Source organism: Cryptosporangium japonicum (assembly GCF_039524755.1).
GTDB lineage: Bacteria > Actinomycetota > Actinomycetes > Mycobacteriales > Cryptosporangiaceae > Cryptosporangium > Cryptosporangium japonicum.
Map to the genome: position 1 here is coordinate 1 of NZ_BAAAGX010000009.1, position 100,982 is coordinate 100,982.

The 100,982-nt window shown below is 70.1% G+C and carries 89 protein-coding genes, 4 tRNA genes, 6 pseudogenes and 1 riboswitch; of the genes and pseudogenes, 52 read left to right on the forward strand and 47 right to left on the reverse strand.

Annotated elements, in window-relative coordinates:
• Positions 1–73: 73 nt before the first annotated feature.
• Positions 74–307 carry a hypothetical protein gene (locus ABD437_RS11075; protein WP_344648705.1) on the reverse strand — a complete coding sequence of 78 codons (234 nt, stop codon included), beginning with the start codon at positions 305–307 and terminating at the stop codon, positions 74–76.
• A gap of 125 nt (positions 308–432) precedes the next feature.
• On the opposite strand from ABD437_RS11075, the gene ABD437_RS11080 reads away from it, so the two are divergent.
• From ABD437_RS11080 to helR, 4 genes and pseudogenes are all read left to right on the forward strand, one after another.
• Positions 433–1,143: an MFS transporter gene (locus ABD437_RS11080; RefSeq protein ID WP_344648706.1), complete on the forward strand. Its 711-nt coding sequence runs from the start codon at positions 433–435 to the stop codon at positions 1,141–1,143.
• A pseudogene (locus tag ABD437_RS11085) lies at positions 1,136–1,258 on the forward strand (TetR family transcriptional regulator); the annotation flags it as partial. The gene ABD437_RS11080 and the pseudogene ABD437_RS11085, both read left to right, overlap by 8 nt.
• Before the next feature lie 8 nt (positions 1,259–1,266).
• Positions 1,267–1,410 (forward strand): acyl-CoA-like ligand-binding transcription factor, encoded by a 144-nt coding sequence (locus ABD437_RS11090; RefSeq protein ID WP_344648707.1) that lies wholly within the window; start codon positions 1,267–1,269, stop codon positions 1,408–1,410.
• Positions 1,411–1,460: 50 nt separating this feature from the next.
• A complete protein-coding gene (helR, locus tag ABD437_RS11095; RefSeq protein ID WP_344648708.1) occupies positions 1,461–3,596 on the forward strand; it encodes an RNA polymerase recycling motor ATPase HelR in 2,136 nt (711 codons plus the stop codon).
• Here helR and ABD437_RS11100 read toward each other — a convergent pair.
• On the reverse strand, positions 3,577–4,467 hold the full coding sequence (locus tag ABD437_RS11100) for a LysR substrate-binding domain-containing protein (RefSeq protein WP_344648709.1): 891 nt from the start codon (positions 4,465–4,467) through the stop codon (positions 3,577–3,579). The genes helR and ABD437_RS11100 overlap by 20 nt on opposite strands.
• A gap of 72 nt (positions 4,468–4,539) precedes the next feature.
• Between ABD437_RS11100 and ABD437_RS11105 the strand changes: the two are divergent.
• From ABD437_RS11105 to ABD437_RS11115, 3 genes and pseudogenes are all read left to right on the forward strand, one after another.
• Positions 4,540–5,564, forward strand: a pseudogene (locus tag ABD437_RS11105) (threonine aldolase family protein).
• Positions 5,555–5,905, forward strand: a complete 351-nt coding sequence (locus tag ABD437_RS11110; protein WP_344648710.1) for a VOC family protein — start codon at positions 5,555–5,557, stop codon at positions 5,903–5,905. The pseudogene ABD437_RS11105 and the gene ABD437_RS11110 overlap by 10 nt, the downstream one beginning before the upstream one ends.
• Positions 5,902–6,459: a TetR/AcrR family transcriptional regulator gene (locus ABD437_RS11115; protein WP_344648711.1), complete on the forward strand. Its 558-nt coding sequence runs from the start codon at positions 5,902–5,904 to the stop codon at positions 6,457–6,459. The genes ABD437_RS11110 and ABD437_RS11115 overlap by 4 nt, the downstream gene beginning before the upstream one ends.
• Here the strand turns inward: ABD437_RS11115 and ABD437_RS11120 are convergent.
• Both ABD437_RS11120 and ABD437_RS11125 read right to left on the reverse strand, forming a co-directional pair.
• Entirely contained in the window at positions 6,452–6,628 is a 177-nt protein-coding gene (locus tag ABD437_RS11120; protein ID WP_344648712.1) for a hypothetical protein, read from the reverse strand. The genes ABD437_RS11115 and ABD437_RS11120 overlap by 8 nt on opposite strands.
• Positions 6,629–6,679: 51 nt before the next feature.
• Complete coding sequence (locus tag ABD437_RS11125) at positions 6,680–7,750, reverse strand: pyridoxal phosphate-dependent aminotransferase (RefSeq protein ID WP_344648713.1); 1,071 nt, start codon at positions 7,748–7,750, stop codon at positions 6,680–6,682.
• Between the two features lie 64 nt (positions 7,751–7,814).
• Between ABD437_RS11125 and ABD437_RS11130 the strand changes: the two genes are divergently transcribed.
• Positions 7,815–9,233 (forward strand): aminotransferase-like domain-containing protein, encoded by a 1,419-nt coding sequence (locus tag ABD437_RS11130; RefSeq protein WP_344648714.1) that lies wholly within the window; start codon positions 7,815–7,817, stop codon positions 9,231–9,233.
• Here the strand turns inward: ABD437_RS11130 and ABD437_RS11135 are convergent.
• From ABD437_RS11135 to ABD437_RS11145, 3 genes are all read right to left on the reverse strand, one after another.
• The gene (locus ABD437_RS11135) at positions 9,230–9,913 is read right to left on the reverse strand and encodes an acyltransferase (protein WP_344648715.1); all 684 of its coding nucleotides are present in this window, start codon (positions 9,911–9,913) and stop codon (positions 9,230–9,232) included. The genes ABD437_RS11130 and ABD437_RS11135 overlap by 4 nt on opposite strands.
• Positions 9,914–9,930: 17 nt before the next feature.
• Positions 9,931–11,526: a DUF2142 domain-containing protein gene (locus tag ABD437_RS11140; RefSeq protein ID WP_344648716.1), complete on the reverse strand. Its 1,596-nt coding sequence runs from the start codon at positions 11,524–11,526 to the stop codon at positions 9,931–9,933.
• Positions 11,527–11,628: 102 nt separating this feature from the next.
• The gene (locus ABD437_RS11145) at positions 11,629–12,195 is read right to left on the reverse strand and encodes an alpha/beta hydrolase (protein WP_344648717.1); all 567 of its coding nucleotides are present in this window, start codon (positions 12,193–12,195) and stop codon (positions 11,629–11,631) included.
• Here ABD437_RS11145 and ABD437_RS11150 point away from each other — a divergent pair.
• Complete coding sequence (locus tag ABD437_RS11150; RefSeq protein WP_344649023.1) at positions 12,194–12,748, forward strand: TetR/AcrR family transcriptional regulator; 555 nt, start codon at positions 12,194–12,196, stop codon at positions 12,746–12,748. The two genes, ABD437_RS11145 and ABD437_RS11150, sit on opposite strands and share 2 nt — an antisense overlap.
• Here the strand turns inward: ABD437_RS11150 and ABD437_RS11155 are convergent.
• Entirely contained in the window at positions 12,738–13,022 is a 285-nt protein-coding gene (locus ABD437_RS11155) for a hypothetical protein (RefSeq protein WP_344648718.1), read from the reverse strand. The two genes, ABD437_RS11150 and ABD437_RS11155, sit on opposite strands and share 11 nt — an antisense overlap.
• Positions 13,023–13,151: 129 nt before the next feature.
• On the opposite strand from ABD437_RS11155, the gene ABD437_RS11160 reads away from it, so the two are divergent.
• Together ABD437_RS11160 and ABD437_RS11165 are read left to right on the forward strand one after the other, a co-directional pair.
• Positions 13,152–14,645 carry a mannitol dehydrogenase family protein gene (locus tag ABD437_RS11160; RefSeq protein WP_344648719.1) on the forward strand — a complete coding sequence of 498 codons (1,494 nt, stop codon included), beginning with the start codon at positions 13,152–13,154 and terminating at the stop codon, positions 14,643–14,645.
• A gap of 113 nt (positions 14,646–14,758) precedes the next feature.
• Positions 14,759–19,450, forward strand: a complete 4,692-nt coding sequence (locus ABD437_RS11165) for a diguanylate cyclase (protein WP_344648720.1) — start codon at positions 14,759–14,761, stop codon at positions 19,448–19,450.
• A 195-nt stretch (positions 19,451–19,645) separates the two neighbouring features.
• Here the strand turns inward: ABD437_RS11165 and ABD437_RS11170 are convergent, their stop codons facing one another.
• Genes ABD437_RS11170 through ABD437_RS11180 form a run of 3 tightly spaced genes read right to left on the reverse strand, consistent with a single transcriptional unit; the run spans position 19,646 to position 20,888 of the window.
• A complete protein-coding gene (locus ABD437_RS11170) occupies positions 19,646–20,047 on the reverse strand; it encodes a MerR family transcriptional regulator (protein WP_344648721.1) in 402 nt (133 codons plus the stop codon).
• On the reverse strand, positions 20,044–20,364 hold the full coding sequence (locus ABD437_RS11175) for a hypothetical protein (protein WP_344648722.1): 321 nt from the start codon (positions 20,362–20,364) through the stop codon (positions 20,044–20,046). Before ABD437_RS11175 ends, ABD437_RS11170 begins: the two co-directional genes overlap by 4 nt.
• A 41-nt stretch (positions 20,365–20,405) precedes the next feature.
• Positions 20,406–20,888: a GNAT family N-acetyltransferase gene (locus ABD437_RS11180; protein ID WP_344648723.1), complete on the reverse strand. Its 483-nt coding sequence runs from the start codon at positions 20,886–20,888 to the stop codon at positions 20,406–20,408.
• A 186-nt stretch (positions 20,889–21,074) separates the two neighbouring features.
• Positions 21,075–21,249: riboswitch (cobalamin riboswitch) on the forward strand.
• Between the two features lie 174 nt (positions 21,250–21,423).
• Here ABD437_RS11180 and ABD437_RS11185 point away from each other — a divergent pair.
• Together ABD437_RS11185 and ABD437_RS11190 are read left to right on the forward strand one after the other, a co-directional pair.
• Positions 21,424–23,730, forward strand: coding sequence for a ribonucleoside-diphosphate reductase subunit alpha (locus tag ABD437_RS11185; protein WP_344649024.1), 2,307 nt, complete (start codon positions 21,424–21,426; stop codon positions 23,728–23,730).
• Positions 23,730–24,725 carry a ribonucleotide-diphosphate reductase subunit beta gene (locus ABD437_RS11190; RefSeq protein WP_344648724.1) on the forward strand — a complete coding sequence of 332 codons (996 nt, stop codon included), beginning with the start codon at positions 23,730–23,732 and terminating at the stop codon, positions 24,723–24,725. The genes ABD437_RS11185 and ABD437_RS11190 overlap by 1 nt, the downstream gene beginning before the upstream one ends.
• A 44-nt stretch (positions 24,726–24,769) precedes the next feature.
• Here ABD437_RS11190 and ABD437_RS11195 read toward each other — a convergent pair whose 3' ends face one another.
• A complete protein-coding gene (locus tag ABD437_RS11195) occupies positions 24,770–25,651 on the reverse strand; it encodes an ABC transporter substrate-binding protein (protein ID WP_344648725.1) in 882 nt (293 codons plus the stop codon).
• Positions 25,652–25,772: 121 nt separating this feature from the next.
• Complete coding sequence (locus tag ABD437_RS11200; protein ID WP_344648726.1) at positions 25,773–26,099, reverse strand: hypothetical protein; 327 nt, start codon at positions 26,097–26,099, stop codon at positions 25,773–25,775.
• 729 nt (positions 26,100–26,828) lie between these two features.
• On the opposite strand from ABD437_RS11200, the pseudogene ABD437_RS11205 reads away from it, so the two are divergent.
• Together ABD437_RS11205 and ABD437_RS11210 are read left to right on the forward strand one after the other, a co-directional pair.
• Positions 26,829–27,222: pseudogene (locus ABD437_RS11205) on the forward strand (IS110 family transposase); the annotation flags it as partial.
• Positions 27,146–27,610 (forward strand): tyrosine-type recombinase/integrase, encoded by a 465-nt coding sequence (locus ABD437_RS11210; RefSeq protein WP_425558135.1) that lies wholly within the window; start codon positions 27,146–27,148, stop codon positions 27,608–27,610. The pseudogene ABD437_RS11205 and the gene ABD437_RS11210, both read left to right, overlap by 77 nt.
• Before the next feature lie 470 nt (positions 27,611–28,080).
• On the opposite strand, the gene ABD437_RS11215 is transcribed toward ABD437_RS11210, so the two are convergent.
• Entirely contained in the window at positions 28,081–28,866 is a 786-nt protein-coding gene (locus ABD437_RS11215) for a phytanoyl-CoA dioxygenase family protein (protein ID WP_344648727.1), read from the reverse strand.
• 153 nt (positions 28,867–29,019) lie between these two features.
• On the opposite strand from ABD437_RS11215, the gene ABD437_RS11220 reads away from it, so the two are divergent.
• A complete protein-coding gene (locus tag ABD437_RS11220; protein ID WP_344648728.1) occupies positions 29,020–29,889 on the forward strand; it encodes an AraC family transcriptional regulator in 870 nt (289 codons plus the stop codon).
• Positions 29,890–30,264: 375 nt separating this feature from the next.
• Here the strand turns inward: ABD437_RS11220 and ABD437_RS11225 are convergent, their stop codons facing one another.
• The 3 genes from ABD437_RS11225 to ABD437_RS11235 form a co-directional block, all read right to left on the reverse strand.
• Positions 30,265–30,621, reverse strand: a complete 357-nt coding sequence (locus ABD437_RS11225) for a DUF1636 family protein (RefSeq protein WP_344648729.1) — start codon at positions 30,619–30,621, stop codon at positions 30,265–30,267.
• A 64-nt stretch (positions 30,622–30,685) separates the two neighbouring features.
• On the reverse strand, positions 30,686–31,996 hold the full coding sequence (locus ABD437_RS11230; RefSeq protein ID WP_344648730.1) for a metal-dependent hydrolase family protein: 1,311 nt from the start codon (positions 31,994–31,996) through the stop codon (positions 30,686–30,688).
• Positions 31,997–32,033: 37 nt separating this feature from the next.
• Positions 32,034–32,435 (reverse strand): alpha/beta hydrolase, encoded by a 402-nt coding sequence (locus tag ABD437_RS11235; RefSeq protein ID WP_344648731.1) that lies wholly within the window; start codon positions 32,433–32,435, stop codon positions 32,034–32,036.
• Positions 32,436–32,477: 42 nt separating this feature from the next.
• On the opposite strand from ABD437_RS11235, the gene ABD437_RS11240 reads away from it, so the two are divergent.
• The 3 genes from ABD437_RS11240 to ABD437_RS11250 all read left to right on the forward strand — a co-directional run bounded on the left by ABD437_RS11240 (position 32,478) and on the right by ABD437_RS11250 (position 39,755).
• A protein-coding gene (locus tag ABD437_RS11240; protein WP_344648732.1) for an IS3 family transposase occupies positions 32,478–33,658 on the forward strand; the annotation gives its coding sequence in 2 pieces (ribosomal slippage) (positions 32,478–32,762 and positions 32,765–33,658; 1,179 coding nt in all).
• A gap of 255 nt (positions 33,659–33,913) precedes the next feature.
• Positions 33,914–34,192 carry a hypothetical protein gene (locus ABD437_RS11245; RefSeq protein ID WP_344648733.1) on the forward strand — a complete coding sequence of 93 codons (279 nt, stop codon included), beginning with the start codon at positions 33,914–33,916 and terminating at the stop codon, positions 34,190–34,192.
• 397 nt (positions 34,193–34,589) lie between these two features.
• Positions 34,590–39,755, forward strand: a complete 5,166-nt coding sequence (locus ABD437_RS11250; RefSeq protein ID WP_344648734.1) for a sacsin N-terminal ATP-binding-like domain-containing protein — start codon at positions 34,590–34,592, stop codon at positions 39,753–39,755.
• Positions 39,756–39,804: 49 nt separating this feature from the next.
• Here ABD437_RS11250 and ABD437_RS11255 read toward each other — a convergent pair whose 3' ends face one another.
• Positions 39,805–40,656 (reverse strand): IS5 family transposase, encoded by an 852-nt coding sequence (locus ABD437_RS11255; protein ID WP_344648735.1) that lies wholly within the window; start codon positions 40,654–40,656, stop codon positions 39,805–39,807.
• A gap of 433 nt (positions 40,657–41,089) precedes the next feature.
• On the opposite strand from ABD437_RS11255, the gene ABD437_RS11260 reads away from it, so the two are divergent.
• The gene (locus tag ABD437_RS11260; protein ID WP_344648736.1) at positions 41,090–41,908 is read left to right on the forward strand and encodes a site-specific integrase; all 819 of its coding nucleotides are present in this window, start codon (positions 41,090–41,092) and stop codon (positions 41,906–41,908) included.
• An 885-nt stretch (positions 41,909–42,793) separates the two neighbouring features.
• Positions 42,794–44,461 (forward strand): serine/threonine protein kinase, encoded by a 1,668-nt coding sequence (locus ABD437_RS11265; RefSeq protein WP_344649025.1) that lies wholly within the window; start codon positions 42,794–42,796, stop codon positions 44,459–44,461.
• A gap of 1,056 nt (positions 44,462–45,517) precedes the next feature.
• Here the strand turns inward: ABD437_RS11265 and ABD437_RS11270 are convergent.
• Positions 45,518–46,378: pseudogene (locus ABD437_RS11270) on the reverse strand (IS3 family transposase); the annotation flags it as partial.
• Between the two features lie 267 nt (positions 46,379–46,645).
• Here ABD437_RS11270 and ABD437_RS11275 point away from each other — a divergent pair.
• The gene (locus ABD437_RS11275; RefSeq protein WP_344649026.1) at positions 46,646–47,683 is read left to right on the forward strand and encodes an IS110 family RNA-guided transposase; all 1,038 of its coding nucleotides are present in this window, start codon (positions 46,646–46,648) and stop codon (positions 47,681–47,683) included.
• Positions 47,684–48,253: 570 nt separating this feature from the next.
• On the opposite strand, the gene ABD437_RS11280 is transcribed toward ABD437_RS11275, so the two are convergent.
• A complete protein-coding gene (locus ABD437_RS11280; protein ID WP_344648737.1) occupies positions 48,254–48,985 on the reverse strand; it encodes a TSUP family transporter in 732 nt (243 codons plus the stop codon).
• A gap of 329 nt (positions 48,986–49,314) precedes the next feature.
• On the opposite strand from ABD437_RS11280, the gene ABD437_RS11285 reads away from it, so the two are divergent.
• The 9 genes and pseudogenes from ABD437_RS11285 (at position 49,315) to ABD437_RS11325 (ending at position 54,095) form a co-directional block, all read left to right on the forward strand.
• Complete coding sequence (locus ABD437_RS11285) at positions 49,315–49,659, forward strand: hypothetical protein (RefSeq protein ID WP_344648738.1); 345 nt, start codon at positions 49,315–49,317, stop codon at positions 49,657–49,659.
• Positions 49,656–50,144 (forward strand): MerR family transcriptional regulator, encoded by a 489-nt coding sequence (locus tag ABD437_RS11290; RefSeq protein ID WP_344648739.1) that lies wholly within the window; start codon positions 49,656–49,658, stop codon positions 50,142–50,144. Before ABD437_RS11285 ends, ABD437_RS11290 begins: the two co-directional genes overlap by 4 nt.
• Positions 50,141–50,446 carry a hypothetical protein gene (locus ABD437_RS11295; protein WP_344648740.1) on the forward strand — a complete coding sequence of 102 codons (306 nt, stop codon included), beginning with the start codon at positions 50,141–50,143 and terminating at the stop codon, positions 50,444–50,446. The genes ABD437_RS11290 and ABD437_RS11295 overlap by 4 nt, the downstream gene beginning before the upstream one ends.
• A gap of 48 nt (positions 50,447–50,494) precedes the next feature.
• Positions 50,495–50,830 (forward strand): YnfA family protein, encoded by a 336-nt coding sequence (locus tag ABD437_RS11300; RefSeq protein ID WP_344648741.1) that lies wholly within the window; start codon positions 50,495–50,497, stop codon positions 50,828–50,830.
• Between the two features lie 64 nt (positions 50,831–50,894).
• Positions 50,895–51,710 (forward strand): sulfite exporter TauE/SafE family protein, encoded by an 816-nt coding sequence (locus ABD437_RS11305; RefSeq protein WP_344648742.1) that lies wholly within the window; start codon positions 50,895–50,897, stop codon positions 51,708–51,710.
• Between the two features lie 171 nt (positions 51,711–51,881).
• A pseudogene (gene arsM / locus ABD437_RS11310) lies at positions 51,882–52,648 on the forward strand (arsenite methyltransferase).
• A gap of 113 nt (positions 52,649–52,761) precedes the next feature.
• Positions 52,762–53,091, forward strand: coding sequence for an ArsR/SmtB family transcription factor (locus ABD437_RS11315; RefSeq protein WP_344648743.1), 330 nt, complete (start codon positions 52,762–52,764; stop codon positions 53,089–53,091).
• On the forward strand, positions 53,091–53,795 hold the full coding sequence (locus ABD437_RS11320; protein WP_344648744.1) for a cation efflux transmembrane domain-containing protein: 705 nt from the start codon (positions 53,091–53,093) through the stop codon (positions 53,793–53,795). Before ABD437_RS11315 ends, ABD437_RS11320 begins: the two co-directional genes overlap by 1 nt.
• A 3-nt stretch (positions 53,796–53,798) precedes the next feature.
• Complete coding sequence (locus ABD437_RS11325; RefSeq protein WP_344648745.1) at positions 53,799–54,095, forward strand: hypothetical protein; 297 nt, start codon at positions 53,799–53,801, stop codon at positions 54,093–54,095.
• Between the two features lie 56 nt (positions 54,096–54,151).
• Here ABD437_RS11325 and ABD437_RS11330 read toward each other — a convergent pair whose 3' ends face one another.
• The 4 genes from ABD437_RS11330 to ABD437_RS11345 are packed head-to-tail and all read right to left on the reverse strand — an operon-like array spanning position 54,152 to position 56,753.
• Positions 54,152–54,547 carry an arsenate reductase ArsC gene (locus ABD437_RS11330; RefSeq protein WP_344648746.1) on the reverse strand — a complete coding sequence of 132 codons (396 nt, stop codon included), beginning with the start codon at positions 54,545–54,547 and terminating at the stop codon, positions 54,152–54,154.
• Positions 54,548–54,563: 16 nt separating this feature from the next.
• A complete protein-coding gene (locus ABD437_RS11335) occupies positions 54,564–55,193 on the reverse strand; it encodes an arsenate reductase ArsC (RefSeq protein ID WP_425558143.1) in 630 nt (209 codons plus the stop codon).
• 57 nt (positions 55,194–55,250) lie between these two features.
• A complete protein-coding gene (locus ABD437_RS11340; protein ID WP_344648748.1) occupies positions 55,251–55,928 on the reverse strand; it encodes an arsenate reductase ArsC in 678 nt (225 codons plus the stop codon).
• A gap of 48 nt (positions 55,929–55,976) precedes the next feature.
• Positions 55,977–56,753, reverse strand: coding sequence for an arsenate reductase/protein-tyrosine-phosphatase family protein (locus tag ABD437_RS11345; protein ID WP_344648749.1), 777 nt, complete (start codon positions 56,751–56,753; stop codon positions 55,977–55,979).
• A gap of 55 nt (positions 56,754–56,808) precedes the next feature.
• Between ABD437_RS11345 and ABD437_RS11350 the strand changes: the two genes are divergently transcribed.
• Together ABD437_RS11350 and ABD437_RS11355 are read left to right on the forward strand one after the other, a co-directional pair.
• On the forward strand, positions 56,809–57,609 hold the full coding sequence (locus ABD437_RS11350; RefSeq protein WP_344648750.1) for an aquaporin: 801 nt from the start codon (positions 56,809–56,811) through the stop codon (positions 57,607–57,609).
• Between the two features lie 41 nt (positions 57,610–57,650).
• The gene (locus tag ABD437_RS11355) at positions 57,651–59,099 is read left to right on the forward strand and encodes an FAD-dependent oxidoreductase (RefSeq protein ID WP_344648751.1); all 1,449 of its coding nucleotides are present in this window, start codon (positions 57,651–57,653) and stop codon (positions 59,097–59,099) included.
• Between the two features lie 4 nt (positions 59,100–59,103).
• Here the strand turns inward: ABD437_RS11355 and ABD437_RS11360 are convergent, their stop codons facing one another.
• Together ABD437_RS11360 and ABD437_RS11365 are read right to left on the reverse strand one after the other, a co-directional pair.
• Entirely contained in the window at positions 59,104–60,345 is a 1,242-nt protein-coding gene (locus ABD437_RS11360; protein WP_344648752.1) for an MFS transporter, read from the reverse strand.
• A 3-nt stretch (positions 60,346–60,348) separates the two neighbouring features.
• Positions 60,349–61,671: an FAD-dependent oxidoreductase gene (locus ABD437_RS11365; RefSeq protein ID WP_344648753.1), complete on the reverse strand. Its 1,323-nt coding sequence runs from the start codon at positions 61,669–61,671 to the stop codon at positions 60,349–60,351.
• An 87-nt stretch (positions 61,672–61,758) separates the two neighbouring features.
• On the opposite strand from ABD437_RS11365, the gene ABD437_RS11370 reads away from it, so the two are divergent.
• Together ABD437_RS11370 and ABD437_RS11375 are read left to right on the forward strand one after the other, a co-directional pair.
• A complete protein-coding gene (locus tag ABD437_RS11370) occupies positions 61,759–62,124 on the forward strand; it encodes an ArsR/SmtB family transcription factor (RefSeq protein ID WP_344648754.1) in 366 nt (121 codons plus the stop codon).
• Between the two features lie 84 nt (positions 62,125–62,208).
• Positions 62,209–63,267, forward strand: a complete 1,059-nt coding sequence (locus ABD437_RS11375; protein ID WP_344648755.1) for a hypothetical protein — start codon at positions 62,209–62,211, stop codon at positions 63,265–63,267.
• 10 nt (positions 63,268–63,277) lie between these two features.
• On the opposite strand, the gene ABD437_RS11380 is transcribed toward ABD437_RS11375, so the two are convergent.
• Complete coding sequence (locus ABD437_RS11380) at positions 63,278–64,114, reverse strand: helix-turn-helix domain-containing GNAT family N-acetyltransferase (RefSeq protein ID WP_344648756.1); 837 nt, start codon at positions 64,112–64,114, stop codon at positions 63,278–63,280.
• 136 nt (positions 64,115–64,250) lie between these two features.
• Here ABD437_RS11380 and ABD437_RS11385 point away from each other — a divergent pair, with 136 nt between their 5' ends.
• Together ABD437_RS11385 and ABD437_RS11390 are read left to right on the forward strand one after the other, a co-directional pair.
• Positions 64,251–65,294, forward strand: a complete 1,044-nt coding sequence (locus ABD437_RS11385; RefSeq protein WP_344648757.1) for a flavin-containing monooxygenase — start codon at positions 64,251–64,253, stop codon at positions 65,292–65,294.
• Positions 65,295–65,403: 109 nt separating this feature from the next.
• A complete protein-coding gene (locus ABD437_RS11390) occupies positions 65,404–66,840 on the forward strand; it encodes a site-specific integrase (protein ID WP_344648758.1) in 1,437 nt (478 codons plus the stop codon).
• 35 nt (positions 66,841–66,875) lie between these two features.
• Here ABD437_RS11390 and ABD437_RS11395 read toward each other — a convergent pair.
• Positions 66,876–66,948 (reverse strand) — tRNA-Lys (locus ABD437_RS11395).
• 235 nt (positions 66,949–67,183) lie between these two features.
• On the opposite strand from ABD437_RS11395, the gene ABD437_RS11400 reads away from it, so the two are divergent.
• The 9 genes from ABD437_RS11400 (at position 67,184) to ABD437_RS11440 (ending at position 72,042) form a co-directional block, all read left to right on the forward strand.
• On the forward strand, positions 67,184–67,915 hold the full coding sequence (locus ABD437_RS11400; RefSeq protein ID WP_344648759.1) for a polysaccharide deacetylase family protein: 732 nt from the start codon (positions 67,184–67,186) through the stop codon (positions 67,913–67,915).
• A gap of 141 nt (positions 67,916–68,056) precedes the next feature.
• Positions 68,057–68,129: transfer RNA gene (locus tag ABD437_RS11405), tRNA-Glu, on the forward strand.
• Between the two features lie 25 nt (positions 68,130–68,154).
• A tRNA-Asp gene (locus tag ABD437_RS11410) sits at positions 68,155–68,229 on the forward strand.
• 56 nt (positions 68,230–68,285) lie between these two features.
• Positions 68,286–68,362, forward strand: a tRNA-Phe gene (locus ABD437_RS11415).
• Between the two features lie 468 nt (positions 68,363–68,830).
• Positions 68,831–69,214 carry a VOC family protein gene (locus ABD437_RS11420; RefSeq protein WP_344648760.1) on the forward strand — a complete coding sequence of 128 codons (384 nt, stop codon included), beginning with the start codon at positions 68,831–68,833 and terminating at the stop codon, positions 69,212–69,214.
• 102 nt (positions 69,215–69,316) lie between these two features.
• Positions 69,317–69,751 (forward strand): hypothetical protein, encoded by a 435-nt coding sequence (locus tag ABD437_RS11425; protein ID WP_344648761.1) that lies wholly within the window; start codon positions 69,317–69,319, stop codon positions 69,749–69,751.
• A 67-nt stretch (positions 69,752–69,818) separates the two neighbouring features.
• Positions 69,819–70,232 carry an SRPBCC family protein gene (locus ABD437_RS11430; protein WP_344648762.1) on the forward strand — a complete coding sequence of 138 codons (414 nt, stop codon included), beginning with the start codon at positions 69,819–69,821 and terminating at the stop codon, positions 70,230–70,232.
• A gap of 64 nt (positions 70,233–70,296) precedes the next feature.
• The gene (locus ABD437_RS11435; protein WP_344648763.1) at positions 70,297–71,490 is read left to right on the forward strand and encodes an LLM class flavin-dependent oxidoreductase; all 1,194 of its coding nucleotides are present in this window, start codon (positions 70,297–70,299) and stop codon (positions 71,488–71,490) included.
• Between the two features lie 120 nt (positions 71,491–71,610).
• Positions 71,611–72,042, forward strand: coding sequence for a response regulator (locus ABD437_RS11440; RefSeq protein WP_344648764.1), 432 nt, complete (start codon positions 71,611–71,613; stop codon positions 72,040–72,042).
• Here the strand turns inward: ABD437_RS11440 and ABD437_RS11445 are convergent.
• The 9 genes from ABD437_RS11445 to bldC all read right to left on the reverse strand — a co-directional run bounded on the left by ABD437_RS11445 (position 71,981) and on the right by bldC (position 85,179).
• A complete protein-coding gene (locus ABD437_RS11445; RefSeq protein ID WP_344648765.1) occupies positions 71,981–72,973 on the reverse strand; it encodes a hypothetical protein in 993 nt (330 codons plus the stop codon). The genes ABD437_RS11440 and ABD437_RS11445 overlap by 62 nt on opposite strands.
• A 76-nt stretch (positions 72,974–73,049) precedes the next feature.
• Complete coding sequence (locus ABD437_RS11450; protein ID WP_344648766.1) at positions 73,050–74,282, reverse strand: exonuclease domain-containing protein; 1,233 nt, start codon at positions 74,280–74,282, stop codon at positions 73,050–73,052.
• 55 nt (positions 74,283–74,337) lie between these two features.
• Positions 74,338–77,736, reverse strand: coding sequence for a UvrD-helicase domain-containing protein (locus ABD437_RS11455; RefSeq protein WP_344648767.1), 3,399 nt, complete (start codon positions 77,734–77,736; stop codon positions 74,338–74,340).
• 52 nt (positions 77,737–77,788) lie between these two features.
• Positions 77,789–78,286, reverse strand: a complete 498-nt coding sequence (locus ABD437_RS11460; RefSeq protein WP_344648768.1) for a hypothetical protein — start codon at positions 78,284–78,286, stop codon at positions 77,789–77,791.
• Positions 78,286–81,237 (reverse strand): FtsK/SpoIIIE domain-containing protein, encoded by a 2,952-nt coding sequence (locus tag ABD437_RS11465; protein ID WP_344648769.1) that lies wholly within the window; start codon positions 81,235–81,237, stop codon positions 78,286–78,288. The genes ABD437_RS11460 and ABD437_RS11465 overlap by 1 nt, the downstream gene beginning before the upstream one ends.
• Before the next feature lie 40 nt (positions 81,238–81,277).
• Positions 81,278–81,547 (reverse strand): hypothetical protein, encoded by a 270-nt coding sequence (locus ABD437_RS11470; RefSeq protein WP_035858684.1) that lies wholly within the window; start codon positions 81,545–81,547, stop codon positions 81,278–81,280.
• A 153-nt stretch (positions 81,548–81,700) separates the two neighbouring features.
• Positions 81,701–83,227 (reverse strand): Hsp70 family protein, encoded by a 1,527-nt coding sequence (locus tag ABD437_RS11475; RefSeq protein WP_344648770.1) that lies wholly within the window; start codon positions 83,225–83,227, stop codon positions 81,701–81,703.
• A gap of 156 nt (positions 83,228–83,383) precedes the next feature.
• Positions 83,384–84,751 (reverse strand): tetratricopeptide repeat protein, encoded by a 1,368-nt coding sequence (locus ABD437_RS11480; protein ID WP_344648771.1) that lies wholly within the window; start codon positions 84,749–84,751, stop codon positions 83,384–83,386.
• A 221-nt stretch (positions 84,752–84,972) separates the two neighbouring features.
• Positions 84,973–85,179, reverse strand: coding sequence for a developmental transcriptional regulator BldC (gene bldC, locus ABD437_RS11485; RefSeq protein WP_035858691.1), 207 nt, complete (start codon positions 85,177–85,179; stop codon positions 84,973–84,975).
• Between the two features lie 601 nt (positions 85,180–85,780).
• Here bldC and ABD437_RS11490 point away from each other — a divergent pair.
• From ABD437_RS11490 to tgmB, 3 genes are all read left to right on the forward strand, one after another.
• A complete protein-coding gene (locus ABD437_RS11490) occupies positions 85,781–85,975 on the forward strand; it encodes a DUF3073 domain-containing protein (RefSeq protein WP_344648772.1) in 195 nt (64 codons plus the stop codon).
• Positions 85,976–86,301: 326 nt separating this feature from the next.
• Positions 86,302–86,706 (forward strand): putative ATP-grasp-modified RiPP, encoded by a 405-nt coding sequence (gene tgmA, locus ABD437_RS11495; RefSeq protein ID WP_344648773.1) that lies wholly within the window; start codon positions 86,302–86,304, stop codon positions 86,704–86,706.
• 2 nt (positions 86,707–86,708) lie between these two features.
• A complete protein-coding gene (gene tgmB, locus ABD437_RS11500; protein ID WP_344648774.1) occupies positions 86,709–87,653 on the forward strand; it encodes an ATP-grasp ribosomal peptide maturase in 945 nt (314 codons plus the stop codon).
• A gap of 2 nt (positions 87,654–87,655) precedes the next feature.
• Here the strand turns inward: tgmB and purM are convergent, their stop codons facing one another.
• Positions 87,656–88,735, reverse strand: a complete 1,080-nt coding sequence (gene purM / locus ABD437_RS11505) for a phosphoribosylformylglycinamidine cyclo-ligase (protein WP_344648775.1) — start codon at positions 88,733–88,735, stop codon at positions 87,656–87,658.
• Positions 88,736–88,816: 81 nt separating this feature from the next.
• Positions 88,817–90,340: an amidophosphoribosyltransferase gene (purF, locus tag ABD437_RS11510; protein ID WP_344648776.1), complete on the reverse strand. Its 1,524-nt coding sequence runs from the start codon at positions 90,338–90,340 to the stop codon at positions 88,817–88,819.
• Positions 90,341–90,603: 263 nt separating this feature from the next.
• Here purF and ABD437_RS11515 point away from each other — a divergent pair, with 263 nt between their 5' ends.
• On the forward strand, positions 90,604–91,056 hold the full coding sequence (locus tag ABD437_RS11515) for a cupin domain-containing protein (protein ID WP_344648777.1): 453 nt from the start codon (positions 90,604–90,606) through the stop codon (positions 91,054–91,056).
• Here the strand turns inward: ABD437_RS11515 and ABD437_RS11520 are convergent.
• Positions 91,031–91,387, reverse strand: coding sequence for a sterol carrier family protein (locus tag ABD437_RS11520; protein WP_425558136.1), 357 nt, complete (start codon positions 91,385–91,387; stop codon positions 91,031–91,033). The genes ABD437_RS11515 and ABD437_RS11520 overlap by 26 nt on opposite strands.
• 220 nt (positions 91,388–91,607) lie before the next feature.
• Between ABD437_RS11520 and ABD437_RS11525 the strand changes: the two genes are divergently transcribed.
• Positions 91,608–94,253 (forward strand): carboxypeptidase regulatory-like domain-containing protein, encoded by a 2,646-nt coding sequence (locus ABD437_RS11525; protein WP_344648778.1) that lies wholly within the window; start codon positions 91,608–91,610, stop codon positions 94,251–94,253.
• A gap of 61 nt (positions 94,254–94,314) precedes the next feature.
• On the opposite strand, the pseudogene purL reads toward ABD437_RS11525, so the two are convergent.
• The 4 genes and pseudogenes from purL to ABD437_RS11545 form a co-directional block, all read right to left on the reverse strand.
• Positions 94,315–96,567, reverse strand: a pseudogene (gene purL, locus ABD437_RS11530) (phosphoribosylformylglycinamidine synthase subunit PurL); the annotation flags it as partial.
• Positions 96,561–97,238 carry a phosphoribosylformylglycinamidine synthase subunit PurQ gene (purQ, locus tag ABD437_RS11535; RefSeq protein WP_344648779.1) on the reverse strand — a complete coding sequence of 226 codons (678 nt, stop codon included), beginning with the start codon at positions 97,236–97,238 and terminating at the stop codon, positions 96,561–96,563. The gene purQ and the pseudogene purL, both read right to left, overlap by 7 nt.
• Positions 97,235–97,495 carry a phosphoribosylformylglycinamidine synthase subunit PurS gene (gene purS, locus ABD437_RS11540; protein WP_344648780.1) on the reverse strand — a complete coding sequence of 87 codons (261 nt, stop codon included), beginning with the start codon at positions 97,493–97,495 and terminating at the stop codon, positions 97,235–97,237. Before purS ends, purQ begins: the two co-directional genes overlap by 4 nt.
• Before the next feature lie 180 nt (positions 97,496–97,675).
• On the reverse strand, positions 97,676–98,245 hold the full coding sequence (locus ABD437_RS11545) for a TetR/AcrR family transcriptional regulator (protein WP_344649028.1): 570 nt from the start codon (positions 98,243–98,245) through the stop codon (positions 97,676–97,678).
• 79 nt (positions 98,246–98,324) lie between these two features.
• On the opposite strand from ABD437_RS11545, the gene ABD437_RS11550 reads away from it, so the two are divergent.
• Complete coding sequence (locus ABD437_RS11550; RefSeq protein ID WP_344648781.1) at positions 98,325–98,951, forward strand: NAD(P)-dependent oxidoreductase; 627 nt, start codon at positions 98,325–98,327, stop codon at positions 98,949–98,951.
• Here the strand turns inward: ABD437_RS11550 and ABD437_RS11555 are convergent.
• From ABD437_RS11555 to ABD437_RS11565, 3 genes are all read right to left on the reverse strand, one after another.
• Positions 98,837–99,370, reverse strand: coding sequence for a hypothetical protein (locus ABD437_RS11555; RefSeq protein WP_344648782.1), 534 nt, complete (start codon positions 99,368–99,370; stop codon positions 98,837–98,839). The two genes, ABD437_RS11550 and ABD437_RS11555, sit on opposite strands and share 115 nt — an antisense overlap.
• 59 nt (positions 99,371–99,429) lie before the next feature.
• Entirely contained in the window at positions 99,430–99,762 is a 333-nt protein-coding gene (locus tag ABD437_RS11560; protein ID WP_344648783.1) for a hypothetical protein, read from the reverse strand.
• A gap of 28 nt (positions 99,763–99,790) precedes the next feature.
• The coding region (locus ABD437_RS11565; protein WP_425558137.1) for a calcium-binding protein at positions 99,791–100,982 on the reverse strand (1,192 nt) is incomplete at its 5' end.

The window sequence follows — 100,982 nt, forward strand, 5'->3', positions numbered from 1 at the left end:
GACCCGACAAACACACTCCCCAACACGCCGACTTAACGAAGTACTACTAGGGCCTGAACCTTTGAAACAGGCCCTAGTCGACCAGGTTGCCGTCCAGGAAGTGCTCGGCCAGGTCCGGGCGGGAGGTGAGGCACTGCAGGCTGGTGAGCCGCCGGTACATCAGCTCCGCGTCCTGCGGTAACGCCGCGGCCGCCTGCCTGCGTGCCTCGGCCAGACCGTCGAACCGCGCGGCCCGCCGGGCCTCGTCGAATCGCTCGTGGAACTGCTCGGCCAGCCGCACGACTTCCAACGTCACTGCGTAGTCCACGTTCGCTCCTCCCCCAGTGGTCGTCACGGGTACAGAGCCGCGGACAAGCCGTTTGATACGCCGACACGACGCGAGTGCTCGACTGCTCGGCATCGCGGCTCCGGAGGAGATGCACCGACGGCCACTTGACGCTGTTCCTCGTCGGCCGGGCCGTGCGGGGCGTCGCGGGGGCCGGCATCACGGTGATGGCACTGACCGCGCTCGTCGTGTTGTTCGCGGAGGACGAGCGGCCCCGTGCGGTCGGGATCTACCAGGCGGCGAACTTCGTCGCCTTGCCGCTGGGCCCGCTGGTCGGCGGCTGGATGCTGGCTCACCTCTGGTGGGGCTGGGTGTTCCTGATCAACGTGCCGGTCGTGGTCGTCGCGCTGGTCGGGGCGTCAGTGCTCGTTCCGGAGTCGCGGGCGTCCGAACGGCCGGGACTCGACCCGGTGGGCACCACGAGCTGCGCCGGTGGGCTGGTGCTCACGATCGGCGGCACGATCCGGGCCGGCACCGGCCTCGCGCTGGCCGCGTCCACGTCGGCCGCGATCGCCACCCTCGACGCCGAGCGCAGCGGCGTCGGAGCCGCGGTCGTGCAGGCGTTCAACAAGGCCAGCGGACCGTTCGGCGCGGCGGTCTTCGGCAGCGTGCTGGTGGCGGTCTACCGCGGCCACGACCTGCCGGACGGCGCCCGGCGTGGTCTCACCGAGGGGCTCCTGGTCGCGGCCGAACCGGCCCGGGCCGCGTTCGTGGCCGGATTCCGGGTGTCGCTGCTGGTCTCCGCCGGAGTCGCGGTGGTGGGCGCGGTGGCCGCCGCCGCACTGCTTCCCGGAAGGCAGGATCTCGTCCATGGCTGAACGCCCGACGCTCGGGCTGCGCGAACGCAAGAAGGCACGCACCCGGGCCGCGATCCAGACGCACGCGCTGCGCCTGTTCCGCGCGCAGGGCTACCAGTCGACGACCGTCGACCGGAGCTCGCGGTGCGGGCGATTGCCGGTGCGGTGATCGGCGTGCTGCTGGCCGCCGTGGAGGAGTGGGCCGGGACGCGGGGCGAGCTGCCGCCGATCGTCGACGCGGCGCTCGAGCACCTGGAGAACGGCCTCTCCTCCCACTTCAACGTATAGCGGAGAGGGGGACTTGCGGCAAGACCCCGGTCAGGGCTCACGCTAACGACGTGAATTCTGTGTCTACCAGCGCATTCGATCTGCCCGAGCGGCTCGCGGCCAAGGCCGACCCGGCGCTGATCGCCGACGACGAGAAACACTTCGCGGCGATCGCGGAGAGCCTCGAGGAGCTGATCGCGGACCTCACCGAGCGGCTCGACGTGGCGCTCAAGGCGCCCGGTGGCATCGGTCAGAAAGCCATGGACCGGGACCAGGAGGTGCACCGGCTCAGCGCGCGGCTACGCACGGTGCGCCGTTTCGGCCTGGACCTCTGCCTGGGTCGGGTCGTCCACGACGGTGACCCCGAGCCGGTGTACGTCGGGCGCCTCGGCCTCACCGATGGCGACGGTCGTCGGCTGATGGTCGACTGGCGCTCACCCGCCGCCGAACCGTTCTTCGGCGCGACCCACGCCAACCCGATGGGCCTGGTGAGCCGCCGCCGCTACCGGTGGGCGCGCGGCCGGATCAACGACTACTGGGACGAGGTGTTCACGCCCGACGGGCTGGAGGGCCACGCGGCGCTCGACGACCAGTCCGCGTTCATCGCCAGCCTCGGCGGCAACCGCTCCGACCGGATGCGCGACGTGCTCGGCACGATCCAGGCCGACCAGGACGCGATCATCCGCGCGAGCTCCCGCGGCGCGCTCGTCGTCGACGGTGGGCCGGGCACCGGCAAGACCGTCGTGGCGCTGCACCGCACCGCGTACCTGCTCTACTCCGACCCGCGGCTCGGTTCACGCCACGGCGGCGTGCTGTTCGTCGGCCCGCACCAGCCGTACCTGGCGTACGTGTCCGACGTGCTGCCGAGCCTCGGCGAGGAGGACGTGCAGATCTGCACGCTGCGTGACCTCGTTCCCGAGGGGGCGAACGCGCCCGGCGAGACCGACGCCGACGTGGCCGCGCTCAAAGCGTCGGTGGGGATGGTGAACGCGATCGAGACCGCGGTGCGGTTCTACGAGGAGCCGCCGCGCAAGGGCACGCGGGTCGCGGTCGACCAGACCACCGTCTGGCTCAGCGCCGAGGACTGGGCGGAGGCGTTCGACGCGGTGGGCCACGGGACCCCGCACAACGAGGCCCGCGAGGAGATCTGGAACGAGCTGGTCGAGATCCTGGTCGCGAAGACCTCGGAGGACAAGCGGGAGTCGCTGGAGCACAACACCGATCTCCGGGGAGCGTTGAGCCGCGCCTGGCCGGTGCTGCACGCCGACGATCTGGTCTCCGACCTCTGGTCCGTGCCGGCGTACCTGCGCAAGTGCGCTCCCTGGCTGAGCGCGTCCGACGTCGCCCGGCTCCAGCGGGTCGACGCGAAGGCCTGGACGACCTCCGACCTCCCACTCCTGGACACCGCCAGGCAGCGACTCGGCGACCCCGGCCTCGACCGGCGGCAACGGCAGCGCACCGCCGAGGTGGCCGCCCGGCAGGAGCAGATGGACCAGGTCGTCGACCATCTGATCGAGGCCGCCGACGACGAGTACGGCTACGGGCTGATGACGATGGTGCGCGGGAGCTTCCAGGGCGTGCTGATCGACGAGAGCGGCCTGGTCGTCGCCGAACCCGACCAGCTCGCCGGGCCGTTCGCGCACGTCGTCGTCGACGAGGCGCAGGAGCTGACCGACGCGGAGTGGCAGATGCTGCTGCTGCGCTGCCCGTCGCGGAGCTTCACGATCGTCGGTGACCGTGCCCAGGCGCGGCACGGCTTCACCGAGTCGTGGGAGGAGCGGCTGAAGCGGATCGGGCTGTCCCGCGTCGAGCTGGCGTCGCTGACGATCAACTACCGGACGCCGGAGGAGGTGATGAGCGAGGCCGAGCCGGTCATCCGGGCCGCGCTGCCGGACGCCAACGTGCCGACCTCGATCCGGCGCAGCGGTGTGCCGGTGACGCACGGGTCGCTCGCCGACCTGGAGCCGATCCTGGCCGAGTGGCAGGCGGCGAACGACGACGGGATCGCGTGCGTCATCGGGCACCCGGACTTCGCGGCGACGGCCCGGGTGCGCTCGCTGATGCCGGAACTGGCCAAGGGACTCGAGTTCGACCTGGTCGTGCTGGTCGATCCGGAGTCGTTCGGCACCGGCATCGAAGGCGCGGTGGACCGTTACGTCGCGATGACCAGAGCCACCCAGCGACTGGTCATAGTGACGAGCTCCTGACCCGCAGTTCGCGCCGGAACTCCGCGACGGCCGGGGAGGCATCGGCGGCCCGCGTCGTCAGTTCGACGGTGCGGGCCAGCCCGGCCGGTTCGGTGATCTCCAGCAGCCGGAGGCCCGGCTGGGGCGTCGCGGCCGACCGGGGCACCAACGCCACCCCCAGGCCCGCGGTCACCAGCTCCAGCACCACCGGGTAGCCGGCCGCGCGGCACGTGATCCGGGGCTCGAACCCGGCCAGCCGCGCGGTCAGCTCGGTGACCGCCTGGAATCCGCGGTCGGGGTAGGTCGCGACCCAGTCGGCGTCGGCGAACGCACGCAGGTCGGCGACGTGCGCCGCCACCGCCGACGGTGCCGCGAGCAGGAGCGGCTCGGTGTAGAGCGTCGTCGTCCGCACGCCGTGCGTGTCGGGAGCAGCGAGCAGGTGGTAGCGGTGGGTCACCGCGGCGTCGAGCTCGCCGGCCCGCACGGCGGGCAGCGCGTGCTCGGGCTCCAGCTCGGCGAACGAGAGCCGCAGGCGGGGATGGCGGCGGCGCAGGGTGCCGAGGACGGGAACGACCAGCCGGCGCGCGGCCGTCGAGAACGACCCGATCCGCAGCCGTCCGCCGCCGACCGAGCCGGCCGCCGCGACTTCCTGCTCGGCCGTGTCGAGGTCGGCGAGGATCCGCCGGGCGTGTTCGACGAGCAGCTCACCGGCCCCGGTCAACCGCACGCTCCGGGCCGACCGTTCCAGCAGCTGCGCGCCGCTCTCCCGCTCCAGCAACGTCAGCTGCTGGGACGCGGCGGCGGCGCTGCACCCCACCGCGGCGGCCGCCCCCGCGATCGAACCGGCGTCGGCGAGCGCGACGAGAACGTGCAGACGGCGGGTCGCGAGCATCGGATAATCCTAGGCTCAGCGCTGCGAGGACGCGGTTTCGCGACCTTAGGCGCGCGTCGGAGACTGGCGATCATGTTCGCCAGCGACAACTACTCCGGCGTGCACCCCTCGGTCCTGGGCGCGATCGCCGCGGCCAACGTCGGCCATCAGGTCAGCTACGGCGGGGACGACCACACCGAGCGGTTGCAGACGATCTTCCGGTCCCACTTCGGCGCCGAGGCCCGGGCCTATCCGGTCTTCAACGGAACCGGCGCCAACGTCGTCGCGCTGCAGGCGGCCGCGGACCGGTGGGCGTCGGTGATCTGCGCGGACACCGCGCACGTCCACGTCGACGAGTGCGGCGCGCCGGAGAAGGTGGCCGGCCTGAAGCTGCTCCCGGTGCCGACCGAGCACGGCAAGCTGACCGTGGCGGCCATCGCACGGGAGGCACGCGGCTTCGACGACCAGCACCGCGCCCAGCCGCAGGTCGTGTCGCTGGCCCAGCCCACCGAGCTCGGCACCGTCTACACCCCCGACGAGATCCGGGCGATCGTCGAGTTCGCCCACGCGAGGAACGTGCGCGTCCACGTGGACGGTGCCCGGCTCGCCAACGCGGCCGCCCACCTCGACCTGCCGTTCCGCGCGTTCACCACCGACGTGGGTGTGGACCTCCTCTCGTTCGGCGGCACGAAGAACGGCCTGCTGATCGGCGAAGCGGTCGTGGTGCTCACCCCGGGGCTCGAACACGCCCTGATCCGTTCCCGTAAGGCCTCGATGCAGCTGGCGTCGAAGATGCGCTTCCTCTCGGCGCAGTTCGTCGCGCTGCTCGAGACCGACCTCTGGCGTACCAACGCCGCACACGCGAACGCGATGGCGACGCGGCTGCACGAACAGGTGCGCGACGTCCCCGGCCTGCGGGTGAGCCATCCGGTGCAGTCCAACGCGGTGTTCGCGACGCTCCCGCCGGCCGCCCTCGCCGAGCTGCACCGGCGCTTCCACTTCTACGACTGGGACGAGTCGATCCACGACCACGCTGGATGACGTCGTTCGACAGCACCCCGCCGGACGTCGACCGGTTCTCGTCGGAGGTGCGGTCCATACTGGCCGCATGCGGGTGAATCGCGTTCTGGTCAACCTTCCGGTGGCCGACATCGAGACCTCGAAGACCTTCTACACCGACTTCCTCGGGCTGAGCAGCGAGGAGTTCAACCTGGGCTGGGTCGCCCGGTTCACGTCCCCGGAGACCGGGGCCAACGTGCAGCTGGTGACGCGGGACGCGACCGCGCCGGAGGATTCGGCGTTCTCCGTCCAGGTCGACGACGTCGAGGCCGCGTACGACGACGCCCAGCGGCGGGGCTACGAGATCGTGCACCCGCTCACCCGGGAGCCGTGGGGCGTCTACCGCTTCTTCGTGCGGACGCCCGACGGCACGGTGGTCAACGTCGCCCAGCACGCGTGACGCTCACGCCCGATCGGGTGGTGCGAGCCGCCGTCGAACTCGCCGACGAGGTCGGGTTCGGCGGCGTGACCGTGTCGGCGGTGGCCCGGCGCCTGGGCGTCCGCACCTCGACGTTGTATTCGCACGTGCGCGGCTCCGGCGACCTGCGCACGCGGATCGCGCTCGTCGCACTGGCCGAGTTGGCGGATCGCGGCGAAGCCGCGCTGGCCGGTCGGGCGGGGCGGGACGCGCTGGTCGCGCTGGCCAACGTCTACCGCGACTACGCGCGTGAGCATCCCGGGCGGTACGAGGCCGCACGCACCCGGCTCGACCCGGAGACGGCCGCGGCCAGCGCGGGGCCGCGGAACGCGGAGATGACCAGGGCGATCCTACGTGGGTACGACCTGTCCGAGCCCGACCAGACCCATGCCGTGCGGCTGCTGGGCAGCGTCTTCCACGGGTTCACGAGCCTGGAGTCGGCCGGTGCGTTCGCGCACAGCTCCCCCGGTTCGGAGGAGTCGTGGACCCGTATCCACGACGCGCTCGACGCCCTGCTGCGTAACTGGCCTACATGAGTTTCTTCTGCGCCCGGACGACCTCGCGGGAGGTCGGGTCGAGCGACCGGCACACCATCCGGTCGGTGGCCTCGGCGCGCTTCGGGAAGGAACCGGCCACGGTGGCGGTCGGTCGGATCGAAACGCCGGCGCGTCGGGTGAGGAGGCAGCGGATCTCGGTGATCGACATGACTCCAGCCTCGCCGCCGGGGCACTTTCGCACCTGAGTAGTTCTGCGGCATCACGCGGAGCATTCGACGCGCTGCGCCACGGGGTATGACCGGCCGACCGCGTCCAGCGCCGTCCGGAGGTCGCCGATCGGGAGGTGCCCGAAGCCGACCCGGAACACCCGGTCGTCGGCGCCGAACCAGGAGCCGGGAGCGACCCGGGCGTCGAACGTGGCCAGGCGCTCGTAGAAGTCGCCCACCGGGCCCGGCAGGCGCAGGCAGCAGAGCGCTCCCCCGTCCGGCACCACGAGCTCGAACCGCTGCTCACGCGACCAGCGCACCACCTCGTCGAGCCCGCGCCGGAGGTGCTCGGTGCGCGCGGCCAGGATCGGCTCCTGCCGTCGGAACACCTCGGCCGCGAAATACTCGTCGACGTTCGAGCACGCGACCGTGGTCAGGAACTTCATCTCGCGCAGCCGCTCGTAGAGCTCCGCGTCCGTGGTGGTCAACCAGCCGATGCGCAGGCCGGGCGCGCCGTGCGCCTTGGAGAGCGACGAGCACGTGACGATCCGCGGCGAGAGCCCGGCGGTCGACGGCGGCACCAGCCCGTCGTACGTCGAAGCGCGGTACGTCTCGTCGATCAGCACGACCGCGTCCGGCGCGTGCTCGGCGACCTCGGCCAGGAGCCGCTGCAGTTCGGCGTCGGTGAACCGGACACCGGAGGGGTTCTGCGGGGACGCGAGCGACACCAGCCGCGTCTGCGGGGTGAGAGCCGCCGCGATCGACGGCAACCGGTAGCCGTCGTCGAACGAGAGCTCCACGACGTCGACCTCGGCCCCGATCGCCTCGGGAGCCGTCCTGGCCGGCGGGAAACACGGCGTCACCAGCAGGACCCGCCCGCCGACGACCTGGGCCAGCAGGAACATCGCCTCGATCCCGCCGACCGTCACCAGCACCTGGTCGGGCCGCACCCCGCAGTCCGCGGCGATCAGCTCGCGCAGTTCCCGGCTCCCCGTCGAGGTTCCGTAGCCGAGCGTCAGGTCGGGGAGCGTGCCCAGCTCGCCGGTGGTCAGCGGTGGGCACGTGCTCTCCGCGAGGTCGTAGCGAACCGTCTCGTCGATGAGCGAAAGCATTGGACTAGTCATGCCACCGATGATCCGAGCCCGCTCCGCTCCCCGGCAGAGCCAAAGACGCTAAATTGGTTCGCCGATGGAGCCAATCAACCTGGTGGAGCGTCTGGGCCGGTGGTCGTCCGGGCGCGGGCCGCTGTACCTGCTGCTCGCCGCGCGCATCCGGAGCCTCGTCGACGAGGGCGAACTACCGCCGGGCACGCGGTTGCCGCCCGATCGTGCGCTCGCGGCGGAGCTGGCGGTCGGCCGCACCACCGTCGTGGCGGCCTACGACCAGCTCGCGGTCGAGGGCCGCATCGTGCGCAGGCAGGGCAGCGGCACCCGGGTGGCCGGCCCGCCGGCCGAGGCCGCGCGGCCCACCACCGACTCGCCGGGCTTCCTGCACCTGCTCGAACCGAGCGACGGCGTGATCCTGCTGGCGTGCGCCGCGCCCGACGCCCCGCCCCCGGAGCTGGTCGACGCCTATTCGCGCGCGGTGGCGACGCTGGCCGACCTCGTCGGCGACATCGGTTACCACCCGACCGGGTTGCTCCGCCTGCGCCGGGCGATCGCCGACCGCTACACCGACCGCGGAGTCCCCACCGCACCCGAGCAGATCCTGGTCACCACCGGAGGACAACAGGCGCTGTCGCTGATCGCCAGTGCCCTGCTGCGCCCGGGCGACCGCGTCCTCGTCGAGACGCCGACCTACCCCGGTGCGCTCGAGGCGTTCCGCGAAGAAGCCGCCGTCGTGCGCGGGCTGCCGATCGGCCTGCCCCGGCTGCGCCCGGCGGTGTCCGAGCTGCGCCCGGCGCTCGTCTACACGATCCCGAGCTTCCACAACCCCACCGGTGCGGTGCTGTCCGAGCCGGCCCGGCGGCGGCTGGTCACCGAAGCGGCCGGCACCGTTCTCGTCGAGGACGAGGTCCACGTCGATCTCGGCTTCCCCGACGAACCCCCGCCGCCGCCTCCGCTGGCGTCCCACGACGACGGGGTGCTCACCGTCGGTTCGCTGAGCAAGGTCGCCTGGGGCGGCCTGCGGGTCGGCTGGGTGCGCGCACCGGCTCCGGTGATCAGCCGGCTGGCCCGCCTGCGTGCGGTCCACGACCTCGGCGGCAACGTTCCCGCGCAGCTCGCCGCCGCGGAGTTGCTGCCTCATCTGGACGCTCTGCGCGAGCGCAGTGCGTCGCGCCGCCGCGACGGGCACGACCATCTACGCACCGAGCTGGCGCGTGCGCTCCCGGATTGGCACGTGCCCGCCGTCCGGGGCGGTCAGACGCTCTGGATCCGGCTCCCCCGCGGCGGCGGCGGATCGTTCGCCCAGGCCGCACTCCGCCACGGCGTGGCCGTGCTGCCCGGCGCGGGTCTCGACGCCACCGGCGGCAGCACCGACCACGTCCGCCTGCACTTCCTGGCGTCGCACGCCGAGCTGACCGAGGCCGTCCACCGGCTGGCGCTGGCCTGGCAGTCCTACGATCCGCACTCGGCTCCGGCCGGGCCGCCCCCGCTGGCGGTCTAGGCGGACTCCTCTTCCTCGCCGAAGTAACCGCGCCGCACCGGACGCACGTCGCCGCGGCGCCCCACCCAGCCGACGCCCGGCTCGAGGCGACGGATCAGCTTCGCGGGCGCGCCCCCGACGACGCAGTGGTCCTCGACCTCGCCGCGCACCACCGAGCCGGCCGCGACCACGGCGTTCCGCCCGATCGTGGTGCCGGGCAGGATGATCGCGCCGTGCCCCACCCAGGAGCCCGACCCGATCCGCACCGGCAGGTGATCACCGAACTGGTTGCCGATCGGCAGGTCCGGGTCCTGGTAACCGTGGCTGGCGTCGCAGACGAACACGTCCTGCCCGAACCACACGTCGTCGCCGAGTTCGATCAGCTCGTGCGCGACCAGGCCCGACCGGTCACCGATGACGCACCGGTCGCCGATCACCAGCCCGCGCTCGGGGATGCCGGGGAAGTCCGGCCAGTAGCCGACCGAGAGCGTCACCTGGCGGCCGACGATGACCCCGGAGCCGATGTGGATCGACCGCGTGTTCATCAGGGTCGCCGACGGGAAGCCGATGCTGGAGTGCGCGCCGAAGCTGCCGAAACCCGCGGCGGCCCGGGTGCCGGGCGTCACCTTGCCGATCTGGTCGAGCCAGCGCCACCCAGCCAGCACGCCCCGGTTCAGCAACGACTTGATGCCGATGTTCACCCACGGAGGTTAAGCGGTCAGCGTGCCGCGTGCAGGGGGATCCCCACCTCCTCGTCACTGGGGGCACGGGCCGGGATCACCGGGGCGGACACGCCGGGCGGCCGACGCTTCCCGAGGCGCGCCAACGAGTACGCGACCGCGACACCGATCGTCACCGTGGACACCATGACGAACAGCAACACGGCCGGCGGCAGCGCGTACCAGTGGTAAATGGCCCGGACAGCCGTGCTCAACGCCGACGTCCCGGACGCGGACCGCGACGCCCAGAACAGCTCGAGCACCGAGTGCAGGTAGAGCAGGTGCAGGCCGGCCGCGAGGACGAGGACCGCGAGCGGCACACCCCAGCGCACCCGGTCACGCAGCCGCGACGCCGCGGCGACCGCCACCACACCCAGGCCGGCGAGCCCGCCGTACAGGTAGCGTCCCTGCATCCCGCTGTACAGGTTGCGCTCGGTGACGAAGTTGGCCCACGTCCCGCTGGCGACGATCAGGAACAGGCCGACGACCGGCACCAGCAGCAGGAGCGTCGTCGACCTCGCGAGCGTGCGCAGCACCAGCGTCACCAGTACGGCCAGCACGACGAGCGCGACCGCGAGCCAGGCCGCCTTCCACGGCCAGTCGTGCAGTCGACGACCCGACTGGTCCTGCACGAAGAACAGGGTGCCGACCCGCTCGACCAGGTTGTGCAGCCACCGGTCCCCGCCGTCCGACCAGCCGAACCGGGCGGCCACCTCGGTCGGCTCCGACGTCCGGCCGTCGGGCTGGATCGAGCCGTACACCAGCTTGTTGTGCACCCACCACAACGCGCCGGGAACCGCCGTCACCCAGGCGATCGCCAGTGACGTCAACGCGGCCCGGCGGCCGTAGCGGTGGGCGGCGACCAGGTACACCAGCCCGATCCAGGCCGGTATCAGCAGCGCGAAGCCCTTGGTCAGCAGCGCCGCCGTGCTGAGCGCGCCGATCCACAGCGCGGTGCGCCGGGACGTGTCCCCGGTCAGCACCCGCGCCACCAGGAAGGTCACCGCGGCCATCAGGACGACGAGCAGGTTGTCGTTGTTGATCGCCGACTCGTTGCGCGTCAGCTCCGGAATCGCGAGCGGGACGAGCGCGGCGGCGACCGGCAGCGGCCGGGGTAGTCGCAGCCGGCGCGCGGTCGCCCACAGCAGCAGCGGCAGCGCCGCGGTGAGCAGCGCGTTCCACCAGCGCAGGAGCAGGAAGACGCGGTCGAACGGAGCGTCTTCCCAGCCCGGGACCGCGGCCAGGAACGCCGCACCGGCGAGGTAGTAGAGCGGCGGGTGCTGGATCAGCTGGTTGAACGACGGTCCGGTCTCGTTGCCGCCCGCGTCCAGATACGACGCCCGGTCGTCGCGGGGCGGCACGGTGCGGTCGGGCAGGTGCATCCGTTCCGGCGCCCGGGTGGAGATGGTGAAGCCGCCGGCCCGGCTGCCCTTTGACACGTCCAGCTCACCCGGCCCCGGCCACGGCCACGCTTTTCCCTGCTCCACCATGACGACGAGGTCGGCGTGCTGCCGCTCGTCCGGCGCGCGGAAGTTGGGGAAGAGCGCCGTCTGGCACAGCACGACCGCCAGGTGGAGAGCGACGATCGCCCACACGAGTCGCGGTACCCCAGCAAAGCGGCTGATAACGGAAAACACCGGCGGAACTTAACCCGGACGGCGCCCGCGGCTCCGCAGGCTTCCGAGCGTGTCCGCTGGCTAGAGCCCCAGCAGCGCGTCGGCGACACGGTCGGGTGCGGTGAGGAGCGCCTCGTGGCCGCCGGGAACGAGCACGGGCTCCACGCCCGCCCGGGCCGCGAGCTCGGCGCCCGGCGCGGCCAGCGCCCGGTCGTCGGCCGCCAGCACGTAACCGACCGGGACGCCCAGCCCGGGGACGTCGACGGCATCGAGCGCGTCGAGCATGTATCCGCCGGGCTGCGGCACCAGTTGCCCGAAGACCAGCCGCTGCAGTTTCTCGGGCTCACCGGGCATCAGCGAGGCCTGGAACGACGCGAAGTCGACGCTGATCGTGCGGTCCGGGGCCGACTCGATCGACGTCCGCAGGAACGCGCCCACCTCGGGGCCCATCGCGTCGGCCATCGACTCCCCGGCGCGGGGGATGAAGGCGCTGAAGAAGTCCACTCGGGCCAGCCGTGCACGCAGCCGCTCGGCCGCGGCGACCACCGGGATCCCGCCCCAGCTGTGGCCGACGAGCACGACGTCGGTCAGGTCCCGGCGCTCGACTTCGTCCACGAGGAAGTCGACCGCCGCGACCCGGCGCGCCATCGAGGAGGCCGCCCGGGACCTGTTCGTCGAGTCCGGTTTCGAGAAGACCACCGTCGACGAGATAGCGCGGCGGGCACGGGTCGCGCCGGCCACCGTCTACGCGGTCACCGGCGGGAAACAAGGGCTGCTGAAGACCCTCATCGAGTCGCGGACCAGTGCGCCCGACGTCGCCGAGGACTACGCCCGGATCGAGTCCCAGCCCGACGCGGACACCCTGCTGCGGTTCGTCGTCCGGGCCACCCGGGAACGGTTCGAACGCTCCGCCCCGCTGATGCGCGTCATCGTCACCACCGCCCCGCACCACGAGAACGCGGCCGAAGCGCTGGCGCTGGCCAACGCCTCACTGCGCGGGGGCCTCGAACTCGCGGCGCGACGACTGGCCGACCTCGGCGCGCTCCGCCCCGGCATCGACGTCGAGGAAGCGACCGGGCGCCTCTGGTACCACGTCTGCAACGCGTCGTACTTCACGTTGGTGGACGACAACGGCTGGCCGCTCGACAAGGCCGAGCAGTGGCTCTACGAATCGCTGCGCGCCGCGCTGCTCACGCGCTGAGCTGCTCCTCGACCTGCGGGAGGGTCGAGCCCCAGCGCCGCAGCAGCTCCGGCTTCGAGATCGACCACTCCTTGACCTGGCCCCACTCGATCCGCACCGCGGGCCGGTCCTCGTCCAGGCACCGGTGGTAGCGGGGCATCTGACGACCGAAGTCGGCCTCGAACTTGGCCCGCAGATCGTCCTCGCTGCGGCCGTACATCCGGATCGGATAGGTCGCCTCGTCGATGGTGAGACTCAACCCGAATTCGACCGGTGGGCGGGTGCCAGAAGCCATGGACGCAGGATACGTACAGGCGTTCGAAAAAGTCGAGACTTCCGCGCGATTTTGTGCTCCGGCGCGCCGCTGTCCGCCCGTTCCCCCGACCTAGGGTCTCAAGTACCGAGTTCCCGGACAGGAGCCGCCATGACGAACGCCGTTCCCCTCACCGAGACCACCCTGCCCGCGATCGCGGCGGCCGGGCTCGTCGACGTCCCGGAGTACGACCGGCGGGGCCTCACGGCCGGAATCGTGCACCTCGGGGTGGGCGCTTTCCACCGGGCGCACCAGGCGATGGTCGTGGACCGGCTGCTCGCCGCCGGGCTCGGCCGGGAGTTCGCGATCTGCGGGATCGGCGTCCTGCCGTCGGACCGGCGGATGGCGGATGTGCTGACGAGCCAGGACGGCCTGTACACGCTGCTGCTCAAACACGCGGACGGCCGCCGCGAGGCGCGGGTGATCGGCAGCATCGTCGACTACGTCTTCGCACCCGACGATCCGGCCGCGGCGATCGAGCGGATGGCCCGGCCCGAGGTCACGATCGTCTCGCTCACCGTCACCGAAGGGGGGTACTTCGTCGACCAGGTGACCGGTGAGTTCCTCGCCGACGACCCCGGGATCCGCCACGACCTGGCGCACCCGCGGACACCCGTCACGATCTTCGGGTACCTGGTGGCCGCGCTGAAGCTCCGCCGGGAACGCGGCATCCCGGCGTTCACAGTGATGTCCTGCGACAACGTCCAGGGCAACGGGCACCTCACCGGGCGGATGCTCACGGCCTACGCACGGCTGGCCGACGACGAGTTCGCCGACTGGCTGCAGTCGTCGGTGCGTTTCCCCAACTCGATGGTCGACCGCATCGCCCCGGTCATCTCCGACGCCGACCGCGCGGAGACCGCGACCCGGTTCGGGGTGCGTGACGGCTGGCCGGTGGTGGCCGAGCCGTTCTTCCAGTGGGTGCTCGAGGACGACTTCGGCGCGGCCCGGCCGCCCTGGGAGCACGCCGGTGTCCAGCTGGTGTCCGACGTCGAACCGTACGAGTTGATGAAGTTGCGCCTGCTGAACGCAGGTCACCAGGCGATCGCCTACGTCGGCCGGCTCGCCGGTCACCGGTACGCCCACGAGGCCGCGCGGGATCCCGCGATCGCCGCGTTCCTGACCCGGTACTTGAACGAGGAGGCCACTCCGACGCTCCGCCCCGTCGCCGGCATCGACCTGGCCGAGTACAAGCACACGCTCGTCGAACGCTTCTCCAACCCCGAGGTGCGTGACACCCTCGCCCGCCTCGGCGCGGACGCCAGTGACCGGATCCCCAAGTTCGTGCTGCCCGCGGTGCGCGCGAACCTCGCCGCCGGCCGGCCGGTGACGCTCGCGGCCGCCCTCTGCGCGAGCTGGGCCCGCTACGCCGAGGGGGTCGACGACCAGGGCGCCCCGATCGACGTCGTGGACCGGCTGTCCGAACGCCTCACCGCGGCCGCCGGCCGGTACGACGACGACCCGGCCGCGTTCCTGCGTGACCCGCAGCTCTTCGGTGACCTGGTGGACGAACCGGCGTTCCGGACGCCGTACCTGGCCGCCCTCGACTCGCTGCACCGCAACGGCGCCGCGGCCACCCTGCGCGCCCTCGAGCGCGGCGACTGACCGAACCCGGAGCGTCGCGCGGACTCCTTGGATCGCGTCCGCCCGGGCCGATAAAGAAGGCGCACGCCTCGGTCCGGGGCAGGCGGCACCGGTCTGGAACGGGCGGTTGGCAGATGACCGACGCGCGCACACGGACGATCTCCGGTAGCGCCCGCACGAGGGTCAGCCGCGTCGCCGGGCCCGACGGGCGCGGAACCGCCGTGTGCAAAGAGATGCTCGGGCCGGGTGCCGCGGCCCGCGCCCACCACGAGCGCACCATCCTCGAGCGGCTGGCCGGCGTCGCCGGTGTGGTCCCCTTGATCAGTGGCTCCGGCCACGCCCTGCTGCTGGCCGACCTCGGCGACGTAACGCTGGCCACCGGCCGGGTGCCGCTGCCCGACCTCCCGGCGCTGGCCCGGCAGTTGGCGCACACGCTCAGCGAGGTGCACGCCCGCGGCGTCACCCATCGTGACCTCGCGCCGTCGAACGTGCTCCTGACCCCGGCCGGTCCGGTGCTCGTCGACTTCGACCTGGCGACCACGGCCGCCGAGGAACGCCCCGGTTTCCTCCACGCACGGCAGATCGTGGGCGACCCGGCGTACCTCGCTCCGGAGCTGACCGGACGGACCGCCCGCTCGGTCGATCAGCGCGCCGACCTCTACAGCCTCGGCGCGACCCTGTACCGCGCGGCCACCGGTGCGGCCCCGTTCGGTGACGGCGACCCACTGCGCCTCGTCCAGGACCACCTCACCCGGATACCGCGGCCGCCGATCGAGCTCGTGAGCGCGGTTCCGCCGTCGCTGTCGGCGATCATCGTCCGGCTGCTGGAGAAGGATCCCGAGCGTCGCTACCAGAGCGCGCTGGGCGTCGCGCTGGACCTGGAGCGGGTGGCAGAGCACCCGGGCGCGGTGTTCCCGCTGGGCACCGCGGACTTCCCGCGGCGGCTGACTCCCTCGGCGCGGCTGGTGGGCCGGGACCGCGAGGTCGGCGTACTCACCGACGCGTTCACCACCGTGTGCGGCGCACCGGACGGTGGCGCGGTCCTGGTCAGTGGCGCACCGGGGGTCGGCAAGTCCCGGTTGATCGCCGAGCTGCGCCCGGTCGTCTCCCGCGCGGGCGGCTGGCTGGTCGGCGGCAAGTTCGACAAGCACCGGCGGGACGAGGACGGCGACGCGGTGCGGCAGGCGCTGCGGAGCCTGGGGCGGCTGCTGCTGGCCGAGCAGGACGTCGAGCTGGAACCCGTCCGCGACCGGCTGCGTGCCGTGCTCGGCGGCCGGGCCGGCCTGCTGGCGGCGTTCAACCCCGAGCTGGGGGCCGTCCTGCGAACGCCGCCGGTCGACCTGTCCGACGCCGACGTGCGCACCGGACAGACCCAACTGATCCAGCTCGCGCTGGACGTGCTGCGCACCCTGGCCACTCCGCAGCGACCGATCGTGCTCGTCCTCGACGACGTTCAGTGGGCCGGGCCGTCCCCGCTGGCGTTCGTCGACACGATGATCAGCGGGGGCGGCCCGCCGTGCGTTCTGCTGGTGGCCGCGTACCGGCACCAGGAGGTGGGGCCGGACCATCCGCTCGCCCCGATGCTCGACCGGTGGCGGCGGCTGAACACCGACGTCGAGTACCTCCGGCTGGAAAGCCTGTCGACGCCGGCCTGCACGGAGCTGGTCGCCGAGATCCTCCGCGCCCCGATCGCCGACGTGGCCGACCTCGCCGACGCGGTGCGCGCACACACCGGCGGGAACCCGTTCGACACCATCCAGGTGCTCAACGAGCTACGTCGGGAGGAGCGGCTGTCCCTCGACCGCCACGGCTGGCGGTGGGACGGCAACGCGGTCGGGGCGGGCAACGTCGTCGAGCTGCTCACCGCACGCATGGCCGAGTTCTCCGCGTCCACCCGGAACGTGCTCGCGGCCCTGGCGCTCCTCGGCGGTGAGCTCGATCCGGAGACGATCGGCCGGGCCGCCGGTCTGGCGGGTACCGCGCTGGACGAGGCGCTCGCGCCGGCGCTGGAGACCGGGCTGCTCGTCGTCGACCACGCGCTCGACGAGCTGGCCGTGAAGTTCGTCCACGACCGCGCGCAGCAGGCCGCCGCCGCGCTGCTGCCCGGCGACGACGCCGGGCCGCTCCGGCTGGCGATCGCCCGCCGGCTGGCCACCGTCCCCGGCCGGGAAGTGGTCGCGGCGACCCAGTACCTGCCGGTCCTCTCGTCGGTCACCGATCCGGACGAGCGACGCCGGGCGGCCGACCTGTGCCGCCGCGCCGCAGCGACGACCCGGCTGCTCAGCGACTGGGAGTCGGTCGACCGGCTGATGACGGCCGCCGAGCACCTGGTCGGTCGTGACGTGGCGTCGGCGACGGCGCGGCACGCGGCGCTGGTCGGGCTGGGACGGACCGCGGAGGCCGACGCGCTCCACGCGTGGATCGCCGCCCAGCCGGGCGACCCGGCCGACCGGGCCACCGCCGACGCGCTGCAGATCAGCAGCCTGATCCGGCGGGAGGAGCCGGGCGCCGGCCTCGCGCTGGGGCTGGAGCTGCTGAGCGAACTGGGGCTCGCCCGACCGGACGGCGCGGAACTCTCCCGCGTCATCGACGAAGGGCTCGACCGGGTGCGGCAGTGGACGGCCGCACCGGCGGACGCGGCCCCGCCGCGGCTGCGCGCCATCGCGGCCATCGCCAACGCGACGATTCCGGCCGCGTTCTTCTGCGACCAGCCGACGATGCACTGGCTGGCCGTCGAGTGCGCGCGGCTCTGGGCGGAGCACGGCCCGGTCGCCGAACTGGTCGGGCCGGTCAGCCACCTCGGGTTCGTCGCCGTCGCCCGGCGACAGGACTACCGCCTCGGCCACGACGTCCTGCCCCGGGTGCTGGCGGTGAGCGAGGAGCACGGCTGGGAGCCGCATACGTCGCAGGCCCGGTTCCTGTACGCGCTGGGCACGGCCTGTTGGTTCGCACCGCCGGACGAGGTGCTCGCGCAGGTGCGGCGTGCCCACGAGGGGCTCGTCCGCGGTGGTGACCTCCACAACGCCTGCTACACCGCCTTCCCGCAGCTGGGCGCTCTGCTGGAGAGCGCCCAGCGGGTGGAGGACCTGGCCGCCGAGGCCGACAGCGCGGTCGCGTTCTGCCTGCGCACCAGCAACGAGCAGCCGGCCAGGGCGCTCGCCGTCTACGGTGACCTGGCCCGGGTGCTGGTCGGTGAACTGGCCTCGATGCCGGCTCCGGACGTCGAGCTGCACGGCAACGTCACCGCGATCGGGAACGTCCACACCATGGGCGCGCTGGCCGCGGCGCTGTTCGACGACGTCCCCGCCCTCGTCGCCCACACCGACGTCTACCAGGCCGCGTTGCCGTTCCTCTCCGGTACCGCCGTGGCGTTCACCGGGTACCTGCTGCGGGCGCTGGCGCTGATCCGCGGCGGTGGTGACGAGGCCCAGCTCCGGGCGGCAACGGACTGGATCACCGCCAGGGCCGCGGACTGCCCGGCGAACTTCGCCGCCGCGGTCGACCTGCTCGCCGCCGAGCAGCACCGCGCCCGCGACGACTTCGCCGAGGCTCTGCGCGCGTACGATCGTGCCCTCTCCGCCCTCGACGGTCCCCGTCCGTGGCTCCGCGCCCACCTCACCGAGCGGGTGGCCCGCCTGCACCTGGAGCGCGGCTTCCGCTACACCGGCCGGATCCACCTCGATCAGGCCCGTGAGCTGTACGCGGCCTGGGGCGCGACGACAAAAGTGGCCGCGCTCGACGCGGAGTTCCCGCCCCGGCGCGTCGGCCCTTCCACCGGGCGGCCGGACCGCTGGAGCGGCGGCGGCCTCACCGCGGACACCATCGACCTGCGCGGTGTGCTCGCCGCCTCGCAGGCGCTCAGCGCCGAACTCACCCTCGACCAGCTGAGCGCCCGGGTCACCGAGGTGCTCGGCGCGATGACCGGCGCGACCCGGGTGCACGTGCTGGTCCGCGACGACGACGGCCGGTGGGCCTCGGAGGACGGGGTCCCGCTCAGCGCCGTCCGGTACGCCGAACGCAGCGGAGAGACCCTGCTGGTCGAGGACGCGTGCGCCGACGACTGGTTCGCCCGCGATCCGTACTTCGCCGACCTCGACCACTGCTCGCTGCTCGTCGTGCCGGTGCTGCACCTGGGCGCCGAGCAGGCGCTGCTGGTACTGGTCAACACGCTCGCGTCGGGTGCGTTCACCACTGACCGGCTCGACCTGGTGCAGCTCGTCGCCGGGCAGCTCGCGGTGTCGTTCGCGAACGCCCGGCTCTACACCACGCTGGAGCGCCGGATCGCCGAGCGGACGGCCGAGCTGGCCGAGGCCAACCACCGGCTCGAGCAGCTCAGCGTCACCGATCCGCTCACCGGCCTGGCCAACCGGCGTCGGTTCGTCCACGCGCTGGACACCGAGTGGGACCGCGGGCTGCGGTCGAAGACGTCGTTCGCCCTGGCGATCCTCGACGTCGACCACTTCAAGCAGTACAACGATCGCTACGGTCACCCGGCCGGCGACGACTGCCTGCGCGCCATCGCCGCCGCGCTCGACGAGGGCGTCCGCGCCACCGACCTGGTGGCCCGCTACGGCGGCGAGGAGTTCGCGGTGGTGATGCCGGACAGCGATCTGGCCGGTGCGCTCGTGGTCGCCGAGCGGGTGCGAGCGGCCGTGGAGAAGCTCGCGATGACGCACGCCGGCTCACCGCTCGGGGTCGTCACCGTCAGCGTGGGTGTCGCCGCGGTGGTCCCGCACGCCGACGCCGAGGTGGGCCAACTCCTGGCCGACGCCGACGCGCAGCTCTACCGAGCCAAGCAGAACGGCCGCAACCAGGTCGCCGGTTGACCTGCTCGGGCACGGTCTTGCCACGCAGCGTGCCGTGGCCGGCCTCGTCGTGCACGGCCGGCAGCTCGTGCAGGCTTCAGGCGCCCCGCGTCGGCGCGGGCGACGAGGAAGGTCAGTCCGGAGCCACTCGGCGCGACCCACACGCTCACGGGGGTCCAGCGGGCCGACCAGCTGCCGCGCGCGGATCGGAATGGGCTACGCCACGCCGAGGCAGCAGTCGTTGCTCGCGCAGGCGGCGAGGTCGTCGCATCCGGCGTCCAGGGCGTCGACGAGAGTGGCACGAATGGTTTGCAGGTCGCGGATGCGTTCCTCGACTTCGGCGAGTTTGGCCTGCGCACCGGCCCGCAGACCGCTGTCGGGGCGGTGGCGGTGGCGGCCGGCTTCGAGGAGGTCGGCGACTTCGTCGAGAGTGAACCCGAGGCGTTTGGCGACTTTGATGACGCGCAGCACGGTGACAGCTTCGGGTGGGTAGAGCCGGTGGCCGCCGGTGGTGCGGTCGGGTTCGGCGAGCAGGCCGCGCCGTTCGTAGTAGCGCAGCGTCTGGGTGTTCACCCCGGCCGCGGCGGCGACCTGGCTCGTGCGCAGCACCTCGGTCATGCCGTGGCTCGGGTGAGCAGCCCGTCGAGCACAGCGACCTGGGCGGCGGGGACTTCGACGTCCAGCCAGAGATCGGCCGGGCCGGCCGGGGTGATCGTGAAGGTGAAGAACGAGCAGCATGCGGTTTCCCGCGCCGTCAGGTCCTCGGTCCGAGCACGAACCCCGCCGGTCTCGGCCAGCACCACCCGGGCGCGGGTGGGCGCGAGCCGTTCGACCCGCCGAGCGGTGGTGAACAGGTCGTCGAACTCAGCGATGCGCGGCGGCCGTTCCGCGGTGGGCAAGGTGCAGGCGGGGGAAACCCCGTCGGAGCTCGTCATGCCTCGACGGTAAGCCTGTACCTGGGTACCGGATGCAAGCGTCAGTTTTGCCGGAGCACGAGCTTGAATCCGTCGTGGGAAGCGACGAATCCCAGCCGACGGTAGAAGCGGTGCGCGTCCAGCCGCGACTTGTCCGACGTCAACTGCACCGTCGCGCACCCACGGCGGCGAGCCTCCTCGATCGCCCAACGCATCATGGCCGCGCCGAGCCCCCGGCCGCGCCATTCGCCGGCGACCCGCACCGCCTCGATCTGCGCCCGCAGAGCCCCTCGGCGGGCGAGCCCAGGAAGGAAGCTCAGCTGGAACGTCCCCACGATCCGACGCTCGGCCGCCGCCACCATCAGCAGATGCGCGGGATCGGCCTCGATGGCCGCGAAGGCCGTTTCGTACGGCGTGAGGTCGTCCACGCTCTCGCGCCGAGCGCCGAGTTGATCGGCGGCCAGGAGCTCGATCAATGCCGGAAGATCAGCCCGTTCGGCGCGGCGCAGCACGACGCCGTCCACGCCCAGTGTTTCGTTGACCATGCCTGACGCTCCCACAGCACGACGAGCCGAGCAGCGCGCGCCGGACGGTTCAGGAGACCGTACCGGCTGGACAGCCGGTGGTGGGCTCGGTGGTCGGACATGGTCACCTCCGGCTCGTCAAGAGTCGGGCCAGGGACGGTCGGTGCCGCGGGCCCGGGGCGGGTAGCGCGTATGGTGGTGCGCGCAGCTGGTTCGGCCGTCCACCCAGGGTGGCCGTGGCAACAGGGAACCCGGTGGAAATCCGGGACTGCCCCGCAGCGGTGAGTGGGAACGACCGCCGTCATCAAGCACTGGGCGCGAGCCTGGGAAGCGACGGCCAGTAGGCCAGTACGAGCGCCCACGAGTCCGAAGACCTGCCAGCGCGCCGGGCCGGGAACGGTCCGGCGGTCGGAGGCCGCGCGGGACGGCTGACGCCATCCCGCGCACATCGCCGTGCGCATCGGCGTCGGTCCTCGCGTGTCCAGATACTCGCGAGGAGAGAGTTGTGACAACCGCCGAGGTCACGCCGGAGACACCGGTGCAACGCCGGCCCCAGATGCACGTCACGCAGATTCACCTGACTGCGGCAAACGGCGACGCCGAGCCGGTGGACGTCAACAAGATCGTGAAGGCCGTCGAACGGTGGGCGGGCGACCTCACCGACGTCGACCCGCTCCGGGTCGCGACGAAGACGATCAGCGGTCTCTACGACGGTGCCAGCACGGCCGAGCTCGATCAGCTCAGCATCCAGACCGCGGCGGAGATGATCGGCGAGGAGCCCCAGTACTCTCGCCTCGCCGCGCGGCTGCTCGCCGGCTACCTCGACAAAGAGGTCCGCGGCCAGGGCATCGCGAGCTTCAGCCAGTCGATCGCGCTGGGCCACGAGCAAAGCCTGATCGGCGACGACACCGCGGAGTTCGTCAAGAAGAACGCCCGTAAGCTCGACGACGCGATCGACGAGTCCAACGACCTGCGCTTCGAGTACTTCGGGCTCCGGACGGTGGCCGACCGCTACCTGCTGCGCCACCCGCACGCCCGCCTCGTCGTCGAGACTCCGCAGTACTGGCTGCTGCGGGTGGCCTGTGGGCTGAGCACCACCGCCAAGGAAGCGATCGACTTCTACCGGCTGCTCGCCAGCCTCGCGTACCTGCCGAGCTCACCGACGCTGTTCAACTCCGGCACCCGGCACACCCAGATGAGCTCCTGCTACCTGGTGGACTCGCCGAAGGACGAGCTGGACTCGATCTACCAGCGTTACGCCCAGGTCGCGAACCTGTCGAAGTTCGCCGGCGGCATCGGCATCGGCTTCTCCCGGGTCCGTGGCCGGGGTGCGCTGATCCGGGGCACGAACGGCCAGTCGAACGGCATCGTCCCGTTCCTGCGCACGCTCGACGCGTCGGTGGCCGCGGTCAACCAGGGCGGGCGACGCAAGGGCGCGGCCTGCGTCTACCTGGAGCCGTGGCACCCGGACATCGAGGAGTTCCTCGAGCTGCGTGACAACACCGGCGAGGACGCCAGGCGCACGCACAACCTCAACCTGGCGAACTGGATCCCGGACCTGTTCATGCGCCGGGTCGAGGAGGACGGTCAGTGGTCGCTGTTCGACCCCGACGAGTTCCCCGACTTCCCGGATCTGTGGGGTGCGGACTTCGAGCGGGCCTACGAAGCCGCCGAGCAGGCCGGCCGCGAGGTGCGCAAACTCAAGGCCCGGGACCTCTACGGCAAGATGATGCGCACGCTCGCCCAGACCGGCAACGGCTGGATGACGTTCAAGGACGCGTCGAACCGGCTCGCCAACCAGACCGCGAAACCCGGCAACGTCGTCCACCTCTCGAACCTCTGCACCGAGATCATCGAGGTCTCCAGCGACGACGAGACCGCGGTCTGCAACCTCGGCTCGGTCAACCTGGCCGCCCACGTCGCCGGCACCGACCTGGACTGGGAGAAGCTGCGGGCGACGGTCCGCACCGCGGTCGTCTTCCTGGACCGCGTGATCGACATCAACTTCTATCCGACCCCGCAGGCCGCGGCGAGCAACCCGCGCTGGCGCCCGGTCGGCCTCGGCGTCATGGGTCTGCAGGACGTGTTCTTCGCCCTGAAACTGCCGTTCGACGGCGCGGAAGCCAAACAGCTCTCCACGAAGATCGCCGAGGAGATCTACCTCACCGCGCTCGAGACCTCGGCCGACCTCGCCGAACGGCACGGCCCGCACCCGGCCTGGGAAGACACCCGCGCCGCCCGCGGTGACCTGCAACCCGACCTCTGGAACGCCCGGACGACCGGCGGGCGCTGGGACGCTCTGCGGGCCCGGGTGAGCCGCACCGGCCTGCGCAACTCGCTGCTGATCGCCATCGCCCCCACCGCCACGATCGCCAGCATCGCCGGGTGTTACGAGTGCATCGAGCCGCAGGTGTCGAACCTGTTCAAGCGCGAGACGCTCTCCGGTGAGTTCCTGCAGATCAACACCGCGCTGGTCCGCGAGCTGAAGACCCGCGGCCTGTGGACGGCCGAGGTGCGCAACGCGATCAAGCAGGCCGACGGCTCCGTGCAGGGTCTCGCTCAGCTGCCCGACGACGTGAAGACGCTGTACCGCACCGCCTGGGAGCTGCCCCAGCGCGCGCTGATCGACCTCGCCGCGGCCAGGGCCCCGTTCATCGACCAGTCGCAGTCGCTGAACCTGTTCCTGGCTTCGCCGACGATCGGCAAGCTCTCCTCGATGTACTCCTACGCCTGGAAGAGCGGGCTCAAGAGCACCTACTACCTGCGGTCGCGCCCGGCGACACGCATCCAGCAGGCGACCGTCACGCCCGAAGCGATCGCCTGCTCCCTGGAGAACCCCGAGTCCTGCGAGGCCTGCCAGTAATGCTTCTCGATCCCGGCATGGACCTCACGCTGCGTCCCATGCGTTACCCGCACTTCTTCGACCGGTTCAAGGACGCGATCAAGAACACCTGGACGGTGGAAGAGGTCGACCTCCACAGTGACCTGCGTGACCTGACCAAGCTGTCCCCGGCCGAGCGTCACCTCGTCAGCCGGCTGGTCGCGTTCTTCGCCACCGGCGACACGATCGTCGCCAACAACCTCGTGCTGAACCTGTACCAGCACGTGAACTCACCCGAGGGCCGCCTCTACCTCTCGAGGCAGCTGTTCGAGGAGGCCGTCCACGTCCAGTTCTACCTGAACCTGCTGGACACCTACGTTCCCGACGAGCAGGAACGGTTCGAGGCGTTCGCCGCGGTGGAGAACATCCCGTCGATCGCGCGGAAAGCCGAGTTCTGCTTCCGCTGGATCGACTCCCTCGGCGAGCTGCGCCGCCTGGAGACCCGCGAGGACCGCAGGAAGTTCCTGCTCAACCTGATCTGCTTCGCCGCGTGCATCGAAGGACTGTTCTTCTACGGCGCCTTCGCCTACGTCTACTTCCTGCGTTCGCGTGGCCTGCTGCACGGCCTCGCGTCCGGCACGAACTGGGTGTTCCGCGACGAGTCGATGCACATGGCGTTCGCGTTCGACGTCGTCGACACCGCTCGCCGGGAAGAACCCGACCTCTTCGACGACGAGATGGCCCAGCAGGTGCGGAACATGCTCGCCGAGGCCGTCGAGTGCGAGGTCCAGTTCGCCGAGGATCTCGTCGGCCAGGGCGTCCCGGGGTTGTCGTTGATCGACATGCGTGAATACCTGCAGCACGTCGCGGACCGGCGGCTGGCGCAGCTGGGCCTCGACCCGATGTACCGCTCGTCGAACCCGTTCGGGTTCATGGACCTGCAGGACGTCCAGGAGCTGTCGAACTTCTTCGAACGCCGCGTCTCCGCGTACCAGGTCGCGGTCCCGGGATCCGTCTCCTTCGACGAAGACTTCTAGGTCGACGCTCGTCGAGCTGGGGTCGGTCGCGGACGCGACCGGCCTCAGCGGATCCGGGCCACCGCCTCGGAGCGGTCCGGCACGGCGCCGGGGTGGAGGATCGCGGCGATGGCCTCGACGCCGTCCACCAGGCGCGGGCCGGGCCGCACGATCAACCCGTCGGCGTCGATCGCCCACACCGCGGCGTCCGGGAACCGGTGCGCGATCGTGTGTGCCTGCTCGATCGCGCCGTCCAGGTGTGCGCCGCACGGGCTGACGATCACGACGTCGGGCGCGGCCCCGGTCAGTTCGTCCCAGGTGGTCGCGGCCGAGCGCGCACCCGGGCGGGCGGCGAGCGGTCGGCCCCCGGCGGCGACGACCAGGTCCGGGATCCAGTGCCCGGCGGGAAACGGCGGGTCGATCCACTCGACCACCACCACCCGGGGCCGCTCCCGGCCGGCCACCGCGCGTGCCACCGCGTCGAGGCGGGCACGCAGCCGGACGAGCAGGGCCTCGGCGCGGTCGGGCACGCCGGCGTGGCTTCCCACCGCGCGAATGGTTCCGAGCACGTCGTCGAACGTGTGGGGATCCAGCGACAGCACGTCGGCGCGGCACCCGAGATGCTTCAGGGCGACCTCGACCTCTCCCGACGGCAGCGCGCAGACGCGGCACAGGTCCTGGGTGAGGATCAGATCGGGGCGCAGCTCCGCCAGCGCGTTCTCGCGCAGCGTGTAGAGGTCACCGCCGGCGGCCCGCTGCGCCCGCACGTAGGCGTCGATCTCACCCGGCGTCATTCCCCGGGTGTCGCGTCCGCCGACCACCACGGCTTTCTCCCGGCGGGCGGCGGGCGGTTCGTCGCACTCGAACGTCACGCCGTACAGCTGCTCGGACAGCCCGAGGGCGTAGACGATCTCGGTGGCCGCGGGAAGCAGGGAAACCACGCGCACGATCCCATCCTGCCCGTTACCGACCGCGGAGCAGCCCCTCCGGATCACGGCGTTCGCATCCACGCCCCCCCCGACGGTTTGCACGACGCACTCGGTCGGTGAGGCCAGAGTGCGGTGCTGGCTACAAATCGATCTGATGGTCGATCGACCGACGCGCCGAACCGCTGTACTGCGTCAGCGTGATCCGATCGTCCGATTCCATGTGCACCATGACAGGGACCGTGCTGCGGTCCTCGAACCGCAAGGTGAAGACCGGGTCAAGGTCGCAGAGGAGGACCAGTCCTTCACGCTCGTCACCGTCACCACTGATCAGTTCGGCTCGGGCGTCCCAGCCAGCGTCGGAAGCGGTGATGACCACCGTCACCTCGGCGCTGCCGAGAAGCGTGGAGGAGTTCGCCCACCAGTCCAGCCAGCAGCGACCCTCGTACCGATCCATGTCGATGATCATGGCCTACCCCGCAGCGGTGAAGACACCGACGACCTCCTCATCGGCGACGCGGCTGACCGCCCTAACGGGCCGTCGCGGCGTCGACCTCGGCGCCGATCTCGCCGCCATCGCGCCCGCTCATGACGCCCACGCCAACGGCCATGACCGGCGGCAGATCGCTCAGACCCCGCCACCAGCCGACCGAGGCCCGGCTGCAGTCCGACCCCGCCGCTCCCTGGCCCGACGACACCTGATCGACTAGATCCGACGCCTGCTTCAACGCCGAAGCTGCACCGCGGACGCTGCTGAATCTCATCGACATCTTCGGCCTTCGCCCAAAGGCAGCGCTGTCCAATCCAGTCGACAAACGCTGCTCGTTCACACCGACAGGGCCAGTCGGCGGTGGCAATGTGCAAAACGGTCCGTCCTACTGCCCGGCGACCCACTCCCGGCGCGTTTACGCAGTTCAACAGCGGCCCGCTGCCCCGTTACCTTTCTCGCGGTCCCCGGGTTGGGGACATCGTGATCGCCCGGTTTGGCATGACTGACTGCCCCTGTCGTTGGAATGATCCGGGGGGTGGTGTCACCAGGCCGGGTGGCGTCGACGGACCGCTGATAGGGACACGGCCGACCGCTTCATGGGTAGGTCTTTTCGTAACGTGGCCGCCGGCTGTCGATGCCTGACCTGCGACCCATTCCTGTTCCCGGGGGCGCGGGAAGGAAGGCGGGCGTGAGCTCAGACCGGATCGCCTGGCTCGCCACGGACGCGTGCTCGTGGTCGTCGATCAGCCGGCGTCAATCGGCGGTGTCGGTCGCGGTCGCTCGCGCCCAGGGCCACGATGTGGCCTATTTGCCCGGTCTGGCGATGCGCCGGATCGCTGATCTGCATCCCGGTCAGGCCAAGACCGATGCCCGAGACGCGCACGTCATCGCTGACGCGGCCCGGACCATGCCCCACACGTTGCGGCGCGTCGACCTCGGCGACGAAGCACTCGCCGAACTGGAGGTCCTGGTCGGATTCGACGACGACCTGGCCGGCGAGGCGACCCGCATGAGCAACCGCATCCGTGGGCTGCTCACCCAGATCCATCCGCCGGCTCCTACGGCCCAGCACCGTCACCTACTGGTTCCGCAGGCTCTGGAAAGACGTCGGCCTCCCGCCCGTTCGCCTCCACGACCTCCGGCACGGCGCAGCGAGCCTCGCGCACTGCGCAGGCGCCTATCTCAAGGCCATTCAGGATCAGCTCGGGCACGCCAGCATCGTGCTCACCGCCGACACCTACACCAGCGTCCTCCCACCCGCTCAGCACGACTCCGCGGCAGCCACCGCCGCACTCGTACTCGACGCCGCACGCCGGCTACGCGGCGATGTGACCGCGGCCAATCGCCGTCGGCGCGCACGCGCGAACGCACGCAACCGACAGGCGCTGGAGAGCGCAAATTCGCAGGTCAGCGGCTCACATCGACTCTCAGGACCGCAAGCAACCGGTCGGAAGAAGCGAGCAACCGGTGAGCACGCGGTGTCCGCATAGGAACGATTGTGACCGCAAAACTGCAGGTCAGCGGGTGGGCCGGTGGTGGCAATGTGCAAACCGGCCCGTCCTGCTGGCCGGGAACCCGCTACCGGTACGTCTGCGCAGGTCACGATGACCCAGAAACCGCGTCGCGGACGTTCGTCCGCACCGGCATCTAATTCCGATGGCAATGCGCACTCGGTCCTGGCCGCCGGAGAATCCTTGTCCATACGCACTCCGATGTACGGCCTGATCAACGCCGCTAGCGCATCTACCGCCCTCTCGTACTGTTCCTTCGTCATCGGAACGAACTCCGGAGCGCACAACCGAACTTCGAGCACACGCCCGCCGCGCCGACGCGCCATGACCGACCTCCCCACCGCGCCTCCCACCGACTGTCACCAGAGAAGCCGACCAAGCCACGGCGGCAGAGGCCCATTGCCCCGATAATCACCAGGTCGATAGCGGCGATGCGGTCAGTGCCGTGCTCAGGCCGGATGGGGGATGTCCCGTCCGAGGCCCCGACGGATCGCGATCTCGACGGCTGAGTACGCGCCGTCGGCCCGCTCCAGTTCGTACGACGCCGCCGGCATGAGTGGCGGCTGGGCCATGAAGCGCGGGCGTGCCCCGTGGTGCGGTTGCGCCGCGTGCACCAGGAACGGGTGGCACAGGAAGACGTCGCCCGGGGACCCGGTGGCGAGTGCGAGCGGCCGGTGGTCGGACGCCGCCACCAGGTCGGGTGCCAGGACTAGCCCGCTCGCCCCGTCCTCGCCGTACTTCTCCAGGACCTTCGGCACGTCCAGGTGTGAGCCGACCCGAATCCTTGTCGGGGCATCCTCCTCACCGACCTCGCTGAACAGGAACAGCATGAGCAGCGCCCGACCCCGAGAGCGCACGTTCGTGAAGTACCAATTCTCGCCCTCCGGTAGATAGCTCCCCTCGATGTGCCAGCCCGCGTCGTCCGGCTCCTTCTCGTGCGGGAAGCGCAGCGGGAAGGTGCCCAGCGAGTAGCGCGGCTCCCAGCGTCCCGCGCCAACGAGCAGGTCGTAAGCGTGGTGGAGGAACGGGGAGTTGGGCGCGGCGGCGAACGGCCCCTGCGCCATCCCGGCCACCCAGTGCACGGGCTCCGTCCACGTCGCCGGATCGTCCGGATCAAGGCCGGTCTCTCGCCAGAGCAGTCGTGCGCAGTCCGCGGCCACCCGGGGCGCGACGGCGCCCTCCAGTTTCACGAAGCCGTCGCGAAGGAAGCGGGATATCAGGGTCGTGTCGTCCATGACCCCACCATGCGGCGACGCCAGTGCCGACCACCCGACATTTTCCGTACAGGCTTGGTCGGGTGATGGCCGAGTGCCGCGACTGCGCAGTCACATGATCGGATCGGACGCAACAGGCGCCCCTGAGCCCCGGTTGACGTCGAAAGGAGCTAGATGATCTCGGCACTCAACCGGCTCGTAGACCTCATCGAGGAGAGCCTGACCGGGGATTTCGACGTCAAGGAAGCGGCCAGAACACTCGGCACGACCGAGTACCACCTCCGCCGTCTGTTCTCATCGTTGGCCGGGATGCCGCTGTCGGAATACGTGCGCCGACGCCGGATGACCGTCGCAGCCGCCGACGTCGTCCGAAATGAGCAGGGTCTGCTCAGCGTCGCCACCTGGTACGGATACGGCTCGGCCGAGGCATTCGGGCGAGCGTTCAAGGCAGTCCACCGGGTCAGCCCTGGTGAGGTACGCCGCGACGGAGGCCCCCTGCGCTCACAACCACGGCTCCGGTTCCGCCTGACCGTCGAGGGCAGCGAACGCATGGACGCCCGCATCGTCGATCACCCGGAGTTCCGTCTCGTGGGGCACGCTGCCCGTATTCCGCTCGTCCACCAAGGCGTCAACCCGCACATCCAGCAGCACATCACCGCGCTGCCGACAGACGAGCACCGACGCTTGAAGGCCCTCGGCAACACCGAGCCGCATGGTCTGCTCGCGGTCAGCGACGACCTCGACCCCGACCGCACCGAGGGCAGCGAACTGACCTACCTCCACGGGGTCGCTGTGTCCCTGGATGCGTCGGTTCCTGGCGGCCTTGACCTCATCGAGGTCCCGGCCGGCAGATGGGTCGTCATCCGGACCGTCGGACCGTATCCGCAGACCCTACAGAACACGTGGGCCAAAACGGCGACCGAATGGTTCCCCTCCAACCCGTGGCGCCTGCGGCCAGGACCGGAAATCGTCGCGATACTCCAACTGACCGACGACTTCAGCACCGCGACCTGTGAACTCTGGCTGCCCGTCGAACCGGCGTGACAACCTGGCGACGCGTCATCGGCCGCTGCCTTTAGAGCCGACGCCACCGGCCTCCTTCACTCCACGATGGAAGGCCGCTTCCCGTTACGCGTCCTCACATGGAGTCATCCTCGGAGGCGGAAGGCGCTTGGGGATCGAACCACCCAAACGTATCCTGACCTGCGCAGAGACCAGCCTGACATGCAGCCACCGACACCGACCCGCAGCCGCCTAGCGCTACTCGCCAGCGTTAAAGCAGGTCACACGGTTCGTCACTCTGCGGGGTGGGCCGGTGGTGGCAATATGCAAACCGGCCGGTTCGGCTGACCGGGGCACCGCTACCGGTGCGTTTACGCACTCAGCGGCATTTCGTTGATTGCCGCGTTCCTGCCCGACCTAGCGTGAGCAGCGCTTGAACGTGGTCGAGCTGAGTCGGTCGACGAGCGGCTCGGGAATCTCCCAGTCGCCGGGGGTGCCGGTGGCGCTGGCACCGTAGGCGACCGCGGCGGCGTGGATCGCCTCCGCGTCGGTCTCGTCGAGGCCGGCGAAGCGCACACGCGTTTTTCCGGGTGCGTCCATGGCAACGACGCCTTCCTGGGGGCACCCTCCCAGGCACTGAACGTTGCGGATGGCGATCAGTTGCTCGGCGCGCCGTTCGGCGACCTTGGCGAGTGCGTCAGCTAACTGCGGGCCGAATCGACCCGTCGCGCGAGCGTCGTATCGAGGGCAGGTTTGACAGACCAGCAGAGGCATGGAGGCTCCTGAGAGACGCGCGGCGGCCGGGTCCGTGGTCCGGCCGCCGTGCGCGAGAGCTGGGTCAGGGGCGCTGGGTGACGACCGGCTCGGCCTGCTCGCGGACCAGGTCTGCCGCGGTGGGGGCCGGCGGCGTGTGGTCGTCGAGCGCGTGCTCTTTGTGGAACCTGCCGTCCTTCATCACGTAGTGCAGCTTTGAGTGATCCTGTAGGACCGTGATGTCGGCCAGCGGGTCACCGTCGACCAGGATCAGGTCGGCCAGGTAGCCGGGCTGCACCTTGCCCAGTTCGTCGGGGCGCAGCATGATCTCGCCGCCCCACGCCGTCGCGGAGATGATCGCCTCCATCGGGGTGAACCCGAGCAGCTCGACGAAGTGTTGCAGGTCGCGGGCGTACGTGCCGTGGGGGGTCCAGGCGAATCCGTAGTCACCGCCGGGCAGGATCTTGATCCCGCGGCGGTGCATCTCGCGCAGGCCGTCGATGGCCATCTCGAGTTCTTTCTTGTACCCGACGGCTTCGGCGGCCTCCTGTGGGAATCCGAACGCCTCGGCCTCGTAGAGCGTGGCGATCAGCCAGTTGATACCGGGCGCGACGAAGACCCAGTCCTTATTGGCCTCGAGCATGTCCATGCCTTCGGCGTCGGTGAAGCTGGCGTGGTAGATGATGTCGACCTTGTTGCGCACGCACATCTTCACGCTCTCGGCAGAGCGGGCGTGGGCGCACACGCGCTTACCACGGCGGTGCGCCTCCGTAACGGCGGCAGCGGTCTCCTCGTCGGAGAAGTACGTGTCTTCGGCGCGCTGGGTGCCGGTGATCTCCTCGCCGGTCATCGACAGCTTGATCTGGTCGACGCCGAGGTCGATCAGTTCGCGGACGGCTTTGCGCATACCTTCGGGTCCGTCGGCGAATTTCGTGATGCTCTTGATCAACGCACCGCCGGTGACCGCGATCTCGGGCCCGTTGGCCAGGTAGCGGGGGCCGGGGAATCGGCCGGCGTTGATCGCGTCGCGGCAGACGACGTCGAGCCGGTCCTTAGCCGACGCCGCGCCCAGACACATCGTGTAGCCGGAGTCGATGTACGTGCGGGCGGACTCCAGCGCGAACAGCAGGTGCTCCTCGACCGGCATCGTGCCCAGCCCGTCGAGGTCCGCGCTGTTGTTCCACGTGAAGTGGGTGTGCGCGTCGCAAAGCCCGGACATCAGCGTGCGACCGCGCCCGTCGATGACGCGGGCACCGTCGGCGCGGGCCGGTTCGACGGTGCCGACGGCGGCGATGCGATTGTCTTCGACGAGCACGTCACCGGGGTAAGGGTCCGCGCCGGTGGAGTCGAGGATGCTGACGTTGCGGAACAGCACTCTGTCGGCGGGTACGGGCATGGCGCATCTCCTCTGCGTTGAGGGAGGGGTGGGAGAACTAGAGGAATTTCAGGAGCTGGTCGCTGACCGTGCGGGCCGCTTCCAGGGCGGTCCAGTGACCGATGCCGGGGATGATCTCGACGGTGGCGTTGCCGTGGGCGTCGGCCAGCCGATGGCTGACGTCGGGGGGACCCACCTTGTCGTCGGCGCCGGTGACCAGGAGGAGGGGCAACCCGGGGTCGATCGGGCCGGGGTCGGTCGCGGCGGCCAGCGCGTCGCAGTTGCGGGCATACCCTTCGGCGTCCTGCCGCATGATCAGTTCGCGGACGAACGCGGCGACCTCGGGGCGGTCGCGCCGGGTGGTCTCGGACAGCGCGTTCGCGACAACTCCCGGCGCCACCGCGAGGGTGCCCTCCGCGCGCAGCACCGCGGCCGGGGCTGCTGCACGGATCTGTGACATCTGAGATCGCTTGGCCATTGGCCGGGCTGGGAGGATGTTGCTGTGCCGAAGCCGTATCCGCGTGAGTTCCGTGAGGACGTCGTCCGGGTCGCCCGTAACCGAGGTGACGGGGTGACCCTCGCCCAGGTCGCCCGTGACTTCGGGGTGCACGAGATGACGCTGTCCAAATGGATGCGCCAGGCCGACGTCGAAGACGGGGTAAAGCCCGGCGTCACCACCGATCAGTCCGCGGAGCTGCGGGAGCTGCGGCGCCGGAATCGGTTGCTGGAGCAGGAGAATGAGGTGCTGCGGCGGGCGGCGGCGTATTTGTCGCAGGCGCAGCTGCCGGGAAAAGGCTCTACCCGCTCGTGACCGAGCTCGCCGCATCGGGTGCCCGGATCCGGGTGCCGGTCGCGGTGGCGTGCCGGGTGCTCAAGCTCCACCGCCAGCACTATTACGCCTGGCTGGCCAAGTCGGTGACCGACGCTGAGCTCGAGCAGGCGTATCTGGCCAACGCCGTCTTTGACGCCCATCGCGACGACCCGGAGTTCGGTTACCGGTTCCTGACCGACGAGGTCCGCGACGCCGGCCATCCGGCGGCCGAGCGGACGATCTGGCGGATCTGCGCCGAGAACCAGTGGTGGAGCGTGTTCGGCAAGAAGCGCCGCGGCAAGGCCACCAGACCGGGACCGCCGGCCCACGATGACCTCGTGCAACGCCGGTTCCAGGCTGATGCGCCGAACCGGCTCTGGCTCACAGACTTGACCGAACACCGCACCAGCGAAGGAAAGCTCTACCTCTGCGCGGTCAAAGACGTCTGGTCCAACCGGATCGTCGGCTACTCCATCAGCGACCGCATGGAGTCGGTGATCGCGGTCCGCGCCGTCGAGTCGGCGGTGGCCCGCCGCGGCGGGAACGTCGCCGGCTGCGTGCTGCATTCTGATCGCGGCGGGCAATTTCGTTCCCGGAAGCTGCAGCAGACGCTCTTCCGGCACCGCATCACCGGGTCGATGGGCCAGGTCGGCTCGGCCGGGGACAACGCTGCGATGGAAAGCTTCTTCAGCCTGCTGCAACGCAACGTCCTCGACCGCCGCGCCTGGGCCACCCGCGACGATCTGCGGATCGCGATCGTCACCTGGATCGAACGCACCTACCACCGCCGACGCCGACAAGCCCGACTCGGCCGATTGACCCCTATCGAATACGAAACCATCATGAGTCAGGCCGTCGAACAGGCAGCTTAAGAACTGTCACGGAATCTTGCAGCAGCCCCGAGCTCGGGACCCGAAAGCGTCGATCGGTGGCCGCCACGCCACCACGAAGCACCCCGGCCCACGACGCTGCATTACATCCGAGCAACCACCGATCAACCACCGGCTCCGACGGCGAGCACGACGTTGCTGACCTCCGCCGACGAGTCCGTTATCCGCGGCAGATCAAGACGTTTGGTCTGCGTACCAAGTAGACCCGGCATCGCGACCAGGATCTAGGCTGAGGGCATGGCGGACTGGAGCGAGGACGAGTATGTCCAATGCCTTCGGGACGAGCGGCGCCGCTATGGGTGGGTGATGCAGCATTACGGGGATCTTGATGCGTGCCAGGCCGGAATAGCGGCGGAAAAGCGGTACCCCTTCGAGGCGAGCGACGCGCCCTACCGAGGACTAGTCTTCCATGACGAGGCATGGCAGTGGGCGATGCGAGCCATTCACGGAAACGAATACTCGATCTCGCATCCGCATCTCGTTAAACCGCCAGCCGAATACGAAGCGCTTGATTGAATGCGTGCAGCTTTCGCTCACTGACCAGCCAGTCGCTAACCGGAAGGCACGCCGCACGGATGCTTCAGCGGGTGATGTCGGTGCGCACTCAACTTGGCCTGACCGTGCGCCTGGGCGCTCGGTGATTGCTCTGGGCGTAACATCCGCTCATCGGCATGACAGTGCGTTCGCGCGCATGACCATGATGCCGTCGGGTGTCCGTCGGCGCGCGTGGTTGCACGGCCGCGCGCACTGAGCTGACACCGACGCAGCTGTCGGTAGACCCCGCCGCGGAGCCGGCGAAGAGATCACTAGTGGTCACAAGCAGCCCTATCTGCGAAGCAAGGCCGCTAGCAAGCGGGTCGGTGAGACCCGCGTGTGACAACCTAAGATTATGGGCGGTTTTCGGGACCGGGTCATGCGGCAGGCGGACAGCATCGCCGAGCTGTATCTGCAAGGCGACCGGCTGGGGCAGCCAGCGACGCGTGAGCAGAAGGAGTTCATCCAGGGCGTGATCGCGGCCGACTACGACGGTCGGACGGTCGTCGAGCTCTTGCAGAACGGCCACGACGCCCATCACGCGGATCGCCGGGACGGCCGGATCGAGTTCCTGCTCGCTGCGGATGAGCACGAGTTCGGAGTGCTCTACGTTGCGAACGGCGGTCAGCCAGTGAGTGTCGCCGACTTCGATTCGATGTGCCGGATCGCGATGAGCAGCAAGCGCCCCGATCAGGGCATCGGTAACAAGGGCGTCGGTTTCAAGAGCGTCCTGCAGTTGTCTGACAGCCCTGAGGTATACAGCCGGTCCGTGGAGGATTCGTCCGCCTTCGACGGATTTTGCTTCCGATTTGCCGGCCCGGCTGATTTTGACGTCCTCGCTGCCCGGGTCGCACCCGACCGATCAGACCTGGCCGAGGATCTGCGGAACAACGTGTCCCCGCTCAAGGTCACAGTCCCGGCTGACGCGATCCCGGCGCAGGTAGCCGAGTTCGAGCGGGACGGGTTTGCCACCGTGATACGGCTCGTTCTGCGTTCCGCGGCCGCACACCGGCGGGTCCGGGAGCAGCTGTCCGAGCTTTTGTCGTCCGACGTGCCGTTCAATCTCTTCCTGGAGCGCGTCGGGCGAATCACTGTGCGGACGCGGACGACGGCCGGTGACGAGTCGACGCATTCACTCACCCGCTCGGTGCATCCGCTTGCGCCCATGATCGAGGAGGTGCACGTCGATGGCGGCACCTACCTGTTGCTGCGCCGTGCCGTTCCGGAAGCCGACATGCTTCGGGTCATCCGACAGAGCCGAGACGCGAACGGTCTGAACTCTGGCTGGGAGCGTTGGGAGGGCGACGCCACCGTGTGCGTCGCGGTTCCGCTCGATCACCCCGTAGAACAAGGGCGGCTCTACACTTTTCTGCCGATGGGCGAGGCGGCGCAGGCGCCGATGCCGGCGTTTGTCAACGCGCCGTTCTTCGCGCGCCTCGACCGCAGGAGCCTCTCCTCTGCGATTCCTCTCAATGATCTGCTCCTCACCGAGGTTGCCCGGCTGTGCGCCCGGGCCGTGAGCGACGCGCCCGGCCCGTCCGGTCTACCGGGCGAAGTCTCCTTGGACCTCATCTGCTGGACGAGCACTGAACTGCCTCGTCTGCGGCGAGCGTTCGACGAGATCGGCGTCGATCTCGGTCAGCTGCCGTTGGTGCCTGTACTTGGTCAGGGTCGCGGTCGCGTCGTCCTCGCCGCCGCAAAGCTCTGGGAGGGGCGCGGATCTGTCTTTACCGCCGAAGCGGTGGCCGGCGCCGGAGGTCTTCCGATCATCGATACGGCGCTGCATGCATCGCGGAAGAAGCGTTTGTCGGCATTGGCTCGTGACCTCGGCCTCCCGCTGCAACCGAGCCCGCTGGAGGTCGGCGCATTCGCGGAGACGGTCGCAGATGCGTTGGCCGCCCGTTCGGCGGCGCCCGAGATATGGGCCGGGTTCTACGACGATCTCGCGGCTGAGGGGCTTGACGAAAGTGTCTTGCGGGAACGGCGAATCCTTATCGAGGACGACGGGGGGCTCCTCTCACCCAGCGGCGAGCAGAGTGTGTTCGTGAGACCGGCCGACGACGAGGCTGACGCACATCTGCCGCCAGCGGCGGTGCGAACGCGATTGGCATTCATGCTCGCCGGCATCCCCTGGCGGACGCCCGAAGGTGGACGTAGACGTCCGGGCCGAGCATGGCTGGATACGCAGAACCTGGTCCGGGACTACCGGACGGACACCGTGCTGAGCCTGATCGGCTCGGTCATGCGAGCGAGCGATCCATGGAAGTCAGACACCCTGCGACAGTGCCTCGAATTCGCATTCGAGGTGTGGCGTCGGGCTGCCCGGGACGTCAGTCCCGAGGCGGTCAGTGACGCCCGTCTCCGGGTTCCAACCAAGTCAGGTTGGGCTATCGCGAACACGGCACATTTTGGTCCCGGCTGGGGCGGGGTGAACGGCGAGACCGATGCGCGCCTTGCCCAGCTTGTCGCCGCTGCCGGAGACGTCTCGGCGCAGGTCCAGCGGATCGGCGATGCCACGATCGAACCTGACCAACTAGGCGACATCGACGTTGACCGCTGGCGGTCATTCCTAGAGGCAGCCGGCGTCCGCCACGGCCTCCTGCCGAACTGGTACCGGCCAGCCGATGTCACGCTGTACGGATCGGAGATCGCCAACCCGAGGACTGCCGGACATCTTGCCATCAACGTGTCCACGGATGATCAGCGACGCTGGCGCGAGGTCGCCGTTAACTGGCCTCGGCAGGGGCCGCTTTACGACACCGTGCGGTATCGGCCGGAAACCGCCGTCGCGATCCTGCCTGGTCAGCGCGATTGGTCGACCTTCGACGAACGGGCGCGTCGCCTGTTCACTGAACTGATCCTGCGCGGACTCGACACCTGGCCGGACTCAGTTCTGGAAATCCACTTCACCCGCACCAGCGACTACACGCGCCCAGCCTGGCCAACATTCGTCGCTGGGTTTCTGGCCACCGCCGACTGGATCCCGCAAACCGCCCCCGGCGACCGCACCCGCGTGAGCTTCGTGGCGCCCGACCGCGCCTGGTGGCTGCAGGAGGCTGAGACGCCCGACTACCTGCCCGCTCCGCCATCGAGCCTACGGGGGCTAGCGACACCCCGCGTGCTGGCGCGGCTGCGGCGCGTCGGCGTCCGCTTCTGGGACGATCCCGCTACCGCCCGAAGTCGCCTGGAGTATCTCACCGACCTGGTGGCTCGGCAGAGCCCGCAAGGCGGCGGCGCTTCCCTGCCGAACCCCAGCATCCGCAAGGCCTACGAGGAGGCGTGGGAGCACCTCGGCAACGCCTCCGAGTTCCCGCACCGCGTCATCGTTGTCCGGCAGACCCGTATGGAGGTTGCCGACCTCGATCGTCCGGGCGAGCCGGTGTACGTCCGCGACGAGACCGGCGTCGCCCAGGAAGGGCTCCTTGTCCAGACGCCGGTCGCGATGCTCGCGATCAGGAAGCGCAAGCTCGCCACTCAGGTTTACAACCTTCTGCAACAGTCCGGGCCTCGACGGCTGGTTCGTACCTCCGCCGTGACCATCGACATCACTGCGGACGGTCAGCCGGCTACCGACCTCACCTACCGTCGCCTCGACGATCTGGCCGGGCGATGGCTGCGCACGCTGGTACTTGGCGCCGTGGAGTTCCAACAGAACTCGTTCGTCACCGTCAGCAACAAGCAGCTAGCTGCCGCCGATCGACGGCTTAGCCAATGTGAGATCGCCACGGCGGGATCCATCGTGGCGAGCGTTAGGGGTCACTCGGTCGGGTCCGGAGTCGGCGCACGCTCGTTTCTCCTGGAGGCCGAGGGCAGGCCCCGCATCGTCGTCGCGGCCACCGATTCCGACCGCTGGACGCTGCTGGCGGCCGCCTGCGGATCCTTGGCAGAACTAGCAGGCTTTCCCCAGATCGAACGCTCCCTCGAGTTGGCACTTATCGACCTGCACCGGATCTGCCCTGATCGATCCCCTACCCTCGCCGAGACTGCGCAGGCTCTGCGTATATCAGTCGAGGATCTGCAAGCACTGGTGCCCGATGCCATCAGTCATCTATCCGACCACTCCGCCGTGATTGCCGTGCTCGCGATCGTCGACATCACCGTTGCCGAGGAATTGCGAGACCGCGGGGAGCAATTCGACGGACGCGGCGACCTTCGCTCCTGGCTGTCAGACCGGGGTATAGACGCCGAAAGAGTCCTCGCCCTCGCCGACGAGAATGATCTCCACACTACGATCGAAAAACTGAACGCGTCCCTCGGGGCTGCCAACGCCGGTCTCCGCGCCCTGGGGTTGGCGCCCTTGCACAATCGCGACGGTCACTCCCGACAATTCGCGGCCTACCTTCAGCAGCACCGCGCCGGGATCCAGGACAAACTGCGCGATCGATACCTCGCCGTCGCCGAACGCGGCGAACCGCTGACTGACTACCTTCGGCTGCGCGACCTCCCCGACCTTGGCCCCGACCCGAAATGGCTGGATCGCCACTGGGACCTTCCCGAGCAGGTACTCCAAGAGCGAATCGAGGACTGGCTCGACCAGGTCTGTCCGGCGTCAGCGTCTACCGCCTCGGGACTGCCGCCCGTGAGCGAACTTCGGAAAGTCGGCCAACGTCTCGCTATACGGGTGACGACCAACGCCCAGGTCGCAGTGGAAGCATGGGCGCACCGCTCCGTGGCGACCAGCGCACGCAGGCCCAGTGATCCTCAGCTGGTCGCCACCCAAATGGCCGCAGAGGGCGGCATGGACTTCCGTCGACTCACGCAGGCGCATGTCATCAGCTGGCTGTACTCGCACGGCCAGTGGCCGGAATCGATGCCGCACGAGATCGCACCCAAATCCCTGGGCCTCTCCCCGCAGGAGCTAGCCAAAGCCCAGGAACGCCTCGCCATGGCCACCGAACAGCAGCACCAGGCCGCAGTCGCCACGACATTCGGCACCAGCAAATTCGGCCACGAGCCAGAAGAGACGCAGGCATTCATCGACGCCGTCTGCTCGAGCATCCCGGAGGAGGTCCTGGCAACGCCGCCACAACCGACCGCCCCACCGAGGACGCCGGCCGGAGGATCTACGCGCACGGGCGGGTCCGGCATCGCACGAGGCTGGCGGGCCACCAACGCGCCCCCGGAGGTAACCGCGAGAGTGGGCCTCGCCGGCGAGCTCCTAGTCGGCGAGTGGATCCAGCATCAATTCGGCTACCCACCAGAAACCACCTGGAAGTCCAGCAACCGCCGCACCAAGTTCGCAGATGACGGAGACGACAGTCTCGGCTACGACTTCCTTGTCAACATATCCAACAAGCGCATCCTCATCGAGGTCAAGGCAACGACCGACACCACGCCTCAATTCTCCCTCGGAGAGTCCGAGGTCCGCCGGGCACAGGCCCTCGCCGACGACGAGGAATACTTCATTGCCTTCGTCACCAACGCCCTCGATCCAGCGCGCCGACGCCTCCACATACTGACCAATCCGCTCGCTGCCGGCGGCTTCGAGTTCTACCGCGTGGCCGGCCGCAGCTTGCGGCTGCAGTTCCCACAGCCCAAGCGCTAAACCGCGACGGGCTCAGAAACACACGGGCCTAAGAGCGTGTTTGAGAACCTCAGGCGATAGACGGTTCGGGGAACACTCGGGCGCGTTGTCGGGTGGCAGGTCGCCGGCGGGCCAGCCGTCGGGTGGTGGTGGCGATCGCGGCCCAGCGGATCATGGCCTCCGAGGTGGCCGGATGACGTTCGTAGTCGCGGGCCAGCCTGCGGTAAGAGGTCAGCCACGCCAGCGTGCGTTCGACCGCCCACCGCCGCGGTATCACCGCGAAGCCCTTCTGACCGGCGGGTTTGGCGACAATCTGCACGACGATCCGCAGCAGCCTGCGGGCGCGTTCGACCAGCTGCCCGCTGAACCCGGCGTCGGCGAACACGCGCCGCAGGCGCGGGCAGTGGTGGTAGACGCGCAGCAGCACGCTGAGCGCGCCCTGCCGGTCCTGGACGCTCGCCGGGCGGACCATGACCATCAGCAGGAACCCGACGGTGTCGGTCACGATGAACCGTTTCCGGCCGTTGGTCTTCTTCCCCGCGTCATAACCCCTGGTCTCACGGCCGACGGTATCCGCGGCCCGAACCGACTGGGTGTCCATGATTCCCGCCGAGGGCTGCGGATCCCGGTCCTGCTGGACGCGGGCGGCCTGACGGATCGCATCCAACAACCGGAAGGTGAGCTTGTCTTCTTCCCACCGCACGAAGATCGCGTACACGGTCTGCCACGGCGGGAAATCCGCAGGTAGAGCCCGCCACGCGCACCCGGACCGCACGACGTAGAGAATCGCGTCGACCACGTCCCGCCGGTCGTGTTTCTCCGGCCGTCCACCCACCGGCAGGGGCGTCTCCGCAGGTAACAGCGGCTCGATCACCGCCCACTCGGCGTCAGACAGATCCGAGGGATACCGATGCTCACGCATCCACCCGACCCTGCCGAGAACCAACCCTCCACAGTCACCACGACACGCCGAGGCCGGCTCTCAAACACGCTCTAAGGGCCGGGCAGGACGGTGGAGTCGCGTAGGGCGGCGAGGTCTCCGCTCGCTCATCGGATTCTCACTGCGTTCCGCAAGACCCGACCTTCGATCAACCGGTGAATCGTTCGGACCGCTTCATCCGGCGCACGCTGAACCCCACCGAACGCGGAGGTGTCAATATGGCCAGGCAGACTGTGGTGTTCAAGGCGTGCGCCTGCGGCGACGCAGCGTGGCAGCGCAACCGGTCGTGCGGCCGGTTGTCTGAGCGTGGACACGGAAGCTGGCATTCCGACTGCCGGATGCCGGTTCTGACTGGGGGACCCGGCAGGTCCGCTGCGGTGGGTTCCGCTCCGCAGTCGCAGCGCGGGCCGCTCGCGTGGAACTCCTCGGTCAGTCGCCGCAGGTGTGCGCCGCCGGCGCCTGGACCGTTACGCAGTGGTTGCGGTACTGGTTGACGACCCGAGCCTCGATCCGGCCGACCACGCGGCGCAGCTACACCGAGCACTGCGAGCAGTACTTGATCCCCGAACTCGGACAGGTCCGGCTCGACCGGCTCGAGCTCGGCCAGCTGCCCGCCGCCTTCACCCGGCTCGGGACCCGGACTAACCGCTACGGGAATCCGCTCGCCGCCGCGACGCTGCACCAGATTCGCGCGACGCTGCGGGCCGCGCTGAACGCCGCGGTCCGCGAGGGCCTGCTCACCGACAACCCCGCCCGCCGCCTCGAGCTCCCGCCGGCACGCCGGCCGCACGCTGTGGTGCGGACCGCCCCGCAGGCCCAGGCCTGGAAACGGGACGGCTCCCGCGAGCCGGTCACGGTCTGGACCGTCGAGCAGCCCGTCGTGTTCCTGGACGGGGCCGAACGCGACCGGCTGCACGCGCTCTGGCACCTGATCGCCCTGCGCGGCCTGCGCCGGGGTGAGGCCGCCGGGCTGCGGTGGTGCGACCTGGATCCGACCGGGCGGTCCCGTACGTCACCCAGCAGCGCACCGAGGTCCCCGGGCAAGTGCTCGTCGGGCCGTCCAAGAGCCGCGCCAGCCGCCGCAGCATCGCCCTCGACCAGCACACCATTGGGGTCCTGCGGGCGCACGCCGAGCGGCAGCGCTTCGAACGCCGCGCTGCCGGCGCCGAGTGGACCGACACCGGCTATGTCTTCACCCGCCACGACGGCCGGCCGCTCTCACCGTCCGTCCTGACCCACCGGCTCGCCCAGCTGGTCGCTGACACCGGGCTGCCGCCGGTCCGCCTCCACGACCCGACCTGCGCCACGGCGCGGCGAGCCTCGCGCACGCGGCGGGAGCGGATCTGAAAACCGTGCAGGATTAAGCTCGGGCACGCCAGCACACTCGTCGGTGGCGGGAGCACGCCGCGTAGGCAGGCAGACGGAAACCTCGTCCTGTACGCCCCCTGGGATCGTCCCCATCTCGGCGAATAAATACGGCCAGCAAGGGAATTGAGGCGCCCAAGCATCAACGTCCCACCTAAGGACGGAATGCCGGGTTTGGCGCTTGGATCGTCTTCCAGTACCGCTTGACGTAATCGTGATACGTCATCCGTTCCGACGCATTCTTGACACGCCCCACATAATGATTCCGGGGCGCTAGGAAGTCTACGTAAGAGGGGGAATTTCAATGGCTCGACGGCTTTGGGCAATGGCTGCCGCGATCGTGTTAACTGTCGGATTTGGTGTCGCACTGACAGCATCACCGGCATCTGCGGGCTGCCACAAAGTAACCACATCGACGCGCCCCGGCGCGCCAACGTACACGGTCTGCGATCCGCCGCCGCGGAAGTGCCTTCATTACAAGAAGGTTTGGCGCGGACCATTCCGAGTCAAGGTCTGTGACAGCTGGGGATAAACTCTAAAGCCGAACAAAAGCGGAACGACAGGGCCGCCCGAGGGCAGTCGGGCGGCCCTGTGCTTCAGGCGACGTCGAAAGAAGGCAGCCTTGAAGGAGGAGACCCCGAGCGGGTTCTCTCGGGCGTGGCGCATCTCCATTCTAAGTGAGCGCAAGATCAAGTCGTCTGACGGCAGCGCCGCGCGAGACGATGGTTCCAGTTTACTGGAACCCCGCCACGGCATGGCGGAACGAGATGACGGTAGCGAGCTACTGTCTCGGTACCGTATTATTCGCCTGCTCCGCGCTGGGGCCGAGGGTCGGATCTACGAAGGCGAGTATATAGGCTCGGAGGGGTCCGTAAGAGTACCGGTCGCTATAAAAGAATACGATCGACCGGCCAATGCTTCGCCGCACTGGCCGCACGACGGAACCTGGCGTCATATAGAGGAGCAGGTTGACTTCCTCAACGGACTACCCAATAACATTCACCTTGTGCATACCCGCCGCTCATTCCTGGCCCCTCCGCAAATAGATCTGACGAAAGAGGCAGGCAGGACAGTTCCCTACGTGGTGATGGAGTGGATCGACGGTGAACCTCCCGACGCGATCCTACGCCGCGACCGTGTACCCCTCGTGCGGCGGACTACGTGGGTGAGACATCTCGCCGAGGCCTTATCCATCCTGCATGATCCTACCCTCCAAAATAACCCGCTCGCGCATTCAGATGTTAAACCGGGTAACTGCATAATCAGTCCGACACGCGGTCTGGTACTGGTCGACATGGGCAGTCTCCACCTCGCCCGCGGATCCAATAGTCGACAAAGCGTTTTTACGCCGGATTTCGCCGCGCCAGAGGTGCTCCAGGATCCGCTGTCGGCTCGATCTGAAGCGACTGATCTATTCTCGCTGGCAGCGACCGCATTCAGCCTCATTACGGAGGAAGTCCCCTCTTTGCGGTCGGACGCCGACGGCTATTTAGACGCTGCTTACCAAAAGCTGCGGCGGACCACGCTCCTACAGACCCCGATCGGGCATCGGCCCCGTAGGAAGCTGATTGATCACCTACTGAAAGGTATGGATCCCAGCGCTGAAAATCGTGCGGCGGTTAATCTAACTAAGTGGGCTCGGCGATTGGACCGGCTGGCTCGGCGTCCAAGAATCTTAAGATTATGGGTTTCGGGCACGGCAGTCACGACTGCCGCAGCGCTCATTCTTACCGCGACTTTGTCCTGGTTCGGGATGAACCCATTCCTGCAGTCATCGGCGGTCGACTTCGAACGTGGTGTCGTACACTGGGATCTCCTCCCCGACGACGCAGAATCGGCCACAAGCGCGGAGCGCTACGTTGGCGATTTCCGCCGACTGCGGCAAGGCTGGGCAGAGAGCGGGCGCGGCACGGCCGAGGTGAGTCCCGACGCGAATGGGCTCCTGTTTCGCGTGAGTAGCGTCGGCAAGTACCTAGTATTTCCTATCCCGCAGCCATATGGCGGCAATGACGAGCGCGTGATAGCGGTCGGGAGGATCAACTCAGGACAAGGTGGATGGGGAGTTTGGTGCAGAGGTGCAGAAAAAAATGGTGGTGCCCGCTATCAGTTTGTATTGACACACGCCGGTAATATTGGCATTTTTACCTTCAGGAATGGCGAGAAAGATGCTGTCGATGGCACCGCATGGTGGCATGTAGACGGTCTCGATCTCTCTCGCCCCGTGACGATAGAAGGCCGCTGCAGCGACTCCGGAATTCCAGGGGTGAGCCTGACGATGCTATTAAACGGCCGAAAAGTTCTATCGCAGTCCCAACCCAAAACTCTCCTCGGTCCAGGGTACTCGGGCCTATCGATCTATGCCTTCGATGATCTCTCAGGGCCGAAGATCAACTTGTCGCTGAGTGCACTCCGGATCTACTAGGTAGATTCCTTGACAGGGGGAACTGGTGGACCCATTAGACGCTGCCGCCGCTGTAACCACAGTGGGCGCATTCGTCCTCGCATTTTGGCAGTACCTCGAAGGTCGGCATCGTAAGCGAGATGAGGCCGTTCGTAGTGCGCTTCAGCGTGAGCGACTGCGTGCGGCTACGGACGCCGCCGTCCTTGGCGCAGAGGCGGCGGACTATATCGTCCAACGAAGCAAAGACGTCGATGTCAGTCGGGAAGAGCTTCAGAGTATTGCGCGTATAGCTCGCCGGAATCTCCGCTATGTAACTGAGCAATTGAGGCGAGAAGAACGACTCCTAGGATCTCCCAAACCAACCAATGAAGGGGTAAGGAGCGTACGTCCAGAGCACGATACCGCGAGTTCTGTGGCGACTATCGAGGGGCGAGCGGACGGCGCTCGCCTGCCCGAAACCGGCGGAATCAGTGAGGGTGATAGTTCGGCCACCGCGGAGGCCGATTAACATCCTGAAGTCAAGTCACTGTTCTGGCGTGGCATAGTTACCAGGCCATCGTATCAACATGTGGCTCATGCAAGTACGACGGACGGTTGATTCGCTGCCGTATACCCGCAAGCGCGTGACGATTGCGTATGCCAAAGATCGTGTCCGGATTGCCAGGTACGGCCGATCGGCCGCATCTGATCCGTCCACGTAGATTCCTGTTTCGCACGTCGCAACCGGCGACCTAATCTGGTACGCCGAGAAGGAGACCGTGGGGAGGCGTGCGTGCGCCCTGCCAGCCCGCCACCGCTACGCCCAAAGCGTAGCCGGCCGAATACTTCTCGGATGTGCTGCCTGCCCAGACGTGGAACGCCGGGTCAGAGCGGCGACTGCTGCCGCTGGCAGGCAGGATGTCGGGCGTGGAGCACGAACTCCCTCGATTGCACTGGGGTCGGCGGGTTGAGGTCCGCGCCGCTGGCCTGTGGAGATCAGCTGTGCGCGATCGTCGTTGGCCAGTTCGTCGCGGTCAAGTCAGGCACGCCACGCTTGGGACTGCCCAGACTTCGGTTGACTCGGTTCGGTAGGTGGAGTCAGGCCGCGTGAGCGGTCTGGTGGAGTGTCTCGTATTCGATCGGGGTAAGCCGTTCGAGGGCGTTCTGGCGTCGGCGGCGGTGGTAGGTCTTCTCGATCCAGGTCACGATCGCCAGCCGGAGTTCGTGTCGGGTGGTCCAGCGGCGGCGGTTGAGGACGTTTTTCTGCAGCAGGGCGAAGAACGATTCCATCGCGGCGTTGTCGGCGCAGGTCCCGACCCGCGCCATCGATCCGCGCAGCCCTGCTGCCCGCAGTGCGTGGATGTATGCGTGGGATCGGAATTGGCTGCCCCTGTCCGAATGGACGATCGCGCCTGATCGCCCGCGGAGCGCCACGGCGTTGCGCAGCGCGTTGACCGCCAGTTCAGAGGTCATGCGGGAGTCGATCGAGTAGCCCACAATCCGCCGGGAGCAGGCGTCCTTTATCGCGCAGAGGTAGAGCTTGCCTTCGTCGGTGGGGTGCTCGGTGATGTCGGTCAGCCAGAGCTGATTGGGTGCCGGCGCGGTGAACTCGCGTTGGACCAGGTCGTCGTGGACCGGTGGTCCTGGTCGCCGGCTGCGGCCGCGGTTGCGGGCGTGGACCGACCAGAGGCGCTGCTAGGTGCAGAGCCGGTTGACCCGATTGCCGCTGGCAATCGTGCCCTGACCGGCGAGTTCGTCGGCGATGAACCGGTAGCCGAACTCCGGGTCGTCGTGGTGGATGTCGATCGCGGCGTTGATCAGGTGCGCGTCAGCCCAGTCCCGGTCGGTGACCGGCCGGCTCTTCCATTGGTAGAAGGCTTGTTTGGAGAAGCCGAGCGTCCGGCAGGTCACCGCAACCGGAACACCATCAGCGGCAAGGTCGAGGACCAGCGGAAACATCTGTGAGGCTTCGGGGCGGCAGATCCGGACGGGTGCTGCCAGGGTCGGGTCCGGCGGCGCGAAGTGGCTCACGATATATCTGGCCGCCAGGTGCGTGCCTTGAAAATGACCTGCCCTTCGCGTCGCCGGCACCGCCCCGAGCATCGGGTGGCTTAATCAGGAGCCTGGCCGCGACCGCGTGCCTCATCACAGATTTGCCCCATCGGTGCTGCACCCGGGTCGGTCCAACCTCGACCACGGAGGCCGAAGCTGAGCACCGCCGAACAGATCGACGCCGTTGTCGGTGTCGACACTCACCGCGACACCCACACCGCTGCGCTGACCGATCCGGTCGGCCGCCAGCTCGCAAGCCTGGTCGTCCGCGCCAACGCCGACGGCTATGAGCAACTGCTCGCCTGGGTCTCCGAGCAGGCACCTGGCCCGCGGCTGCTCTGGGCGATCGAGGGCACCCGCAGCCATGGCGCGGGCTTCTTCCGCGCGCTGAGTAAAACCGGCGCCACGGTCACCGAAGTTGATCGGCCGACCCGGCGGGCCCGTCGCGGCGGCAAGAGCGACGCCATGGATGCCCTGCTGGCCGCGCGCTCGGCACTGTCGGCAGAACAGGTTCGTGATCCTCGCGCGGACGGTGCCCGCGAGGCCGCCCGGCTCCTGCTGGTCGAGCGAGAGCGGGCTGTTCGACACCGGACAGCGGTCATCAATCAGATCCGAGATTTGGTGCTCACCGCCGCCGACCAGCTCCGAGAGCGTCTGCGAGATCGGTCGATCGCCAAGCTCGTCGCCGCCTGCCAAGCCCTGCGGCCGCGCTCGACCGACTATCTCGAGACGCGCACCCGCATCCAGTCGCTGCAGCGCTTGGCCCGCCGCATCCGCGCGCTCAACGAGGATATCCGCGTCATCGAGACCGACCTTCAGAACCTGACCAGCAGCCACGTTCCCGACCTGATCGCCGAGCCCTGCGTCGGTCCGGTGACCGCCGCGCAGGTCTGGGTCAGCTGGTCACATCCAGGTCGGATCCGGTCTGAAGCCGCGTTCGCTGCTCTCGCCGGCGCCAGCCCGCTGGAGGCCTCCAGCGGTCAACGCACCCGGCATCGCCTCAACCGCGGCGGCGACCGGCATCTCAACCGGGCCCTGCACCACATCACCTTGACCCGGCTGGCGATCGATCCGGCGACCCGGGACTACGTCAACCGGCGGATCGCTCAGGGCAAGACTCCGCGGGAAGCCCGCCGCTGTCTCAAACGCTACCTCGCCCGCCGACTCTGGCGAGTTCTCGAACACCAACGACCGCCATCACCGACGCCTTGACAGACCATAGGAGCGTCATTTTGGGAGCACGTCGCAAGCGAAGTAGGCGGTCGCCCGGCGCAGGATCTCGTTCTCCTGCTCGAGCTGCAAACCGCATCACCGCACGCAGGAAACCGCGGCTGATCAACCTGAACCCGCAGGTCAGCGGCCTGATGGCCAACCTCGGCAAGCAAGCAACATCGCGGCGAGGACGAGCAACCGGCGCGCAACCACTGTCCGCATAGGAACAAGAGATCGGGTAAAAGACCAGGTCAGCGGGTGGGCCGCCTGGGGATCGAACCCAGAACCCGCGGATTAAAAGTCCACTGTATCCGGTCATACTCCGGAATGACGGCTCATATGAGCCGTTGTTAACGAGTGTGCATTAGTGATAGCTGTTCTGTCCATACGACTTGTCCGAGATGACCCCACGGTGCTCGTTGGTGAAGTCGTTCTGTGAAGCAGTGTGAACGAGTGCCATGAGGTACGAGCCGCATCGGAGCCGCCAGACCGCCCAACCGGCGCGTCGATAGGCCACCGGTCCCGGCGCGGGAGGGGTTACGACGTCGTCGGGGTCAAGGCAATTTGCGCTCAGAGACCAACCAGGAACAGGACTCCGGCGACTACCAGTCCTGCCTCGACCAGGCGCGTAAACAGCCGATCACTGAGCCGGCCGACCGTGCGCTTACCCACCCAGGCACCGGCCAGCGTCGCTGGAGTCAGCGCCACCCCCAGCCACAATACGGTCGGGTTGAGGAGGCTCCCTGCGCCGTAGGCGATGAGCTTGGTGACGTGCAGGACGAGCGCGCAGGTGGCCTCCGTGCCGATGTAGGCGTCACGCGCCAGCCCGTAGGCCAGAAAGAACGGCGCCGTCAACGGCCCGACCGAGCCCAGCAGCGCGGAGCCGAGCCCGGACGCCGCGCCCACCGCGGTGAACGCCGGCAGGCTTGGCCGCCGGGGGTTCGGCCGCAGCCTCCGCCAGACCACGACCACCACCAGAAACACCCCGAGGACCCGCTTGAGAGGAGCGAGCGGAGCCGCCGCGAGCAACAGCCCACCGGCCAGCGCGAGGGGAACAGCCCCGAGGGCGAACCGGCCGATGATCGCCCACCGCAGATGGCCGCGATTGAGCCAGGCACGGGAGGCGTTGCTGGACAACTGCGTGAGAGTCAGTACGGGAATCGCGGTACGCAGCCCGAACAGCGCCGTGAACACCGGCAAGAGCAACACACCACCACCGAACCCGGCCACCGCGGACAACCACGCGAGAACGAACGCCGCTGCGGATGCCGCCGCCAGAACGCCCACCACCTGCCAGGTCACCGGCACAGTCCTCCTACCAGCACGACAACACATGCACTGGTAGGGACCGTTGGCGGACACAGCCGCGGTTCACCCGGACGGGTCGGCGGGCCCCACCGCCGGGAGACAACTACCTCCACCGCCACGATACCGGCCCGCGTTGTTGCGCCGCCCCGGCCCGCCTGCCGGTCCTTGACGACAGCCGTCTACCGCACCAACCTTCAGCAACCGCAGTCCAACCGACGGTGCACACTGGGCGCCGGTTTTTCCCTCACGATCGGCTGCGTCTCGGAAAAAATGCCGATCCGAGGGTTGCATCCGGTACCCGGGTACAGCCTTACCGTCAAGTTATGACCACAGAGACCCCTGATCTGGACTGGGCGCCTTCCGCGTGCACCCTTCCGACACCGGAACGTCCCCTGCGGGTGGCCGAGTTCGACGCGCTGTTCGCCGCGTCGCTGCGGCGGGTGGAACGTCTCGCGCCGACCCGGCTGCGGCTGGCGCTCGCCGAGACCGGTGACATCCGGGCGACGGCGGAAGACCTGACCGCGCGGGAGACCGCCTGCTGCTCGTTCTTCTCCTTCGCCCTCCGACCGGGCAACGACGGCGAATTGCTGCTGGACACCGAGGTTCCCGCGTCGCAGGTCGCCGTGCTCGACGCGTTGGCGGCCCGTGCCTCGGCGGTACTCGGATGACGCTGCGAACCAGTGAGGTCGCCGCCGCGGCCGGGGTCAACACCCAGACGCTGCGCTACTACGAGAGACGCGGACTGCTGGCCGAGCCCGAACGCTCACCGGGCGGGCATCGGCTCTACCCGGCCGAAGCGGTCACGGCGCTGCGGATCATCAAGGCCGCACAGCGCCTCGGGTTCACCCTCGACGAGGTCGCCGACCTGCTGGAAGCCGGCCGCCACCGACACCGCACCGACACCGGGCTGCAGGCCCGCGCCCAGGCCAAACTCGTCGAGATCGACGCCCGGCTAGCCGACCTGCAGACGATCCGCGCCGCCCTGATCGAGGCCGTCGACGCCGGCTGCGACGACCTCGCCGTCTGCGCCGAGAGCCCATGCTGCCCACTGCCGTTCACCGACCTGGCCGACGTCACCGTCCGCACCGACCCACCGCAGACAAGCCAGGCCTGTTGTACGCCCGCCGACCCGAGAACGGAAGCCCCGCAATGACCACCACACCGACCAAGCCCGATGCCCCGCTGTCGGCCCGTGGCCGCGTTCTCACCTGGCTGACCGCTTCGGCCGCCGCGCTCACCGGTGGCCTCGGAGTCCTGATCGCCTGCGCCGCGTGCTGTGTGCCGGTGCTGGTCGGCGTCGGGTTCCTCACCGGCGCCGCGGCGGCAGGGCTGCAGAACGTGTTCCTCGGAGTGGGCGCGGTACTGATGCTCGCCGCCGGTGGGCTGCTCTTGTTGCGCCGTCGCCGGGCCCGCCACGTCAGCGGATCGGGGTGCGGGGACAACTGCGCGTGCTGACTCGGCCCGGCTCTGAGCAGCGGAATCCTTCGTGATGGGATTCCGTCCGTGACTGTCGTGCGTTCGCTGCTGCTCTTTGCCCTGGCCGCGCTCGCCGAGATCGGCGGGGCCTGGCTGATCTGGCAAGGATGGCGCGAACACCGCGGCCTGCTCTGGATCGCCGGCGGCATCCTCGCGCTCGGCGCCTACGGCTTCGTCGCCACGTTCCAGCCCGACCCGAACTTCGGCCGGATCCTGGCCGCCTACGGCGGCATCTTCGTCGCCGGGTCGCTGGCCTGGGGCATGGTCGTGGACAGGTTCCGCCCGGACCGGTGGGATCTCATTGGCGCGGCGGTCTGCCTGATCGGCGTTGCCGTGATCATGTACGCCCCACGTAGTAGCTGATTCGCCTTCCCCGGCTCGAGCCACGACACTCTGTCGGTCAGGGCCGGCCGGGAAGGGGCGGACGATGGTCGACGACATCGCTGATCTGCGCGCCGCGCGCTGGGCAGGTTCCCTTCCATTGGCCTTCGGCGCCGGTGCGGCCGTCGGTGTGCTGGGCGGGATGATCGGCCTTGGCGGTGCGGAGTTCCGGCTACCACTGCTGATCGGGGTGTTCGGGTTCGCGGCGCTCGCCGCGGTCATCCTGAACAAGGCCATGAGCCTGGTCGTCGTCCTCAGCGCACTACCCGCCCGCCTCACTGCGGTGCCGCTCGACGAGCTAGCCGGGCACTGGGTCATCGCGATCAACCTGCTCGCCGGCAGCCTCCTCGGGGCGTGGGCCGGGGCGGCGTGGGCGGTCCGGATGCGCACGGCGACGCTCTACCGGATTCTCGCGGTCCTCATGGTCGGCATGGCCGCGGCCCTAGTCCTGACCCACACGACGACCGCGTCCACCCTTGCCCTGCCGGACGCCGTTCGGGCGGTGACCGGCGTGGCCGCCGGCTTCGGCATCGGGGTCGTCGCCGCGATCATGGGCGTGGCCGGTGGCGAACTCCTCATCCCGACGATCACGCTGCTCTACGCGGTCGATGTCAAGATCGCGGGCAGTCTGTCGCTGCTGGTGTCGCTCCCGACGATGCTGGTCGCGTTCGCTCGCTACAGCCGCGATTCCAGCTTCCAGGTCCTGCGCAGCAACTGGCGTTTCGCGGCCACGATGGCCCTGGGGTCGATCGCCGGCGCCCTTCTCGGCGGGCTACTGCTCGGTGTCGTGCCGAACCTGGTTCTGGTGCCACTGCTGGCCGTCGTCCTGCTGATCTCCGCGTACAAACTCGCCCGTCATTGAACCGCAGTAAGGGCCCCTCGCCCGCCCCTCCTACGCCGGTCGCTGCTCTCGGTGCCTTGCCGCCTGGGCACCTGTGCCGAACGAGGTCGCTCCTCGATATTGACGTTTATCGATGCATTCGCCACAGTAGTCGTATCGATGTTTGTCGATATCATCGATCGGAGGTCTCTCATGGGATCGGATTCGACGCGCGAGCAGGTACGGCAGCGCTACGCCGCAGCGGCGCTGAAAGTGACTGAAGCTACGCCGGAGTCGACGTCGTGCTGTGGACCCGCTGCGCCGGACGAGATCGACCAGCGGTTCGGCGCCGGCCTCTACGGCGACGACGTCGACGGCCTGCCCGCCGAGGCGGTGGCGGCATCGCTGGGGTGCGGAAATCCGCTGATGGTCGCCGACCTCGCGCCCAGCGAATGGGTGCTGGACCTGGGCTCCGGTGGAGGAATCGACGTGTTGCTCTCCGCGCGACGGGTCGGCCCGGACGGGAAGGCCTACGGCCTGGACATAACCGACGAGATGCTCGCCCTGGCGCGAGCGAACGCGGCCACGGCCGGTGCGACGAACGTCCAGTTCCTCAAAGGAGAGATCGAGGCAATCCCGCTGCCCGATGAATCGGTCGACGTGGTGATCTCCAACTGCGTGATCAACCTGTCCACGGACAAGCCCGCGGTACTCGCCGAGATGTTCCGGGTGCTCACACCCGGCGGGCGGATCGGGTCAGCGATGTGGTCGCCGAAGACCATCTGACCCCGGCTGATCGCGCGAAACTCGGCCGGTACACCGAGTGCATCGGCGGGGCGCTGTGCCGGGCCGAGTACCTCGACAGGCTGGCGGCCGCGGGCTTCGCCGACGCGTCGGTCACGTTCACCCACGAGACCCGGCCCGGAATGCACGGGGCGCTCGTCCGCGCGACGAAACGGCCGGCACCCGACAGGCAATGAGACTGCCGCGCCCCGGACCAGCCGCTGGTGCCGATGTGCCGACCCGGCCACACCAGCAGAATAGGCGACAGTACAGCTAGCGATGTATTCATCAATTGCTGTACTTTGCCGGTATGGAGATCGCGACTCACGGGCAGGTGCTGGCCCGCTTCGGCCATGCTTTGTCCGATCCGGTGCGGGCCCGGCTGCTGCTGGCGCTGCGGGAGGGCCCGGGGTACCCGGCGGAGCTGGCGGAGCTCTTGGGGACCACCCGGCAGAACCTCTCCAACCATCTGTCCTGCCTGCGGGGCTGCGGGCTCGTCGTCGCCGTGCCGGAGGGTCGCCGGGTGCGCTACGAACTGGCCGACCCGCGGCTGTCTCATGCGCTGGGGGATCTGCTGGGCCTGGTCCTGGCGGTGGATCCGGCCGCCTGCCCGGCCGCGCAGGACGAGGGGTGCTGCTGATGACCTCGCTGCCTCTGCTTGCGCTGGGGCCGTCTCCCGCGCGGCGGTCGGTGCTGTCCCGGCGCATCCGCCTGTTCGTCGCCGCGACGATGACCTACAACGTGATCGAGGCGGTCGTGGCGATCACCGCGGGCCGTCTCGCCTCATCCACGGCGCTGATCGGTTTCGGGCTGGACTCGGTGATCGAGGTGTCGTCGGCCGCGGCGGTGGCCTGGCAATTCGCCGGCCGCGACCCGGAGGCGCGGGAGAAGGTGGCGCTGCGGATCATCGCGGTCTCGTTCTTCGCGCTCGCCGCGTACGTGTCGGTGGAGTCCGTGCGCGCGCTGATCGGCGCGGACCGGGCAGCACATTCGACCGTGGGCCTGGTGCTGGCCGCGCTGTCGCTGGTAATCATGCCGGTGCTCTCGGCCGCGCAGCGCCGGGCCGGGCGGGAGCTGGGGTCGGCCTCGGCGGTCGCGGACTCCAAACAGACCCTGCTCTGCACCTACCTCTCGGGCGTGTTGCTGGCCGGGCTAGCGGTCAACTCGTTGTTCGGCTGGTGGTGGGCCGACCCGATCGCCGCGCTGGTGATCGCCGTCGTCGCCGTGAAGGAAGGCCGGGAAACCTGGCGCGGCGATGCCTGCTGCGCGCCCACGAGCGCCCTGGCGTCGACCCCACCGAGCGCCGCGGGTAGTTGCTCCGACGGCTGCTGCGCGGGTGAGTGACCCGTGGCCGCCGAGTGGCTGCTCTCCGCGGTCCTGATCGCGATCTCGTCCCCGGCGTTCGGGCACTTCGAGACCGTCCGGCCGTTATGGACCCGGATCGCCCGGTGGCTGGTCTACCTCGCGATCACCGGCCTGATCGGCGCGACGCTCGGACGGCCGTGGACGTTCGTCTGGGTGATCGGCCTGCCCCTGGCCGGGGCGGTCTTCCATGTCGCCTGGTGCCGCCGCCACGGCATCAACCCGCTGACGGCTGAACCACGCGACCGCTACGAACAACTGCGTGCCGCTCGCAGGCGGTGAGCCTCACAGCCCCGGGTATGAGTGTCGGCCGGCCGGGCCGGTGCTCTCGGTCCCGTTCAGGCCGTGAGCTCGGCGAGGAGTTTCTCGACCCCGAGGCGGATCTCGTCCCGGACCTGCCGGACGACCTCGATGCCCTGACCGGCCGGGTCGGTCAACTCCCAGTCCTCGTACCGCTTCCCGGGGAAGACGGGACAGGTGTCGCCGCAGCCCATCGTGATGACGGCGTCGGATGCCTGCACCGCGTCGACCGTGAGGATCTTCGGCGTCTGGCCGGTGATGTCGATGCCGACCTCGCGCATCGCCTCGACCGCGACCGTGTTGATTGACTCAGCCGGGGCCGAGCCGGCCGAGCGCACCTCGACGGTGTCACCGGCCAGGTGGGTGACCCATCCGGCGGCCATCTGGGACCGGCCGGCGTTGTGGACACAGACGAACAAGACGCTGGGCTTCATTCGGTGGTTCCTCTTCTTAGGCGTGCGCTGGTGCGAATTCGTCCAGCAGGGTGTGGACGCGGATGTCGAGGTCGTCGCGGATGCGGCGGACGACGTCGAGGGGCTGGTCTGCGCGGTCGGGGATGTCCCAGGTGAGGTAGCGCTTGCCGGGCAGGGCGGGGCAGGTGTCGCCGCAGCCCATGGTGACCACGACGTCGGCGGCGCGGAGGATCTCGTCGGTCAGTGGTTTGGGGTAGGCGGTGGCCAGGGTGATGCCGACTTCGGCGAGGGCCTGCTGGACGACGGGGTGGATGCGGCCGGTGGGGTGGGAGCCGGCCGAGCGGAGGTGGACCCGGCCTCCGGCGGCCCGGTCGAGGAGGGCGGCGGCCATCTGGGAGCGGCCGGCATTTCGGACGCAGACGAACAGTGCCTCGGGGATCGGTGCGGCGGCGGGGCCGAGTGATCGGCTCAGGGCGGCGAGCCGGTCGGCGGTGAACCGCTCGGTGAGCGCCCACAGCAGCAGGTGGGCGGTGGCCTGGCGGCGCAGCAGCGTGAAGGACTCGTGGACGTAGCGGTCAACCAGGTCTCGGGTGAAGATCCCGGCGTAGCGGTCGGTGAAGCGATCGACGATGCGCTGCAGCACGTTGTCGGTGCCGGCGGCGCGCATCTCGGCGTCGGTGGGGCGCAACGATCCTCGCGGCGCACCGTCGGCGGTGGACATGGGTCAGTGGGCCACGGGAACGGCGAGCTCAGCCAGGAGCGCGCGGACGCGGCGTTCGATCTCGTCGCGGATCGGGCGGACCGCGGTGAGGTCCTCACCGGCGGGGTCGTCGAGGACCCATTCCTCGTATCGTTTGCCGGGAAAGATCGGGCAGGCGTCCCCGCAGCCCATCGTGATGACGACGTCGGCGGCGCGGACGGTCTCGTCGGTCCAGGGCTTGGGGAACTCGCTCGAGATGTCGATGCCGCGTTCGGCCATCGCGGCCACGGCGGCGGGGTTGACCTGGATGCCGGGTTCGGATCCGCCGGACCAGGCGACCGCGGCGTCACCGGCGAGGTCGGTGAAGAAGCCCATCGCCATCTGGGAGCGGCCGGCGTTGTGGACGCACAGGAACAGGACGGTGGGTTTGCCGTCGTCGTGCAGACCCTCGACCTTGGCGAGCGCTTGCAGCCGCTGCCGGGCGAACCGTTCGGCCATCAGCGGCAAAAACCGGTTGACGGTCGCGGTGGTGGCGAACTGGTCGAAGGAGGAGAACAGGAACCGTTCGATGGTCTCCTGCCCGAACACCCCGTCGAACTGCTCCCGGAGATTGGCCGCGGCGGTGCGCAGCGACAGGCCTTGCTCGGGTGAGAGCACGTCCCAGGTTGCGGCGGTGGGTGGGCTGGTCGGAGTCTCGGTCATGACGGGGTCCTTCCGCCTTTCCGGCGGCGGCGTTGCCGCCGGGAGCTCTCAGGCGCTGAGCGCGCCCGGGTCGAGGGCCAGCGCGAGTCGGTCGACGCGGCCGGTGATCTGCTGGTAGGCGTCCTCGAACGCTTGATCGCTGTCGGCGGGCACCGGGTCGGGCACCGACCAGTGCAACCAGTCCCGATCGGCTTGCACCGGGCCGGGTTGAGCGTCCGTGGCCGGCCGGACGGTGAACTCTTCGTAGGCGTTGTCGCAGACGGCCACGAGCAGGTCACCGGGCCGCGCCACCTGGGACACGTGCCGGGTACCGGTGGCTTCCAGGCTCAGGCCGTGCCGACGCGCCGTTCTGACCGCGCGAGGGTGGACCCGGTCCGCGGGGTGCGTTCCGGCAGACGCCACCGGCACCTGGCTCCGCCGGGCCCACGCGGCAGCGGCCAGCTGCGAGCGGGCGGTGTTCCGTGTGCAGACGAACACCACCCGGGACACCTCCTCGCCGATTCTCGCGGAGGTGGGTAACGCGGCAGCCAGGCTCGCGACCAGCGGATCGTCCGTCACGAGCTGCACGTAGCTGCGGCGCCGGTCACCGTCCGAGCGTCGCCGCCGGATCAAACCCGCCTCCTCCAGCACCCGCAGGTGGTGGGCCAGCAGATTGGTCGGCAGACCCAGCTCGCCGCCGAGTTCCCCCGGTGAGGCGTCCGCGAGGGCCAGCCGGTCGACCAGCGCCAGACGCACCGGTTCGCCGAGCGCCGCGTGCATCGCCGAGCGCCGCCGCAGCCCCGCGTCGTCAACCTGCGGGGTGTCCCGGCCGGTGCGGTCACTCATTGTTCACCTTCCTCGCGCTTGCCTCAAGAAGCATTGACTCAAGTATGGTTGAGACATGTCAGGAGTCAAGAGCAGCCAGCGGCTGGCATTCCAGCGGGCGGCAGTGGCGCGGGCCGTGGGCGCGGAGTTCCTCGGAAGCGCGCTGCTGGCCGCGCTGGTCATCGGGTCGGGCATCGCCGCCCAGCAACTCTCGGCCGACGTCGGGCTGCAACTGCTGGAGAACGCGGCGGCGACCGCCGCCGGGCTGTTCGCGCTGATCCTGATGTTCGGGCCGGTCAGCGGCGCGCACTTCAACCCGGTCGTCTCGATCGTCGACGCGTTCTTCGGGGGCCTGTCCTGGCAGCGGGTCGCGGCCTACGTCCCGGCGCAAATCCTCGGCTGCTGCGCCGGGGCGATCCTGGCGAACCTGATGTTCGAGGAGACCGCAGTCAGCATCAGCACCCACGACCGGGCCACCGGCGCGCATCTGCTCTCCGAGGCGGTCGCCACCGCGGGCCTGGTCCTGCTGATCTTCGCCCTGGCCCGCTCCGGCCGGGCAGCGCTGGCACCAGCGGCCGTCGGCGCCTACATCGGCGCCGCCTACTGGTTCACCAGCTCCACCAGCTTCGCCAACCCGGCGATCACCATCGGCCGCACCCTGTCGGACACCTTCGCCGGGATCGCCCCGGGCTCCGTCCTGCCGTTTCTCCTCGACCAAGTACTCGGAGGCCTGATCTTCGGCGCCGGCCTGGTCTGGCTGCTCTACCCGAGCCTCACCACCGCCCAAGCCGCCGACGTCGTCGTGCCCGCCACCGACGACACCAGCCGCGCCCAGCCCGACGGCACCCAGCCCGACCGGGCCTCGGCGCGGAACTGACTCACCAGCACCCCCATTCAGCCTGCGGAAGGCGACGCATCATGCACCTGGTCATCGTCGGCGGCAGCGACGCGGGCATCAGCGCCGCGCTACGCGCCTGGGAACTCGACCCCGCTGCGGAAGTGACCGTCGTGGTCGCTGACGCCTACCCCAACTACTCCATCTGCGGCATCCCCTACTACATCTCCGGCGAGGTCACCCACTCCACGCATCTGGCTCACCGCACCCGCGCGGACCTCGAAGCCACCGGCATGCGCCTGCTGCTGAACACCCGCGCCACCGCGATCGACGTCTCCGGCCACCGCATCGCCCTGCGCGGCAGCGACGGGCAATCATCGTGGCTGGACTACGACGCGCTCGTCGTCGGCACCGGCGCGACCCCGGTACGCCCGCCCATTCACGGGCTCACCGGTCCGGACGCGCTGGGGCCGGAAGACGGGGTGCACCTGCTGCACTCCATGGGTGACACGTTCGCGCTGACCGCCACCCTCGAACGCCTCACCACCGGCCACGACCCGGCGCAGGGGCCGCTCCGGGCGCTGATCATCGGCGCCGGGTACGTCGGCCTGGAAATGGCCGAGGGTTTGACCGCTCGCGGCATCCTGGTCACCCAGGTCGAGGCACTTCCCGAGGTGCTCCCGACCGTCGACGCGGAGCTCGGCGCGCTCGTCCACGCCGAACTCGAGCACCACGGCGTGACCGTGCACACCTCCACCACCGTCACCGCCGTCCACCGAGGCGCCGCCCCGTTCGACAGCCGGCCCGGACAACTACGCGTCACCGGCGTCGACGCGCAGGACCGCGACCTGGCCTGGGACGCCGACCTCGTCCTGGCCGTCGTCGGTGTCCGGCCGGACACAGCGCTGCTCGCCGAGGCCGGTGCCCGCACCGGGCCCCGGGACGCGGTGGTGGTCGACGAGACCATGGCTACCGGCCTGCCGGACGTCTGGGCCGCCGGGGACTGCGTCGTCACCCACCACCGGCAGCTCGGCGTCACCTATCTGCCGCTCGGTACTACCGCCCACAAGCAGGGACGCGTCGCCGGAGCCAACGCCATCGGCCAGGACGCACGCTTCGCGGGCAGCCTCGGCACCCAGGTCCTCAAGGTCTTCGATCTCGTTGCCGCGCGCACCGGCTTGCGTGACCATGAGGCCATCGCTGCCGGGCGTATACCGGCGACCATCCAGGCCGCGCCTGATGACCACAAGGCCTACTACCCGGGCGCGCACCCGATCACGATCCGCGTCACCGGTGACACCGCCACCGGCCGCCTGCTCGGTGCGCAATTGGTCGGCCGCCGAGGAAGCGAGATCGCCAAGCGGGTCGACACCTACGCCACCGCCCTGTTCCACGGCATGTCCGTCGAGGAGCTCAGCGACCTCGACCTGTCCTACACCCCGCCCCTCGGCACGCCCTGGGACGCCGTTCAAATGGTGGCCCAGGCCTGGAGCCGGCAGCACCGGGCCGGCCGCCGGGCCCTTCCGGTGTAACTCGCTAGCGGAGCTTGCTCCCCGGGGCGGTCATCGTGGCGAGCCCCACGGCGACGACACCCAGCACCGCCAGCACGGCGAAGGCTTCGGGGTAGCCGCCGAGTGGTCCGGCCAGCCACGCGCCGATGAACGGGGAGACCGCGGTGGCGAGCATCATCGGGGCGTTGAAGACGCCGTTGAGGCGGGCGAATCGAGCCGTGCCCCACCGGTCGGACACCGCCGTGGCCGAGAGCAACGTGGCCAGGCCGCGGGCGTTGCCAGCGACGAGCGCAACGACGATCAGCGCGGCGTAGGGACCGGGCAGGATCGCGAAGACGCCGGTGGTGAGTGCAGCGCCGCCGAAAACCAGGACCGTGCGGGTGGTCAGGCCGGACCGGCGGACCAGGGGCGCGTAGGCGAGGCGACCGAGGACCTGCCCGACACCGCCGAGGCCAAGGACCCAGGCCGCCGAGGTCGTCGAGTAGCCGCGTTCGTGCAGCAGCGGCACCAGGTTGATGACCGTCGCGTACAGGCAGACCGTGTTGACGGTGAACGCCGCCGCCAGCACCCAGAACTCGACCGGCCGGACGGGCCGATCGTCCGGGTCGTCAAGCAGCCGGGTCGATGCGGCAGGTGCGGCTCTTTCGGTGTTCGGCCAGGTCGGGCGGAGCCCGAGCCAGTGGGTGGGCACGGTCAGTACGGCGAGCACCACCGCCAGGACCAGATACGTAGCGCGCCAGGACAGGTGCTGATCGAGGGCGGCGGTCAGCGGGGCGAAGACGGTGCTGGCGAACCCGGCGACGAGCGTGATCGCGGTGAGCGCGGGAACGCGCCGGGGTCCGAACCAGACGGTGACGGCGGCGAATGCCGGGGCGTAGAGCACGCACGACAGCGCGACGCCGGCGAGCAACCAGGCGGCGAAGAACACCGGCAACGTCGGCGCCACGGCGATCACGAGTACCGAGGCGACCGCCAGCACGGAGCCGCCGGTCATCAACCAGCGTGGCCCGTGCTGCTGCATCAGCCGGCCGACCGGGATCCCGACGAGCGCGGACACAACTAGTCCGGCGGAGAACGCGGCGGTGATCGTCGCGGTCGACCAGCCGGTGTCCACGGTGATGTCGGCGGCCAGCACCGGGAAGGCGTAGTAGAGCACACCCCAGGACACGATCTCGGTCAGGCAGAGCACGCCCAGCGCCCAGCCCAGTTCTCGTCGCGAAGCGGCGCGTGTTTCCGGGCGGGAGGACAGGGTTGGACGCTGGGTCATGGGTCAGCGGACGCCGACGCTCAGCTCGACGATCTGCGGACCGGCCTCCGGGGCGCCGCAGCAGCCACCGGACGCGCTAGCCGGATCGTCGAAGGCGCCGCTGCCACCGCAGACCCCGGTGTCCGGCAGGACCAGTTCGACTCGGGCCGCGGCCTCGTGGTCACCGGCCAGCTCGGCGACGACGGACCGGACTTGCTCGTAGCCGGTCATCGCGAGGAACGTCGGCGCCCGGCCGTAGGACTTCATCCCGACCAGGTACAGGTCCTTCTCCGGGTGCGCCAGGTCGGCGGCGCCGGTCGCGGCGACGTCACCGCAGCTGTGCAGGTTCGGGTCGACCTCGGCGGCGATCCGCACCGGTGCCTGCAGTGTGGCGTCTAGTTCCAGGCGCATCTCGGAGAGGAACGACAGGTCGGGCCGGAAGCCGGTCAGGACGACCACGTGGTCGGCCGGCGCCAGTTCGACGCCGTTCTCACCGACGAGGATCGCCTGGCCGCCGGAGACCGCGATCCGGTCGGTGCGAAAACCGGTGACCAACTCCACGAAGCCCTTGTCGACCGCGGCCTTTGCACCGAGTCCGAGCGCACCGCGCTGCGGAAGCTCATCGGCGGAGCCGCCGCCGAAGGAGATCCCGGTGCCACCGCGCCGGACGACCCACGAGATCCGCGTGCCGGGGTGGTCCTCGGCGAGCGCGCCGAGCTGGATCACCGCGGTCATCGCCGAGTGCCCCGCACCGACCACGGCCACGTGCTTGCCGGCGAACTGCTCGACCTGCGCGGGCGGCAGATAGGTCACCAGACCGGCTTCAGCTGCGACGCGCTCCCCGAGCGCCGGGAGCCCATCAGCGCCGGCCGGGTTCGGAGCGGTCCACGTACCGGACGCATCGATCACCGCGCGAGCGTCGATCTTCTCCTCGGTGCCGTCGGCGTAGGTGACGTGGACGGTGAACGGCTGCTCGTCCCGTCCCGCGTCGACCAGCCGGTCACGGCCCTTCCGGGACACGCCGGTGACCCGGGCGCCGACGCGCACCGCCCCACCCAGGGTGTCAGCCAAGGGGCCGAGGTAGCCGGAGATCCACTCGCCGCCGGTCGGGTATCCCTCGGTGGGTGCGGTCCAGCCGGTCGGCGCCAGCAGCCGGGCAGCGGCCGGGTCGACCAGCTCGTTCCAGCCCGAGAACAGCCGCACGTGCGCCCACTGGCTCACCGCGTGCGCGGGCACCGGCCCGGCCTCCAGCACCAGCGGCGTCAGCCCGCGCTCACGCAGATGCGCCGCCGCGGCCAGACCCTGCGGGCCTCCACCGATGACGACGACCGGAAGATCGGACACCACACACCTCCATCACATCGATGATCGTGAATACGTTCCTAGCCTGCTTCTCGTATCGACGAATGTCAATGCGAGTGGCAGACTGATCTCATGGCCGCCCGAACTTCCCTGCCCCTCGCGCTGGACGCTTGCTGCTCGCCGGTCACTGGCGGGGTACTCAGCGAGGACGCCGCCGCCGCGCTGGCCAAGGTCTTCAAAGCCCTCGGCGACCCCACACGCGTCCGGCTCGTGTCGCTCATCGCCGCCTCCGCGGACGGCGAGGCCTGCATCTGCGACCTCACCGAACCCGTCGGGCTGGCCCAGCCGACCGTCTCCCACCACATGAAGTTGCTGGCCGACGCCGGTCTCGTCACTCGGACCCAGCGCGGCAAGTGGGCCTACTACCGCATCGTCCCCGAGGCGCTGAGCGCCGTCGCGCGCGCACTCACCCCGGTTGAGGCCACCACCCACGCGTGACGGCGACGCCGACCTGGGTCTGCTGCATAGCCAGCGTCCGTAACTCTGTGTCACTTCCGGGTGGTTCCGGGCACAATGAGGCGCATGTGGAACGAGGCCGGACGCTACCGGCTGCCTGACGGTGCCCGCGTCGTCTCCGGCGAGGGCGACCGGGTCCGGATGAACGTCGACATCCCCGGCGATGAGCACGGCTTTCTCGGCCGGCAGTGCCCCGAGTGCCGGCAGGTCTTCCGGATGTCCAGCCAGGACTACAAGACACTGCCGGAAAACCCGTCCCTGTGGTGCGTCTACTGCGGCCACCGGGACGGCCACAGCCATTTCCTGACCGAGCAGCAGCTCGCCCGCGCCAAACGGGCCGCCGCGGACGTCGGCATGCAGATGGTCAGCCAGGCCCTCGGGCAAGCGTTCAAGCGGCCGATCCGCTCCCGCGGATCGTCGATGGGCTCCCGCAGATCGTCGGGGGTCAGTGTCCGGATGACCTACCGGTCGAAGCCGTTCTTCCCCGCGCCACTGCCCGGGATCACCGAGGAGAACCTCATCCGGATCCGGCAGTGCGGCGGGTGCCAGGTGCGGTACGCGGTGTTCGGGGAGCACCGGTTCTGCCCGGTCTGCGGGCCGCTCCCGCCTGACGTCGTCGCCCTCGACGCCCTGGGAGCCGAGGTCGCCCGGCTGGACGCGATGGCCGAACTGCCCCCAGCGGCCGCGGCCACCCTGCGGGAGCAGGGTGCGCTGACCCGGCTGTGGGTCGACACCCTGGAGAACCTCGTCGGCGTGGTCGAGACCCTGGCCGGTGCCGTGTTCCGTGCCGCGGTCACCGACGCCGAAGCGCGCCTGAAGGGCAAAGGCAACATCTTCCAGCGGCTCGACCCGATGGCGGACCTGTTCGTCGACGCCGGCTACGACGATCTCCGCACGGCCGTCGACGCGGCGATCTGGCAGCGCCTGCAGCAGACCTGGGCGACCCGGCACGTCTTCACCCACAACGACGGCATCGTCGACGACAAGTACCTCGCGAAGGCGCCGGCCGGCAATGCCCGCCTCGGCCAGCGCCTCACTCTCACCGAGGCCGAGTGCCGCCGAGCGATCGCCGACACTACGACCCTCTGCGATGCGATCACGGCGCTGAGCGCACCGCCCCGGTAGCACGGCGTGCTCAGCGGACCGGTGAGCGGCGTTCGATCAGGACGGTGTCGCGCCAGACGCCGTCGCGCTGCGCGATGCGCTCCCGGACCCCGACCGTGCGGTAGCCGGCCGCATGGTGCAGGGCCAGGCTGGCGCGGTTCTCCGGGAAGATCGACGACTGCAGCATCCACAGCCCGCCCTCATCAGCCGCGGCCACCTGCCGGTGGAGCAGCGCCCGGCCGATCCCACGCCCGCGGTACCCGTCGGCGACGTACACCGACGTCTCCGCGACCCCCGCGTAGCACTCTCGGGCCGACGTCGGACTGGAGGCGGTCCAGCCGACGACCTCACCGTCGATCTCGGCCACCCACCGATGACCGGGCAGCCACTTGCCGTCCAGGCTGTCGCGGTCGGGCACCGTGGTCTCGAACGTGGCGTCGCCAGTGGCGATGCCCTCGGCGTAGATCCGCAGCACCGCGTCCCAGTCGGCGTCGGCCAGCGCCCGGACCGTCACGTCGGCCGGCCCGGCCGGCGGCTGCGCCGACAGGGGCGCCAGTAGCCCCATGACCGCGTCGACCGCCTGCGGGAAGCCCGTACAGCAGGCCGCGTTCACCGTGACCACGGTCGTCGTGCCCTCCTTACGGAGGTGGACGAAACGCACCTCGGCCAGCTTCCGGACGTGGTGCGAGCACGTGGATTGGCTGATTCCGAGGGTGGTAGCCAGCGTCCCGACGGTCACGCCGCCGGGGCTCGCGGCGACCGCGTGCAGCAGCCGGACCCGCACCGGCTCGGCCAGACACGCGAACCAGCTCGCATAAAGCTCGGCGTGGTCGGGCGCCAGCGCCGGCAGCGTCACGGTGCTCGTCATGACCCGAACTCTATCGATCATCGTCGATGGTTGCATTCATCGATACCAGTCGATACTTTCCCATCGACATCCTTCGATGGGAAAGGCCGGGCTTCGTGCTGCGCCGTTCCTGGACTCATACGACTCAAGGACTTCCGTGATCGATTGCGACGCACTTGTCATCGGGGCCGGCCAAGCCGGACTTGCCGCCGCTCGCGCGCTCCGCCGGGCCGGGCGGACGCCGATCGTGCTCGAGGCAGGCGACGCCCCGGTCGGGTCGTGGCCGTCGTACTACGCGAGCCTCACGCTCTTCTCACCCGCCCGCTACAGCGCCCTGCCCGGCATGCCCTTCCCCGGCGACCCGGACCGCTACCCGCACCGCGACGAGGTCATCGGCTACCTCCGCGACTACGCCGAGCGGCTCGGCGCCGACATCCGCCTCGGCGACCGCGCCTCCACCGTGACCCATGACGGCACCGCCTTCACCGTCGCAGTGGCCGGCCAGGAGTCGTTCCGGGCGCCGCTGCTGATCGCGGCCACCGGCGGCTTCGGCACCCCGCACCGGCCCGTACTGCCCGGCCTCGACCGCTTCACCGGCACGCTGCTGCACTCCGCCGACTACCGCACACCCGCCCCGTTCGCCGGACAGCGAGTCGTGGTCGTCGGGTCGGCCAACACCGCGGTGCAGATCGGCGCCGAACTCGCCGCCCACGCCCGCGTCACCCTCGCCAGCCGCCACCCCGTCCGGCTCGTCGCCCAGCGACCCCTCGGCCGGGACGTGCATTTCTGGTTCCGCGTCACCGGCTTCGACACCGCACCCATCGGCCCGCTGCCACGCACCCCGGCCCACACACCCGTCCTCGACGACGGCCGCTACCTCACCGCGCTGGCCAGCGGAAACCCCGACCAGAGGCCCGTCTTCACCGGCATCGACGGCGAAAGGATCACCTGGGCGGACGGAACAGCCGAACACGTGGACACGATCATCCTGGCCACCGGCTACCGGCCCAACGTCTCCTACCTCCAGCCCCTCGGAGTGCTCGACACCCACGGGACGCCACTACAGCGACGTGGCCTGTCCACCACGCACCCCGGCCTGGGCTACGTCGGCCTGGAATGGCAACGCAGCTTCGCCTCCGCCACCCTGCGCGGCGCCGCCCGCGACGCCCACTACGTCACCCGACGGCTCCACCCCCGCTGAGCTCGTACCGGCCGCGATTCTGCGCCGCAGCTCGATCCATCGGCCGATTCTCCGCGCTCCCCACCCGGCGCACGCTCAGAGCAGGACAACAGCTCACGGGGGTGACCGCATGACGAACAACGGCGTGGTCTTCAAATACTGCACCTGCAGCGACGGACGGCCCGGCCGACGCCGCAACCGCACCTGCCCACGGCTGAGCCACCGCGCGCACGGCCGCTGGCAATTCGACTGCCGCATGCCCGATCCCACCGGCCGGTCCAGACAAGTACGCCGCGGCGGGTTCCTCACCAAGACCGCCGCCTGCCGCGCCCGCGACGACCTCCTCGCCCAAACCCCCGAACTGCGCGCCGGTACCAGCTGGACCCTCCAAAACTGGCTCCACCACTGGATCAGCACACGCACCTCGATCCGGCCCACCACCCGGCGCAGCTACGAAAGCCACATCCAGCTCTACCTCGCTCCCGTCCTCGGCCACCACCGCCTCGGACAGGTCACCGCCCGGCAGCTCACCGCCGCCTTCGCTGAACTCGCCCAACACACCAACCGCTACGGCCAACCCCTCGCCGGCACCACCCTCCACCGGGTCCGGGCGACCCTGAGGGCGGCGTTCAACTTCGCCATCCGCGAAGGCCTGGTCACCGACAATCCCGCCCGCCGCATCGAACTCCCACCCGCCCGCAGACCGCACGCGGTCGTCTGGACCGACGCCCGCGTTCAGCACTGGCACCGCACCCAGGAACGCGACGCCGTCTCCGTGTGGACGGTCGACCAGCTCGCCGTATTCCTCCAGCGTGCCCAGCGCGATCGCCTCCACGCTCTCTTCCACCTCGTCGCGCTACGCGGCCTGCGGCGCGGTGAGGCGGTCGGGCTCCGCTGGTGCGACGTCGACCTCGACGCCCGGCAGGTCATGATCACTCAATCAACCACCGAGAGCGGCAGTGAGATCGTCACCGGCCCACCCAAGAGCGCCGCCAGCCGCCGCACCGTCGCGATCGACAAACACACCGTCGCCGTCCTACGCGCCCACGCCGAACGGCAACGCTTCGAACGCCGCGCCGCCGGGCTCGGCTGGACCGATACCGGCTACGTCTTCACCCGCATCGACGGCCGGCAGTTGCGACCCAGCACCGTGACCTACCGCTTCCGGAAACTCTGGAAAGACGTCGGCCTCCCGCCGGTCCGGCTCCACGACCTCCGGCACGGCGCAGCAAGTCTGGCGCACTGCGCGGGCGCGGACCTGAAGACGATCCAGGACCAACTCGGACACGCCAGCATCGTGCTCACCGCCGACACCTACACCAGCGTCCTGCCACCAGCCCAGCACGACGCGGCCGCCGCCACCGCCGTCCTCGTGCTCGACGCCGCGCGCCGGCTCCGCGGTGACGTGAAAACCGCGAACCGGCGCCGCCGCGCACGCACGAACGCACGCAACCGACGACTCCGCGAGAGCGAAAAACCGCAGGTCACAGGCTCACAACAGCCAACAGGACCCCGAGCAACACGGCGGAAAAAGCGAGCAACCAGTGAGCACGCACTGTCCGCATAGGATCAAGCGATAGCGCATTGCCCCAGGTCAGCGGGTGGGCCGCCTGGGGATCGAACCCAGAACCCGCGGATTAAAAGTCCGCTGCTCTGCCAGTTGAGCTAACGGCCCGGCGCAGGTCGCGACCGACCCTCCCGGCCGCGCCTCCTAGAAGTGTCTCAGACCCGAACCCCAACAGCGACAGACATCCCCCAGACCACGCCCGGTCACCGCCCAAACGGTCCGAAGGTGCCGAGTTTCTGACAGAAACGGGCGTCGCCGCTATCCATCGTTCACAGTGCTCACCTGGGCATACGGCGCGAAAGCGTCGCTCGGCGGCACAGTTCGACGGTGACAGGCGGGGATCATGAAGCGACGTTCGAGGACCGCACTGCTCGCCGCGAGCGCGGTCGTGATGCTCGTCTCGGTACTCGGGGTGAGCGCCGGTCCGGCGTCCGCGTCGTCGCCCGGTACCGGGGTGGTCACGACGTCACGACCGCCGCTCCTGCACCCGGCCTCGACGCCCTACCGTCACACGGGTCGCGCCGCGGTGGCGCTCACCTTCGACGACGGCCCCGATCCGACGTGGACCCCGCAGGTGCTCTCCTTGTTACGCAAGTACCACGTCAAGGCGACGTTCTGCCTGATCGGCGTCAACGTGAAGGCTCATCCGGACCTGGTCCGGAAGATCGCGGCCGACGGGCACACGCTGTGCAACCACACGATGCGGCACGACCTGCAGCTGAAGTCGAAGTCACGGGCCGCGATCGACGCCGATCTGCGGGCGACGAGCAAGCTCATCACCCGCGCGAGCGGCGGCGTGAAGCCGACGTACTTCCGGGCGCCCGGTGGCAACTGGTCCGGCGTGATCGTGTCGGTGGCCCGCCAGCAGGGCATGGCGTCGCTCGGGTGGGCCGTGGATCCGCGCGACTGGGCGAAGCCGCCGTCGAGCACGATCGTGTCGCGAGTGCGTGCCGGCATGGCCCCCGGTGTGATCGTGCTCATGCACGACGGGGGCGGCGATCGGTCCCGAACCGTGGCCGCGTGCAAGGTCCTGCTGCCCCAACTCACGTCCAAGTACCGCCTCACCCGGCTCTGACCTGGACTTTCCCCAGCACCGGGGGGCGCTTTTGCCACCCGACCCCGTTGTCGCATATGCTGATCTCGCTCCCGACGCGGACGGGGTGGGTGCGCCGCCCGGCGGACATGTGTGACAGCATGAACGCCGTTCGGGTAGCACGCCCTCATCGTCTAGTGGCCCAGGACGCCGCCCTTTCAAGGCGGTAGCACGGGTTCGAATCCCGTTGGGGGCACGGCAAGACTTGGTCTTACCCACCAGGTCCCGTGGAGCAGTTCGGAGTGCTCGCCGCCCTGTCAAGGCGGAGGTCGCGGGTTCAAATCCCGTCGGGACCGCTCTTGCTGCCGCGCTACGGCGCGGCAGCGGAGTGGCGTCGTTTGTCGCCGCATTCGGCCAGGTAGCTCAGTTGGTACGAGCGTCCGCCTGAAAAGCGGAAGGTCGGCGGTTCGACCCCGCCCCTGGCCACCAGATCCACGAGGCATCCTTGCAGCTCAGCAAGGGTGCCTTTCTTCACGTCCGGGGTGGGACGCAGACCCCGCGCGACCGCGACTGCCCGAGACTTAGGCCGCGCAGGGGCACTTGCCCCCTTCGCTCCGATGAATGCCGCCCGGCTTCACGTTCCACGATCTTCAGCACACCAGCCAGGCCCTCGACCGAGGCCACGCTGGCGGACCTGCGGAAGCGACTCGGCCACAGTTCACTTGCGGCGGCGAACCGGTGGCTGCGATGAACGCGAACCCGCCGGAGTGTGGCAGCCCTCTGTGCGGGTTGAAAACTCGCTTTCCCGCCGGCGGTCGGCGTGCGAGAGTGTGCGTGGCGTCCACGACCAGAAGGAGGTGCGGCGATGATCACAGCCATTGTTTCCGTGCCTCCCGTGGTCGGCTGACCGACGCCCTCACGGCCGCGGATGGCGCGCTGTCTCGCGAAGGACAACGCATGAGCGTCCGAATTCGGCACATCACGATCGACTGTGCCAACCCCTACGAGCTGGCGCAGTTCTGGTCGGCTCTCACCGGCTACGGCGAGCACCCGGAGGACGGCAACCACCCGGACGACCCGGAGGCGCTGCTCGTGGCGTCCGACGGTGGCCCGGATCTGCTGTTCGTCCCGGTGCCGGAGGCCAAGACGGTGAAGAACCGTTTCCACCTGGATCTGCAGCCCACCAGCCGTACCCGGGACGAGGAGACGGAGCGGGTCCTGGGCCTCGGCGCCACGCTCGTCGCCGATCACCGGAAGCCCGACGGCACCGGCTGGGTCACCCTGGCCGACCCGGAAGGCAACGAGTTCTGCATCGAACGGAGCGTCGCCGAGCGCGGCTGATCCCGCGGTGGAGCGCTGCGCGTGTCCCCGTGGCGCGCAGCGCCTCAAAAACGTCGGTGGTCACCGCTACGGTGCCACCGACGAAGCCAGGGGAGGCGACGGATGTTCGAGAACGACCACGACCGGGTCCCGACCGGTCGTGACGAGAACACCGAGGGGGTGGCTTCCGCGCTCCACGGTGCGGTGGCCCTGCTCCAGTCCTTGAACGCCGATGAGGCGTCGATGCCCGGGGCGGTCGCGTCCTGGGCCGCGGTGTACGGAACCGCGACCGTGGAACCCGACCTCGACGATCTGCAGCGTGAGTTCCGCGTGCGGCGTCCCCGCACGATCCCGGACGCGTTCATGGCCGGCGCGGTGGCGATGGGCGATGCGATCAGCGCACCCACGTCCGACCTGGTCAGCCAGCAGCTGGCCGCGCACGTGAAGATCGAGAACGAACTGTTGAAACGGCTGGCCCAGGCCACCGACCGCCCCGTGCACGACGTGCTGACCTACTTGGAGGAGTGGGCCACGATCGAGACCGCCGAGCCGCGCTAGCGGCCGCCGAGCGGGCAGCCCACGTAGCGGAGCCGAGCTGCCCGCTCGAGTCGAAATACTGGGAGCCATGGAGAGACCCACAGGTCAGACGAAAGACGTCGGATGGGAGATCGGCGTCTCGCGCACGATCCCGCACGGCTCGGCGGAGGTGTGGGCGTTCCTCACCTCACCCGAAGGCACCGCGCTGTGGGTCGGCCCCGGCGTGGAGCTCGAGCCCGCCAGAGGAGCGAAGTACGTCGCCGAGGACGGCACGAGCGGCGAGGTCCGCAGTTTCCGCCCCGGCGACCGGGTCCGCCTCACCTGGCGGCCGAGCACCTGGTCGCACGACAGCATCGTGCAGCTCGTCGTCCGCCCGGCGGCCACCGGAACCTCGGTGCGCTTCCACCAGGAACACCTCACCGACGCCGACGAGCGCGAGCGGCAACGCAACCACTGGCGCGACGTCCTCGACTCGATCACCGCCGCGCTCGCCCGGCAGTGAGTAGTCTCATTCCTATCAACAAACTAGGATTAGGCACTCCCACGCAAACACCGGAAGGGCCCCGATGAGCCTGACCTTCCACTGGTTCCTCCCGACCATGGGCGACAGCCGCAACCTCGTCGCCGGTGGTCACGGCGTCGATCTCGGGCGCGCCGCCGGCGACCGGCCGGCGTCGCTGGGCTATCTGACCCAGATCACCCGCGCGGCCGAGCAGCTCGGGTTCGTGGGCGCGCTGACCCCCACCGGCGCCTGGTGCGACGACGCCTGGCTCACCACGGCGATGCTGGCCGGCGCGTCCGAGCGGCTCAAGTTCCTGGTCGCCTTCCGGCCGGGCCTGCTCTCCCCCACGCTCGCCGCCCAGATGGCGACGACGTACCAGCGGCACTCCGGCAACCGCCTGCTGCTCAACGTCGTCACCGGCGGGGAGAGCCGGGAGCAGCGGCTCTACGGTGACTTCCTCGACAAGGACGCACGCTACGACCGCACCGACGAGTTCCTCGAGGTCGTCACGCGGCTCTGGCACGGCGAGACGCTGTCGCTCGACGGCGAGCACATCCAGGTCGCGGACGCCCGGCTCAACCGGCTCCCCGACCCGGTGCCCGACGTCTATTTCGGGGGATCGTCGCCGAAAGCCGGCCTGGTCGCCGCCAAGTACGCCGACGTCTACCTCACCTGGGGTGAGAAGCCCGAACAGGTCGCGGAGAAGATCGCCTGGGTCAAGGGCCTGGCCGAAGCGCAGAACCGCACGCTGCGGTACGGCATCCGGCTCCACGTCATCAGCCGGGACACCTCGGAAGAAGCTTGGGCCGAGGCCGGTCGGCTGCTCCAAGGCCTCGATCCGGAGACGATCCAGCGCGTCCAGCAGGGGCTGGCGCAGAGCGAGTCCGAGGGCCAGCGCCGGATGGCCGAGCTGCACGACCGCGGCCGCGCCAGCACCGCCTTGCGGGACCTGGAGATCGCGCCGAACCTGTGGGCGGGTGTCGGCCTGGTACGCGGCGGGGCGGGCACCGCGCTCGTCGGCAGCCACACCGAGGTCGCCGACCGGCTCGTCGAGCTCCACCAGCTCGGCATCGACGAGTTCGTGCTGTCGGGCTACCCGCACCTGGAGGAGGCGTACTGGTTCGGCGAAGGCGTCCTGCCGCTGCTCCACCGGCGGGGGCTCTGGGAGCATCCCGACGCCGCGACGCTCGACGTCCCGCACGTGGACGTGCCGTTCGCCGGCACCGCCGGTCGCGCGCTGGAACCGGCACCTCACTGAAACAACACTCAGCGCCACCGATCAACCATCGGACGCAAGCCCGCCGCCCGGACTCCGCGTACTGTCCGACCCCAGCGGTAAAGTTCGCCGACGACGTCGCCAGCACCGGAGAGTAGCTCGATGACCACCACCCCGCTCGAGGTCCTGGTCGTCGACGACGACGCGGGCGACGTCCTGATGATCGAGGAGGCGCTGAGCGCCAACGACGTCCCGAGCAACCTGCACGTGGTGTCCGACGGCGTCGAAGCCGTGGCTTTCCTCCGGAGAGAGCCGCCGCACGCCGACGCTCCGCGCCCCCAGCTGATCCTCCTCGACCTGAACATGCCCCGCATGGACGGGCGCGAGGTGCTCGCCGAGGTCAAGGGCGACGAGGACCTGCGATCGATCCCGGTCGTGGTGCTCACGACGTCCGCGCTCGACGAGGACGTGATCCGGAGCTATGAGCTGCGCGCCAACGCGTTCGTCACCAAGCCGGTCGACCTGGACCAGTTCACGTCGATCGTGCAGCAGATCGAGACGTTCTACGGTCGGACGGTTCGCCTTCCGCGGTGATCGCGTCCAGGCGGGCCGCGGTCTCGGCGCGATGCTGGTCGGCTCGCTGAAGGGTGCGTTCCGAGCCGGCCAGCGCACGCTGGGCGTCGGCCAGGCGCTGTTCGGCTTCGGCCAGCACGGCGGCGGCTTCCTCACGCGCGTGCCGGGCCACGTCACGCCGGCGGCGTGCTCCGTCCCGTTCCGACCGGGCCACCACCACCGCCTGCTCGGCCACCGCATGAGCCTCCACGGCACCCGCCCACTCCGCCTCCCCACGCCCCTCGTACGCGCCCCGAGGATCGCCGCCACGCCCGCCCCCGTGAACGCCGCCCCGAGGTTCCCCGTCGCCCCCCGAGCCTCGCGGAACAGCGCGCCGACCGCCCACACCCCCTGTGGATGACGACCGCCCTGTGGACGAAGCCCCTGTGGATGAAACTCCCGCGGACGAACCGGCCTCGGGCAGCGGGCCGAACCCCACGTACGACTCCCCCCGAACCAACCGACCCGACAACACCCGCCGCGCCACCGCCGCGTCGGCCACCGCCGCGTTCAGCGTCGCCTCGAGATCGGCGACCACGGCCGGCTCCAACCCGATCACCTCCGCGCGAGGAGGCACCGACTGGGCCGCCAACCGCGCGGCCACCCCGACGAGCGTCGCCACCCGACGCCGCTTTTCCGCCGATAAAGACCGGATCGCCCCGGCGTCACCCCGGCGCTGAGCGTCCGCCAACTGCGCTCCGAGGTCGACGAGCGCCTGCACCTCGTCCCGGTGTTCACCCACCAGCAGGTTGACGCACCACGCGGCGACGGTCGGCCGGCGCAGCAGTTTCAGGCGCCCGGCGAGCGCCGCCCGCTTCTCCCCTTTGAGTTCCGCGACCCGGACGTCGCGGGCCGTCGTGAACTGCACCGGCGGTAACGCGTAGAGCGCGGCCGCCTCCTGCTCGTAGTCCATGGACCGACCTCCGATCGAACGCCCCGCGTTCATCGGAGCACAGATCGTTAGTTATCCACAGACCTTTCCACAGACGTCAGGACGCGTGGGTGTGGTGCGTCCAGTTCTCTCCGTCGTACCAGCGCAGCCCCGGCTGCCCGTACGGGTCCGGGTACCACCCGGCCTCGTACTCCGACGACGTGGCCGACGAGGAACCGGCCGCCGGGGCCGAGCCTCCGACGGCGTCCGGCTTCGTGTCCTCGATGAGCGCGTCGACCTCGGTCTCGGTCAGGTCGAGCAGCTTGCCGACCGCCACCAGGTCGTCGCGTTCCTCGTCGGTGACCTGTTTGTCGGCCCACGCGGTGGCGGCGAGCGTGCGGACGTACTGGCGGTGGGCGTCGCTCTGCTCGGCCTCGAAGATCGCGAGCGCGCCGGCGAGGTCCTTGAGGTGGATCGCCTCGGTGAACGAGAGCACCCGGTCGCTGACCGCGTTGTCCAACGCGCCCAGGTAGGCGCTGACCGGCCCCGACTCCTCCGGCGAACGCGGCGCTTCCTCGACCACCTCGGCGACGAACTCGCTGTCGACCTCGGGGTTGGGAGCCTTCACGTCGGGCTCAGCCGCTATCCCGGCGTACGCCGCTGCCATCCGCGCCATCTCCGGGCTGACGATCGCGGTCATCTCCGGATCCGGAGCCTCCCACTCCTCCTCGGCCCGTGGCGCCATCTGGAAGTCCTGCATCGGGATGCGCGGCCACGACATCCGGCGCGCGCGCTCGATGTACTGCACCCACGGCGAGGGCAACGTCGGCCGCTGCGCGAGGAACGTCCCGAACAGGCCACCGGCGGCGCGCGCGTTCGTCAGCGCGGAACGCGGGCCTTCGAGCGGGACACCGGCGGCCGCGCAGCACTGTTCGAGCGTGCGGCCGGGCAGCGAAGGCAGGTAGCGGGGCGCGTTCGTCATCGTGCAGATGGCCGGGACGTGCGGCATCTCGAACCCGGCCCGGCGGAACTCCTCGTCGAGGAAGGCCGAGGTGAACAGCAGGTTGTGCCCGACGAGCACCTTGCCTTTCAGCCACTCCACCAGCCAGCCGGCGAGCTCGTCGAAACGCGGGGCGTCGAGGACGTCCTCGTTGCGGATGCCGTGGCCGTCCGCGGGCCCGATGTCCACACCCGGGTTGAGCAGGGTGGCCGCTTCACCCATCGAGTTGCCGCGCTCGTCGAGCACCACCACGGCCAGCTCGACGACCCGGTGTTCCTTGGGGCTCAGCCCGGTGGTCTCGGCGTCGATGACGACCCACGTCGGGGCCCCGGCTTCAGTCGTCACGCTCATCGCGTCGAGCTTAGGCCACCCACCCCCGACCCCCGCCAGCACTGCGCCCGAAACGTTAGATGAGGCGCATCTGTCGAGCGGCGGGGCGGCGGGGCTCGTCGGACGTGCCGGTGCGGTCCAGGAGGCCGTCGTCCACCGGGGTCAGGAACGGGGTCAGCGCCGCCGACACCGACTTGCCGCGCCGCGTCACCGTCCTCGGCGCCGACAGGAAGAGCCGTCGCTGCGCCCGCGTCACGCCGACGAAGAACAGCCGCCGCTCCTCGGCCAGCCGCTCCTCCGGGTCGTCCTCACCGGGGAACCGCAGCGGCACCACGCCGTCAGCGCACCCCACGATGAACACCACCGGGAACTCCAGCCCTTTCGCGGCGTGCAGCGTCAACAGCGACACCGCGTCCGCCCGCGGGTCCAACGCGTCCACCTCGGCACCCGTCGCCACGAAGGCCAGGAATCCGGAGAGGTCGGAATCGAACGACGAAGCCACCGGGCGGAGCAACTCCACCGCCGCCCACACGTCCGACGCCCGGAGCGACGAATCCTCGGAGAACAGGTCCGGCTCCGAGGCCCGCGACGCCAGCGCGGACCCCGCCGCCTGCAGCCGCGCGAGCACCGAACCGGGCAGCAGCGCCATCTCGCGCAACATCGCGGGCACCGCGGGCCGGTCCGCGAGCCGGTCGACACCGCGCTTCTGGAACGGCAGCCCGGCCGTCGTGAACGCCGACTGCAACGCCCGCGACTGCGCCGCCGACCGGTACAGCACGGCCACGTCGCCGAAGTCGTAGTGCTCCTCGACCTCGTAACCGTCCACCCGGCCCGAGTCCAGCGAATGGAACGACGACCCGCCCACCAGCGAGTCGATCGTCGCCGCGACCCAGCCGGCCTCGGACACCTCGGTCGCGACCGCGTGCACCGCGATCCGCGCCGCGCCCAGATCGCGGCGCTCCGCCGAGAGCCCGCGCCCCGGCACCAGCGTGCCCGGCCGCACCACCTGCACCGCGGTCGCCACGATCGGCGGCGCCGACCGGTAGTTCCGGGTCAGCGTCACGGTCGTCGCCGTCGGGTAGTCGGACGAGAACCGCAGGAAGAACCCGACCTCCGCGCCCCGGAACGAGTAGATCGACTGGTCCGGGTCGCCGATCGCGAACAGGTTCCCGTCCGGCGGCACCAGCTCGCGCAGCAACGCGTACTGCGAGGCGTCCACGTCCTGGTACTCGTCCACCAGCACGTGCGACCACCGCGACCGGTAGGAGGCCGCGAACGGCACGGCCAGCGGCACGAGCTCGTCCAGTTCCAGCAGCCCACGCGCACGCAGCCGCTTGCGGTACCCCTCGAGCAGCGGGTCCGGCACCGCCGAACCCGGCGCCAGATCCAGCTCCGCCAGCACCGCGGAGACGTCGGCCTCGTCGGCCACCGACGGCGGCGAATCGAACCCCAGCGCGGCGAACTGCTCGCGGCAGATCGTCAGCGCCAGCGCGTGGAACGTCGCCACGAACGGCGAACCGGACCCCGAGGGCAGCAGGTCCGAAAGCCGCGTCGCCAGCTCCCCCGCCGCACGCCGGGTGAACGTGATCGCCAGGCACGACTCCGCCGCCACACCCCGCTCGGTCACCAGGTACGCCACCCGGTGCGTGAGCGTCCGCGTCTTGCCGGTGCCCGGCCCCGCCACCACGATCAGCGGCCCGTCGGGCGCACCCGCGGCCGCCCGCTGCTCCGGGTCGAGCCCCTCGAGCACACCCCAGTCCGGCACGTCGAACGGCAAAATGTCTACGCCGGCATGGTCGGCCGCCGCCGGCTCGTCCGCGCGGTCACCCGGTGCCCCGCCGTACGAGGCCCCGCCGTGCGTGGCGGGCCCCGTCGCATCCTGCTCGCCCCGTGCGGTGGTTCCCGTCCCGCCGCGCGGCGACGGAATCGCCGCGGTCTCGACCAACGCCGCCGGATCGGCGGTCCGCCCCATCGCGGAGCCGCCCTTACGCCGGGCGGCGGCACGGCCACGGGCGGCGGCACCGGCGGTGGCCGGGCCCTCGGCGCTCAGTGCGGCGGCCGCGACGGCCGGAGCGGACCCGCCCGCGGCGGTCACGGCCGTTCCGGGGGCTTCCGCGCCCGCCGCCCGCTGCGCCTGCGCCGCGGTGGTTCGCCGCGTGGCGTGATCATCCTGGGAAGGCAGATCGAAGAGCGCGGACGTTCCGGTAGACGCCTTCAGTTCGGACGGCTCGAAGAGCCGGATCACGCCGTACTCGCCGTCGTAGCCGGGCCGACGGATCACCTCGCCGCGGCGGAGGCGGGCGATCGCCTCGCCGAGCAGCTCGCCGCCGACCGCGGCGACCTGGTCGACCGGCACCTCGGTGAGGATGTCGAGCTCGGCGCCGAGCGCGGCGACCAGGCCGTCGACCTCGCGGGTCACGGTCTTGCTGCGCGGGCCGACCGAGTGGAGCTCCCCGACGATCTCGGGCAGCGGAACGAGGTTGCGGAAGTCGGCCTTGCCGGGCGGACGTTCACCGTCGGGGCGGTCGGCCAGGGCTTCGACCCGCGACAGCACCCCGACGGTGACCGGTTTGCCGCAGACCTCGCACTTCCCGCCGGCGGCGATCGTCTCGGCCGGCTGCCAGCTCAGGTTGCAGGCCCGGTGCCCGTCGGCGTGGTATTTGCCCTCTTCGGGAAAGAACTCGACCGAACCGGCGAACCCCTCGCCGGTGCGCAGCGCTTCCTTCACCGCGAAGTAGTCCAGTTCGCAGTCGTAGCTGTGTGCTTCCCGGGCCAGCGCCGGCGGCGAGTGGGCGTCGGAGTTGCTGACCAGCGTGTACCGATCCAGTGAGGACACCCGCCAGTTCATCGCCGGGTCGGAGCTCAGCCCGGTCTCGACGGCGAAGATGTGGTCGGCGAGGTCGGCGTAGCAGTCGGCGATCGCGTCGAAGCCCGACTTCGAGCCGAGCGCGGCGAACCAGGGTGTCCAGATGTGCGCGGGAACCAGGTAGCCGTCGGGGCTGGCTTCGAGCGTGATCTCGAGCAGGTCGCGCGAGTCGAGCCCGAGGATCGGGCGGCCGTCGGAGGCGATGTTGCCGATCTTCGCGAGCTTCGCGTTGAAGCGGCCGACGGCTGCCAAGTCGGGCAGATACACCAGGTGGTGCACCTTGCGTGTCTTGTCGTCACGCTTGTAGATCGTCGAGATCTCGACGCTGAGCATGAACCGGACCGTGCTCGCCGCGACGATCCCCGGAAGCGTGCGATCGACCGATTTCGCGAGGTCGTCGTTCAGCCGGTACAGGCCGGGCTCGGCCTCGACCAGCGTCTCGTGCAGGTGCGCGTTCCACGCCGGGTGGGTGAAGTCGCCGGTGCCGACGAGGGTGAGGCCTTTGCGCTTGGCGAACCAGGTGAGGTGCTCGAGGTCGCAGTCACGGCTGCAGGCGCGGCTGTACTTCGAGTGGATGTGCAGATCCGCGTGGAACTGGGGGCGCGGCATCCCGCGATCCTCCCACGAGCCACAGTGGCCTCACGCCCCCGCCACGCGCGGCTCAGAAAATGACTCGCAGCAGCAGCGCGCCCAGGATGATCAACGCGATCAGACCGCCGATGCGGAGAAGTTCTCGGCGCAGAGCGGCTTTTCGGGCGGCCTCGGCGGCCCGTTCCATCGCGCGTGCCCGCCCCGCGCGCCGGGCCTCGTGCAGGCCCGACACCTCGGCCGAGAGCTTCTTGTCCAGTTCGGCCAGCCCCTCCAGCAGGGGCTCCGGAGCGTCGTAGGAGATCGTCGGCGCCGCGGACGAATCCGGCACCAGGATGTGCGCTGCGACCAGCCGCGCCTCCGAGTTGGCCAGGGTCCGCTTCGCGTAGACCTGCCACTCCTCGCACCGCGCGAGCGCCAACTCCTGCGCGGTCTTCGCCCGCGCGATCGCCGCCTCCTCGTCGGCCTTCGCCGTGCGACGGCGTTCGTCGACCAGGTTCGGCAGGCTGGCCAGGTGCTTCACGGACTCGAGGTAGTCGATCCACTCCCCGTCCGGTGACGGCTGCGTCATCATCCACCTCCGGCGGGCAGGCCGAACGGCACGACCGGCACCGGCCGGCCACCGTGCGAGAGATCGCAGAACAGCCCCCGGTGCATCTGCGGCTGATAGCGCAGGTAAGGCCCCAGCACGCCCTGCACGTCGGCCTCCGGGGCGCGCAGGAACACGTAACCGCCGACCAGCGGCGCGAACTCGTACCCGACGTGCTCGCTGAACACACGCAGGCTGTTCCACCAGCCGATCAGGTGGACGTCGACGAGCGGACCCTCACGCACGAGCGTCCGCAGCGCGTCGGTGGGTGCGCCGCCCTGGTCGTCGTCGTAGAGGTCCAGCCGCGCGGCGCGGTGCAGGCCGATGCCGAGCACGTAGATCGGCCGCCGCTCCGCCAGCAGCCCGGCCGAGTGTTTGCCGCCGACCGCGATGCGTTCGTCGACGATGCTCGCCAGCTCGGCCAGCCCGGCCCCGACCGAACCGGCGGTGTGCACGGTGACGCCGTGGTCGTACGCGCCGGCCGCCTCGGCCAGCAACGCGGTCTCGGGCGACCCCGCGTCACCGCCGACCGCGTCGAGCAGCACGAACTCGGCGCCGCCACGCACGTGCTGGGCGGCCAGCGACCACACCACGGCACCGAGCGTGCCGAACGCGTCGTCCCGGCCGTCGCCGACCACCGCGAGCGTGCGCCCCGGGTCGGCGGTCAACCCGAACGCGACCGGCGCCGGATCGACGTCGACCGGCAGCCCGAGCAGCGCGAACTTCGTGTCGTCGCCGGGCGGCGCGTCGCTGAGCACCCGCTGCAGCGCCTGGGTGAGCAGGTTCGGGTCGGACGGGCGCGCGGCGTAGAACACCCGCGGCGCCGCCGGCCGACCGGCCTTCTCCCACAGTTCGTGACGCAGGTCGTCGAGCACGTGCTCGTCGGCGTACGCGACGACGCCCCGCCGGTTGTGCGTCGGGTCGCCGTACTCGCGGTTGAACACGATCTCGCCGCGGAAGCGCAGCTGGGCGGCCTCGGTGTTCTGGCGCCCCAGCACGGCCTCGGACTCGCTGGCCTCGGTCTTGAGCGAGAGCCGCCACGGGAACTGGCCGAAGATCGACCGTTCCTTGGTGACCAGCGTCTCGATGCCGCTCAACGTCTGTGAGGCCAGCACCAGGTGGACGCCGACGGCCCGGCCGCGCCGCGCCAGCGTCTCCAGGATGACGATCGACGCGCGGGCGATGTCGTCGTCCTCGGCGACCAGCACCTGGAACTCGTCGATGACCAGCAGCAGCCGCGGCACGGTCTCGGTGGGGCGCAGCGTGCGGTAGGTGGCCAGGTCGTTCGCGCCGGCCAGCCGGAACTGTTCCGCCCGGCGGCGGAACTCGTTGTCCAGGTGGCGCAGCGTGGCCAGGCCGAACGCCCGGTCGCCCTCCAGGCCCAGCACCCGCGCGTGCGGCAGGTGCCAGGGACGCCCCGGGCGCGGGCCGAGCCGGTCGAACTCCAGCCCGTCCTTGAAGTCGAGCAGGTACATCGCGACCTCGTCGGGCGAGTACGAGGCGGCGATCGAGTGCAGGAGCACCAGCAGCAGGTTCGACTTGCCCTGGCCGGAGGCGCCACCGATCAGGACGTTCGGCAGCGACGGGTCGGAGCCGCGCAGCTCGAGCTCCACGGTGTCCAGGCCGGCCCGGCCGATCTTCGCGGTCATGCCGCGGATCGCGTCCTCGGTCCAGATCTTGTCGCGCTCGGGCAGCAGCGCCTGGAAGTCGACCACCGGCGCGGCACCGCGGCGGGCGCCCTCCGCGACCCGCGCGGACACGTTCTCGATCAGCTCGCGCGGCGGCGGCTGATCGGGGCGCACCGTCACCGCGGGCAACGCGCTCACCGTGATCGCGGAGTTGCGGCCGCGCGCGATGTTCAGGTGACGCAGCAGGTCCTGCGCGTTGACGCCGTCGTCGGCGTCCGCCCGCGGATCGTGGTGGACGATCAGCGACACGCCCCGGCGCGGGCCGCCCTCGGCCAGCCGGATCAGTTCGGTCTGGGCCCGGCTGTCCACGCCGTACGGGTAGTCGCAGATCACCAGCAGCCGGTAGGGCTCCGGCTGCACCCCGGTGGCCTCGGTCAGCGCGGCCAGGTCGGGGACGCCGTGCGCACCGGCCAGCTCGGCCACCCGCATCACGGCCGAGCGCAGCAGCGTCAGCCGGGAGAGCAGTTCGTTCGGGGTGGCGAGCGGGTCGGCGAGCAGGTCGTTGCCGGCCTTGCGCAGCGCGGCGAACGGGCTCGTGACGCCCCGGATGCGGGGGTCGTAGGTGACGATCTCCAGGCGGCCGGGCGGAGCGGACGCGAGCGCGCGCAGGAGCAGCGTGTTGATCGTCTGGAGCGGCCAGTCCTTGTCGTCGCCCTCGGCGATCAACCCGATCGACGCGACGTCGAGCAGCGGGACGAGCGCGGGCAGATGCTCGGGGTTCGCGTTGCCGCTGCTGGGCGACGCACCCGGCACCGACAGCGAGCCGATGCGGATGTAGCGGGCCGGGTTGCTGCCCAGCCAGTCGTCCGAGCGCCAGCCGACGTCGTTCCAGTCGGCCGCGGCCGCGAACGGCGCCACCCGGCCGGCCCGGTCGAGCAGGGTGTCGCGGGCACGCACGTACGCGGCCTCGGCGTCGGCGCCGGCACTCTGGATCGCGCGGTGGGTGCGCCGGGCGGCGTCCCGCTCGGCGATGTCGTAAGCACCGGTGGCGGCGCTGCGCCCGGCGTCGGCGGCCGCGAGCACCGCGTCCACCGTGCCGCGCAGGCGCAGGAACGTGGTGCGGATCTGGCGTTCCTCGTCGGGCAGTACCTCGGCGGCCTGATCCGGCTCTCCCAGCGGGGAATCTCCCGGCGGCCGGGTGCGGGGCTCACGGGGGGCTTTGGACCGACGTCCACCGGCCCGGCGCGTTCCCGGACCGCCCGGGCCACCCGGGCCGCCGGCTTGGTTCGTGCGGGGAGGCATCATCCGACGCGTCGTCTCCTGGGTCTCCGGGGTTCAGCCGGCGCTACAGGGTGCTCGCGAACTTCTTGCCCTCGGAGGCCGCGTGCTGCAGGGCGGCCGAGGCCTCCTCCAGCTTTTTCTCCGCAGCCTGCAGGGCGGCCACCATGTTCTGATCGGTGCGCCGCGCGGAGCCGCCGATCGTCCCCTGAACCGCGGGGATGACGTCGGAGAAGTTTTGTTTCATCGCCAGGAGTTGCTGGGCCGTCCGTGTTGCCTTGTCGGACAACCCGGAGAGCCGCTGTCGCAACTGGACGAGATTCGACTGGCTCGACACCGAACTGGTTCCTCACTTTCAGTGCCCTGGGGTGAACCCCCCGTGAAGTAGGGTAGCCGCTCATTCGCGGGGTCAACCCTGTCCGCATCGCGTTCCGCACGGTGGGACGCGTCACGGCGACGACCGAGAGTAACTACCGGTCCGCGCCGGTCGTCAGCCGACCTCCAGGCTCCGGAGCGCCGCGCGCATCCGGTGGATGTCGGCTGCGTCCAGATTGGCCTGCCGGTCGATTTCGAACTCGGCGATCTGCCGGTCGTTGTCGCCTGGTTCGGTCAGCGATACGTGGATGATGCCGTCTTCGTCGTACGAGATGACGATGTCGAACTCGACCGCGCCGAGCGCCTGAGGAATGCCCAGCCGGGCCGAGCCGACGACCGTGGCGAACCGGAGATCGGTGTCGTCGCCTTCGGTGACGACGAGTAACACCTCGCGCTGATTTTCCGCGAGCGTGCGGAACCGGCGCCGGCCCTGGCACGGGATCGGGGTGTTGCGCGGGATGACGATCGAGTTGACCTGCTCGCCGCTCTCCCGGGCGCGCGCCACCACCCCGACACCCTGGGAGGTGACGTCGTTGACCGTGACGGTCCGGCGTGGACGGCTCTCCGGGTGCCGCCGGGCGTTGGACAGCACGTCGGCCAGCACGGCGGCGCCGAGCGCGACCGCCTCGTCGGGGTGGACCGACCGGTCGGCACGCACGCCGGTGCCCTTCTCGACCATCGTCGTGACCATCGGCATCCGCGTCGAGCCACCGACCATGAGGACGCTGCCCAGCCGGCCGAAGCCGACCCCGGCCTCCTCCATGACCTCCTGGACGATCTCCTCGGTGCGGCGCAGCAGCGGGCGCGTGAGAGCCTCGAACGTCGGCCTGGTCACCGTCACCACGTGGTCGCCGCCGTCGACCTCCATGCTGATCTTGGCCTCCGGCAGCGTCGAGAGCTGCCGCTTGGCCTGCTCGCAGTGCTCGCGCAGTATCGCCTCGGTCTCGCCGTCGTCGAGGCCGGGCGAGAGCAGCCACAGGCCGGTGGCCTTCTGCATCAGCTCGGAGACGTGGATCATCAGCGCGTTGTCGAAGTCGAACCCGCCGAGGTTGCGGTCGCCCGCGGTGGCCAGCACGTCGAACCGGCCGTGGCCCATCCGCATCACCGTGCAGTCGAACGTGCCGCCGCCCAGGTCGTAGACGAGGAGCGTCTCCTCCCGGTCGGCGTTGTAGCCGAACGCCAGCGCGGCCGCGGTGGGCTCGTTGAGCACCCGCAGGACGTCGAGCCCGGCGATCTCGCCCGCGTCGGCGGTGGCTTTGCGGCGGGCGTCGTCGAAGTAGGCCGGCACCGTGATCACGGCTTCCGACGCCGGCTCACCGAGCGCGGCCGAGGCGTCCTCGGCCACCCGCTTGAGGATCATCGCGCTGATCTGCTCGGCGCTGAACTCCTCGCCGCTCGCCGTCGGGAACCGCCAAGTGGGGTCGCCCATGTAGCGCTTCACGAACTCGACGCAGTCGGTGGGGGCCGCGGTGACCGACCGGCGCGCGGCCATGCCCACGACCGGTTTGTTGCCGCGGAAGCAGACGACCGACGGCGTGGTGGGGTGCCCCTCCCGGTTGTGGAGGATGTACGGCTCGCCGTTCTTCGCGACGCTGGCCGCCGCCGAGAACGTCGTCCCCAGGTCGATCCCGATCGCACTCATGCCGGCTCCTCCCTCCGGTCGGAGCCGGCCTGAGTGCGACGCAGCTGTGCTAGCCGGACCTCACGCAAGCGCTCGGTCATGCCGGCTCCTCCCTCCGGTCGGAGCCGGCCTGAGTGCGACGCAGCTGTGCTAGCCGGACCTCACGCAAGCGCTCGGTCATGCGGTACCTCCGCCCCTCTTCCGCTTCGGCCGACGCCGGGCTTCGGCGTCCTCGTCGCTCCCGGAGTTCGGATTGCCCGGCTCCAAGGCGAAGGAACCGCCACCGGCCCGGCCGTCCGGTTTGGCACCGCCGCCCCGGTCACCCGGGCCGCGGCCCACCCGACGCGGCACCGTCTCGGCGATCAACGCGGCGTTGCGCTTGTAGACCGGTTCGTAGCAGGTGTACAGCAGCGCACCGACGAACGTCAGCAGGACGATGAGGACGCCGACCGCGAACGACCGCTGGACGAGGTCCCCACCCTGGCTGGCGCGGTAGATGTTCGGGGCGCAGCAGCAGCCGGAGACCAGCAGCAGCCCCAGCCCGATCGGCCACCGCCAGTTGCGCCGGAACGCGTTGCGTGAGAACCGGCGACGCTGTGCGCGGCGGGCGTACTCCTTCTGCTGCTCGAGGTCCTCGAGCACGGCCGGGTCGGCCGGCCGCACCGAGATGCCCCGGTTGGCCAGCGCGAGCACGTAGTTCGCCTGGGCCTCGCTGGCGATCACCAACCGCCCGTCCGGCAGTTCGTGCTGCGCGGCGACCGCGCGCTCGGCCAGCGACGTGCCCAGCGCGGTGCGGACGTCGCCGTCATCGGGCCGGGCGCGGTAGGCGTCCTCGGCCTCGCGGACGGCCTCGTCGACGCGTCCGGCACGCAGGAGCGCGGTGACGATGCGCACCCGGTAGTCGATCCGGCTCGGGTCCAGCTCGGCGGCGGTGCGGTACGCGGCCACCGCACGGTCGGGCCGGCCGCTGCGGTCGAGGATCCAGCCGCGTTCGGCGTGCAGGTGGGCCGACTCGGGTTCGAGCGCCAACGCCCGCTCGATCGAGGACTGGGCGGTCTCGGTGTCGTCGGAGCGCGCCGCCGCGTCGGCGAGCACCGACCAGGCGTACGCGTTCTGCGGGTCCTCGTCGACGGCGCGCCGGGCGGTGAAGATCGCCAGATCGGACTGACCGCTCTTCAGCTGCTCGACCGCGCGGACCAGCCACTCGCGGGCGGCCGGCGCGACGGGCGGCGGGCCGGGCCGGTCACCGCTCGGCGGCGTCTCCGGCGGCTCGGTGGCCTCGGCCGCGTGCGGTGCGCTGGAGGCGCCGTGCGCGGACCGGGACGGCGGGCCGGACAGCAGCGCGCGTTCGGCGGCGTCCAGCGCCTGCATCCAGCGCTCCGCCTCCTGGCGGGCGTCGATGTCGGGCGCGGTGGTGCGCCGACGCCACTTGCGACGTTCCGCGGTGATGCGCTGGCGGATCGTGGTCTCGTCGGCGTTCTGGTCGAGACCGAGGAGCGTGTAGTGGTCGCCGTCAGGGGCGAGCGGACCCCCAGGGCTGCCCACTGCGCGACCTCCGCTGTTCCTTGCGCCTCCCGGGCGCGGCCGGTGGCGGTCACGCTCGTGCTCGGACTATAGCCTCGCGTATTCCGTCAACGCCCGTACGTCCGTCGACCGGTACCGGGACCAAAAAAACGCGACCCACGACGGAGGTGTCGTGAGCCGCGCTCTGGGAGTCTTCTGCGACCGGGAGGGCTGTGAGGGCAGCAGGTCGCGCACCCGGAAGTTCAGTCGCCGGTCCGCTGCTGCGGGATGCCGGCCAGGAGCGCCCGAACCTCCGACTCGCGGTAGCGACGGTGGCCGCCGAGGGTCCGGATCGCGCTCAGCTTGCCGGCCTTCGCCCAGCGGGTGACGGTCTTCGGGTCGACCCGGAACATGGTCGCCACCTCGGCCGGCGTGAGCAGCGGCTCCGATTCGGGGGTGCGGGTAGCCATCGATTTCTCCTTCAGAGGGGTATGCGACGGGGAGGGCGTCGCATTGCCCTCCATACTCCCGGGTGTCCGCCTTGCCCGACATGGTCCGAAAGGATGATCCTGCGTACCGATCCGGCCTAATAGGGGAACAGTGCGCATACCGGCCGTTTACTGACGGTAGTCCGAAGGGTCGGTAGGGGCACTGTATCCGCAGGTAGGCCCCCATTCGACGGTGGTTTTAGGGCTTCTCAACCGTTCGGCCAATACGGATACCGCTCTCCCGACTGGTCCACCTGTCCGCCCTTCATTGAGTGACCATCCCTTTGCTGGAAGTGGCTGTCGATCGGTCGAGGCGCGTTCGTCTTTCCGGTCAAGCGCAAATCTGTTGCGATTCCGAGGTGTGATACGCGTCACGAAAACCTCGCGTCCCGGCCGGCGCGCGTCAGGCGACGACGGCCGTCGCGGTGGGGCTATCGTCCTCGAGCGTCACCCGAGAGACGATCGACAGACCCGCGAGGTGCCGAACGTTGGGTGGGGACGGTACGGTGTCACTACGAGACATGCCATCATCCGGGGCCTCTCGCATGACGCCCCGATACACCTGTGCGAGGGGGTCGAGCCAATGGGGCGCGGCCGTGCTAAGGCTAAGCAGACAAAGGTCGCGCGTGAGCTGAAGTACAGCTCTCCCAACACCGATCTGAACGCTCTCCAACGGGAGCTTTCGGGCTCCCCTAGTTCCGCCTCCACGGATGACGACGAGTACGAAGACGAGTACTCAGGTCGTTACGACGAAGACGACTGGGCACCGCGGCGCTGAGCCGCGAAACCCAGTTGCGACGTCGCCCGCTCCGTCGCCGCGCCGGACCTTTCGGCGCGGCCCCCTTATGTCGGGGGGAGCGGGTCCGGGCCGAAGAGAGCAAGATCGTGGGAGTAATGCTCACGCTTGAACCCGAGGGGGTGGGGAGAGTCACCTCACGGTGACTGAGTGCGGGATCTTCGGTAGCCCGCACGCTCCCTTCTGGGATGCTGAACCGCGGAGCGATGAACGGCGCAGGCTTGGTTTGCGCTGTTCATGGCACTTGACGTAGGTCAGCTTGCCCCGCGCGATCGAGTAGTCCGCGCGGCCCGGAGAAGGAGACAGTCGTGACCAGCCAGCACGCGGCTTATGGGGCGGTTTTCCCGATCAGCGACCAGCTGCCGCTGGGTCGGATCACCGCCGATCTCGCGAGCATGGCGCTGCGGTCGGGCGAAGTGCTCGGCAGCGACGGCGTGAAGACCGGACACGACCCGGACGAAGCGTCGGGGCCGGACTTAGTGTCACCGGAGGACGCTGGAGCCGCGCGTCCGTTCGGGCTGCGTTTCGCGACGCTTCCCGACCGGGCCGTGAACCTCCCGCTGGACACGATCGCCTACGACGACGACTCCCAGGTGGCGCTGGCCAGAGAAGGTGCCGGCTGGGCGCCGCTGGCCAACCACTCGATGGGGTTGACGCTGCGCACCACCGGCCAGATCCCGCGCGAGGACGAGATCCACGACAAGTCGTCGTAGAGGTGCCGCCCACCGTTCTGATCCTCACCGAACGGCTCGATCCCACCGCCGACCTGGTGGTGACCGCACTCGCCGACCGCGGTGTCGCGGTGTTCCGCGTCGACACCGCGGACTTCCCGGCGCTCCTCACGGTCACCGCCGAGCTGGACGGTGACCACTGGCGCTCGGAACTGCGCTCCCCGTTCCGCTCGCTGGCGATCGCCGACGTCTGCGGGGCCTACTACCGGCGCCCGTCGGCGTTCACGTTCCCGGCGATGAGCACGGCCGACCGGCAGTGGGCCGAGCTGGAGGCCCGGATCGGGTTCGGTGGGCTGCTCGCGCTGGTGCCGAACTGGCTCAACCACCCCAGCCGGATCGGCTATGCCGAGTACAAGCCCGTGCAGCTGGCGACGGCCGGCCAGGCGGGCCTCTCGGTGCCACGCACGCTGATCACCAACGACCCGGACGACGCCCAACGCTTCGCGCGGGAGATCGGCCCGGTCGTCTACAAGCCGTTCTCGTCACCGGTGGAGCGCGACGGGCGTCGGATGTTCGTGTACACCTCGCCGGTGGAGGCCGGTGACCTGGCCGACGAGTCGATCCGGCACACCGCGCATCTGTTCCAGGAGCACCTGGACAAGGCGTACGAGGTGCGGCTGACCGTCGTCGACGAGCAGCTCTTCGCGGCGGCCCTGACCGCACGCTCAGCGGCCGCGACGATCGACTGGCGCAGCGACTACGACGCGATCGAGTACACGGTGACGACAGTGCCCGACCGCGTGCGGACCGGGCTGCTCCGCATGATGCGCCAGCTCCACCTGCGCTTCGCCGCGGTCGACTTCGCGGTGACCCCGGCCGGTGAGTGGTACTTCCTCGACCTCAACCCGAACGGCCAGTGGGCCTGGATCGAACACGAGACCGGCCTCCCGATCTGCGCGGCGATCGCCGCCGCGCTGACCGGGGACTGACCTTAGGCCGGGTGCTCGTCGACCAAGCGGACCATGCCGGTGCCGGACACGATCTCGCCGGCGACCCAGGCGCTGATGCCGCGGGCGTTGAACGACGCGACCGCGCGGTCGGCGTCCGACGGCGGCACCACGACGATCATGCCGACGCCCATGTTGAACGTCCGCTCCATCTCCGGCCGGGTGACCCGCCCGATGGCGCTGACCAGGTCGAAGATCGGCTGCGGCCGCCACGTGGACCGGTCGATCACCGCGTCGACGTCCTCGCCGATCACGCGGACGACGTTGCCCGGCAGGCCACCGCCGGTGATGTGCGCCAGCGCGTGCACCTCGCACTCCTCGATCACCGCGAGGCACGGCTGCGCGTAGATCGTGGTGGGCGTGAGCAGCTCCTCGCCGAGCGTCCGCTGGTTGCCCAGCTCGGCCACGACCTGGTCCAGCCGCATCTTCCCGTCGGCCAGCAGCGCGTGACGTACCAGCGAGTACCCGTTGGAGTGCACCCCCGACGAGGGCAGCGCGATGATCTGGTCACCGGCCTTGATGCGCTCGACCCCGAGGATCTTGTCCGCGTCGACCACACCGACGCCGGTGGCCGCGATGTCGTACTCGCCCGGCGAGAGCAGCCCCGGGTGCTCCGCGGTCTCCCCGCCGAGCAGCGCGCACCCCGCCCACCGGCACCCGTCGGCGATGCCACCGACGATGTCGGCGACCTTCTCCGGCACGACCTTGCCGATCGCGATGTAGTCCTGCAGGAACAACGGCTCGGCGCCACAAACCACCAGGTCGTCGACGACCATCGCGACCAGGTCGACGCCGACCGTGTCGTGGATGTCCATCGCCTGGGCGATCGCCAGCTTCGTCCCCACCCCGTCCGTGGACGAGGCGAGCACCGGCTTGGAGTACTTCGCGGTGTCGAACGCGAACAGCCCGGCGAACCCGCCGATGTTGCCGACCACCTCGGGCCGGAACGTCTTCTTGACCTTCGAGCGCATCAGCTCGACCGCACGGTCACCGGCCTCGATGTCGACGCCGGCCGCGCGGTAGGAGCCACCGCCCTCCGTGGCATCGCGTGACGTACGCGTCACTCGGGCACCACTCTGCGTCGGCGCCCCGGACGTCACCACGTCCTTCACTCTGCCTCCATGTTTTTCGGCCCCGTGCTGAACTTAGGGTCGGCTGAGAGCGCCGGAACCGCCCGGCGAAGCCACCAACGGCAGCGGCGCACCGACGCCACGCTCGATGCCCTCGAGCATGTGCTTACCGATCACGTCGTCGGCAGGCAATGGGATCGGGTACTTCCCATCGAAACATGCCATGCACAGACGCTTGCGGGGCTGCTCGGTGGCGGCCACCAGCTCGTCGAGCGAGACGTAACCGAGCGAGTCGGCGCCGATCGACGCCCGGACACCCTCGGTGTCGAGACCGTTGGCGATGAGCTCGGCCTTGCTCGCGAAGTCGATCCCGTAGAAACAGGGCCACTTCACCGGCGGCGACGAGATGCGCACGTGCACCTCGATCGCGCCGGCCTCACGCAGCATCCGCACCAACGCCCGCTGGGTATTGCCCCGGACGATCGAGTCGTCGACGACGACCAGGCGCTTGCCGCGGATGACGTCACGCAGCGGGTTGAGCTTGAGCCGGATGCCGAGCTGCCGGATCGTCTGGGAGGGCTGGATGAACGTCCGGCCGACGTAGGAGTTCTTGACCAGGCCGATGCCGTAGGGGATGCCGCTGGCCTGGGCGTAACCGACCGCGGCCGGGGTGCCGGACTCGGGCACCGGGATGACCAGGTCGGCCTCGACCGGGCTCTGCGCGGCCAGCCGCCGGCCGATCTCCACGCGGGTGGCGTGCACGCCCCGACCGGCGATCGTGGTGTCGGGCCGGGCCAGGTAGACGTACTCGAAGATGCAGCCCTTCGGCTCCGGCATCGCGAACCGCTCGGAGCGCAGGCCGTCCTCGTCGATGGCGATCAGCTCACCAGGCTCGACCTCACGGACCATGCTGGCGCCGCAGATGTCCAGGGCGGCGGTCTCGCTGGCCACCACCCAGCCCCGCTCGAGCCGGCCCAGCACCAGCGGCCGGACGCCCTGCGGGTCACGGGCGGCGTAGAGCGTGTGCTCGTCCATGAAGACGAAGCTGAACGCGCCGCGCAGCGTCGGCAGCACCTCCAGCGCCGACTGCATCAGCGACCGGTCGGGGTCGGCCGCGAGCAGCGACGTCACCAGCGAGGTGTCGTTGGTGCTCACCGGGCCCTGCGAGCCGATGCCGGTCGCGGCGACCGCGCGGGCGAGTTCACCGGTGTTGACCAGGTTGCCGTTGTGCGCGAGCGCGACCGACGTGCCGGCGCTCGTGGACCGCAGCGTCGGCTGGGCGTTCTCCCACGTCGACCCGCCGGTCGTCGAGTACCTCGCATGACCGATCGCGAGGTGGCCCTGGAGGCTGGCCAGCGTCGATTCGTCGAAGACCTGGGACACCAGCCCCAGCTCCTTGTAGACGACGACGCCGGTGCCGGCGCTCACCGCGATACCGGCGGCCTCCTGGCCGCGGTGCTGCAGTGCGTAGAGCCCGTAGTACGTCAGCTTCGCGACGTCCTCTCCGGGAGCCCACACACCGAAGACCCCACAGGCGTCCTGGGGGCCGGTATCTGAGGGGTCGAGTTCGTGCGTCAGTTTGCCGTCACCACGGAGCACGCCGCCCAGTCTAGGCCCTGTTCTCCGAAACGCCCGCCGCCGCCGGGAGACCCGAGGGGTCGGTGGGGTTGCGCGGTGTGGTTCACTCTCTGTCGTGACCGCGACCTCGTACCCCGCTCCGCTGCCGGCGACCGCCGGCCGTTGCGGCGTGTCCTCGCGTGGTCACGTTTACGACGAGTGTTGTCGCTGACGACCGCCCGGCCCGCGTGCAGTCCGTACCGGACGCTGCAGGCTTCTTCCCTTTTCGCGGAGACGGATTCGTCGTGCTCGACTTCCCTGAGCCCTACCTGCTCGCACCCTCGTCGCTGACCCCGACCGCCCTGCGTGAGCGGGCCGAGGCGCTACTTGCTGTTACCGACGCCACAGTGTTTTCCGCGCTGGCCCCCGGCGACGCCGTCGAGTTGCGCGGCAACTTCCTCTACGACGCCTGGCTGGTTCGCCTCGGCCCCGACGCCGCCAGCGACCTGCACGCTCACTCGCACGGGTTCGGAACCGTGGCGGTGGTTTCCGGTGCGCTGCGCGAGACCAGGGCCACGGTCGACGGGCTCGACGAGCGCGTGGTGACGAGCGGAGAAACGGTCGCGACCCGCCCCGGCGACACCCACCGGCTGACCGTGGAGGGAGACGGCGCGGTCGCGGTCTACCTGGCGTCGCCGCCCAAGCGCACCGCGCCGCGGATCGTCTCGTCGGCTACACCAGTGGCAGCCATTCGCTGAGATCGGCGCGGGAGCCGCTCGCCGACACCTTCCCGGCCGCGACCACCTCGGCCCAGCTCTTCCGGCCGGTCCCGAGCGCGACCCACGTCTCCGGGTCGGTCTCGACGACGTTCGGCGGGGTGCCCCGAGTGTGCCGCGGCCCCTCGATGACCTGCACGGCACCGTACGGCGGTACGCGTACCTCCACCGTCCGGCCGGGGGCGCGCTTGGCCAGCACCCCCAGGAGATGACGTACCGCGTTGCGGAGCACCAGCGGCGCGGGTTTCTCGCCCGCGTCCAGCGACGCGGCCGCCGCAGCCACCGCTTCCGGATCCTCGACCACCTTCGCCACGCCAAGAACGTATCGCTCACGGTCCGGACGGCCGAGGCAGCCAGGTCCGAGCGGTCGGAGCTTCCGCGTGCGAGTCGGGCAAAACGGCGAGAAGTTAGGTATCGGATACGTCAGCAAGGCATAGTGGTCGGTCGAAGAACCCGACCAGCGGGAGACAGTGGTGCGGTACGCAAGGCGGCTTGGCGTTCTGCTGTTAGCTGCTCTGGCGACGGCGAGCCTGGTGTTCCTCCCCGCGGCCCCGGCCTCCGCCGGCGACCCGGCCGACCTGCGTCTGGAAGTGCGCCAGGGCAACCTGGCCAGCCAGTCCGGTGGGCAGCCCGCCTCACTCGTCTTCGCGGTCACCAACGACGGCCCGTCCACCGCCGACGCGTTCAACGCCAACGTCGTCATCCCGTTCGGCGACCGCGGCGTCTACCTGGCCAGCAGCAGCCCGAGCTGCAACCAGACCGGCGGGCCCACCGTGCTCTCCTGCCCGGTGGACTCCCTCGAAGTCGGCCAGACCACGGTGTTCACGCTGGTCATCGGCGCTCCCCCGGTCGGGTCCCTGCAGCAGACCGAGGCGATCAGCGCCCCCGGTTCGATCACGATCGACGCCGGCGGCGACGACCCGAACAACGCCAACGACAGCAGCCAGTTCACGCTGAACCTCACCGGGGCGCCGCCCGCGGTCACCAACATCACCGGCTCGGTCGCCGACGGCAGCACGACCCAGCCGATCGTCGGGGCCAGCGTCGTCGCCCGTGACGTGAACGGCGCCACCTGCGTCTCCACCACCGACTCGGCCGGCGCCTTCAACTGCACGCCGGCCCAGCCGCTGGCCGGTGGGCAGGTCACGATCGAGGCGACGATGGCCGGCTACCAGGTCAGTCGCACCACCGTGCAGCCGCAGAACGGCACGATCAGCGGCGTCCAGCTCGCGCTCAACCCGACGGTGGCCAGCGCCAGCCCGACACCGTCGGTGGCGCCCAGCAGCGCCGCACCGGTGCCGAGCGCGGCCCCGCAGGCCATCAAGAAGGACGACGGGTTCCCCTGGGACACCGTGGTTCTCGTGCTCGGCATCGTGCTGGCACTCGGCGGCCTCGGAGCGCTGGGCTGGTGGGTCTACAAGCGCAACGACAAGGACCCCGACGGCCCCGGCGGCGGCACGAGTGACCTCCCCGACCTGGTGGCCGCCGAGTCGATCATGCCGACGATGCCGATGCGGGTGCCGAACGCGCTGTCGGAGACGACGGTGGCCAACGAGTTGCCCGGTAACGAGCCCACCGCGGCGTGGGGAGCGCCGCCGGCCGACGGCACGTGGGTGAATCGCTCGACCGAGCCGATCCCGGTCTCGGGGGTGCCGGGCGGCTGGTCCGGCGCCGACGCCGGTCGGAGCTCGGCGGGTGCCGAGCGCACCGCCGAGTGGCCGACGATCGACCCCACCTCGGACGCGCCGGTGTCCGCGGATCCGGTGTCGGGAACGCCCGCCTCGGCCCTTCCAGCCCCGGGGATGCCCGTTTCGGGGATGCCTGCTTCTGGGGTGCCGATCTCTGGTTCGTCCGGGCGAGTTGCGCCGAGTGATCCGACCACCGCGTGGCCGACGATGAACGACGGTGGATGGGCCGGGGCGCCGTACACCCGGGCGGCCGGGCCGCTCGGCGACCAGTACGCGTCGGCTCTTCCGGCCGAGGCCCCTGGAACACCCTCCGGCCCGCCTGCGGTCGGCACGGGCAGCGACCAGTCCTGGGGTACACCGGGCCGCCCGGCCTACGGCGCTTCCGAGTACGGCGCCAACGAGTACGGCTCTCCCGGCTACGGCGCGCCTGGCTCGCCTGACTTCGGCGTGGCCGGCTATCCCAACGCTGAGCCTTCGCGCTCGCCCCTGGCCGGCTGGGACACCCCTCCCGCCCCCATGTCAGCCCCGCCGATGCCGATGTCGGCCCCGCCGATGCCCATGTCCGGGGCCGCGATGTCCGGGCAACCGATGTCCGGGCCTCCGATGCCGATGTCCGGCCCGCCCCACCCCGCCTACCCGATGCCCAGCCACCCCGGCGCAGCTTCGATGGGCGCGGGCCAGCTGGGCGCGGGCCAGCTGGGCCCCGGTCAGATGGCGCCCGGCCAGATGGGCCCCGGTCAGATCGGGCCGGGTCAGACGGGTCAGTGGCCCGGGCAGGCCTTCCCCGCTTCGGCGCCGCCCGCCCCGGGCTACCCGAACTCGGCACCTCCGAACTACCCGACCTACCCCGCATCAGCCCCACCGGCCCCGAACTACCCGATGTCCGGCCCCCCGATGCCGGGCCAGCCGATGTCCGGGCCCCCAATGCCAGGCCAGCCCATGTCCGGGCCCCCAATGCCAGGCCAGCCCATGTCCGGGCCCCCAATGCCAGGCCAACCGATGTCCGGCCCGCCCATGCCGATGTCCGGCCCGCCCATGCCGATGTCCGGGCCGCCCGCCCCGGGGCAACCCATGTCCGCGCCTCCAGCCGGCTACAACGGCGCCGCCCCGTACGGCAGCTACCCGCCCCCGCCGAGCTATGGCCCCCCGGCCAACTACGGCCCCCCGCCGAACTACGGCGCGCCGGCCAACGCCACCCCGCCGGGGACCTATCCCACTCCGCCGGGGACTTACGGCGCCCCGGAAGGGACTTACGCCGCCCCGCAAGGGACCTACGGCGCCGCGCCGGGGGCCTACACCACCCCGCCGGCCACTCACGGCGCTCCGCAGAACACCTACGGCCCCCCGCCGCAGTGGCAGCAGCCTCAACCGGGCTACCCGGCGAACCCACCCCAGCCCCAGTACGACCAGCCGTACGGCAACTACCCCCCGCCGCCCAGCGACCCCCCGCAACACCAGAACGATCAGCCGTACTACCCACCGCAACGCTGAGAACAAGACCGGCCGCCGGGGATCACCCCCGGCGGCCGGTTTCGTTCACGGCACTGGATCAGCCGAACAGCGCCGGCAACGTCCCCGTCCACGCCGCCCGCAGCTCATCCAGCGGAATCGTGAACTGACCCTGCACCTCGAGCGCCCCGCCGACCTTGTCGACGACCCCGATCCGGTTCCACGGCAGCCCACGCATCGTGCACATGTCGGTGAACCGCAGTTCCTCGGTGCGCGGCACCGACACGAGCACCCGCCCGGCCGACTCGGAGAACAGCCACACGAACGGGTCAGCACCTTCCGGCAGCACGACCCGCGCCCCGACGCCGTACCGCAGCGTCGCCTCGGTCAGCACCTGCGCGAGCCCGCCGTCCGACAGGTCGTGCGCGGCCGACAGCATCCCGTCCCGCGACCCGGCGATCAGGATCTCGCCGAGCAGCTTCTCCCGCGCCAGGTCGACGCGAGGCGGAACCCCACCCAGGTGACCGTGCAGAGCCCACGCCCACTCCGACCCGGACAGCTCCTCCTCGGTCGACCCGAGCAGGATCAGCGACTCACCGTCGTCCTGGAAGCCGATCGGGGTGCGCCGGGCGACGTCGTCGAACACACCCAGCACACCGATCACCGGCGTGGGGTGGATCGCCGTCGACCCGGTCTGGTTGTAGAAGCTGACGTTTCCACCGGTCACCGGGGTGCCGAGCGTCGCGCAGCCGTCGGCCAGACCGGTCACGGCCTGCTGGAACTGCCACATCACGCCGGGGTCCTCGGGGCTGCCGAAGTTGAGGCAGTTCGTGACGGCCAGCGGCGCCGCGCCGGTCGTCGCCACGTTCCGGTACGCCTCGGCCAGCGCGAGCTGGGCGCCGACGTACGGGTCGAGCTTGGCGTACCGGCCGTTGCCGTCGGTGGCCAGCGCGATGCCGCGACCGGTCTCCTCGTCGAGCCGGATCACGCCGGCGTCTTCGGGCTGGGCCAGCACGGTGTTGCCCTGGACGTACCGGTCGTACTGCTCGGTGACCCAGGTCTTGTCGGCCAGGTTGGGGCTCGCGACCAGCTTCAGCAGCGTCTCGCGGAGCTCTTCGCCGGTGCGCGGGCGCGGCAGCGTCTCGGCTCGGTCTGCGCGGACCAGCTCGAAGTCGGCCGGCTGCGCGATCGGGCGCTCGTAGACCGGCCCCTCGTCGGACAACGAGCGGGGCGGGACGTCCACCACGACCTCGTCGTGCCAGGTGATCACCAGGCGGTCGCCCTCGACGACCTCACCGATCGCGGTGGCGAGTACGCCCCACTTCTCGGCCAGCGCCAGCACCTCGTCGAGCTTTGACGGCTCGACGATCGCGAGCATGCGCTCCTGCGACTCGCTGGCGAGGATCTCGTGCGGCTCCATCGAGGCCTCGCGCAGCGGCACCCGTTCGAGCCAGACGTGCATGCCGACCTTGCCGGCCGCCGCGGTCTCGGTGGTGGCGCAGGTCAGGCCCGCGCCGCCGAGGTCCTGGATGCCGACGACGAGCTTGCGGTCGAACATCTCGATGCAGGACTCGATCAGCAGCTTCTCGGCGAACGGGTCGCCGACCTGAACCGCGGGGCGCCGGGCCTCCGAGCCCTCGTCGAACGTGGCGCTGGCCAGCACCGACACCCCGCCGATGCCGTCGCGGCCGGTCTTCGCGCCGAGCAGGACCACCACGTTGCCCAAACCGCGGGCGGCCGACAGCTGGATGCGGTCGTGCGGCATGACGCCGACACAGAGCGCGTTGACCAGCGGGTTGCCCTGGTACGACGGGTCGAAGACGACCTCACCGCCGATGTTGGGCAGGCCGAGGCAGTTGCCGTAGCCGCCGACGCCGGCGACGATGCCGGGCAGCACCCGGGCGGTGTCGGGGTGGTCGGCCGCGCCGAAGCGCAGCGGGTCCATCACGGCGATCGGGCGGGCACCCATCGTGAGGATGTCGCGGACGATGCCGCCGACGCCGGTGGCCGCACCCTGGTAGGGCTCGACGAAGCTCGGGTGGTTGTGGCTCTCGACCTTGAACGTGACGGCGAGACCGTCGCCCACGTCCACCACGCCGGCGTTCTCGCCCATGCCGACCAGCAGGGCGTCGGTCTTGGGGGCCTTCTCGCCGAACTGGCGCAGGTGGACCTTGCTCGACTTGTAGGAGCAGTGCTCGCTCCACATGATCGAGTACATCGCGAGCTCGGTCTGGGTGGGGCGACGGCCGAGGATGTCGCGGATGCGGAGGTACTCGTCGTCCTTGAGGCCGAGCTCGAGGAAGGGTTGCTGCTCGTCGGGCGTGCCCGCGGCGTTCGACACCGTGTCGGTCATGCCGCCACCATCGCCCGGATCACGGAGGTGAAGAAGCCGAGACCGTCGGTGGACGGCCCGGTCAGCGCCTCGGTGGCGTGCTCGGGGTGCGGCATCAGGCCGACGACGTTCCCGGCCTCGTTCGTGATGCCCGCGATGTCACGCAGCGAGCCGTTCGGGTTCTCGCCGACGTACCGGGCGATCACGCGACCCTCGGCCTCGAGCGCGTCGAGCGTCTTCTCGTCGGCCATGTAGGCGCCCTCGCCGCTTTTGAGCGGGATGAGGATCTCTTCGCCCTGCTGGTAGTCCGACGTCCAGCGGGTGTTCGTGGACTCGATCCGCAGCACCTGGTCGCGGTTGCGGAAGTGCAGGTGGTGGTTGCGACGGAGCGCGCCGGGCAGCAGGTGCGACTCGCACAGCACCTGGAAGCCGTTGCAGATGCCGAGCACGGGGAGCCCGCCGCGAGCCGCGTCGACGACCGACGCCATCGCCGGGGCGAACCGGGCGATGGCGCCGCAACGCAGGTAGTCACCGTAGGAGAAGCCGCCGGGCAGGATCACCGCGTCGACGCCACGCAGGTCGGCGTCGGCGTGCCAGAGCGACACCGGCTCGCCGCCGGCCAGCTTGACCGCCCGCAACGCATCGCGGTCGTCGAGCGAGCCGGGGAAGGTGATCACCCCGATCCGAGCGGTCACTGGGCGACCTCGACACGGATTTCGAAGTCCTCGATCACCGGGTTGGCGAGCAGCGTCGCGGCAGCACGACGCACCTCCTCCAGGGCCTCTTCGGTCGCCTCTCCGGCGATCTCGACCTCGAAGCGCTTGCCCTGACGGACGCTGGCGATCGAGGAGAAGCCGAGGCTTGGCAGGGCGTTGGCGATGGCCTGCCCCTGCGGATCGAGGATCTCGGGCTTGGGCATGACATCGACGACGACGCGGGTCGACGCGGGCACGGAAACTCCTGGAGAAGGATGAACGGGATGCTGTGCTCTCAGGCCTGAGCCTACCGATCCCGTCGGACACTCTGACTGTGCCCGCCGCACGCACGCCCGGCGCTCGGCGTGCCACGCCGCGTGTTCCCGCCGGTCAAGCCGGTTCCACTGCACTTCCGCCGCAGTTTCCACAGGTTGTGGTCACAGGCCGAGCGCCGGTGCCAGCGCGGCGACGAAGCGGTCGGCGGCACCGGGCTCGACGTCGTCGTCGAACTGTCGCAGGAACGCGTGCTGGAAGCAGGCGCCGAGCAGCAGGGCCGCCAACGTCGGCGGATCGGCGTCGGCGCGGATCCGGCCGAGTTCCTGTTCGGCCGCCAGGTACGCGGTGAGGCTCTCGTTCGCCTTGTGGGGCCCGGAGCCGGCGCGGCGCAGCCCGACCCGATGGGCGTCGAGCACTTTGGGTTCGGCGAAGATCGAACCGGAGATCGGGAAGCTGTCGGTGTAGAACTCGATCGCCGCGGCGGCCACCGCGCGCAGGTTGTCCGCCACGGTCGCGTCGCCGGGGCGCAGTTGATCGACGATCGGCACGAACCGCGGCAGCCGTTCGGAGAGCACCCGGACGAAGAGTTCGGTCTTGTCGGTGAAGTGCTTGTAGAGCGTCGCCTCGGAGAACCCGGCGGCCCTGGCGATCTCCTTGGTGGTGGCGTGGGCGAGGCCGCGCTCGCGCATGACCGCGACGGCAGCGTCGAGGATCCGATCCCGGGTGCTCAGCGGACTCTCCCTTGACGACGGAGGACGTTCTCGTTCAGTCTAGGGTGGTAAGTACTTACTAACCCCCTCGGGAGGTCCCGTGAAGATCACCGTTCTCGGCGCGACCGGCGGCGTCGGCCGGCACGTCGTCACCCAGGCGCTGGCCGACGGCGATCAGGTCACCGCGGTGGTGCGCGATCCGTCCAAGCTGCCGACCCATCCCCGGCTGGACGTCGTCCGGACCGACGTCCTGGACCCGACCGCACTGGCCCCCCTGGTCGCGGGGCGGGACGCGGTCATCTCCAGCCTGGGCCACCGTGGCGGCGGGCCGCAGACGGTACTGGCCGACGGGGCGCGCTCGCTGGTCCGGGCGGCCACCGAGGTCGGCGTGCGTCGGGTGCTCGTCGTCAGCGCCAGCGGCGCGTACACCGAGAAGGACGACGACCTGGTGACGCGAGCACTGGCCAAGCCGCTGGTGCGGCTGTTCCTCCGCCACAACTTCACCGACACCGAACGCATGGAGCAGACGATCCGGGCCAGCGGCCTGGACTGGACGATCGTCCGGCCGCCGCGCTTGACCGACAAACCCCACACCGGCCGCTACCGCACCGGCTACCAGGGCGTGCGAGGCGGATACACCGTGCCCAGGACCGACGTCGCCGACGCCCTGTTGTCGCTGGTTGGCCAGGCGGAATCGATCGGCCGGGCGGTCACGGTCGCGTCCTGACCCGGGCGGCGGCCCAGAAGCCCGGTTCGGCGCGACACCGGCTGGGTCAAGAACTTGCCGCCGGTGAGGCTTCCCGCATCGAGCGCGCTCGTGCCCGGCGATCCATCGATACTGACGTTGACCAGGCTGTAGCTGCCGGGCGCGTTGTAGACCCCGACGCCGCCGCCCCCTCCGTTGCCGACGACGTCGTCACCGTCGCCGTCGCTGACGTTGTTCCGGCCGCCGTCGCCGCCACGGCCGCCGAAGCCGATGTTGAGCAGGTTCAGACTGCCGGCCTCGTTGACGATCCCGGCCCCTCCGTCACCGCCGTTCCCGACGACGTTGCCGCCATCGGCGGCGAACGCACCGGAGGCTCCCCACACCACCAATCCCGCTGACAGTGCGCCCACCTGGGCGCCGCGGGCGATCCAGCCGTTCATGGATTCTCCGTTCGACGCGGGCCGGCCGGGCGCTCCCGGCCGGCCCGCTGATGGGTCGTCTAGTGCTGGCTGAGCGCAGCCAGCCACGCGCCGCGGGCACCCAGGAGTTGGCGCACCTCGGCCGGAAGTTCGAGACCGGGCAGCGCGATCGGCATCCCCAGCGTGGCGGGCACGGTGGTGTGCACCGGTGCGTCGGTCGTGCCGCCGTGCCCCCCGTTGGCGACCGTGTTCCCGGAGCCAACGACCTCGTTGTTGTTCCCGCCCTGGCCGCCGGTGCCGCCCTGGCCGACGACCACGGGAGTGACCGCGGCGGAGGCGCCGGCGGCAGCCGACACGACCAGCCCCGCTGACAGGACACCCACGCACGTGCCGCGCTTGATCCAGCTGTGCACGATCAATTCCTTGGTCGAATTCGGCCGGTCAGATACGCCACGCATCGACACCACCGCCGTTGAACGAGTCGTCGATGTCGCCGTAGACGACATTGTTACTACCGCCGGATCCGGTCGTGACGTCGCCGCCGACCCGGCCGGTGAAGTTTCCGCCATTGAAGGAATTGTTCGTGTCACCGTGCACGAGATTGTCGTTCCCACCATTTCCGGTGGTGACGTCGCCGTAAACGGTGCCGGAGTAGTCGCCGCCGTTGAACGCGTTGTTCGAGTTGCCCCACACCTCGTTCCGGCTTCCACCGTCGCCGGTGACCACGTTCCCGTAGGTGGTGCCGGAGTAATCGCCGCCGTTGAACGCGTTGGTCGCGTCCCCGCCGACCTGGTTGTCGCTCCCGCCCCGCCCGGTCGTGACGTTCCCGCGGGTGGTGCCCGTGGCATTTCCACCGTTGAAGGCGTCGGTGACGCTCTGGCCGACCTGGTTGAAGTCGCCGCCACGGCCGGTCGTGACCGGCCCGGTGGAGTCGCCGACGTAGTTGCCGCCGTTGTACGAGCCGGCCACGCTGCCGGTGACGACGGCGCCGTCTCCACCGTTCCCCGTGGTCACGGGTCCGGCGACCGGCCCGTTGTAGCCGGCCCCGTTGAACGAGTTCTTCACGCTGCCGACCACCGTGGTGTTCGTCGCGCCGTCACCGGTCTTCAAGCTGCGCACGATCGGTGTCCGCGTTTGCGCCGGCTGACGCGTTTCGGCCGGCTGACGCGCTTCGACCGAGTGCCGACCGTGGGACTGCCGCTTGCCCGCGAGCCGGGTCGGCGCGGACCGTTCGTCGGCGTGCCGACCGTAGGACCCGTGGCAGTCCCGGCAGACCGACGGATGCGAAGACGAGGCCTTACCAGTAGACATCTCGTGCGCCTGTGCAGTGGAGGCACCGGCAGCGACAATTCCTGCCGCCAGTAGCCCGACGCCGGCACTTCGACGAACCCACGGCTTCACTCCGAACCAACTTTCCGTCAGGTAATTCGCTTTAAAGATGCGCCCGGCCGGGACCGAACTTCCCATGTTCGGACAGAACCTCTCAACCCCGTCCGACCACTTAAAAGAGTGCGAATAATGCTCTTTACCGATCCCCGGAAACACGGCGAAAGACTGTTCCGCACAAACGCTTCGAAGTGATTCCGGTAATGACGTCGGTTTGGGGGCGCCGCGCACGAAAAAAGCGCCCGCC

Coding starts and splice junctions, on each gene's coding strand:
- ABD437_RS11465 (WP_344648769.1), bottom strand. CDS start 81,237: ATGATGCCTCCCCGCACGAACCAAGCCGGCGGCCCGGGTGGCCCGGGC.
- ABD437_RS11430 (WP_344648762.1), top strand. CDS start 69,819: ATGGAGAGACCCACAGGTCAGACGAAAGACGTCGGATGGGAGATCGGC.
- ABD437_RS11555 (WP_344648782.1), bottom strand. CDS start 99,370: ATGAACGGCTGGATCGCCCGCGGCGCCCAGGTGGGCGCACTGTCAGCG.
- ABD437_RS11130 (WP_344648714.1), top strand. CDS start 7,815: ATGGAGCCAATCAACCTGGTGGAGCGTCTGGGCCGGTGGTCGTCCGGG.
- ABD437_RS11155 (WP_344648718.1), bottom strand. CDS start 13,022: ATGGCTTCTGGCACCCGCCCACCGGTCGAATTCGGGTTGAGTCTCACC.
- ABD437_RS11425 (WP_344648761.1), top strand. CDS start 69,317: ATGTTCGAGAACGACCACGACCGGGTCCCGACCGGTCGTGACGAGAAC.
- ABD437_RS11340 (WP_344648748.1), bottom strand. CDS start 55,928: ATGACCGAGACTCCGACCAGCCCACCCACCGCCGCAACCTGGGACGTG.
- ABD437_RS11110 (WP_344648710.1), top strand. CDS start 5,555: ATGCGGGTGAATCGCGTTCTGGTCAACCTTCCGGTGGCCGACATCGAG.
- ABD437_RS11265 (WP_344649025.1), top strand. CDS start 42,794: ATGGCGGAACGAGATGACGGTAGCGAGCTACTGTCTCGGTACCGTATT.
- ABD437_RS11370 (WP_344648754.1), top strand. CDS start 61,759: ATGGCCGCCCGAACTTCCCTGCCCCTCGCGCTGGACGCTTGCTGCTCG.
- ABD437_RS11335 (WP_425558143.1), bottom strand. CDS start 55,193: ATGCGCGCCGCCGGCACCGACAACGTGCTGCAGCGCATCGTCGATCGC.
- ABD437_RS11360 (WP_344648752.1), bottom strand. CDS start 60,345: ATGACCCAGCGTCCAACCCTGTCCTCCCGCCCGGAAACACGCGCCGCT.
- ABD437_RS11305 (WP_344648742.1), top strand. CDS start 50,895: ATGGTCGACGACATCGCTGATCTGCGCGCCGCGCGCTGGGCAGGTTCC.
- ABD437_RS11295 (WP_344648740.1), top strand. CDS start 50,141: ATGACCACCACACCGACCAAGCCCGATGCCCCGCTGTCGGCCCGTGGC.
- ABD437_RS11345 (WP_344648749.1), bottom strand. CDS start 56,753: ATGAGTGACCGCACCGGCCGGGACACCCCGCAGGTTGACGACGCGGGG.
- ABD437_RS11445 (WP_344648765.1), bottom strand. CDS start 72,973: ATGGACTACGAGCAGGAGGCGGCCGCGCTCTACGCGTTACCGCCGGTG.
- ABD437_RS11145 (WP_344648717.1), bottom strand. CDS start 12,195: ATGGCGCGCCGGGTCGCGGCGGTCGACTTCCTCGTGGACGAAGTCGAG.
- ABD437_RS11120 (WP_344648712.1), bottom strand. CDS start 6,628: ATGTCGATCACCGAGATCCGCTGCCTCCTCACCCGACGCGCCGGCGTT.
- ABD437_RS11125 (WP_344648713.1), bottom strand. CDS start 7,750: ATGACTAGTCCAATGCTTTCGCTCATCGACGAGACGGTTCGCTACGAC.
- ABD437_RS11375 (WP_344648755.1), top strand. CDS start 62,209: ATGTGGAACGAGGCCGGACGCTACCGGCTGCCTGACGGTGCCCGCGTC.
- ABD437_RS11290 (WP_344648739.1), top strand. CDS start 49,656: ATGACGCTGCGAACCAGTGAGGTCGCCGCCGCGGCCGGGGTCAACACC.
- ABD437_RS11355 (WP_344648751.1), top strand. CDS start 57,651: ATGCACCTGGTCATCGTCGGCGGCAGCGACGCGGGCATCAGCGCCGCG.
- ABD437_RS11170 (WP_344648721.1), bottom strand. CDS start 20,047: ATGACCGAGGTGCTGCGCACGAGCCAGGTCGCCGCCGCGGCCGGGGTG.
- ABD437_RS11165 (WP_344648720.1), top strand. CDS start 14,759: ATGACCGACGCGCGCACACGGACGATCTCCGGTAGCGCCCGCACGAGG.
- ABD437_RS11185 (WP_344649024.1), top strand. CDS start 21,424: ATGCACGTCACGCAGATTCACCTGACTGCGGCAAACGGCGACGCCGAG.
- ABD437_RS11255 (WP_344648735.1), bottom strand. CDS start 40,656: ATGCGTGAGCATCGGTATCCCTCGGATCTGTCTGACGCCGAGTGGGCG.
- ABD437_RS11160 (WP_344648719.1), top strand. CDS start 13,152: ATGACGAACGCCGTTCCCCTCACCGAGACCACCCTGCCCGCGATCGCG.
- ABD437_RS11475 (WP_344648770.1), bottom strand. CDS start 83,227: ATGAGTGCGATCGGGATCGACCTGGGGACGACGTTCTCGGCGGCGGCC.
- ABD437_RS11455 (WP_344648767.1), bottom strand. CDS start 77,736: ATGCCGCGCCCCCAGTTCCACGCGGATCTGCACATCCACTCGAAGTAC.
- ABD437_RS11350 (WP_344648750.1), top strand. CDS start 56,809: ATGTCAGGAGTCAAGAGCAGCCAGCGGCTGGCATTCCAGCGGGCGGCA.
- ABD437_RS11235 (WP_344648731.1), bottom strand. CDS start 32,435: ATGTCACAGATCCGTGCAGCAGCCCCGGCCGCGGTGCTGCGCGCGGAG.
- ABD437_RS11225 (WP_344648729.1), bottom strand. CDS start 30,621: ATGCCTCTGCTGGTCTGTCAAACCTGCCCTCGATACGACGCTCGCGCG.
- ABD437_RS11315 (WP_344648743.1), top strand. CDS start 52,762: ATGGAGATCGCGACTCACGGGCAGGTGCTGGCCCGCTTCGGCCATGCT.
- ABD437_RS11285 (WP_344648738.1), top strand. CDS start 49,315: ATGACCACAGAGACCCCTGATCTGGACTGGGCGCCTTCCGCGTGCACC.
- ABD437_RS11245 (WP_344648733.1), top strand. CDS start 33,914: ATGGCGGACTGGAGCGAGGACGAGTATGTCCAATGCCTTCGGGACGAG.
- ABD437_RS11440 (WP_344648764.1), top strand. CDS start 71,611: ATGACCACCACCCCGCTCGAGGTCCTGGTCGTCGACGACGACGCGGGC.
- ABD437_RS11175 (WP_344648722.1), bottom strand. CDS start 20,364: ATGACGAGCTCCGACGGGGTTTCCCCCGCCTGCACCTTGCCCACCGCG.
- ABD437_RS11400 (WP_344648759.1), top strand. CDS start 67,184: ATGAAGCGACGTTCGAGGACCGCACTGCTCGCCGCGAGCGCGGTCGTG.
- ABD437_RS11250 (WP_344648734.1), top strand. CDS start 34,590: ATGCGGCAGGCGGACAGCATCGCCGAGCTGTATCTGCAAGGCGACCGG.
- ABD437_RS11190 (WP_344648724.1), top strand. CDS start 23,730: ATGCTTCTCGATCCCGGCATGGACCTCACGCTGCGTCCCATGCGTTAC.
- ABD437_RS11420 (WP_344648760.1), top strand. CDS start 68,831: ATGAGCGTCCGAATTCGGCACATCACGATCGACTGTGCCAACCCCTAC.
- ABD437_RS11460 (WP_344648768.1), bottom strand. CDS start 78,286: ATGACGCAGCCGTCACCGGACGGGGAGTGGATCGACTACCTCGAGTCC.
- ABD437_RS11330 (WP_344648746.1), bottom strand. CDS start 54,547: ATGAAGCCCAGCGTCTTGTTCGTCTGTGTCCACAACGCCGGCCGGTCC.
- ABD437_RS11320 (WP_344648744.1), top strand. CDS start 53,091: ATGACCTCGCTGCCTCTGCTTGCGCTGGGGCCGTCTCCCGCGCGGCGG.
- ABD437_RS11215 (WP_344648727.1), bottom strand. CDS start 28,866: ATGGACGACACGACCCTGATATCCCGCTTCCTTCGCGACGGCTTCGTG.
- ABD437_RS11490 (WP_344648772.1), top strand. CDS start 85,781: ATGGGGCGCGGCCGTGCTAAGGCTAAGCAGACAAAGGTCGCGCGTGAG.
- ABD437_RS11200 (WP_344648726.1), bottom strand. CDS start 26,099: ATGATCATCGACATGGATCGGTACGAGGGTCGCTGCTGGCTGGACTGG.
- ABD437_RS11220 (WP_344648728.1), top strand. CDS start 29,020: ATGATCTCGGCACTCAACCGGCTCGTAGACCTCATCGAGGAGAGCCTG.
- ABD437_RS11450 (WP_344648766.1), bottom strand. CDS start 74,282: ATGAGCGTGACGACTGAAGCCGGGGCCCCGACGTGGGTCGTCATCGAC.
- ABD437_RS11390 (WP_344648758.1), top strand. CDS start 65,404: ATGACGAACAACGGCGTGGTCTTCAAATACTGCACCTGCAGCGACGGA.
- ABD437_RS11435 (WP_344648763.1), top strand. CDS start 70,297: ATGAGCCTGACCTTCCACTGGTTCCTCCCGACCATGGGCGACAGCCGC.
- bldC (WP_035858691.1), bottom strand. CDS start 85,179: ATGGCTACCCGCACCCCCGAATCGGAGCCGCTGCTCACGCCGGCCGAG.
- ABD437_RS11230 (WP_344648730.1), bottom strand. CDS start 31,996: ATGCCCGTACCCGCCGACAGAGTGCTGTTCCGCAACGTCAGCATCCTC.
- ABD437_RS11380 (WP_344648756.1), bottom strand. CDS start 64,114: ATGACGAGCACCGTGACGCTGCCGGCGCTGGCGCCCGACCACGCCGAG.
- ABD437_RS11180 (WP_344648723.1), bottom strand. CDS start 20,888: ATGGTCAACGAAACACTGGGCGTGGACGGCGTCGTGCTGCGCCGCGCC.
- ABD437_RS11100 (WP_344648709.1), bottom strand. CDS start 4,467: ATGCTCGCGACCCGCCGTCTGCACGTTCTCGTCGCGCTCGCCGACGCC.